Annotated in this window: 108 protein-coding genes (2 of these 108 running past the window's edge); 54 read left to right on the top strand and 54 right to left on the bottom strand. The window is 69.3% G+C overall.

Annotation, left to right across the window (positions count from 1 at the left end):
• Both J2X20_RS17585 and J2X20_RS17580 read left to right on the top strand, forming a co-directional pair.
• Positions 1–936, top strand: partial view of an alpha/beta fold hydrolase gene (locus J2X20_RS17585; protein WP_310267191.1) — the 3' portion only. The gene continues 150 nt to the left of window position 1, outside the view; 936 of the gene's 1086 nt are visible here — the last part of the coding sequence; its start codon lies off the left edge, out of view; its stop codon occupies positions 934–936.
• 110 nt (positions 937–1046) lie between these two features.
• Positions 1047–2015, top strand: coding sequence for a hypothetical protein (locus J2X20_RS17580; RefSeq protein WP_310267189.1), 969 nt, complete (start codon positions 1047–1049; stop codon positions 2013–2015).
• A 15-nt stretch (positions 2016–2030) separates the two neighbouring features.
• Here the strand turns inward: J2X20_RS17580 and J2X20_RS17575 are convergent, their stop codons facing one another.
• The 3 genes from J2X20_RS17575 to argC all read right to left on the bottom strand — a co-directional run bounded on the left by J2X20_RS17575 (position 2031) and on the right by argC (position 6800).
• Positions 2031–3389 (bottom strand): esterase/lipase family protein, encoded by a 1359-nt coding sequence (locus tag J2X20_RS17575; RefSeq protein ID WP_310267188.1) that lies wholly within the window; start codon positions 3387–3389, stop codon positions 2031–2033.
• Positions 3386–5782 carry a hypothetical protein gene (locus J2X20_RS17570; protein WP_310267187.1) on the bottom strand — a complete coding sequence of 799 codons (2397 nt, stop codon included), beginning with the start codon at positions 5780–5782 and terminating at the stop codon, positions 3386–3388. The genes J2X20_RS17575 and J2X20_RS17570 overlap by 4 nt, the downstream gene beginning before the upstream one ends.
• A 70-nt stretch (positions 5783–5852) precedes the next feature.
• Positions 5853–6800 (bottom strand): N-acetyl-gamma-glutamyl-phosphate reductase, encoded by a 948-nt coding sequence (argC, locus tag J2X20_RS17565; protein ID WP_310267186.1) that lies wholly within the window; start codon positions 6798–6800, stop codon positions 5853–5855.
• A gap of 51 nt (positions 6801–6851) precedes the next feature.
• On the opposite strand from argC, the gene J2X20_RS17560 reads away from it, so the two are divergent.
• The 6 genes from J2X20_RS17560 (at position 6852) to J2X20_RS17535 (ending at position 14317) form a co-directional block, all read left to right on the top strand.
• Positions 6852–7391 carry an RBBP9/YdeN family alpha/beta hydrolase gene (locus tag J2X20_RS17560; protein WP_310267185.1) on the top strand — a complete coding sequence of 180 codons (540 nt, stop codon included), beginning with the start codon at positions 6852–6854 and terminating at the stop codon, positions 7389–7391.
• A 99-nt stretch (positions 7392–7490) separates the two neighbouring features.
• The gene (locus J2X20_RS17555) at positions 7491–8399 is read left to right on the top strand and encodes a ParB/RepB/Spo0J family partition protein (RefSeq protein ID WP_310267183.1); all 909 of its coding nucleotides are present in this window, start codon (positions 7491–7493) and stop codon (positions 8397–8399) included.
• Between the two features lie 635 nt (positions 8400–9034).
• Complete coding sequence (locus tag J2X20_RS17550) at positions 9035–10957, top strand: PrkA family serine protein kinase (RefSeq protein WP_310267181.1); 1923 nt, start codon at positions 9035–9037, stop codon at positions 10955–10957.
• 101 nt (positions 10958–11058) lie between these two features.
• Entirely contained in the window at positions 11059–12339 is a 1281-nt protein-coding gene (locus tag J2X20_RS17545; protein WP_310267180.1) for a YeaH/YhbH family protein, read from the top strand.
• A 53-nt stretch (positions 12340–12392) separates the two neighbouring features.
• Positions 12393–13937, top strand: coding sequence for a SpoVR family protein (locus tag J2X20_RS17540; RefSeq protein WP_409034171.1), 1545 nt, complete (start codon positions 12393–12395; stop codon positions 13935–13937).
• A gap of 20 nt (positions 13938–13957) precedes the next feature.
• A complete protein-coding gene (locus tag J2X20_RS17535) occupies positions 13958–14317 on the top strand; it encodes a hypothetical protein (RefSeq protein WP_310267178.1) in 360 nt (119 codons plus the stop codon).
• Here J2X20_RS17535 and J2X20_RS17530 read toward each other — a convergent pair.
• Positions 14314–14799, bottom strand: coding sequence for a nuclear transport factor 2 family protein (locus tag J2X20_RS17530; protein WP_310267176.1), 486 nt, complete (start codon positions 14797–14799; stop codon positions 14314–14316). The two genes, J2X20_RS17535 and J2X20_RS17530, sit on opposite strands and share 4 nt — an antisense overlap.
• A 115-nt stretch (positions 14800–14914) precedes the next feature.
• On the opposite strand from J2X20_RS17530, the gene pdxR reads away from it, so the two are divergent.
• Positions 14915–16375: a MocR-like pyridoxine biosynthesis transcription factor PdxR gene (gene pdxR / locus J2X20_RS17525; protein ID WP_310267175.1), complete on the top strand. Its 1461-nt coding sequence runs from the start codon at positions 14915–14917 to the stop codon at positions 16373–16375.
• On the opposite strand, the gene J2X20_RS17520 is transcribed toward pdxR, so the two are convergent.
• Genes J2X20_RS17520 through J2X20_RS17495 form a run of 6 tightly spaced genes read right to left on the bottom strand, consistent with a single transcriptional unit; the run spans position 16363 to position 18905 of the window.
• Positions 16363–16743, bottom strand: coding sequence for a VOC family protein (locus J2X20_RS17520; RefSeq protein WP_310267174.1), 381 nt, complete (start codon positions 16741–16743; stop codon positions 16363–16365). The two genes, pdxR and J2X20_RS17520, sit on opposite strands and share 13 nt — an antisense overlap.
• Positions 16722–17126: a hypothetical protein gene (locus J2X20_RS17515; protein ID WP_310267173.1), complete on the bottom strand. Its 405-nt coding sequence runs from the start codon at positions 17124–17126 to the stop codon at positions 16722–16724. Before J2X20_RS17515 ends, J2X20_RS17520 begins: the two co-directional genes overlap by 22 nt.
• An 8-nt stretch (positions 17127–17134) precedes the next feature.
• Positions 17135–17557, bottom strand: coding sequence for a hypothetical protein (locus J2X20_RS17510; RefSeq protein WP_310267171.1), 423 nt, complete (start codon positions 17555–17557; stop codon positions 17135–17137).
• A gap of 33 nt (positions 17558–17590) precedes the next feature.
• Positions 17591–18277: an ArsR/SmtB family transcription factor gene (locus J2X20_RS17505; protein ID WP_310267169.1), complete on the bottom strand. Its 687-nt coding sequence runs from the start codon at positions 18275–18277 to the stop codon at positions 17591–17593.
• Positions 18277–18600 carry an antibiotic biosynthesis monooxygenase family protein gene (locus tag J2X20_RS17500; protein ID WP_310267167.1) on the bottom strand — a complete coding sequence of 108 codons (324 nt, stop codon included), beginning with the start codon at positions 18598–18600 and terminating at the stop codon, positions 18277–18279. Before J2X20_RS17500 ends, J2X20_RS17505 begins: the two co-directional genes overlap by 1 nt.
• On the bottom strand, positions 18597–18905 hold the full coding sequence (locus J2X20_RS17495; RefSeq protein ID WP_310267165.1) for an NIPSNAP family protein: 309 nt from the start codon (positions 18903–18905) through the stop codon (positions 18597–18599). Before J2X20_RS17495 ends, J2X20_RS17500 begins: the two co-directional genes overlap by 4 nt.
• 124 nt (positions 18906–19029) lie before the next feature.
• Between J2X20_RS17495 and J2X20_RS17490 the strand changes: the two genes are divergently transcribed.
• On the top strand, positions 19030–19956 hold the full coding sequence (locus tag J2X20_RS17490; RefSeq protein WP_310267164.1) for an MBL fold metallo-hydrolase: 927 nt from the start codon (positions 19030–19032) through the stop codon (positions 19954–19956).
• 64 nt (positions 19957–20020) lie between these two features.
• Positions 20021–21169, top strand: a complete 1149-nt coding sequence (locus tag J2X20_RS17485) for a GGDEF domain-containing protein (RefSeq protein ID WP_310267162.1) — start codon at positions 20021–20023, stop codon at positions 21167–21169.
• A gap of 47 nt (positions 21170–21216) precedes the next feature.
• On the opposite strand, the gene J2X20_RS17480 is transcribed toward J2X20_RS17485, so the two are convergent.
• Complete coding sequence (locus J2X20_RS17480; RefSeq protein ID WP_310267160.1) at positions 21217–22116, bottom strand: AraC family transcriptional regulator; 900 nt, start codon at positions 22114–22116, stop codon at positions 21217–21219.
• On the bottom strand, positions 22113–22976 hold the full coding sequence (gene bla, locus J2X20_RS17475; protein WP_310267158.1) for a class A beta-lactamase: 864 nt from the start codon (positions 22974–22976) through the stop codon (positions 22113–22115). Before bla ends, J2X20_RS17480 begins: the two co-directional genes overlap by 4 nt.
• 185 nt (positions 22977–23161) lie before the next feature.
• Between bla and J2X20_RS17470 the strand changes: the two genes are divergently transcribed.
• On the top strand, positions 23162–25372 hold the full coding sequence (locus tag J2X20_RS17470) for a TonB-dependent receptor (protein WP_310267156.1): 2211 nt from the start codon (positions 23162–23164) through the stop codon (positions 25370–25372).
• A 175-nt stretch (positions 25373–25547) separates the two neighbouring features.
• The gene (locus J2X20_RS17465) at positions 25548–26111 is read left to right on the top strand and encodes an outer membrane beta-barrel protein (RefSeq protein ID WP_310267153.1); all 564 of its coding nucleotides are present in this window, start codon (positions 25548–25550) and stop codon (positions 26109–26111) included.
• Here J2X20_RS17465 and J2X20_RS17460 read toward each other — a convergent pair.
• The 3 genes from J2X20_RS17460 to J2X20_RS17450 are packed head-to-tail and all read right to left on the bottom strand — an operon-like array spanning position 26099 to position 29453.
• Entirely contained in the window at positions 26099–27541 is a 1443-nt protein-coding gene (locus J2X20_RS17460; protein ID WP_310267151.1) for a cytochrome P450, read from the bottom strand. The two genes, J2X20_RS17465 and J2X20_RS17460, sit on opposite strands and share 13 nt — an antisense overlap.
• A gap of 38 nt (positions 27542–27579) precedes the next feature.
• A complete protein-coding gene (locus J2X20_RS17455) occupies positions 27580–28041 on the bottom strand; it encodes a nuclear transport factor 2 family protein (RefSeq protein ID WP_310267149.1) in 462 nt (153 codons plus the stop codon).
• 8 nt (positions 28042–28049) lie between these two features.
• The gene (locus J2X20_RS17450; protein ID WP_310267147.1) at positions 28050–29453 is read right to left on the bottom strand and encodes an FAD-binding oxidoreductase; all 1404 of its coding nucleotides are present in this window, start codon (positions 29451–29453) and stop codon (positions 28050–28052) included.
• Between the two features lie 89 nt (positions 29454–29542).
• Here J2X20_RS17450 and J2X20_RS17445 point away from each other — a divergent pair, with 89 nt between their 5' ends.
• The 4 genes from J2X20_RS17445 to J2X20_RS17430 are packed head-to-tail and all read left to right on the top strand — an operon-like array spanning position 29543 to position 32830.
• Positions 29543–29770 (top strand): hypothetical protein, encoded by a 228-nt coding sequence (locus J2X20_RS17445; RefSeq protein WP_310267145.1) that lies wholly within the window; start codon positions 29543–29545, stop codon positions 29768–29770.
• Between the two features lie 45 nt (positions 29771–29815).
• Positions 29816–31765 carry a methyl-accepting chemotaxis protein gene (locus J2X20_RS17440; RefSeq protein ID WP_310267143.1) on the top strand — a complete coding sequence of 650 codons (1950 nt, stop codon included), beginning with the start codon at positions 29816–29818 and terminating at the stop codon, positions 31763–31765.
• A gap of 49 nt (positions 31766–31814) precedes the next feature.
• On the top strand, positions 31815–32399 hold the full coding sequence (locus J2X20_RS17435; RefSeq protein ID WP_310267141.1) for a cob(I)yrinic acid a,c-diamide adenosyltransferase: 585 nt from the start codon (positions 31815–31817) through the stop codon (positions 32397–32399).
• A gap of 14 nt (positions 32400–32413) precedes the next feature.
• Entirely contained in the window at positions 32414–32830 is a 417-nt protein-coding gene (locus J2X20_RS17430; RefSeq protein WP_310267139.1) for a GFA family protein, read from the top strand.
• Here the strand turns inward: J2X20_RS17430 and J2X20_RS17425 are convergent, their stop codons facing one another.
• The 4 genes from J2X20_RS17425 to J2X20_RS17410 all read right to left on the bottom strand — a co-directional run bounded on the left by J2X20_RS17425 (position 32831) and on the right by J2X20_RS17410 (position 34900).
• Positions 32831–33136: a hypothetical protein gene (locus J2X20_RS17425; RefSeq protein WP_310267137.1), complete on the bottom strand. Its 306-nt coding sequence runs from the start codon at positions 33134–33136 to the stop codon at positions 32831–32833.
• Positions 33133–33522, bottom strand: coding sequence for a phage holin family protein (locus J2X20_RS17420; RefSeq protein WP_310267135.1), 390 nt, complete (start codon positions 33520–33522; stop codon positions 33133–33135). The genes J2X20_RS17425 and J2X20_RS17420 overlap by 4 nt, the downstream gene beginning before the upstream one ends.
• 7 nt (positions 33523–33529) lie before the next feature.
• Positions 33530–33838 (bottom strand): ElaB/YgaM/YqjD family protein, encoded by a 309-nt coding sequence (locus tag J2X20_RS17415; protein WP_310267133.1) that lies wholly within the window; start codon positions 33836–33838, stop codon positions 33530–33532.
• A gap of 93 nt (positions 33839–33931) precedes the next feature.
• Positions 33932–34900 (bottom strand): helix-turn-helix transcriptional regulator, encoded by a 969-nt coding sequence (locus J2X20_RS17410; RefSeq protein WP_310267132.1) that lies wholly within the window; start codon positions 34898–34900, stop codon positions 33932–33934.
• A gap of 121 nt (positions 34901–35021) precedes the next feature.
• Here J2X20_RS17410 and J2X20_RS17405 point away from each other — a divergent pair, with 121 nt between their 5' ends.
• A complete protein-coding gene (locus J2X20_RS17405) occupies positions 35022–36077 on the top strand; it encodes a hypothetical protein (RefSeq protein ID WP_310267130.1) in 1056 nt (351 codons plus the stop codon).
• 58 nt (positions 36078–36135) lie between these two features.
• Here the strand turns inward: J2X20_RS17405 and J2X20_RS17400 are convergent, their stop codons facing one another.
• The 3 genes from J2X20_RS17400 to J2X20_RS17390 form a co-directional block, all read right to left on the bottom strand.
• On the bottom strand, positions 36136–36654 hold the full coding sequence (locus J2X20_RS17400) for a GNAT family N-acetyltransferase (protein ID WP_056875792.1): 519 nt from the start codon (positions 36652–36654) through the stop codon (positions 36136–36138).
• Between the two features lie 181 nt (positions 36655–36835).
• Positions 36836–37489 (bottom strand): 3'-5' exonuclease, encoded by a 654-nt coding sequence (locus J2X20_RS17395; protein ID WP_310267126.1) that lies wholly within the window; start codon positions 37487–37489, stop codon positions 36836–36838.
• A 10-nt stretch (positions 37490–37499) separates the two neighbouring features.
• Complete coding sequence (locus tag J2X20_RS17390; RefSeq protein ID WP_310267125.1) at positions 37500–37814, bottom strand: nucleotide pyrophosphohydrolase; 315 nt, start codon at positions 37812–37814, stop codon at positions 37500–37502.
• A 395-nt stretch (positions 37815–38209) separates the two neighbouring features.
• Between J2X20_RS17390 and J2X20_RS17385 the strand changes: the two genes are divergently transcribed.
• The 4 genes from J2X20_RS17385 (at position 38210) to J2X20_RS17370 (ending at position 41358) form a co-directional block, all read left to right on the top strand.
• Positions 38210–39379: an SGNH/GDSL hydrolase family protein gene (locus tag J2X20_RS17385; protein WP_310267124.1), complete on the top strand. Its 1170-nt coding sequence runs from the start codon at positions 38210–38212 to the stop codon at positions 39377–39379.
• Between the two features lie 28 nt (positions 39380–39407).
• A complete protein-coding gene (locus tag J2X20_RS17380) occupies positions 39408–40076 on the top strand; it encodes an OmpW/AlkL family protein (protein ID WP_310267122.1) in 669 nt (222 codons plus the stop codon).
• Between the two features lie 91 nt (positions 40077–40167).
• Entirely contained in the window at positions 40168–40890 is a 723-nt protein-coding gene (locus tag J2X20_RS17375; RefSeq protein ID WP_310267121.1) for a DUF1223 domain-containing protein, read from the top strand.
• Positions 40891–40974: 84 nt separating this feature from the next.
• Entirely contained in the window at positions 40975–41358 is a 384-nt protein-coding gene (locus tag J2X20_RS17370; protein ID WP_310267120.1) for a hypothetical protein, read from the top strand.
• 2 nt (positions 41359–41360) lie between these two features.
• On the opposite strand, the gene J2X20_RS17365 is transcribed toward J2X20_RS17370, so the two are convergent.
• The 4 genes from J2X20_RS17365 to J2X20_RS17350 are packed head-to-tail and all read right to left on the bottom strand — an operon-like array spanning position 41361 to position 44398.
• Positions 41361–41807 (bottom strand): DUF6265 family protein, encoded by a 447-nt coding sequence (locus J2X20_RS17365; RefSeq protein ID WP_310267119.1) that lies wholly within the window; start codon positions 41805–41807, stop codon positions 41361–41363.
• Between the two features lie 35 nt (positions 41808–41842).
• The gene (locus J2X20_RS17360; protein WP_310267118.1) at positions 41843–42685 is read right to left on the bottom strand and encodes a DUF6597 domain-containing transcriptional factor; all 843 of its coding nucleotides are present in this window, start codon (positions 42683–42685) and stop codon (positions 41843–41845) included.
• Complete coding sequence (queE, locus tag J2X20_RS17355; protein WP_310267117.1) at positions 42678–43307, bottom strand: 7-carboxy-7-deazaguanine synthase; 630 nt, start codon at positions 43305–43307, stop codon at positions 42678–42680. The genes J2X20_RS17360 and queE overlap by 8 nt, the downstream gene beginning before the upstream one ends.
• A complete protein-coding gene (locus J2X20_RS17350) occupies positions 43304–44398 on the bottom strand; it encodes a 6-carboxytetrahydropterin synthase (protein WP_310267116.1) in 1095 nt (364 codons plus the stop codon). Before J2X20_RS17350 ends, queE begins: the two co-directional genes overlap by 4 nt.
• 73 nt (positions 44399–44471) lie before the next feature.
• Between J2X20_RS17350 and J2X20_RS17345 the strand changes: the two genes are divergently transcribed.
• The 4 genes from J2X20_RS17345 to J2X20_RS17330 are packed head-to-tail and all read left to right on the top strand — an operon-like array spanning position 44472 to position 48966.
• Positions 44472–45827, top strand: coding sequence for an MFS transporter (locus tag J2X20_RS17345; RefSeq protein WP_310267115.1), 1356 nt, complete (start codon positions 44472–44474; stop codon positions 45825–45827).
• Positions 45828–45878: 51 nt separating this feature from the next.
• Positions 45879–47678 carry a GMC family oxidoreductase gene (locus tag J2X20_RS17340; RefSeq protein WP_310267114.1) on the top strand — a complete coding sequence of 600 codons (1800 nt, stop codon included), beginning with the start codon at positions 45879–45881 and terminating at the stop codon, positions 47676–47678.
• A gap of 2 nt (positions 47679–47680) precedes the next feature.
• Positions 47681–48304, top strand: a complete 624-nt coding sequence (locus J2X20_RS17335) for a gluconate 2-dehydrogenase subunit 3 family protein (protein ID WP_310267113.1) — start codon at positions 47681–47683, stop codon at positions 48302–48304.
• 2 nt (positions 48305–48306) lie between these two features.
• On the top strand, positions 48307–48966 hold the full coding sequence (locus J2X20_RS17330; RefSeq protein ID WP_310267112.1) for a 3-keto-disaccharide hydrolase: 660 nt from the start codon (positions 48307–48309) through the stop codon (positions 48964–48966).
• 6 nt (positions 48967–48972) lie between these two features.
• On the opposite strand, the gene J2X20_RS17325 is transcribed toward J2X20_RS17330, so the two are convergent.
• The 5 genes from J2X20_RS17325 to J2X20_RS17305 all read right to left on the bottom strand — a co-directional run bounded on the left by J2X20_RS17325 (position 48973) and on the right by J2X20_RS17305 (position 54407).
• Complete coding sequence (locus J2X20_RS17325) at positions 48973–49575, bottom strand: GAF domain-containing protein (protein ID WP_310267111.1); 603 nt, start codon at positions 49573–49575, stop codon at positions 48973–48975.
• Positions 49576–49806: 231 nt separating this feature from the next.
• Positions 49807–50541, bottom strand: a complete 735-nt coding sequence (locus J2X20_RS17320; protein ID WP_310267110.1) for a response regulator — start codon at positions 50539–50541, stop codon at positions 49807–49809.
• A gap of 103 nt (positions 50542–50644) precedes the next feature.
• Positions 50645–51871 carry a glycerophosphodiester phosphodiesterase gene (locus tag J2X20_RS17315; RefSeq protein ID WP_310267103.1) on the bottom strand — a complete coding sequence of 409 codons (1227 nt, stop codon included), beginning with the start codon at positions 51869–51871 and terminating at the stop codon, positions 50645–50647.
• A 90-nt stretch (positions 51872–51961) separates the two neighbouring features.
• Positions 51962–53122 (bottom strand): sensor histidine kinase, encoded by a 1161-nt coding sequence (locus J2X20_RS17310; RefSeq protein WP_310267102.1) that lies wholly within the window; start codon positions 53120–53122, stop codon positions 51962–51964.
• Entirely contained in the window at positions 53112–54407 is a 1296-nt protein-coding gene (locus J2X20_RS17305; protein ID WP_310267101.1) for a sigma-54-dependent transcriptional regulator, read from the bottom strand. Before J2X20_RS17305 ends, J2X20_RS17310 begins: the two co-directional genes overlap by 11 nt.
• 144 nt (positions 54408–54551) lie before the next feature.
• On the opposite strand from J2X20_RS17305, the gene J2X20_RS17300 reads away from it, so the two are divergent.
• From J2X20_RS17300 to J2X20_RS17275, 6 genes are all read left to right on the top strand, one after another.
• Positions 54552–57026 (top strand): FtsX-like permease family protein, encoded by a 2475-nt coding sequence (locus tag J2X20_RS17300; protein ID WP_310267100.1) that lies wholly within the window; start codon positions 54552–54554, stop codon positions 57024–57026.
• A complete protein-coding gene (locus J2X20_RS17295) occupies positions 57023–58285 on the top strand; it encodes an efflux RND transporter periplasmic adaptor subunit (RefSeq protein ID WP_310267099.1) in 1263 nt (420 codons plus the stop codon). Before J2X20_RS17300 ends, J2X20_RS17295 begins: the two co-directional genes overlap by 4 nt.
• A gap of 2 nt (positions 58286–58287) precedes the next feature.
• Positions 58288–58971, top strand: coding sequence for an ABC transporter ATP-binding protein (locus J2X20_RS17290; RefSeq protein WP_310267098.1), 684 nt, complete (start codon positions 58288–58290; stop codon positions 58969–58971).
• A gap of 10 nt (positions 58972–58981) precedes the next feature.
• Positions 58982–59728, top strand: a complete 747-nt coding sequence (locus tag J2X20_RS17285; protein WP_310267097.1) for an AAA family ATPase — start codon at positions 58982–58984, stop codon at positions 59726–59728.
• 62 nt (positions 59729–59790) lie between these two features.
• Entirely contained in the window at positions 59791–62862 is a 3072-nt protein-coding gene (locus tag J2X20_RS17280) for a ligand-binding sensor domain-containing diguanylate cyclase (protein WP_310267096.1), read from the top strand.
• A 40-nt stretch (positions 62863–62902) separates the two neighbouring features.
• Complete coding sequence (locus tag J2X20_RS17275; protein WP_310267094.1) at positions 62903–64204, top strand: M20/M25/M40 family metallo-hydrolase; 1302 nt, start codon at positions 62903–62905, stop codon at positions 64202–64204.
• Between the two features lie 3 nt (positions 64205–64207).
• On the opposite strand, the gene J2X20_RS17270 is transcribed toward J2X20_RS17275, so the two are convergent.
• The gene (locus tag J2X20_RS17270; protein WP_310267091.1) at positions 64208–65362 is read right to left on the bottom strand and encodes an iron-containing alcohol dehydrogenase; all 1155 of its coding nucleotides are present in this window, start codon (positions 65360–65362) and stop codon (positions 64208–64210) included.
• Positions 65363–65437: 75 nt separating this feature from the next.
• Positions 65438–66529 (bottom strand): alkene reductase, encoded by a 1092-nt coding sequence (locus J2X20_RS17265; RefSeq protein WP_310267089.1) that lies wholly within the window; start codon positions 66527–66529, stop codon positions 65438–65440.
• Positions 66530–66640: 111 nt separating this feature from the next.
• On the opposite strand from J2X20_RS17265, the gene J2X20_RS17260 reads away from it, so the two are divergent.
• From J2X20_RS17260 to J2X20_RS17240, 5 genes are all read left to right on the top strand, one after another.
• Positions 66641–67567 carry a LysR family transcriptional regulator gene (locus J2X20_RS17260; protein ID WP_310267087.1) on the top strand — a complete coding sequence of 309 codons (927 nt, stop codon included), beginning with the start codon at positions 66641–66643 and terminating at the stop codon, positions 67565–67567.
• An 8-nt stretch (positions 67568–67575) separates the two neighbouring features.
• A complete protein-coding gene (locus tag J2X20_RS17255; RefSeq protein WP_310267085.1) occupies positions 67576–69552 on the top strand; it encodes a peptidase U32 family protein in 1977 nt (658 codons plus the stop codon).
• A gap of 97 nt (positions 69553–69649) precedes the next feature.
• Entirely contained in the window at positions 69650–72475 is a 2826-nt protein-coding gene (locus J2X20_RS17250; RefSeq protein WP_310267082.1) for a xanthine dehydrogenase family protein molybdopterin-binding subunit, read from the top strand.
• A complete protein-coding gene (locus tag J2X20_RS17245; RefSeq protein WP_310267080.1) occupies positions 72472–72999 on the top strand; it encodes a (2Fe-2S)-binding protein in 528 nt (175 codons plus the stop codon). The genes J2X20_RS17250 and J2X20_RS17245 overlap by 4 nt, the downstream gene beginning before the upstream one ends.
• On the top strand, positions 72996–73967 hold the full coding sequence (locus tag J2X20_RS17240; RefSeq protein ID WP_310267079.1) for a hypothetical protein: 972 nt from the start codon (positions 72996–72998) through the stop codon (positions 73965–73967). The genes J2X20_RS17245 and J2X20_RS17240 overlap by 4 nt, the downstream gene beginning before the upstream one ends.
• A gap of 10 nt (positions 73968–73977) precedes the next feature.
• Here the strand turns inward: J2X20_RS17240 and J2X20_RS17235 are convergent, their stop codons facing one another.
• The 3 genes from J2X20_RS17235 to J2X20_RS17225 all read right to left on the bottom strand — a co-directional run bounded on the left by J2X20_RS17235 (position 73978) and on the right by J2X20_RS17225 (position 75931).
• Positions 73978–74658 (bottom strand): class I SAM-dependent methyltransferase, encoded by a 681-nt coding sequence (locus J2X20_RS17235; RefSeq protein ID WP_310267077.1) that lies wholly within the window; start codon positions 74656–74658, stop codon positions 73978–73980.
• Positions 74659–74786: 128 nt separating this feature from the next.
• Positions 74787–75452: a glutathione S-transferase family protein gene (locus J2X20_RS17230; protein WP_310267075.1), complete on the bottom strand. Its 666-nt coding sequence runs from the start codon at positions 75450–75452 to the stop codon at positions 74787–74789.
• A gap of 20 nt (positions 75453–75472) precedes the next feature.
• Complete coding sequence (locus tag J2X20_RS17225; protein WP_310267073.1) at positions 75473–75931, bottom strand: hypothetical protein; 459 nt, start codon at positions 75929–75931, stop codon at positions 75473–75475.
• Between the two features lie 76 nt (positions 75932–76007).
• Between J2X20_RS17225 and J2X20_RS17220 the strand changes: the two genes are divergently transcribed.
• Complete coding sequence (locus tag J2X20_RS17220) at positions 76008–76643, top strand: hypothetical protein (protein ID WP_310267072.1); 636 nt, start codon at positions 76008–76010, stop codon at positions 76641–76643.
• Here the strand turns inward: J2X20_RS17220 and J2X20_RS17215 are convergent.
• Positions 76588–78003: a peptide MFS transporter gene (locus J2X20_RS17215; protein WP_310267070.1), complete on the bottom strand. Its 1416-nt coding sequence runs from the start codon at positions 78001–78003 to the stop codon at positions 76588–76590. The genes J2X20_RS17220 and J2X20_RS17215 overlap by 56 nt on opposite strands.
• 143 nt (positions 78004–78146) lie before the next feature.
• On the opposite strand from J2X20_RS17215, the gene J2X20_RS17210 reads away from it, so the two are divergent.
• Together J2X20_RS17210 and J2X20_RS17205 are read left to right on the top strand one after the other, a co-directional pair.
• Positions 78147–78794, top strand: coding sequence for a cytochrome c oxidase assembly factor Coa1 family protein (locus J2X20_RS17210; RefSeq protein WP_310267068.1), 648 nt, complete (start codon positions 78147–78149; stop codon positions 78792–78794).
• A complete protein-coding gene (locus tag J2X20_RS17205; protein WP_310267066.1) occupies positions 78791–79813 on the top strand; it encodes an NAD-dependent epimerase/dehydratase family protein in 1023 nt (340 codons plus the stop codon). The genes J2X20_RS17210 and J2X20_RS17205 overlap by 4 nt, the downstream gene beginning before the upstream one ends.
• On the opposite strand, the gene J2X20_RS17200 is transcribed toward J2X20_RS17205, so the two are convergent.
• Positions 79810–80127, bottom strand: coding sequence for an EthD family reductase (locus tag J2X20_RS17200; protein ID WP_310267064.1), 318 nt, complete (start codon positions 80125–80127; stop codon positions 79810–79812). The two genes, J2X20_RS17205 and J2X20_RS17200, sit on opposite strands and share 4 nt — an antisense overlap.
• Positions 80128–80192: 65 nt before the next feature.
• Positions 80193–81140, bottom strand: coding sequence for a GlxA family transcriptional regulator (locus J2X20_RS17195; RefSeq protein ID WP_310267062.1), 948 nt, complete (start codon positions 81138–81140; stop codon positions 80193–80195).
• A 113-nt stretch (positions 81141–81253) separates the two neighbouring features.
• Here J2X20_RS17195 and J2X20_RS17190 point away from each other — a divergent pair, with 113 nt between their 5' ends.
• Positions 81254–82051 (top strand): SDR family NAD(P)-dependent oxidoreductase, encoded by a 798-nt coding sequence (locus J2X20_RS17190; protein WP_310267060.1) that lies wholly within the window; start codon positions 81254–81256, stop codon positions 82049–82051.
• A 32-nt stretch (positions 82052–82083) separates the two neighbouring features.
• Here the strand turns inward: J2X20_RS17190 and J2X20_RS17185 are convergent, their stop codons facing one another.
• Positions 82084–84306: a helicase-related protein gene (locus tag J2X20_RS17185; protein WP_310267058.1), complete on the bottom strand. Its 2223-nt coding sequence runs from the start codon at positions 84304–84306 to the stop codon at positions 82084–82086.
• Between the two features lie 52 nt (positions 84307–84358).
• Positions 84359–84607 (bottom strand): hypothetical protein, encoded by a 249-nt coding sequence (locus tag J2X20_RS17180; RefSeq protein WP_310267057.1) that lies wholly within the window; start codon positions 84605–84607, stop codon positions 84359–84361.
• 131 nt (positions 84608–84738) lie between these two features.
• Here J2X20_RS17180 and J2X20_RS17175 point away from each other — a divergent pair, with 131 nt between their 5' ends.
• The gene (locus J2X20_RS17175; protein WP_310267055.1) at positions 84739–85143 is read left to right on the top strand and encodes an SRPBCC family protein; all 405 of its coding nucleotides are present in this window, start codon (positions 84739–84741) and stop codon (positions 85141–85143) included.
• Between the two features lie 21 nt (positions 85144–85164).
• Here J2X20_RS17175 and J2X20_RS17170 read toward each other — a convergent pair whose 3' ends face one another.
• A complete protein-coding gene (locus tag J2X20_RS17170; RefSeq protein WP_310267053.1) occupies positions 85165–85707 on the bottom strand; it encodes a hypothetical protein in 543 nt (180 codons plus the stop codon).
• A 26-nt stretch (positions 85708–85733) separates the two neighbouring features.
• Positions 85734–88472: a polysaccharide deacetylase family protein gene (locus J2X20_RS17165; protein WP_310267051.1), complete on the bottom strand. Its 2739-nt coding sequence runs from the start codon at positions 88470–88472 to the stop codon at positions 85734–85736.
• A gap of 107 nt (positions 88473–88579) precedes the next feature.
• Between J2X20_RS17165 and J2X20_RS17160 the strand changes: the two genes are divergently transcribed.
• The gene (locus J2X20_RS17160) at positions 88580–90346 is read left to right on the top strand and encodes a DUF885 domain-containing protein (protein ID WP_310267049.1); all 1767 of its coding nucleotides are present in this window, start codon (positions 88580–88582) and stop codon (positions 90344–90346) included.
• A gap of 136 nt (positions 90347–90482) precedes the next feature.
• Entirely contained in the window at positions 90483–90905 is a 423-nt protein-coding gene (arsC, locus tag J2X20_RS17155; protein ID WP_310267048.1) for an arsenate reductase (glutaredoxin), read from the top strand.
• Between the two features lie 3 nt (positions 90906–90908).
• On the opposite strand, the gene J2X20_RS17150 is transcribed toward arsC, so the two are convergent.
• Complete coding sequence (locus J2X20_RS17150; protein ID WP_310267046.1) at positions 90909–91769, bottom strand: oxidoreductase; 861 nt, start codon at positions 91767–91769, stop codon at positions 90909–90911.
• 112 nt (positions 91770–91881) lie between these two features.
• On the opposite strand from J2X20_RS17150, the gene J2X20_RS17145 reads away from it, so the two are divergent.
• Together J2X20_RS17145 and J2X20_RS17140 are read left to right on the top strand one after the other, a co-directional pair.
• Positions 91882–92835 (top strand): LysR family transcriptional regulator, encoded by a 954-nt coding sequence (locus J2X20_RS17145; protein WP_310267045.1) that lies wholly within the window; start codon positions 91882–91884, stop codon positions 92833–92835.
• Between the two features lie 95 nt (positions 92836–92930).
• Positions 92931–94118 carry a DUF4382 domain-containing protein gene (locus J2X20_RS17140; protein ID WP_310267043.1) on the top strand — a complete coding sequence of 396 codons (1188 nt, stop codon included), beginning with the start codon at positions 92931–92933 and terminating at the stop codon, positions 94116–94118.
• On the opposite strand, the gene J2X20_RS17135 is transcribed toward J2X20_RS17140, so the two are convergent.
• Both J2X20_RS17135 and J2X20_RS17130 read right to left on the bottom strand, forming a co-directional pair.
• On the bottom strand, positions 94115–95008 hold the full coding sequence (locus J2X20_RS17135; protein ID WP_310267041.1) for an SDR family oxidoreductase: 894 nt from the start codon (positions 95006–95008) through the stop codon (positions 94115–94117). The two genes, J2X20_RS17140 and J2X20_RS17135, sit on opposite strands and share 4 nt — an antisense overlap.
• Positions 95009–95019: 11 nt before the next feature.
• A complete protein-coding gene (locus tag J2X20_RS17130; protein ID WP_310267039.1) occupies positions 95020–95775 on the bottom strand; it encodes an SDR family oxidoreductase in 756 nt (251 codons plus the stop codon).
• A gap of 141 nt (positions 95776–95916) precedes the next feature.
• On the opposite strand from J2X20_RS17130, the gene J2X20_RS17125 reads away from it, so the two are divergent.
• Positions 95917–96810 carry a LysR family transcriptional regulator gene (locus J2X20_RS17125; RefSeq protein WP_310267037.1) on the top strand — a complete coding sequence of 298 codons (894 nt, stop codon included), beginning with the start codon at positions 95917–95919 and terminating at the stop codon, positions 96808–96810.
• A 60-nt stretch (positions 96811–96870) separates the two neighbouring features.
• Entirely contained in the window at positions 96871–97653 is a 783-nt protein-coding gene (locus tag J2X20_RS17120) for a YybH family protein (protein WP_310267036.1), read from the top strand.
• A gap of 31 nt (positions 97654–97684) precedes the next feature.
• Here the strand turns inward: J2X20_RS17120 and J2X20_RS17115 are convergent, their stop codons facing one another.
• Positions 97685–98581, bottom strand: coding sequence for a LysR family transcriptional regulator (locus J2X20_RS17115; protein WP_310267034.1), 897 nt, complete (start codon positions 98579–98581; stop codon positions 97685–97687).
• Between the two features lie 108 nt (positions 98582–98689).
• Here J2X20_RS17115 and J2X20_RS17110 point away from each other — a divergent pair, with 108 nt between their 5' ends.
• Genes J2X20_RS17110 through J2X20_RS17095 form a run of 4 tightly spaced genes read left to right on the top strand, consistent with a single transcriptional unit; the run spans position 98690 to position 103093 of the window.
• Positions 98690–100285, top strand: coding sequence for a GMC family oxidoreductase (locus J2X20_RS17110; RefSeq protein WP_310267032.1), 1596 nt, complete (start codon positions 98690–98692; stop codon positions 100283–100285).
• Between the two features lie 11 nt (positions 100286–100296).
• Positions 100297–102246 carry an alkyl/aryl-sulfatase gene (locus tag J2X20_RS17105; RefSeq protein WP_310267030.1) on the top strand — a complete coding sequence of 650 codons (1950 nt, stop codon included), beginning with the start codon at positions 100297–100299 and terminating at the stop codon, positions 102244–102246.
• A 32-nt stretch (positions 102247–102278) separates the two neighbouring features.
• On the top strand, positions 102279–102731 hold the full coding sequence (locus J2X20_RS17100) for a VOC family protein (protein ID WP_310267028.1): 453 nt from the start codon (positions 102279–102281) through the stop codon (positions 102729–102731).
• Positions 102728–103093: a hypothetical protein gene (locus tag J2X20_RS17095; protein WP_310267024.1), complete on the top strand. Its 366-nt coding sequence runs from the start codon at positions 102728–102730 to the stop codon at positions 103091–103093. Before J2X20_RS17100 ends, J2X20_RS17095 begins: the two co-directional genes overlap by 4 nt.
• On the opposite strand, the gene J2X20_RS17090 is transcribed toward J2X20_RS17095, so the two are convergent.
• The 4 genes from J2X20_RS17090 to J2X20_RS17075 are packed head-to-tail and all read right to left on the bottom strand — an operon-like array spanning position 103090 to position 105370.
• Positions 103090–104229: an MBL fold metallo-hydrolase gene (locus J2X20_RS17090; RefSeq protein ID WP_310267022.1), complete on the bottom strand. Its 1140-nt coding sequence runs from the start codon at positions 104227–104229 to the stop codon at positions 103090–103092. The two genes, J2X20_RS17095 and J2X20_RS17090, sit on opposite strands and share 4 nt — an antisense overlap.
• Positions 104226–104585, bottom strand: coding sequence for a YkgJ family cysteine cluster protein (locus J2X20_RS17085; protein WP_310267020.1), 360 nt, complete (start codon positions 104583–104585; stop codon positions 104226–104228). The genes J2X20_RS17090 and J2X20_RS17085 overlap by 4 nt, the downstream gene beginning before the upstream one ends.
• Before the next feature lie 7 nt (positions 104586–104592).
• The gene (locus J2X20_RS17080) at positions 104593–104973 is read right to left on the bottom strand and encodes a RidA family protein (protein WP_310267017.1); all 381 of its coding nucleotides are present in this window, start codon (positions 104971–104973) and stop codon (positions 104593–104595) included.
• A gap of 13 nt (positions 104974–104986) precedes the next feature.
• Positions 104987–105370, bottom strand: a complete 384-nt coding sequence (locus J2X20_RS17075; protein ID WP_310267014.1) for a cupin — start codon at positions 105368–105370, stop codon at positions 104987–104989.
• A 96-nt stretch (positions 105371–105466) separates the two neighbouring features.
• Between J2X20_RS17075 and J2X20_RS17070 the strand changes: the two genes are divergently transcribed.
• Entirely contained in the window at positions 105467–105793 is a 327-nt protein-coding gene (locus J2X20_RS17070; RefSeq protein WP_310267011.1) for a hypothetical protein, read from the top strand.
• On the opposite strand, the gene J2X20_RS17065 is transcribed toward J2X20_RS17070, so the two are convergent.
• Together J2X20_RS17065 and J2X20_RS17060 are read right to left on the bottom strand one after the other, a co-directional pair.
• Positions 105790–107865: a sensor histidine kinase gene (locus J2X20_RS17065; protein ID WP_310267009.1), complete on the bottom strand. Its 2076-nt coding sequence runs from the start codon at positions 107863–107865 to the stop codon at positions 105790–105792. The two genes, J2X20_RS17070 and J2X20_RS17065, sit on opposite strands and share 4 nt — an antisense overlap.
• The gene (locus tag J2X20_RS17060) at positions 107862–108569 is read right to left on the bottom strand and encodes a response regulator transcription factor (protein ID WP_310267007.1); all 708 of its coding nucleotides are present in this window, start codon (positions 108567–108569) and stop codon (positions 107862–107864) included. Before J2X20_RS17060 ends, J2X20_RS17065 begins: the two co-directional genes overlap by 4 nt.
• A gap of 158 nt (positions 108570–108727) precedes the next feature.
• On the opposite strand from J2X20_RS17060, the gene J2X20_RS17055 reads away from it, so the two are divergent.
• The gene (locus J2X20_RS17055; RefSeq protein WP_310267005.1) at positions 108728–109216 is read left to right on the top strand and encodes a hypothetical protein; all 489 of its coding nucleotides are present in this window, start codon (positions 108728–108730) and stop codon (positions 109214–109216) included.
• A gap of 12 nt (positions 109217–109228) precedes the next feature.
• Here J2X20_RS17055 and sodC read toward each other — a convergent pair whose 3' ends face one another.
• Positions 109229–109689, bottom strand: the 3' portion of a protein-coding gene (sodC, locus tag J2X20_RS17050; RefSeq protein WP_310267003.1) for a superoxide dismutase [Cu-Zn] SodC. The gene runs 61 nt beyond the window's last position; the window shows 461 of its 522 coding nt (coding positions 62–522); the start codon falls outside the window, past its right edge; it ends in the stop codon at positions 109229–109231.

Raw genomic sequence — 109689 nt, 5'->3', positions numbered from 1 at the left:
TGGGGCCATCTGCTGAGCTGGCTGGCGCAACGCTTCACACTGCTGCGCTACGACCAGCGCGGCAACGGCCTGTCGGACTGGAATGTTGCCGACCTGTCGTTCCAAGCCTGGGTGCGCGACCTGGCCACGGTGATCGATGCCAGTGGCCAGGACCGTGTAGCCCTGCTCGGCCTGTCGCAGGGCGCGCCGGTGGCCATCGCCTATGCGGTGCGCTACCCCGAGCGCGTATCGCACCTGATCCTGCACGGCGGCTACGCACGCGGCCGGCGCCGCCGCGGTGCGGACGCCGCGCCCGAATCACTCGACGCGGCCGTGATCCAGCTGATCGAGCATGGTTGGGGCGGCGACGACGCGTCCTTCCGACAGTTCTTCACCAGCCAGTTCGTCCCCGATGGCACGCCGGAGCAACACCGCTGGTTCAACGAGCTGGAGCGCGTCTCGGCCTCGCCCGGCAACGCTGCACGGTTGCTGCGCCAGATGTACGACATCGACGTCACCGCCGACCTGGCCGCTGTGACCTGCCCGACGCTGGTGCTGCACGCCAGCGGCGACCTGCGCGTGCCCTTCGGCGAAGGCCGGTTGCTCGCAGGCGCGATCTCGCACGCGCGCTTCGTGCCGCTGGACTCGCGCAACCACCTGATGCTGGAGCACGAAGCCGCGTGGCGGCGCTGGACCGAGGAAGTGGCGTGGTTCATGGAGGTTCGCGAGGAGATGCCCACCGTGGACCCGGCGCGCCTGGCCACCCTGACGCCGCGCGAGCGCGAATTGCTGGAGCTGATTGCGCAGGGCCGCGACAACGCGCAGATCGGCGCGCTGCTGGGCCTGTCGGACAAGACGGTGCGCAACCACATCACCAGCATCTTCGCCAAGCTGGAGGTCGAAAACCGGCCCCAGGCCATCGTGCTGGCGCGCTCGGCCGGCCTGGGCACAAACTAGGGCGACGGTCCCACCGTCGCGCTATCTCGCCGGGACTGGCGCCTCAGGCGCGCACGGTGCGCCGAGACCATCCTTCCGTCACGTCCATCGACGCACTGGAAGGAAATGCCATGCCCATCGCCACCGATCCCCTCGCCCAAGACAGCGCCAGCTATGCGCGTTGCATCGAAGTGTCCAAGCGCATCCGCTGGGACATTGACCGCGACGTCATCCGCGGTCGCCACTTCGACCTCGCCAGCAAGTTCCTGCCCGACGGCCTGTCGCTCGCGCATGAGCTGCCGTTCCTGACGCCAGCGCAGCGCCTCTTCTATGGCCAGGTACAGGGCCGCACCTACGCCAACATGTTTGGCATGATCGAACGCTATATAGGCGTCAAGATGCTCGAAGTGGGTCGTTCGCACGGGTTCGGCGACCAGACCGCCTTCGAAGCCCTCGTGCGCCTGACCGACGAGGAGCTCAAGCACCAGGAACTGTTCCGCCGCATCGAGCGCCTGGCCGCCGAGGCCATGCCGCCGGGCTACCGTTTCGCGCTCGACGGCAACGACGTCGCCGCCTTCGTGCTCGGCAAGTGCAGCTGGGCGGTGCTCGCGTTGACCTGCCACATCGAGTTGTTCTCGCAGGCCCACTACCGCGCCAGCATCGAAGGCGCCGCCGGCCTGTCGGACCTGTTCAAGGACGTGTTCCTGTTCCACTGGAAGGAGGAGTCGCAGCACGCCATCCTCGACGAGCTCGAGTGGGTACGCGAGGACGCGACCCTCACGCCAGCCGCGCGCGATGCGGCGGTGGGTGAGCTGATCGAACTCGTCGGCGGGGTCGACAGCCTGCTGCAGGTCCAGGCCCGCGCCGATGCGGCCTATTTCCGCGACGTGACAGGCATTGGCGCTGATCACAGGGAAGCCGTCGAGTCCAACACGCTGCGCGCCTACCGCTGGCAGTACATCGTCTCCGGCGTTCTGGAGCCGCGCTTTCAGAAGGCGCTCGGCGCGCTGACGAACGACGCGCAGATGGCGCGCATGCAGGCCGCGCTCGGTCCGCTGATCGCCTATGTCGGCGACTGCGGAGAGCCCGCCCTGCACTGAGGGACTGGCCTCAGCTCAACGCAGCCGCCTGTCCAGCCACTCCAGCACCCTCAGGTCCTGGAAGTAGTTGGTGTGATGCGTCTCGGCGCTGACACCGAGGTCCTCCCACTGCGGCGCGGCCAGCACGGTGTCGCCGAGGCGGTTCATGGACGCGCTGTCGACGACGAGGTCATTGGGCTGGTCGAAGATCAGGTCGGCGCCGTAGTACATGGCCTGGCCCTTCAGATGGGTCACGCGCTTCCACAGCTTCCACAGCGGCTCGTTGACCTCAGCCGGCTGGAAGCTGCCGCCGATGGCGCGCAGCTCGGTGCCCGTGGACAGCGGGTAGAGCTGGGCCAGCTCCAGGTTGTTGTTGACGCGGCCCATGGCCAGCAGACCCGGCACCAGGCCGACGGCGGCATCGACCAGCGGCGTGCGGGCGCCCAGCTCCAGCACCTTGCCCAGCACGCAGGCCAGGCCGCCCACGCCCAGGGCCAGCACCTGCAGGCCCGGCGGCGCGACCTTGCCGGCCTTGGAGGCCACCTCGGCGACCGCATCGGCAAAGCTGGCCAGGGTGTCCAGGGCTTGGCGCAGCTTGTCGGGCGCGGCCAGCGACGTGCCCCCCAGCGGCGCACCGACGAAGAGAGCCTGGCGCGCGCGCAGCTCGGGCGCCATGCGCAGCAGCCAGGAGATGACCAGCCCACCGCGGCTGTGGCCGACAAAGTCGAACTCGGCCGCGCAGGGCTTCAGCGCATCGCGCAGGGCCAGCGCGTTCAGCCAGGGCGGGACGGACAGCGTCGGGTGGTCGAAGGCCAGCACGGCGGCATACGTGCCGCTGGCATCGGCCAGGCGCTGCAGCAGGGTCTCGCCCTCCACCGTCGCGGTGAACTCCTTGGCATACATGGCGCTGGCGCTGAAGGTGCCGTGCACCAGCACCAGCGCACGCCCCTGCAAGGCCTCCAGCTCGCCGGCTGCCAGGGCCACCCAGCCCTGGCCATCCCAGCGGCGCAGGCCCTGGGCGGGCACGCTCAGGGCAGCCAGCACGGGGTTGAGCCGGCGGTCCAGGCCCTGCAGGGCTTCGGTCAGCTGGTTGGCGCCCAGTTCGGGGAAGGCAATGCGCTGCACCGTCTCGCGCGACTCCGGCGCGAAGGCGCGCCAGCTGCGCCGGCCCTGGCTGCCGAGCTGGCGCACCGGCGGCTCGTAGACCCAGCGCAGCAGGCCGCCTTCGTCGTCCCCGCGCACCAGGCGTACGGCCGCCCGGCCATCCGCGGCACGCGCATCGAAGCCGCGGCGGCGGCGCTGCTGGATGGGGGCGCGTGCCGTCTCGCCCGCAGGCGCCGCCACGTCGAGTTGGTCGCCCACCTCGGCCCACAGGGTCTGGCTGGCGGCGCTCATTGGTCGTCCCTCAACAAAGGCAGCGGCGTGATCTGGCGCTGACGCGCCGTGATGATGTCCAGCATGGAGTCGTAGTCGGCGCGCACGCCCAGGGCCTCGACGCCCGCCTCGATGGCTTCGATGAAGCCGCAGTGTTCCGTCAGCCTGACGGTTTCGATGGGCACGAGCTTGCGGTCCAGGATGAGCTGGCGTACCTCGTCCCAGCTGGCGCGGCCGGCATGCCAGGGCACGGACTGGGCGTTGGCCGCCGAGCTGCCGCTGGCATCGGCCTGGACGGCACCGCTGAAGTTGCCCTTCATCTGCATATAGTCCTCGCGGAAGGACGGATGGCGCCACCAGCCCGGCAGCGCATGGCCTTCGAGCAGGAAGACGACCGGGTAGATGTCCACCAGCTCCAGACAGGCCGCGAACAGCAGGGCCAGGTCGATGCAGGTGCCGGCTCTGTCGGCCCACACGTTGGACGGCATGCGCAGGCGCTGCGAGTCGAGCTGCTGGCTGTAGCTGGGCGGCGGGTTGATATAGCCGAGCTGCCAGTCATGCAGCAGCGTCGCCCACAGGGCCTCGACCTGGCGGTCCACGCCGCGCAGCATCTCTTCGTCCAGACGGCCATCGGGCACGCACTGGTAGCCCTCGAAGCCCGCCGTCGGGTCATCGCGCAGCACGCGGTTGTAGCGCTGCGACTGCGACACCGCGCGCACCACAGCCGGGTCGCGCGGCAGCACGAAGGAAGGCAGCCATTGGCCGTCGCGGCGGTTGTCGCGCCACTGGTCCACCGGCAGCAGGCGCAGGCGATGGCTGTCGTGGTACAGCACCTGGTCACCCTGGCGCACGCGCACCTGCAGACTCGTGTTGATGGCCTCGTGCACGCCGCGGGCGACGTCGGCCGTCAGCGGCACATGAATGTCCTTGGTCAGGTTCTCGCGTTCGTAGCGCATGGTGACGCGCCTCTCGTAGCGCGCCTCCTCGTCGCCCATGTGAACGGCCACTTCCACGTCCAGCGGCTCGGCGCGCGCGGGCGCGTCGCAGCTCAGCACGAAGCGGCGGAACAGCGGCTGGGCGTTGTGCAGCACGGCGTAGTTCAGCTCGGGGAAGGGCTCGATCTCGCAGCGCACCTCGGTCGTCGCCGGTGCGGCCGCGGCCAGGGCGTGCCGCCGAGCCTCGTGGGCGGTGCGCGTGGCCTCGTCGACAAAGACCGGCCCGCCCAGCCACAGCGTCACGCCGGTCGCGTCCACGGACTCGGGCAGCGCCCTCACCTCTTCCCAGACCTTGCCAAAGGCCGTGGGCAGGTCGAAGCCGCTGGCGAACAGATGGCGCAGCAGCTGGGTGATGGCGTACTCAGCCAGCGAGTCGTCAAAGGCGTCCTGGAAGCCCAGGGCCGCCAGCGTGGCGCCCTCGGCGATCAGCATGGGCGCCAGGCGCGCGGCACTGTTCCAGACGTTGAGCGTCGTCAGATAGGGCGGCGTCTGCCCCACCGCGCCGGCCACGGCCTCGGCCAGGGCCTGGGCGTGCACGAGGCGAGGGTGGCCGCCGGCGCCGCGCAGCAGCAGGCCGTCCAGCAGCCGGCGCGAATCGGCCAGCAGCTCGTCGATGGGCTGCACGCGGTCAGGCGCGCCGGCGCGGTCCGACTCCGGCGCCTCGACCAGGGCGCCCTTGCCCACCACCAGGCCCAGCTCGCGCAGGCCCTGGTGGCTGTCCATGCCGGCCACATGCAGCAGATGCGGCGGGCGGGCCTTCAACTCGGCCTTCAGTTCCTCGAGGCTGGGATAGTTCAGCACGCGGGGTGTCGGCACGCCCGCAGGCAGGGCGGCGGCCAGGTTCTTCAGCTCGGCGTCCACCGTCCAGCGCTCGCAGAGCTCGGTCGGCAGCGCGTTGACGACGAGGACGCGCAGGGCGGTCCAGGCCGGCAGCACGACGGGCGGGCGCGGCACCGGCTGCCATTGCCCTTCCACCTCATGCTGCAGCTGCAGCTCGCGGATGACGGTCAGTGGCCGCGGGCGGTCGGTGGCGCGGCGGCGCTGCTCGCGGGTGGCGGCGGCCAGCACGTATTCCCACGGGAAGATGCGCCCTTCCCAGCACAGGGCTTCGTGCTGGAAGGGCACGCGCACGACCAGGGTCGAGGCCTCGCCCAGGGCCTGGATCTGGGCCGCGGACAAGCCGAGCAGCTTCAGCGTCTCGCGGGCATCGATCTGGTGCTGCTCGCGCGCCTTGGCGTCGCGTACCCAGCGCTGGCGGGAGCGCAGCACATAGGTCCAGCGCAGCGCCTGCTGGGCCATGCTCTGGCGCGAACGCAGATCGACGCTGGCCAGCGCCACGCCCAGGGCGTCGCCGGCGCTGGCGATGCGCACACCTTCGAGCAGCTGCTCATGCTCGGGCAGCGTTGCGGTCTTGCCCACGGGCGGTCTCCTGTCTCGGGGACCGCAGTATCGCGACGCCGCGCCATCGCGCAACGCCCCGATTTCTGCTTCAGACCAGGCCGAGGCTTTCCTCGACGCCCAGGTGCACGTTCATGCTCTGCACCGCGGCGCCGCTGGCGCCCTTGCCCAGGTTGTCCAGGCGGCTCATCAGCAGGACTTGCGTATCGCTCGCAAACACGAAGAGGTCGACGCGGTTGGTGTCGTTGCAGGCCTGCACGTCGAAGAAGCCGGCCTCCAGCGTCGCCGCGTCGCGCAGCGGCTTCACGTTGATGAAGCGCTCGCCCTCGTAGTGGGCGGCCAGCGCGGCATGGACGGCTTCCGGCGTCGTGCCGGCCTTGAGCTGGCTCAGGTGCAGGGGCACGCTGACGGCCAGGCCCTTGTAGAAAGTGCTGACGATGGGCTGGAAGACCGGCGGCGTCGCCAGGCCGGTGTGGGCAGCCATCTCAGGCAGATGCTTGTGCTTGAGCGCGAGGCCATAGGGCCGCGGCGCCTGCAGATGGGCCGGCAGCGGCTGCTGCTCATAGTCGGCAATCATCGACTTGCCGCCGCCCGAGTAGCCGGTGATGGAGGTGGCGCTGACGGCCGCGTCCTTGGGAAGCAGACCAGCATCCACCAGCGGGCGCACCGCAAGGATGAAGGCGCTGGAATGGCAGCCCGGGTTGGAGATGCGCTTGCTGGCCTGGATGGCGCCGCGCTGGCCCTTGGCGAGCTCGGGCAGGCCGAAGGCCCAGCCGGGCGCCGTGCGGTGGGCGGTGCTGGCGTCGATGAGGCAGGTGCGGTCGTTGTTGACCATGAAGGCGGCCTCGCGCGAGGCGGCATCCGGCAGACACAGAAAGGCCACGTCGGCGGCGTTCAGCAGGCGCGAACGCTCGGCCGGGTCCTTGCGCTTGTCGGCGTCTATCTTCAGCACTTCGATGTCTTTGCGGGCCGCGAGGTACTCGTGGATGCGCAAACCCGTGGTGCCTTCCTGGCCGTCCACAAACACCTTGAACGTCATCGCCGTCACTCCAACCGCTGAAAATCGAACTGTGCAGGATAAGGGCAAACCATGAAATCTGAGCGTGTACTGCTTCTCCCGGGCTGGCAAAACTCGGGCCCGGACCACTGGCAAAGCCGCTGGGAGCGGCTGCATGGCGACGAGCGCGTCGAGCAGCACGACTGGGACTGGCCGCGCCGCGGCGACTGGATGGCGCGGCTGGACGAGGTGCTGCTGCAGGACGACGCCCCCGCTATCCTGGTGGCCCACTCCCTGGGCTGCCAGCTCGTCGCCGCCTGGGCCGAGCATTCCCAGCACACCGGCCGGGTGAAGGGCGCCCTGCTGGTGGCCCCGCCCGACACCGAGCGCGAGGACATGCCGCCGCAGCTGCACAACTGGCGCCCCATCCGCCGGCCCCGCCTGCCCTTCCCCAGCATCACCGTCATCAGCAGCGACGACCCCTATGGCGCGGCCGAGCGCAGCACCCAGATGGCGGCCGACTGGGGCAGCAGCGTCGTCATCGCCGGGCCGCGGGGTCATCTGAACGCCGAGTCCGGCCTGGGCGACTGGCCGCAGGGGCGGGAGCTCCTCGAAAGCCTGGCCAAGCGCTGAAGCGGCGACGGGCCGCTCCCGAGCCGCTTCGCACCCCCTCGGGGGGGCTGACGCAAAGCGGCAGGTTTGGGGGCACCCATTCACCGACAATCCGCGCCCATGGTCACCAAGAAACCCAAAGGACTCGGCCTCGGCCTGGAAGCCCTGCTCGGCCCCAAAGTCAGCGACGCGCCCGCGCCGGAGCGCGACGGCACGCCCAGCACGCTGAAGCTGGAACAGATGCAGGCCGGCAAATACCAGCCGCGCACGCGCATGGACGAAGGCTCGCTGTACGAGCTGGCCGAGTCGATCAAGGCGCAAGGGATCATGCAGCCGATCCTGGTGCGGCCGATCACCCCGAACGGCGGCGTGGCCTACGAGATCATTGCGGGCGAGCGGCGCTTCCGTGCAGCAAGACTTGCCGGCCTGCGCGAGGTGCCGGTGCTGGTCAAGCCGGTGCCCGACGAGTCGGCCGCCGCGATGGCGCTGATCGAGAACATCCAGCGCGAAGACCTGAACCCGCTGGAAGAAGCCCACGGCTTGAAACGGCTCACCGACGAGTTCGGCCTGACGCATGAGCAGGCGGCCCAGGCCGTCGGCCGTTCGCGCAGCGCGGCCAGCAATCTGTTGCGGCTTTTGAACCTGGCGGCTCCCGTGCAGAACATGCTGATGGCCGGCGATCTGGACATGGGCCATGCCCGCGCCCTGCTGCCGCTGGACGGCGCTGTTCAGATCACGACAGCCAGCGAGATCGCCGCCAGGAAGTTGAGCGTGCGCGAGGCCGAGAAGCTGGTCGCGAAGACCCAGGGCGCCGCGCGCCAGGCGCCGCTGCTGCGCGTGAAAAGCGACAAGAGCCGCGACGTGCTGCGGCTGGAAGAAGAGCTGGCCGATGCCCTCGGCGCCACCGTCGAGGTGCGCGTCAAAAAGCGCGGCAAGCGCGGCGGCCAGAGCGGCGAGCTGGCCATCCATTTCGACTCGCTGGACGCCCTGTCCGGCATCCTTGACAGGCTGCGCGGCGGCGCCGCTTAACACCGGGTTCTGGGCCGAGCGCTGGGCCGCTTCCGAGCCGGCCCTTTGGCGATGCTTGCGACTCGATGTCGCAAGCATCGCCGTCCCCTCGGGGGCTGAGGCCGGACACAGTACGCCCAGTGGGCGTGCTGTGCCTGCCGAAGCTCTGCGGCCGGCCGCAGAGCGGTCCCGGCCAAGGTACTCCTTGGACGAGGGGCTTCACCAATGCGGCGGCGTCCGACAAGGCGCCGCTTTTCGACGCTCAACACTAGAGTGCAGGAGGGGCGGCGGCGCATCCGTGACGCATGTCCCGATTGCAACAGTTCTTCACTGGCGGCCTCTGTCTGCACACAGCCACAAGGCCCCCATGTTTGTGTGGTTTGCCCGAAAAGTGCCAGGTCTTGCCCCCATGGCGGGCGTATGCTGGACCGGCACCCTGTCAACGAAAGCGAGAGCTGGGCGGTTGGTGGACGTGTAGTTGGGTAGATGGCGGCTTATTCTTGAGATTGACGAGGAGTCGGCAGCGCCAAGCTGCTGATCACCGAGTGGAGAGTTCTGATGACGCCTTGCAGTTGAGGCGCGATCAGAACCCCCCAGTCCCCTCGGGCACGGATCGTGCCTGTGACTGCGTGGAGTTCAAACCGCAGGAGGTGGGCATGGACGTCATCAGCCATTTCGCAGCGCGCTACGAGCGCAGCAAGGTCGAGGAACTCACGCTGGAGGAGTACCTCGCCGAGTGCAAGAAGAACCCTCTGGCCTATGCGACAGCTGCCGAGCGCATGCTGCAGGCCATCGGCGAGCCGCAGATGCTCGACACCCGCAACGATCCGCGGCTGTCGCGCATCTTTGCCAACAAGACCATCAAGATCTATCCGGCCTTCGCCGAGTTCTATGGCCTGGAAGAAGCCATCGAGCAGGTGGTGTCCTATTTCAGGCACGCTGCGCAGGGCCTGGAGGAAAAGAAACAGATCCTCTATCTGCTCGGCCCCGTGGGCGGTGGCAAGAGCTCGATTGCCGAACGGCTCAAGCAGCTGATGGAGCATGTGCCCTTCTACGCGCTGGCCGGCTCGCCGGTCAACGAGTCACCGCTGGGGCTCTTCGATCTGATTGAAGACGGCCCGCTGCTGGAGCGCGACTACGGCATCCCGCGCCGCTACCTGAACCGCATCCTGTCGCCCTGGGCTGTCAAGCGCCTGGACGAATTCGGCGGCGACATCCGCAAGTTCAAGGTCGTCAAACGCTATCCCAGCGTGCTCAAGCAGCTCGGCGTGGCCAAGACCGAGCCGGGCGACGAGAACAACCAGGACATCTCCAGCCTGGTCGGCAAGGTGGACATCCGCAAGCTCGAGACCTATGCCCAGGACGATCCCGACGCCTACAGCTACTCCGGTGGCCTGTGCCTGGCCAACCAGGGCCTGCTGGAGTTCGTCGAGATGTTCAAGGCGCCCATCAAGGTGCTGCATCCGCTGCTGACCGCCACGCAGGAAAGCAACTACAAGGGCACCGAGGGCTTCGGCGCGATTCCCTTCGACGGCATCGTGCTGGCGCACAGCAACGAGAGCGAGTGGAAGACCTTCCGCAACAACAAGAACAACGAGGCCTTCCTCGACCGTGTCTACATCGTCAAGGTGCCTTACTGCCTGCGCGTCAGCGAAGAGGTCAAGATCTACGAGAAGCTGATCCGCGGCTCGTCGCTGGCCGAGGCCAAGTGCGCCCCCGGCACGCTGAAGATGATGAGCCAGTTCGCGGTGCTCACCCGGCTGAAGGAGCCTGAGAACTCGTCGCTGTATTCCAAGATGCAGATCTACGACGGCGAGAACCTCAAGGACACCGACCCGCGCGCCAAGAGCTACCAGGAGTACCGCGACTACGCCGGCGTCGACGAAGGCATGAGCGGCATCAGCACGCGCTTCGCCTACAAGATCCTGTCCAAGGTCTTCAACTTCGACAGCTCCGAGGTCGCCGCCAATCCGGTGCATCTGATGTATGTGCTGGAGCAGCAGATCGAGCGCGAGCAGTTCCCCAAGGAGCTGGAAGAGAAATACGTCAGCTATATCAAGGAGCAGCTGTCGCCTCGCTATGCCGAGTTCATCGGCAAGGAGATCCAGACCGCCTATCTGGAAAGCTATAGCGAGTACGGCCAGAACATCTTCGACCGCTATGTGACCTATGCCGACTACTGGATCCAGGATCAGGAGTACCGCGACACCGACACCGGCGAGGTCTTCGACCGCTCGGCGCTGAACGGCGAGCTGGAGAAGATCGAGAAGCCGGCCGGCATCTCCAACCCCAAGGACTTCCGCAACGAGATCGTCAACTTCGTGCTGCGGGCGCGCGCCAACAACGCGGGCAAGAACCCGCTGTGGACCAGCTACGAGAAGCTGCGCACCGTCATCGAGAAGAAGATGTTCTCCAACACCGAGGAGCTGCTGCCCGTCATCAGCTTCAACGCCAAAGCCAGCGCCGAGGACGCCAAGAAGCACGAGAACTTCGTGCAGCGCATGGTGGACAAGGGCTATACGGCCAAGCAGGTCAGGCTGTTGTGCGAGTGGTATCTGAGGGTCCGCAAGTCCAGTTGACGATCATGGAGCCCCTCGTCCGACGAGTACATCGGCCGATCCCCCGAGGGGATGCGGGCCGGCTAGGGGCGGCCCGGCGCTCGGCCCGCGAAAGGTGAGGCATGTCCCTCCAGCAAATCATCGATAGACGGCTGTCGGGCAAGAACAAGTCCATCGGCAACCGCGAGCGCTTTTTGCGCCGCCACAAGGACCAGATCCGCGAGGCGGTCAAGCGCGCGGTGGACGGCCGCGGCATCCGCGACATGGAGCGCGGCGAGGACGTCCACATCCCCAAGAAGGACTTGAGCGAGCCCGTCTTCGGCCATGGCGACGGTGGCATCCGCGAGGTCGTGCGGCCGGGCAACCAGGAGTATGTGAAGGGCGACCGCATCGCCAAGCCCAAGGGCGGGCAAGGCGGTGGCGCGGGCGGCGGCGAGGCCAGCGACCAGGGCGAGGGGGAGGACGACTTCGTCTTCCACCTCACCAAGGAAGAGTTCATGCAGGTCTTCTTCGACGACCTGGCCCTGCCCAATCTCGCCCGCACGACGCTGGCCGACACGCCCGAGTGGCGCAGCCAGCGCGCCGGCTTCGTGTCCGACGGCACGCCCACCAATCTGCACGTCGTGCGCTCCATGCGCGGTGCTTTAGGGCGGCGCATTGCGCTGGGCATGGACAAGCGCCGCGAGCTGCACGAGCTCGAGGCCCGCGAGCAGGAGCTGCTGAAGGAAGACCGCCCCGAGACGCCGCGCCTGCTGCTCGAAACCCGCGAGCGCATCAAGCATCTGCGCGAGCGCATCGCGGCCATCCCCTTCCTCGATCCTATCGACCTGCGCTTTCGCTCGCGCGTGCGCATCCCGGTGCCCACGACGCGCGCCGTCATGTTCTGCCTGATGGACGTGTCGGGCTCCATGGACGAAGGCCGCAAGGACCTCGCCAAGCGCTTCTTCATCCTGCTCTACCTCTTCCTGACGCGGCACTACGAAAAGATCGACGTCGTCTTCATCCGCCACCACACCCAGGCCCAGGAAGTGGACGAGCAGAACTTCTTCCACGCCACCGAGACCGGCGGCACGGTCGTCTCGTCGGCCCTCGTCCTGATGGAACAGATCATCAAGGAGCGCTATTCGCCGACCGAATGGAATATCTACGGCGCCCAGGCCAGCGACGGCGACAACTGGCACCACGACAGCGGCCGCTGCCGCGAGCTGCTGGCCGACAAGCTGCTGCCGCTGTGCCGCTACTTCGCCTATGTGCAGGTCGCCGAACCCGAGCAGAACCTCTGGGAGGAATACCAGAAGCTCGCCGAGGACGCCAAGCACTTCGCCATGCGCAAGGCCGTCGAGGCCTCGCAGATCTACCCGGTCTTCCGTGACTTGTTCAAGAAGGAAGGGGCCGCGGCATGAGCAGCAAAGAGGATAGACGCCATCACGAGCGGCCGGCCAATCCGCCGGCCGGCATGCCGGAGCGCCGCCAGCGCCAGCCGCTGCAGCGCATGAAGCCGCTGGCCCAGCGCCCCAGCCAGCCCCTGCCTTCGCCCAACGACTGGAGCTTCGAGCTCATCGAGGAATACCACGCCGTCATCAAGAACACGGCCGAGCGCTTCGGCCTGGACACCTATGCCAACCAGCTCGAGGTCATCACCGCCGAGCAGATGATGGACGCCTATGCCTCGGTCGGCATGCCGGTGAACTACCGCCACTGGAGCTATGGCAAGGAGTTCATCGCCACCGAGCGCAGCTACAAGCGCGGCCAGATGGGCCTGGCCTACGAGATCGTCATCAACTCCGACCCCTGCATCGCCTACCTGATGGAGGAGAACACGCTGGCCATGCAGGCCCTCGTGATTGCCCACGCCTGCTACGGCCACAACAGCTTCTTCAAAGGGAACTACCTGTTCCGCATGTGGACGGATGCATCCAGCATCATCGACTACCTCGTCTACGCCAAGAACTACGTCGCCGATTGCGAGGAGCGCTACGGCCTGGACGCCGTCGAGACCCTGCTGGACAGCTGCCATGCGCTGATGAACCATGGCGTGGACCGCTACCGCCGCCCTGCCAAGCTGTCGCTCGCCGAGGAGCGCGCGCGGCTCAAGGACCGCGAGCACCATGCGCAGATGCAGATCAACGATCTGTGGCGCACCCTGCCCAAGAAGCCCGACCGCCCCGACGAGGCCGCCGAGAGCCGCCGTTTCCCCGACGAGCCGCAGGAGAACCTGCTCTATTTCATCGAGAAGAACGCGCCGCTGCTCGACCCCTGGCAGCGCGAGGTCGTGCGCATCGTGCGCAAGATCGCCCAGTACTTCTATCCGCAGCGCCAGACGCAGGTCATGAACGAGGGCTGGGCCACCTTCTGGCACCACCGCCTGCTCAACCAGATGTACGACGACGGCTATCTGTCGGACGGCATGATGATCGAGTGGCTCAAATCCCACACCAACGTCGTCTACCAGCACCCGGGCGCCAACCTCAACCCCTATGCGCTGGGCTTCGCGATGTACACCGACATCAAGCGCATCTGCGAGAACCCCACCGACGAAGACCGCGACTGGTTCCCCGACATCGCCGGCAGCGAATGGCTGCCCACGCTCGACCACGCCATGCGCAACTTCAAGGACGAGAGCTTCATCGGCCAATACCTGAGCCCGAAGATCATGCGCGACTTCCGCCTCTTCTCCATCCTGGATGACGAGGCCAAGAGCGAGTACGAGATCTCGGCCATCCACGACGAAGGCGGCTACCGCCATCTGCGCCAGGCCCTTTCGCGCCAGTATGACCTGTCCACCCGCGAGCCCAATATCCAGGTCTGGAACGTCAACCTGCGCGGCGACCGGTCGCTGACGCTGCGCCATGTGCAGCACCTCAACCGCCCCCTGCACGACAGCGCCCAGGAAGTGCTCAAGCATGTCGGCCGCTTGTGGGGCTTTGGCGTGCAGCTCGAGAGCGTCAACGCCCGTGGCGATGTGACCAAGCGCTGGAGCGTGCCGCCCCAGGCGGCTTGAGGGGCCTGATACTTGCCGGCATGTTCCGGCTGCTACTGCCTGCCCTCCTTGCCGCCCAGGCCCTGCCCGCCCATGCCGTGGGCCTGACCGAGAGGCAGGCGTGCCTGAAGCTCATCGGCACCGCGCGCGCCCTGCACCTGGCCGGGCCGAACAAGCGCGGCGACTACCGCTGCAAGCGCCATCCCGTCGATACCGACTTCGTTTTCACGCTGCGCTTCGACGGGCCAGGGGAGCCCAGGGACGAAAGCCATCTGCTTGGCCACTTCGCCGTCGACAAGGCCACGCGCGAGGTCTATCAGTGGGACCGCACCACCGGCCAGCGCGGCGCCGTGCTGGCCCCGCCACCGCGCGCGGCGAGGAAACCCGCGAAATCGCCCTAGGGCGCGACCGCCTGCCCATCCTTCTCGACCAGCCGCCCCACCTGGCCCAGCGCGTACTTCCAGCCCGCCCCGGTGCGGATGTAGACATCGCTGAACCACAGCTTGCGGTGGTGGACGCGGCCCGTCTTCAACTCGACGCCCTTGAGCGCCAGCAGCGCCGTGACGACGGCCGTGTGCTCGCCGAAGACACGCACCGTGCGCGTGCCCGGCACGACGTCCTGCTCTTCATAGGTGATGGTCTTGCCGCGCGCCTCGGCCAGCAGCTGCTCGCGCGTGAAGGTCAGGCCGCCGCCCGACACGAGCACGAAGTCCTCGGCCAGAATCCTCGCCATGCCGGCCTCGTCGTTGCGTTTCACGGCCGCCTGGTATTCGATGTCCAGCGCCGCGACCTGCGCCGCCACGTCGGCGGATGCCGCCGCCGCGCCCAGGGGCAGGACCATGGCCAGCCAGGCGGCTGCCTTGCTTGCAAATGCCTTCTTCACGCTTCCCATCCTTTGAAAACCTTGTCGCCGCGCCCGCCGCTGGCGACCTGGCAGTCACGATAGAAGGCCGACCCGCCCGGCGACAGAGCCAATCCGCACGGACGCGGGGAACCACATGCTGAGCGACCGCCTCGCCGCGACGCTGAGACGGGATTCACCCATCGCCCTCAGTGCCCAACTGGCCGAGGAGCTGCGCCGCCTCATCGCCAGTGCCGTGCTGCGCCCGGGGGACGCCCTGCCCGCCACGCGTGCCCTGGCCACCGACCTCGGCCTGGGCCGCAACACCGTCATCGAGGCCTACGAACGCCTGACCGCCGAGGGCTATCTGCAAGCGCGCCGCGGTGCCGGTTCCTTCGTGGCGGCCCAGCCACCCGCCTACGAGATGCAGGCACCGCCCGGCAACGTCCCCGTGACGAGCGCGGCCCTCTCGCTGTCACGGCGCGCCACTGCCATCCTGGCCGAACCCTCCATTGAAATCGGCCGCGCCTTCGCGCTGTGCACGCCCGACCTGGGCCTGCTGCGCCTGGATGTCTGGCAGCGCCTGCTCGCCCAGGCCTGGCGCGAGGCCCGCCTGCCCGACACCGGCTATGCCGAGCCCGGCGGCCACCCGCTGCTGCGCCACGCCATCGCCGACCATGTGCGCCTGACCCGCCTGGTGCGCTGTACGCCTGAGCAGGTCATCGTCGTCGCCGGCGCCCAGCAGGGCCTGGACCTGTGCGCCCGCTTGCTCGCCGATGCGGGAGAACAGGCCTGGGCCGAGAACCCCGGCTATCCCGGCGCCCGCCGCGCCTTTGCCGCTGCCGGTTTGCACATGCAACCCATCACGGTGGATGACCAGGGCCTCGCGCCGACCGAGGCCGACTGGCGCCAGCCACCGCGGCTGATCTATACGACGCCCTCGCACCAATTCCCCACCGGCGTCGAGATGAGCCTGGCCCGCCGCCTGGCCCTGCTGGGCGAGGCCGCGCGCCATGCCTGCTGGGTCATCGAGGACGACTACGACGGCGAGTTCCGTCTCGCCGGCGCCCCGGTGCCGTCCCTGCAAGGCATGGACGCCGCCGACCGTGTCGTCTATGTCGGCACCTTCAGCAAGGTGCTGTTCCCGGCCCTGCGCCTGGGCTATGTCATCGTGCCGCCGGCCCTGGCCACTGGCTTTGCCGAAGCGGCGGCCCGTTTGCAGCTCGAAGGCCGCCAGCTCACGCAACTGGCGCTGGCCCGCTTCATCGAAGAAGGCCATTTCGCGGCCCATATCCGACGCATGCGCCAAGCCTATGCGGCCCGGCGCGAGATCCTGGCCGCCGCCTGGGCGCGCGAGCTGGGCAAGGCCATGCCGCTGATCGGCACCGAGACGGGCATGCATGTGTCGGTGGCGCTGCCGGCAGCGGTGGAGGCCGCCGTCATCGCTCAGCTCGCGCAGACCGACATCGTCGTGCAGCCCCTCAGCCATTTCGGCGTGGCGCCCCTCGCCCACCATGGCCTGGCCCTCGGCTATGGCGGTGCCCACGACCAGGAGGTGCGCGACCAGGGCGCCCGGCTGGCACGCCTCGTCGCCGGGCAGCTGCGTCAGGCCCCGTAGGTCCTGATCTCGATGAGGTGGCGGTTGGGGTCGTTGAAGTAAAGCGTCGGCGCGAAACCACGTGCGCCGGACTCGCTGCCCGGCCCGGTGTTCGTGCCCACCGAATCAAAGGTCGGCCCATAGCCCAGGCCGGCCGCCTTGATGCGCCCGAAGATGGCCTCGAACTCGGCGGGTGACACCGCAAACGCATAGTGCTCGAAACCCGGCGTGCCCCAGGGCGCCAGCTGCAGCTGGCAGTCGGGCCCGGCCTTGATGACGGTGAACGGCCCGTCCCGACCCGCATCGATGAAGCCCATCACCTCGGTATAGAAGCGCAGGCTCTCGGCCAGGTCGTTGACCTTGAGGATCAGGTGGTCGAGCGTCGCCATGCCATGCCTCCCATCTGCCTTGCCAGCAATACCGCCGACACCAGCAACAGCATCAGCCCCGTCGTCGCTTCCGCCCAGATCGTCAGATTGGCCAGCAACGTGTGCTCGGAGCACAGGCCCAGCCGGTAGTGCAGCAGGCCGTCCAGGCCCAGGGCGCCGTAGACACCGAGGGCCAGCAGGCCCAGCGCCGGCAAACCGAGACGAATCAAGGTCAGCGCCAGCAGGCCGACGCCGCAAACGGCAAACCAGAACAGCCAGACCTTGCCCGGCGTCAGCCAGGCCGGCATGCCGGGATAGAAGGCGATGTACTGGGCGTTGTGGCTGAAGTGGGCGAGGCTGGCGGCGAAGTAGAGAGCGACAAGAGCCAGCAGATGACGATGCATGGCCGGCCTCACTCGACGATGCAGAAATTGAACTTGGCCTTCGCCGCCGCGGCCAACTCGGCAAATCCAATGCTCTGCTGCAGCTCGGCGATCACGTCGTCGAGGTCGTTCCTCAGCAGGCCAAACCGCGTCTTGTTCTGCGTGATGTGAGCGAGCATCGCCTGCAGGCGCCGAACCGCCTCGCCCGCGTCGACCCAGACGCCCTCCTTGGCCATCACGTCATTGGTGGACTCTGCACCAGGCGGCAGCTCGAAGTCGCCATGATTGAACCGCACGTCGGTCGAGTCGCACAGCGCGCTGAACGGTCCCAGGCCCAGCTTGCGGCAGATCGCATCCAGCCTGCTGGAATGCCTGAACAAGGCGGCCTTGTCTTCCTCGTCTGAGGTGACGGCGCCATCAGCCAGCTGGTTTGCCCACAGCACTGTGCTCACACGCACTCCTCGAGAAGATGGAACCGGCGAGCATTATGTGAGGCTGCTTTCGAGTGCGAGTCGACCTGGTGGCGTCAGGCGCAATTCGCGTGACTCCGCCATACGTTGCAACCAACCCTTCGCCACCATCGCCTCCAGCCACGCCACCGCCAGCGGCCCCGCGAAATGGTCGCGGCGCTCGGACCAGTCCACGCAGTCATAGAGCACCCGCCCCGTCGCCGCAAAGCCTTCGGGCATCAGATCCCTCAGCGCTTCACGGCCAGCATCGCTGAGCTCATAGCGCCCATCCGACGACGCCCTCACCCAACCCTTGGCCAGCAGCGCCTCGCGCCATTGCACGCCCAGCTCGCCCGCCAGATGGCCGTAGCAGCTGCGCGCATGCCGCAGGCCGCGCATCTCGGGCTTCTGCCAGCGCTTCAGGTCGGCAGCCGCTCCCGCATCACGGCCATCGGCCACGCGCAGCAGGGCTTCCAACGCATGCGCCACATCGCCATCCGCGAGACCGAAATAGCGGTGCCGGCCCTGCGGCCGCACGCGGGCCAGGCCTTCGTCGACCAGCAGCTTCAGGTGGGCGGACATCGTCGCCGCGCCGACGCCGGCATGCGTGGCCAGCTCGCCCGCCGTGTGCAAGCGGCCATCGAGCAAACGGGCGAGAACACGCGCGCGCGTCGGGTCCGCAATGGCGGCGGCGATGCGGGCCAAACGCGGTTCAGCGCTCATCACCGGGGCACCTGCTCGCGCTCGTTGAGCCCGTAGTCACGCACGACATGGGCCACACGCAAGCGGTAGTCCTGGAACAAGCCACCCCGCCCGGCCGCCTGGGCCTGGCGGTGTCTCTCCATCTCGCGCCAGCCGCGCACGGCCTCCTCGTCGCGCCAGAAGGACAGGGACAGCAGCTTGTCCGGGTTGGTCAGGCTCTGGAAGCGCTCCACCGAGACGAAGCCGTCCATCTGTTCCAGCAGCGGCTTCAGGGCGGCGGCGTGGTCGAGATAGGCGGGACGGCCCTCGGCCGTAGGCTCGACTTCGAAGATGACGGCGATCATGGGCGCACATCCTCACAGAAAGTCCGCTCCTCGCGCAGGATGAAGCGCTGCACTTTCGCGAACTCGAAGTTGGCGCGCGCCTCGGGGTCGGCCTTGAGCCGGGCGCGGTAGTCCTCGTAGGCCGCCAGGGAGTCGAAGCCGATCAGGCCCCAGGCCTCGTAATTCGTGCCCTCGTGGGGCAGCCAGTAGCCGAGCAGCCGGCCGCCGAGGCGGGGAATGATGTGGCCCCAGGCCTGGGCGTATTCGCGGAAGGCCTCGCGCTGGAAGGGGTCGAGTTCGTAGCGGATGAAACAGGTGATGGGCATGGTGGGCTCGCTGCGTGTTGAAGAAGTGCAGCCAGTGTGTGGCGGCCCGGCCCGTCGATGCTTCGCTGCGCAACGAAGCGTCGGCGCGATGATGGCGGGCGCCGCCCGACCCCAAGGACACCGCATGAAGCTGCTGCGCCGCGCCTTCCTCCTTCTCCCGCTGCTGGCCTCGGTCGCCCAGGCGCAGACAGCAGCGCCGCCGGCTCTCGAACTCGTCGTGCTGGGCTCGGGCGGGCCCGGCGCCACCGGCCGCGCCGGCTCCAGCCATGCCGTGCTGGTGGACGGCGTGCCGCGCATCCTGGTGGACGCCGGGCCGGGCTCGTTCGCGCGCCTGGGTGAGGCCAAGCTGGCGCTGGGCCAGCTGGACATCCTGCTGCTGACCCATCTGCATGCCGACCACGTCGGCGAACTGCCCGGCCTCGTCAAGGCCCGCGCGGTGTCGTCGGGCCGGCCCATCACGCTGAAGATCTTCGGCCCCGCGGGCCAGAAAGCGCGCCAGCGCGACGACGCCGACTTCCCGTCCACGCGCCGCTTGGTCGAGCTGCTGTTCGGCAAACAGGGCGCCTTCGGCTATTTGCGCGACTTTTCGGCACCGCTCAGCTTCCAGGTGACCGACATCCCCGCCAGCACCCGGCAGCCGCGCGTGCTGCTCGACGAAGGCGGGCTGCGCATCTCGGCAATAGCCGGCCACCACCGCGACGCGCCGGCCGTCATCTACCGGATCGACCATGGCGGCAAGAGCCTCACCTTCAGCGGCGACATCGACCCCCAGGGCCACGCCGCGCTGCGCCGCATCGCCGCCGACACCAGCCTGCTCGTCGTCAACAGCGTCGTGCTCGACCCGCCGGATTCGCCGCCCGTCCTCTACACCCTGCACACCGCCCCGACCCAGACCGGCGAGATTGCCGCCGACGTGCGCGCCGGCCAGCTGCTGCTGGCGCATCTGTCTCCCGCCGTCGATGGCCGCCGCGAAGCGGTGCAGGCCGCCATCCGCCAGCATTACGCCGGCCCCCTGGTCTGGGCCGAGGACGGCCTGCGCATCACGCCCTGAGGGGCTTGCAACCAACTGTGTCGGCAGCCACGGTTCCACGGCGCGCCGCTATCCTCAGCGCCCCATGCCTCACGAGCGACCCACCGCCCCCAACCGCGCGCCCTCGTCAGGCTGGGCCCACTGGCTGCTCGGTCCCGAGGCCGAGGGCCGCGGCGCGGTCAAGCTGACGCTGCTGGCGCTGACGGTCTACGGCCTGTTCGCACTCAACGTAGCCGTGCAGGTCAACCTCGGCCTGATGGAGTCCGGCCCCGGCCTGTGGGTCAGCAGCCTCAGCCTGGCGGGCATCACGGCCTTCTATCTGCTGGTGCGCACCGGCCTGAGCCGGCATCTGGGCAGCGACCCCACGCTGACGCTGCCGCAGTCGGTCTTCGGCGTGCTGATCACGGCCTGGGGCTATGCCATCGATCCGCCGCTGCGCGGCGCCATCATCGCCATCATGCTGCTCAACCTGGTGTGGGGCATGTTCGTGCTGTCGCAGCGCCAGGCCTTCTGGCTCTATCTGTTCGGGCTTGCTTCGCTGGGCGTGGCCATGGCCTGGGGCGCGCTGACCGATCCGGTCCACTTCCCGCCCGCCGTCGAGGCCCTGCATTTCAGCTTCGCGGCCATCCTGATGACGGCGGTGTCGGTGCTGTCGGTCAATATGGCCAAGCTGCGCGCCAAGCTGGGCGCGCGCACCACGGAGCTGCGCGCGGCCCTGGAGCGCATCCAGTACCTGGCCCATCACGACGAGCTGACGCGCATCAGCAACCGCCGCCACCTGAGCGAGCGCCTGGCCGCCGAGCAGCTCAACCAGCGCCACAGCGGCCAGACCATGAGCCTGGTGCTGATCGACATCGACCACTTCAAGAACGTCAACGACCGCCACGGTCACTCGGTTGGCGACGCCGTGCTGCGTCATTTCGCGGCGGCCTTGCAGGCGGCCCTGCGCAGCACCGACTTCGCCGGGCGCTGGGGCGGCGAAGAGTTCCTCGTCGTCACGCCCCAGGCCAGCGCCGAGACGGCCGCCGCCCTGGTCGATCGGCTGCGCGAGGCCCTGGCCGCCACATCTTTCGACAGCCTGGTGCCGGGCCTGCACATCACCTTCTCGGCCGGCGTGGCCGAATGCGCGCCGGGTGAGGACCTGCACCTGGCCATCGAACGCGCCGACCGGGCCCTCTACCAGGCCAAGCAGACCGGGCGTGACCGCACGGTCAGTGAATTCGCACAACTTTGAATCCCCTCGCCCAGTCTCGGCCCGCAAAAGCGTCCGACACGAGCGGGTCACAACGGAGCGACAGGGATACAAAGCTCGCAGTCGAACACGCCGGTCTTGTAGTCGAACTTGGACTGCGGCCCGTAGTGCTCGAAGCAGGGCCGCGCATCCAGCTGCAGGCCGCTGCTGGGCAGCCACTGGCCCATCATGGCGGCCCAGGCGGCGCCGATCTCGGCAGCCGTGCCTTGGAAGTCCAGGGCCGCATAACGACCACCGGGCAGCTCGGTGACAAGGGCGCCGCCATTGGGCACCCAGTCGTCGGGCACGGCCACGCCGGCGTCGTAGCGGCATTGCTCGGGCGGCACCAGGCTGGGGTCGTCATGGCCGATGCCGAAGCGCGACACCGCGCCGAGGTTCTGCGTCGCCAGCCAGGGGTTGAAGGTCTCGGCCCAGAAGCGGCCGAGGGCCGGACCGTAGGCGCCTTGGTAGCGCAGATAGCCCATGCGCACGGGCGGGCGGTCGATGAGGCGGACGTTCACGGGATTTCCTTCGTCGGGGTTGCGGGAGAAGCCATGCTCCTCCCCGCGCCACGCGCCGCCCTGATCCAGATTGCTGTCGGCCTGATCGAGATTGCGCCACTGCGTCGGCGAATGCCCGAAGCGCAGTTTGAAGGCCCGCGCAAACGCCTCGGCCGAGCCATAGCCCACGCCCAGGGCAATGCTCAGCACCGTCGACTCCGGCTGGCCGCGCAGCCGCTGGGCCGCCTTCTCCAGCCGCCGGCGCGCCAGGTAGTCGCCCAGGGTCTGGCCCGTCCAGGCCAGGAAGAGGCGATGGAAGTGATAGGGCGAGAAGTGGGCGACGGCGGCCAGGGCTTCCAGGTCCAGGGGCTGGTCCAGATGGCGATCGATATAGGCCTGCACCCGGTGCATGCGCGCCTCGTACTGGCGCCGGCTGGCGTTGCTGCTCACGCCCAGGCCCTCACCAGAGCGCGCATCACGTCGGCATGCACCGCGTTGAGCGCGTCCGCCGCGGCCTTGGAGTCGGACTGGAAGGCGACGACGACCCAGGGCGAGCGGCTGCCGGGCGGGAAGACCAGGGCCACGTCGTTGGCCGCGCCGCGGGCGCCGCTGCCGGTCTTGTCGATGACGCGCCAGCTGGCGTCCGGCACGCCGGCGCGCAGGCGCTTGAGCCCCGTGCGCGAGGCCTGCAGATCGGCCCACAGCCGCGCCTGGCTGGCTCGCGTCAGCCCGGGGCCGAGCAGCAGATGCTGCAGCGTCTTCGCAAACGCCCGCGGCGTGCTGGTGTCGCGCTCATCGCCGGGCGCGTTCTCGTTGAGCTCGGTCTCGAAGCGGTCCAGCCGCGTGATGTCGTCGCCCTGCTGGCGCAGCCAAGCCGTGAAGCCGGCGGGCGAATCGCAGCAACGGCGCAGCAGCACGTTGGCGCAGGGGTTGTCGCTCTCGACGACGATGCCTTGCACCAGCTCGGTCAGCGTCGCATGGCCGCGCGGCAGATAGCGATCGAAGGCCGGCGAATGCGGCACGCGCTGGCTCTCCTGCAGGGGCACCGCATCGTTCCAGCCCCAGCGGCCCGCCTCCACGCCCTGGGCCACGCAGGCCCCCAGCAGGATCTTGAAGGTCGACGCAGTCGCGAAGCGCTCGTCGGCGCGATGGGCGATCACGCGGCCGCTGCCCGTGTCGACGGCGAACAAGCCCAGCCGCCCCTGCACGCCGCGCTCCAGCGCGGAAAAATCCGGCGCCGATGCGGGACGCGCGAAAGCGGGCAGGGCGGCCAGGCCGGTCAGTTGAGACAGCAGGGTACGACGCTTCATGCGCCGCATTCTCGTGCGCGCCGGCACTGCCTCGGTGCAACGGCACCAGCCTGGCCCGTCCGCAAACTGACTACTCCGTCAGACTTGCGCAACAACGTCGCCATGACGCCAGCCAGTTTCTTGCTGCATCCGCACAATCGCCGCCGGCCCCGCTTTCGGGCCGCCTTTTTTGGAGTTGTTGCCCGATGTACGCCCCCCGCCTCAGCCTGCTGGCCCTTGCCCTGGGCACCGCCCTGCCCGCCCTGGCCCAGGAAGCCCCCAAGGACCGCAGCCAGCTCGAAACCGTCGTCATCACAGCCGAGCGCCGCGCCGAGAACATCAAGGACGTGCCCAATGCCGTCTCCAAGATCAGCGGCGACAAGCTCGACGTGCTGGCCTCCGGCGGCCAGGACGTGCGCTTCCTGTCGGGCCGCGTGCCCAGCCTGAACATCGAGTCCAGCTTCGGCCGCGCCTTCCCGCGCTTCTACATCCGCGGCTACGGCAACACCGACTTCCGCCTCAACGCCTCCCAGCCTGTCAGCGTCATCGTCGACGACGTGATCCAGGAGAACCCCATCCTGAAGGGCTTCCCCATCTTCGACACGGCCGCCATCGAAGTGGCCGCCGGCCCGCAGGGCACGCTGTTCGGCCGCAACACGCCGGCCGGCGTCGTCAAGTTCGACTCGGTCAAGCCCAGCCAGAAGCAGGACGGCTACGTCAGCGCCACCGTCGGCAACTACGGCACCCTCAACCTCGAAGGCGCGGCCAACCTGCCGCTGTCCGGCGACTGGGCTGCCCGCATCTCCGCGCAGAGCCAGCGCCGCAGCGACTGGGCCAAGAACACCCTGGCCAACCAGCCCACGCCCAAGACCGAGGGCTACACCGACAACGCCCTGCGCGCCCAAGTGCTGTTCGAGCCGCACAAGCAGTTCAGCGCCCTGGCCAACATCCATGTGCGCGATCTCGACGGCAGCCCGCGTCTGTTCCGCGCCAACATCATCAAGCGCGGCACGAATGACCTTGTCGACGGCTTCGATCCCGAGAAGATGGAGATCGGCGGCGTCAATGAGCAGACCCTGAAGCAGACCGGCGGCAGCCTGCGCCTGAAGTGGTCGCTGCCCGAGATCAACATCTACTCGATCAGCGGCTACGAGAAGGTCAAGCCCTTCTCGCGCGGCGACATCGACGGCGGCCACGCCGCCAACGGCGCCACGCCCGCCGGCCCGGGCTTCATCCCCTTCCAGAGCGAGACGGCCAGCCGCATGGACGGCCACCGCCAGCTGACGCAGGAAGTGCGCGTCGAGTCCAACGCCGCCGGCCCGCTGCGCTGGCAGGCCGGCGTCTATCTGTTCGATGAGCGCTACGTCATCGACAACCTCGACTACGACCCCGCCACGCACGCCGTGCGCAGCGAGATCCTGACCAGCCAGAGCAACAAGGCCTATGCCGCCTTCGGCTCCGTCAACTACAACCTGACGAATGCGCTGCAGCTGCGCGGTGGCCTGCGCTACACCCACGACAAGAAGAACCTCGCCACCACCGGCACCGTCAACGCGTCCAATGGCACGACGGCCGCCACCAACGACGGCAAGTGGAGCGGCGACCTGTCGCTGAGCTACAAGCTCGACGCCGACACCAACCTCTACGCCCGCTACGCCAACGGCTTCCGCGCCTCGTCCATCCAGAACGCCTCGGCCTTCGGCCCGCAGTCCCAGGCCGGCCCGGAAAGCATCAACAGCTACGAAGTCGGCTTCAAGAGCGAGCTGCTCAAGCGCACCCTGCGCCTGTCGGGCTCGCTGTTCAGCTACACCGTCAAGGACCTGCAGCTGACGGCCGTGGGCGGCAGCGTCAACGCCACGCGCCTGCTCAATGCCAAGAAGGCCACCGGCAACGGCGCCGAGCTGAACCTGGAGGCGCTGATCACGCCGGACCTGCTGGTCACATTCGGCGGCTCGCTGAACAACACCAAGCTCAAGGATGCGGGCCTGGGCGTGCCGCCGGGCGGCTCGCTGAAGGTGGGCGGTGCCTTCCCGACGGTGCTGGATCCGGTGGTCAACGGCAACGCCATGATCGACGGCAACGCCCTGCCCAATGCGCCCAAGTGGACCTACAACCTGACCGCGCGCTGGAGCATCCCGCTGGCCAGTGGCGACGAGGTCTATGTCTACACCGACTGGGCCTACCGCTCCAAGGTCAACTTCTTCCTCTACGAGGCCACCGAGTTCACCGGCAAGAGCCTGACCGAAGGCGGCCTGCGCGCGGGCTATCTCTGGGGCAATGGCAAGTACGAGGTCGCCGGCTTCGTGCGCAACATCACCAACCAGGTCCGCGTCACCGGTGCCATCGACTTCAACAACCTGACGGGCTTCATCAACGACCCGCGCACCTACGGCGTGCAGTTCAAGGCGCTGTTCTAAGCGTCACCGGCCCGCTCACGAACGCCGCCTGCGGGCGGCGTTTTTCATGGCCGCGGGACCAAATATTCACCTTGGCGTTGCCTGCGCACGTCGCTGTCCCGGGAGCGGCTCGCGCTCCCCCTACATTCGCGGCCGCCGTGATCGCACGGCCCATTCGACCAACAAGAAAGTTCCCATGAAGAAGCACCTCATCGCCGCCGCCATCGCGGCCACCGCCCTGTCCACCGCCAGCCATGCCGACGGCCTGCACCCCGTGCTCGGCGCCAGCGTCACCGGTGGCGGCAAGACCCTGGTCAAGGTCGAGTACCAGGACGGTCACACCCAGAACATCCGCAGCGGCGGCCTCGTGCATCTGTTCGGCGGCGCCGAGTACGAATCCGGGCCGTTCGCCTTCCAGGCCAATATCGGCTACCACGTCGACGACACCCACGCCCGCGACGGCTCCGTGCGCTTCTCGCGCTGGCCCATCGAGCTGATCGGCTTCTTCAAGCCCGAAGGCCCGCTGCGCCTGGGCTTGGGCGTGCGCAAGGCCACCGGCGCCAAGATCGCCACGTCGGGCAAGGCCTCCTACCTCGGCTCGGACAGCTTCGAGAGCAAGGCCGGCCTGATCCTGCAGGGCGAATACTTGTTCAGCCCGCACTGGAGCGGCCTGCTGCGCGTGGTGCGCGAGGACTACAAGGTGGGCGGCACGACGGTCCAGGGCAACCACGTGGGCCTGGGCGGCAGCTACAGGTTCTGATCCCGAGGCGCCAGCCTCATCGTCAGCCCCACCGGCCCCATGGCCAGCTGCAGATGCTCGCGCGGCGCCTGGCCGTCGGGGGTGTCGACCGCGGCCAGGTCGAAGTGGCGCAGCAGCGTGGCCATGGCCAGCTTGATCTCCATCAGCGCCAGATAACGCCCCGGGCAGATGCGCGGGCCGGCGCCAAAGGGCATGGACAGGCGCTTGGCCGCCCCCGCCTGCCTGGCGTCCTGCAGCCAGCGCTCGGGGTCGAAGGCCGCGGCCTGGGGCAGGTGGCTCTCGCTGGTGGCGTCGCGCCGCATGACGGCCATGACGATCATGCCCGCGGGCACCTGCACATCGCCGACACGCGTGTCGCGCATGGCCTGCATGGTGTTGATGGGTGCGACGGGCCGCAGCCGCATGGTCTCGTGGGCACAGGCCTCGATGAAGTCCAGCGCCCCCAGCTGTTCCAGATCGGGCAAGGTGGCGTCGCCCAGCACGCGGTCCACCTCGGCCCGCGCCCGGGCCAGGGCCTCGGGGTGCTGGAACAGCAGCCAGATCATCCAGGCCAGGGTGTTGGCCGTCGTGTCCTCGCCGGCCAGCAGCAGGGTCAGCACATTGCCGGCCACCTGTTCGTCGTCGATGCCGCTGCCGGGCTCGTCGGCGGCCACCAGCATGGCTTCGAGCAGATTGCCCGGTTCCTCGCGCAGGGCCGGGTTGGCCGCCATGCGCGCCCTCGCCTTGGCGATAAAGCCCTGCACGGCGACATTGACCTCGGCCACGCTGTGGGTCAGCGCCTTGTCCGCGGCCGAGGGCCACCAGCGCCACAGCGGCAGCGGCGCAAAGATGCGCTTGAACAGCATGGGGAAGATGCGGTTCAGATGCTGCTGGATGACGTCCTCGTCGGACTGCAGCGTGTTGACGTCCTCGCCAAAGGCCAGGCCGGCGACGGCGTCCACCGTGAAGCGCATCAGGTCGGCCTGCAACACGATGGTCTTGCCCTCGCGCGCGGCGGCCTGCCAGCGGCCGACGAGGCGCTCGGCCACGCGCAGCAGGAAGGGGTAGTAGCGCTTCACATGCACCGGGTCGAAACCGGCCATGACCATGCGGCGCTGGCGCTTCCAGACCTCGCCATTGGCGCCGAACAGGCCCGCGTTCAGCCCCATCTCGCGGCCCACGTCCTCCAGCCTTTGCGTGCGCCTGAAGCCATCGGGCCGGTCGCGCAGGGCGGTGCTGATCAGCTCATGGTCGCCGACGACAACGATGCGCCGCTTGCCCAGGCGCAGCTTGAAGACCGGCCCGAACTCCTCGCACCAGGCCTCGACCTGCTGGTGCACCCGCGTCGAGTCGATCTGCAGCAGATTGCCAAACACCGGCACGCCACGCGGGCCGGGTAAGTCGTCGAACTGGCGCAGCGCGCCAACGGGAGGGGCGGCGAGGGTGTCCATCGGGGCAGTTTAGGAGGCCCGCTTCGACTCGGCCTCGTTCAGTTTGTGGACACCTGGGGAGGGAGACGGGTGACATGGCTGACCACGATGGTCCAACGGCCGTCGGTACGAACCAGCGTGTCCGTGAAGCGCACATCCAAGGCGAAGGGCCTTCCACCGGATCTTCCCTTCAACGACGTGATGCCCTGGACGACCGCGGTGTCGCCATACACGCGCGCAGTCATGCTGTGGTTCTCGAAGCGCTCGTATTGCGGGTCGCCATCGCGCACTTCCTGCAAGGCCTGCGCCCGGCTTTGAACTTCGGCGGTCGTGCTGATGAGGGTGAACTCCGGCGCGAGCAGGCGCTCCAGCGCCGCAAGGTCACGCAGCCGAAACGCGTCACAGGCAGCCTGGGTCGCTGCCATGGCTGCCTGCTCCTGAACCGAAGCCCCCATCGCTGGGTGGAGGGCAAATGCGGTCAGGGCCGAGACGATGAAATGCCGGATGCGAAGCATGATCATGGCCAACATCACGCCGCAAAGATCTTGCCGGGGTTCAGGATCCCCAGCGGATCCAGCGCCTGCTTCACCGCCCGCATCAAGGCCACTGCCTCCTCGCCCGTCTCGTCGAGCAAAAAGCCCTGCTTGTGCAGGCCGATGCCATGCTCGCCCGTGCAGGTGCCCTCCAGCGCAATCGCCCGCGCCACCATCTGTGCGCTCAGGCGCTCGGCCGTCGCCAGTTCCTGCGGATCGACCGGGTCCAGCAGATAGGCCATGTGGAAGTTGCCATCGCCGACATGGCCGACGATGAAATAGGGCAGGCCGGCGGCCTCGACCTCGGCGATGGAGGCGTTGATGTTCTCGGCCAGGCGCGAGATGGGCACGCAGGTGTCCGTCGTCACCGCCCGGCAGCCCGGGCGCATCTGCAGGCCGGACAGATAGGCGTGATGGCGTGCCGTCCACAGCCGCGAGCGGGCCTCGGGCGTCGTGGCCCACTCGAAGGCCTCGCCGCCATGGTCGGCGGCCACCTCTTGAACCACCGCCGCCTGCTCGGCCACGCCAGCCTCGCTGCCGTGGAATTCCATCAGCAGCATGGGCGCTTCCTTGAGCCCCAGCTTGTCATGCGCATTGACGGCCTTGATGGCATTGGCGTCCAGCAACTCGCAGCGGGCAATCGGCACGCCGATCTGGATGATCTGCATGGCGGTGCGCACCGCGGCGTCGATGCTGGGGAAGAAGCAGACCGCTGCCGACACAGCCTCGGGCAGGGGATGCACCTTGACCGTCAGCTCGGTGATGACACCCAGCGTGCCTTCGCTGCCGATGACCAGGCGGGTCAAGTCGTAACCGGCGCTGCTCTTCTTGGCGCGTGAGCCGCTGCGCACGACCTCGCCGCTGGCCGAAACGAAGCGCAGGCCCAGCACGTTCTCGCGCATGGTGCCGTAGCGCACGGCGTTCGTGCCGCTGGCCCGCGTCGCGGCCATGCCACCCAGGGACGCGTCCGCTCCAGGGTCGATGGGAAAGAACAGGCCTTCGTGCTTGAGCGCCTCGTTCAGCGCCTTGCGCGTGACGCCGGGCTGCACGGTCACCGTCAGGTCCTCGGCGTCGACGCGCAGAATGCGGTTCATGCGCGACACATCCAGGCTGATGCCGCCCTGCACGGCCAGCAGATGGCCTTCCAGCGAGGAGCCGGCGCCATAGGGGATGACAGGCACACGATGCTGTGCGCACAGGGCCACGACGCGGGCCACCTCGGCCTCGCTGTCGGCAAAGACGACGGCCTGGGGCGGCGGCACGTCGAAGACGGATTCGTCGCGGCCATGCTGCTCGCGCACGGCCAGGGCGGTCGCACAACGCTCGGCGAATTCGGCGCGCAGGGCATCCAGCAGGGCGGCCGGCAAGGGCGGGGTGACGAAGGATTCACGCGCATTCATGGCCAACTCCGGGGGGTCGAGCAAGGATTGTGTTGCAGTGAAGGCGCCGTGGTGCCAGCATGGGGACACAGCGAACCTGGGAGACCTGCATGGACCCCAATATGCTCTTGCTCGTGCTCATCGTCGTGGTGGCCCTCCTCGCCTTCGGTGCCGTGCGCTTCGATCTGCTGGTGGCGCGCTGGCGCGAAGTCTTCAAGGGCCCGCCGCCGCCTCACGACGCACCGCCCGCACCGCGCATGACGCCGGCCACGGGCCTGCGGCCCCACGACGGACCGGTGCACAAACCGGCCTTTCACCGCAGCGGCCGCCGACACTGAACCGGCGCCACACCAGGGAGGCTTGCCAACGAGGAGGAGAACACCATGAACCCGACGACAAGCCTGACCGGCCTCACCATCAGCCGCAAGCTGATGCTGCTGACGCTGCTGGTGCTGATCGCCATCAGCATCCCTTCCGCCTTCCAGGTGCGCCAGGCGCGCGAGCTTGCCCAGGCGGCCCAGGGTGAGCTCGACGGCATGGCCCCGGCCCGCCAGCTGGTGCGCCTGACCCAATTGACCCAACAGCACCGCGGCCTGTCGGCCGCCTTGCTGGGCGGCAATGACTCGGTGCAGGCGGCGCGCTCGGCCAAGAACGCCGAGGTGGCCAAGCAGGTCGCCAGCGTCGACGCCATGCTGAAGGACGGCGGCAGCGTCAGCGAGGCGATGCGCCAGACCTGGCAGGACGCGCGCACGCGCTGGGACAAGCTCTCGGGCGAGGTCGGAGCCAAGGCCCTGAAGGCGGCGGAGAGCAGCACCCTGCATGCCCAGCTCATCGCCGTCTATTTCAAGCTGCTGGACCAGCTCGTCGACCAGTCCGGCCTCATCCTCGACCCCGAGGCCGACACCTATTTCCTCATCAGCGCGACGCTGACCCGCCTGCCCATGGCCACCGAGGCCCTGGGCCAGGCGCGGGCCCGCGGCGCCGGCTTCCTGGCCGAGGGCAAGATCAGCCCCGAGGGCCGCACCCTGCTGGCCGGCCTGGTGCAGCAGGCCGAGGATCAGCACCGCGGCATGGGCGTGGCCTTCGGCAAGAGCTTTACCGTCAACGCCGACCTCAAGAGCCGGCTGAGCGGCAAGATCGCTGCCCTGGACGAGCAGGTGCGCGGCTCGCTGAAGCTGACCCGCGACGAACTCATTGCCAAGGAGGAGATCGCCTATCCGGCGCCCGACTACATCACCAGTTACACCCGCACCATCGACGCCATGTATGTCGTCGCCGACGATGCGATGAATGCGCTGGACGAGATGCTGGGCGCGCGCGTCTCCAGCCTGCGCACCAGCAGCTGGATCGTCTTCGGCCTGCTGGGTTTCATGCTGGGCGTCGTCTTCCTGTTCGCGCGCGGCATCTCGCGCAGCATCACGGGGCCGCTCAAGCACGCGGCCGGCCTGGCCGAGCAGATCGCCGCGCGCGACCTCAGCGGCCATGTCGTCGTCAGCGCGCGCGACGAGATCGGCCAGCTGACCACGGCCCTGCTGGCCATGCGCGACAGCCTGTGTGGCGTCATCGGCGAAGTGCGCGACAACGCCGACGAAGTGGCCCAGGCCTCGCAGGAGCTGGCCTCGGGCAACCATGACCTGTCGCAGCGCACCGAGCAGCAGGCCTCGGCGCTGGAAGAGACGGCCAGCTCCATGGAAGAGCTGACGGCCACCGTACGCAGCAATGCCGACCAGGCCGGCGACGCCAGCAGCCTGGCCCAGCGCGCCTGCAGCGTCGCCATCTCGGGCGGCGAGGCCGTCGATCAGGTCGTCAACACCATGAGCGCCATCGAGGCCAGCAGCCGGCGCATCGAGGAAATCATCGCCGTCATCGACGGCATCGCCTTCCAGACCAATATCCTGGCCCTGAATGCGGCGGTCGAGGCGGCGCGGGCGGGCGAGCAGGGCCGCGGCTTTGCCGTCGTCGCGGCCGAAGTGCGGGCCCTGGCCCAGCGCAGCGCCGAAGCGGCCAAGCAGATCAAGCAGTTGATTTCCGAGAGCGTCGGCCAGGTCGAGACCGGCGCCCGCCTCGTGCAGGGCGCGGGCTCCACCATGCACGAGACCGTGACCGCCATCCGGTCGCTGGCCGAACTGGTCACCAGCATCAGCCGCGCCTCCACCGAGCAGAGCAGCGGCATCGGCCAGATCAGCGAGGCCGTCTCCCACATGGACCAGCTGACCCAGCAGAACGCCGCCCTGGTGGAGGAGACGGCCGCTGCTGGCATGAGCCTGCAGCAGCAGGCCGAGAAGCTGGCCGGCCTGGTCAACACCTTCCGCATGCCGGCGACGCACCGCTGATCAAAGACTGGCAGGATGCGGGTCTGACCACTGACCCGCACCCGCCATCATGGGCAACCGACTTTCACAGATCGCCACCCGCACCGGCGACGACGGCAGCACCGGCCTCTCCGACGGCAGCCGCGTGCCCAAGACCCATCTGCGCGTGCAGGCCATGGGCGACGTCGACGAGCTGAACTCCAACCTCGGCCTGCTGCTGGCCGAGCCCCTGCCGGACGACGTCCGCGACCTGCTCGTCACCATCCAGCACGAACTCTTCAACCTCGGCGGCGAGCTGTCCTGGCCCGGTGGCGAGCTGCTGAAGGAAGCCGCCGTGCTGCGCCTGGACGAGGCGCTGGAGCACTACAACGAGCATCTGCCGCGGCTCAAGGAATTCATCCTGCCGGCCGGCACGCGCAGCGCGGCCATCGCCCATGTCTGCCGCACCATCGCCCGCCGCGCCGAGCGCGCCGTCATCCAGGTGGCTGCCGCCGAGACCGTGCGTGCGGCCCCACGCCAGTATCTGAATCGCCTGTCCGATCTGCTCTTCGTGCTGGCCCGCGTGCTCAATCGCGCCAATCTCGACGGCCTGGGCGGCGACGACGTCTACTGGCAAAGCGAGCGCATGAAGCGCCTGGACGCCGCAGAGAACTGAATCGAGGAGATGCCATGAAGATCACCGGCCAATGCCATTGCGGCGCTGTGCGTTTCACGGCGCTGGCAGACCCTGCCCGGGTCTTTGCCTGCCACTGTGCCGATTGCCAGATCATTTCCGGCGGGCCTTTCCGGGCCGTGGTGCCCATTCCTGTCGACCAGGTCGAACTGCAGGGCTCGCCCAAGAGCTATGTGAAGGTCGCCGCCAGCGGCAACCGTCGTGCGCAGTGCTTCTGCGGCGACTGCGGCACCCAGCTGTTCGCCACCGAGGCGGACGAGCCCAAGACGCTGAACATCCGCCTGGGCTGCGTCAACGAACGGACCGAGTTGAAGCCCACGCTGCAGGTGTGGAAGAGCTCGGCCATGCCCTGGCTGCACGATCTGGACAGCGCGCCCGCCCACGCGCGAGGCAAGGACAGCCCGCTGGTCTAGCTAGCGCTTGCGGCGGCCCCAGACCTTGTAGGCCAGCCAGGCCCAGCGCAGGCCGCGCCAGAGCTTGCCGCGACGGTCCGCGCCGGCGCCGGCAAACAAGGCCGCGCCGCCGCTGGCGGCCGCGAGGATGACGGGGTTGGTCAGCAGATCGCGCCAGGACAGGATGCGTCGCACCCAGCCGTCGGCACGCTGGCCGACATCGTCCACGGACAAGGCCGCCTGCCCGCGCATCAACTCGGAAGCCAGCAGCAGATTGGCCTTGCGCTCGGCGCGCTGGACCGGGTCGGTCGGGATCCTGGGGATCATGGCCCCGGCCGCCGCCACAACGCGTCGGCATCCTCACGCAACTCGCCGATGCTGGACTGGAAGAGGCTGGCCGGCTGGTTGATCAGTCCCTTGACCTTCAAGACTGCGACCACGGCGGCCGCCACCAGCACGACTGTGCCGCCACCCAGGGCGAGCAGGCGATAGTTGGTATCCCACAGCGCCACGGTGAAGAGCACCAGCAGCATCAGCAGGCCAAAGCCCGCCAGCAGCGCGGCCAGCACGGCCCACAGCAGCAGGCTGGCGATGCGCTCCTTCTCCTCCTGGGCCTCGATGGCGAACAGCTCGAGCCGGATGCGGCCAAGCGTCAGCAGCGAGACCCCGAGCCGCCGCAGCGGCGCGGAGACGGGTTCCTTGGCGTCGCTCAAGTGAAGCTCAACGGCGGCCGATCAGCACGCCGAGAGCCAAGCCCACCGCCGCCGCTGCGCCAATGGCCTGCCACGGGTTGGCATGCACATAGTCGTCGGTTGCGGTCGCGGCGTCCTTGGCGCGCTGGATGGCTTCATGCTGGGCGTCCAGCAGCTTCTCCTTGGCACCGGACAGCCGGTCCTGGATGCGGGCGCGCAAGGCCTTGACCTCGCCATCCGCCTTGTTCGTCGTGGCCGTCATCAACGCATCGATGTCATCCATCACCGCGCGGAAATCAGAGGCCAATTTTTCCTTCGCCTGGGTTGCGTCACTCATCGCTGGCTCCTCGGTCGGGGATCAAACACGGGACTAGCCTAACGCGATTGACGGGCGCGAAACATGATCCACCACAAATGAAGCGGACTTGTCCTACAAGGACGCGACAGCCTGCTTCAGCCTCGCCGCATAGGCCTCGCGCAGGGCTGCCGGTGCGACAACCTCGACCTGGCCGGCATGGCGCAGCAGGTCCATCAGCAGCTCGGTGTCGTCCACATAGGGCAGGCGCAGCCGCCAGCGGCCATCGGGCAGGAATTCGCTTAGCTGGGCCGGGTGCCACTCCTCACGCGACACCCAGGCCGCCGTGCCGGCGCTGAAGACCAGTTCGGCCTCGCGCGGCGTGCCCCCTGCAAAGATGCCATAGCCCTGGTCCAGCTCGGCTTCCAGCTCGCTCAGGGGCACGGGCTTGGCGGCGGCGTCCAGCAGCGTCGCCGCCTCGATGCCGTCCAGCGCAAAGCGGCGGTAGGCGTCGCTGGCATGGCACCACGCGTCCAGATACCAGGCATGGCGGTGGTGGACCAGGCGCTGCGGCGAAACCTCGCGCTCGCTGCCCGCACCGTCACGCTTCTTGCGGTAGCGGATGGCCAGCCGCCGGCGCTTGACGACGGCACTGCCGACGGTCTCGAAGCTGTCGCTGGCCACGCGCCGGCGCGCCGTGCCGATGAGCTTGACGCGCCGCCTGAGTTCGTCCGCTTCGGCCGCGTCCACGCCCAGCATGCCGGTGATCTTGTCGAACATGGGCTGCAGATGGCGGCCGACGACGCCCTGCTCGTCCAGGCCGGCCAGCATCTGCTGCATGGTCAGCAGGGCGTGCAGCTCGGCCTCGTTGAACCAGACGCCGGGCAGCTCATGCTTGCCGCCACGCCACTGCTGGCCGAAGCGGTAGCCGTTCTCGCCGGCGTCGTACTCTATGGGCGCATCCATGCGCTCGCGCAAGTACGCCAGGTCACGCTTGAGCGTGGCGGGCGACACCTCCAGCGCCTCGATCAGGGTCGCAAAGGACACGCAGCCTTTGGAGCGGATCAGCTGCTCGATCTTGTAGAAGCGTTCGGTGCGGTCCACGAGGGGAATTCCTGAAAATATTTACAGTGTTTTCCAGGTGGATCATCTCATGAGCCAGCTGGCTCACAGACTGCTTGCAAGGCCCGCGATTCAACGGCGTGCCTCTCAACCGGAGTTCGACATGCAAGCCGTCCTCAACAGCCAGATCGCCACCCGCCTCCAGAGCAGCCCGCTGGTCCAGTTCGACCTGGACATCATGGGCGACGCCCCCGTCGCCATCAGCGCCCACGAGCGCACCGGCCTGGCCCTGGGCCGTGACTACGCCCTGCATGGCGTCACGCCGCCCATCGCCCATCTCTACCCGCAGTCGCCGCTGCAGCGCGGCTGGCTGGCCGCCCGCGGCCGTGCGGTGCGCACGCCGGCCAGCCCCCAGGTCGAGCGCTGGCTGTCCTTGCGCACCCATGCCTGGGCCCGCGGCCGCAGTTTCGAGGACATCCAGCTGACGCCCCACCACCTGGCCCAGCTCGACACCCCGCACTGCCCCATCACCCGCGAACTGCTGGACGACGAGAGCTACAGCATCGACCGCGTCCGCGACGACGCCGGCTATGCCGCCGGCAACCTGGCCGTCATGAGCCGCCGCGCCAACCAGGCCAAGGGCCAGCGCGGCCACGCCGCCCTGGCTGACATGGCGGCCAGTTGCGCCGCCGGCCCCATCACCCGCATCGGCGGCCTGGCCGAGGCCGAGTGGGAACGCCTGACCGTGCTGGCCAGCTTCGTCACGCCACTGAGCCACGAAGAAGCCGCGCAGATCCCGCTGCGCGTGCTGCCGCCGAATCGCCTGCGTCTGTTCAACCCCGTCCAGGCCCTGCAGGCCCTGGTCACCCGCCAGCTCGCCACGCCGGGCTGGAGCGCCCGCCTGAGCCGCCTCGAGGCCCTGCTGCCGACGGACGCCCTGCGCACGGACTTCAACCGCTTCCTGCTGGCCCTGGCCCCGCGTGTGCTGGCCGCCGCCGAGTTGCAGGAGCCGCACCAGATCCGCTGGGCCCTGGAAGACGCCTGGGCCCTGCCTCTGGTGCAAAAGCGCTGGGCCCGCTTCGCGCTGCAGCTGACGGCCGAGCAGGCCGAGAACCTGGTCGAGCGCGCCGCCGCCAAGAAGCTCAGCCCCGTGCACATCCAGCGCCATGACGACGCCACCGACGGCTGGGCCCTGGCCTCCGGTGGCTACGCCGCCTGAGTCTGGCTCCTCAAGACAAAAGCGCCCCGCGGGGCGCTTTCTTCATGGCGCGGTCGTCTTAGACGAGGGAACGATGCAGGCGGATCTCTTCGACACGCGCGCCGCCGACTTCCGTCGTGCGGGCGCTGCCGAGTTCGCGCTTGAAGCCGGCCAGCTCGAAGAAGCGCAGGGCGCGTTCATTGCGCAGATAGCACCACAGCGTGGCCTTGGTGCAGCCTTCTTCCTGCAGGCCGTCGCGCGTGGCATCCCACAGCGCCAGGCCCACGCCCTTGTCCCAGTGCACCGGGTCGGCAAACATCGCCCAGACCTCGCCGGTCGTGGCGGGCGTGCCCTTGTCGCGCGAGCGATCGAAGCCGGCGAAGCCCATGATCTTGTTGTCGAGGTGAGCGACGATGACCTGCGGCTCGCAGAGGTCGATGGCTTCACGCCAGAAGGCCTGGCGCTTCTGCACCGACATCGCATCCAGCGCGGCGGCGGGCAGCAGGGCCTTGTAGGCATCCTGGCTGGCAGCGACGTGGATCTCGGCGATGGCCTTGGCATCGCGCAGGGTGGCGGGGCGAACCTGGATCACGGACATGGAAACTTGAGCAATAGCACGGGACGAAAGGGCGCGATTGTCCTTGCCCCGATTCAACAACCGGGGTCTTGACAGAATTTTTTATGGGCTCCATGCACGTGAACTCATGGCGCCCAAGGGACGCTGTGACCTCACAGCTCCCCACGTCACGAACCAACCGTGCGTGCAGCCTAGTCCACGCTCAAGCAGCCACGGTTACCGCTCGTCTGGACTTCACATGCTCGACCAGGCCACGCCTGAGCCAACGCAGCGGCGTCCTCTGCAAATCCAGCATCAGGGCGTGGTCGACGCCCATGTCGCCAAGGTCCATCGCGAAGCGCCGCGCGACCTCGTCCTGAACCTTCAGTAACAACTCCGCCGTCACGCGGGCATCGGCCAGGGCCCGGTGGGCGCGGCCATCGAAGCGGATGTCGTGGAACTGCGTGATCGCTCCGAGCCCATGGCTCTTGGCCTCGGGCCAGAGCCGGCGCGACAGCAGCACGGTGCAGGCGAATTGATGGGCCGGGTCAGGCGCCACGCCGGCGCGCTCCATCTCGGCCTGCCAGAAGCCCCGGTCGAAGGAAGCGTTATGGGCCACCAGTGGGCAGCCCGCCGTGAAGCGGGCCAGTTCGCGCATGACGCTGGTCGAATCCGGTGCGTCGGCCAGCATCTCGTTCGTGATGCCGGTCAGGGCCTGGATGTAGGGCGGCACCCAGGCGCCGCTGTTCATCAGGCTGGACCAGGCATCGATGACGACGCCGCCGCGGACGAGGACGGCCGCGATCTCGGTGGCGCGGCCACCGCCGGTGGGGCCGAGGCCCGTCGTTTCGAAGTCGACGACGGCAATGGTTTCCATCAGGACTTCCTCAAGACTGCTTGGGCGGATGCTTGATGGCATTCATGGCCAGCTTGCGCTCCACGGCGGCTTCCAGTTCGACGCCGCCATGGTCGGCGATCTGCACCAGGTAGAGCAGCACGTCCGACAGCTCCTCGCCGAGATGGCGGCGCTGGTCCTCGTCGAGGCTCAGGGATTGCTCGGGGGTCAGCCACTGGAAGATCTCCAGCAGCTCGGCGGCTTCCACCGTCATGGCCATCGCGAGGTTCTTGGGCGTCTGGTAGGGCTGCCAGTCGCGTTCGTTGGCAAAGCGGCGCAAGCGCTGCTGGAGGGCGGAGATGTCCATGGGAAAGCTGTTCTTTGTATTCCAAACTGTATTCAAGATTTCAAAGTGGTCGTGGTAGTAGGGGGCCGCCTGCGCTGTGGACAAGGGCAAAAAGTCCTTGGGCCACAAGCGCTTGGCCGTCCCAAAAGCCTGTGCGCCGCACCCGGTACGAGTCGCGTCGCGATTGGGAACAACTTGGCCGAAAGCCTCCGGCCTGTGGATATCTGGTCGGTTGTCCCGGCGCCATCCACAGACTTGCCCAGAGCCCATCGGGCCGGCCTTCCTCAAGCCTTCAGCGTTGTTTCTTTACGCTCACTGAGGGGAAAAACGAACGACCGTTCTAAAAAGCAGCCGCTAGAGTTGCGCTCCCGAATTGAATGCACTGCGATGTTGCGGTGTCGCCTAGGAGACAAAAGATGAAACCCTTCCTCACCCGGATCGCCGCCGCCTCGGTGGCGCTGTTGGGCAGCCTGCTGGTGGCAGGCTGCGGCGGTGGCGGTGCTTCGGCCGACACCACGCCCAAGGTCTCCATCACCTCGGTCAAGGTCTTCGGCGACAGCATCCAGGACAGTGGCACCTTCGGCTACAAGTTCACCGTCCAGAGCCCCGACAACCTGATCTACGCCGAGCGCATCGCGGCCAACTACGGCCAGACGCTGTGCAACTTCTTCGTCTTCACCGGCACGACCTTCGCGGCCAACACGGCCAAGACGGGTTGCACCAACTATTCCATCGGCGGCGGCCGCATCACCTATACCGGTGCGGGCGGCGCGGCCAATCCGCTGAACGTCGGCACGCAGATGGCCACCTATGCTGCGGCCGGCAGCTACACGGCCAGCGACCTTGTCATCATCGATGGCGGCGGTAACGACGCGGCCGACCTGGTCGGCGCCTACCTGACCATTCCCAAGGACGCTGCCAAGGCCTATTCGGCGCTGCTCGGCACGCTGCTGACGCCAGCCCAGATCGGCGCGGCCCTGCAAGGCGGCGCGGCGACGACGGGCCAGATCGGCGCGACCTATATGACGGCCCTGGCCGACAAGTTCGCCGCCCAGATCAAGGCCAGCGTGCTCGACAAGGGCGCCACCCACGTCGTGCTGATGAACATGCCCGACGTCAGCTACACGCCGCGCTTCCAGATGGTGCTGGACAGCATCGCCGCAGCCAGCGGCGGCGGCACCACCGGCGCCGCGGCGCGCGCGCAGGCGCAGGGTCTGTTCCAGGGCTGGATGACGGCTTTCAATACCGAGCTGGCCGCCAAGTTCGCCGGCAACGACAACGTCATCGTCGTCGACTTCTACAAGGCCTTCCAGGACCAGGTCGCCACGCCGGCCCAGTTCGGTCTCACCAACGTCAAGACGCCGGCCTGCCCCATCGTCGGTGTCGGCGGCGACGGCCTGCCCACCTATAACTTCCCAGCCTGCACGGCCGCAGCCCTGTCCGCCGCGCCGCCGGCCGGTGTCAGCGGTGGTGCCGACTGGTGGAAGAGCTATGCCTTCTCCGACAGCTTCCACCCCACCCCCTATGGCCACCAGCTGACCCAGCAGCTGATCGCCAAGTCCCTGGCCACCAAGGGCTGGCTGTAAACCGCGCCTCGACACACGGAGATAACCCATGAAAACCAAGTTCCTCCTCGGTGCCGCGGCCGCCCTCATCGCCAGCGGCGGCGCCTTCGCCCAATCGGCCGGCAGCATCGTCGTCTACGGCGGTGCCGCCCAGATCAACCCCCATGTCGAAAGCGGCGACCTGACCGCGCCCAGCCTGGCCGGGACCAAGGTCGATGTGAAGAAGGCTTCTTCCTTCGTCGGCGGCGTGACCTACTACTGGACCGACAACATCAGCATCGACCTGCCGATCGCGCTGCCGTTCAAGCACGACGTCGTCGGTGCCGGCGCCATCGAAGGCGTGGGCAAGCTGGGTACCGTCAAGTCCCTGCCGATGACGCTGTTGGCGCAGTACCGCTTTGGCGAAGCCAACAGCACTTTCCGCCCCTTCGTCGGCGCGGGTGTCACCTATGGCTACTTCTTCAAGCCGCGCGCAACGGCGGCGCTGTCCGGCATCACCGGCGGCACGCCCAGCAACCCGACGACGCTGTCCATGAAGAGCCGGTTCGGCACGACCATGGAACTCGGTGGTGCCTTCAACATCACCAAGGACTGGTCCGCCAGCCTGTCGGTCACCAAGACCTTCATCAAGACGACGGGCAGCCTGTCCACCGGCCAGACCATCGAGACGACGCTGGATCCGGTGTCGGTCAAGTTCGGCATCGGCTATCGCTTCTGATCGAGCGCAAGCCGATCGACGCAAGGGAGCCTGCGGGCTCCCTTTTTCTTTGGCAGATGTCAGGTTGAATTGGATCGCGCGACTCAGTGGCATGAAGCTGCTCTGCCTCCTCCTCGTCGCCTTGGCCCTGCCTGTCACCGTGTCCGCCCAATCCTGTCCCGCCACGACCGTGCAGAGCGGCGCGACGGTGCCGCGCGTCGTCGAGCTCTACACGTCGGAGGGCTGTTCCTCCTGCCCGCCGGCGGATCGCTGGCTGAGTTCGCTGAAGAGCCAGCCGGGCGTCATCGCGGCAGCCTTCCATGTGGACTACTGGAATGGCCTGGGCTGGCCGGACCGTTTCTCCAGCCCCGCCTTCACGGAGCGGCAGAAGCAGGGCGTCGGCATCAACGGCTCACGCTATGCCTACACGCCGCAGATCGTCATCAACGGACGGGATTGGCGCAGCGCCTCCTTGCCCGCGGCGAGCACCGAGCCGGCCCGCGTGCGGCTGGCCTGGAACCGCAGCGCCGGCGGCGAACTCAAGCTCAGCGCCGAAGCCTTGGCCGGTGCGCCCTCACGCATCCAGCTGTGGTGGGCCCGTGTCGAGGACGGCCATCAAAGCCATGTGCGTGCCGGCGAGAACCGCGGCGAGACGCTCTGGCATGACAGCGTCGTGCGCGTGTACGCGAGGCTGCCCGCCTGGGACGGCCAGGGTCAGGCGACATGGACGGTGCCGGTCAGCACTGCCGAGGCCGGCCATGCCAGCCGCTGGATCGCCGTCGCGACGGATGCGCGCGATGGCCATGTGTTGCAGGCGGTCGAGATCGGCTGCTGAGCAAGCCAGGACGGGGAGTCCTCCGACACGCCAGGGTCCGGCGAGCGATCAGACTGGGCTGCTCCAGAGCACTGCCACCCCGCCATGCGACGCCTGAACCTCCTGATGCTGATTTCCGGCGCAGCCCTGCTGTGCGCTTGCGGCAAGCCTGCCGATGCACCGGCGAGAGCACCCGCGCCGGCCTCCGCCGCCTCGACAGCCGCGCCCTGGCTGGGCCGATGGCAGGGGCCGGAAGGCACGTATCTGGACATCAGCGGCGGGCCCGGCACCTACAGCGTCACGGTCAAAAACCTGGATGGTCCGCGCAGCTTCGAAGCCAAGGCGGGTACCGACACCCTCGTCTTCACGCGCGATGGCGTCATCGAGACGGTGCGTGCCGGCAGCGGTCCCGAGACCGGCATGAAGTGGTTGGCCGACAAGAAGGACTGCCTCATCGTCAAGACGGGCGAAGGCTACTGCCGTGGCTGAAGTCAACGGCTCACCGGCTTGAAGACGAAGCGTTGCGGCTTTTCCGCGCCTTCCAGCTCCGCCACCAATTCGCCCTCGGCGTTGAGCAGATAGCGGATCAGCTTGGGGTGGTCATGCGCCGGGTTTTCGAAGGTGGCGCTGTTGGCGCCACTGGCCGTCAGCCGGAACTCGGTCTTGGGCTTGCCGCCGGGCTGGGCCACATAGACCACCGTGTCCTTGCGGAACTCCACGCGCAGGAACTCGAAACCCACGGCGCGGCTGCCCTTGAGGGTGCGTGACACGCCGAGCATCAGGCCGCCAGCCTCGTCGGTCCAGCGCTCTTCGAAAGTGAGTGGACCGTCGCGCCCTTCCCAGCTGCCGCGCATGAAAGCGAGGTCGGCCGGTCCGGCGGCGAAGACGGCCGTGGTCAGGGTAGCGGCGAGGGTGGCGAGGGCGAGGCGAACAAGCATGGTGGCACTCCGTGGGATGGAGTGCCCAGGCTAGGTCAGGCGGCGCGGGCGGTCTTGGACGAAACGGACAGGAAGAAGGCGGTCAGCGGATCGGCGTCGGCCAGCAGCTGGCGTGGTGCCAGGCCACTGAAGGCGCGGAAATCGCGGTTGAAATGGGCCTGGTCGAAATAGCCGCATTCGAGAGCCACCTGGGCCCAGACTGTGGCGTCGGATTCGCGCTGCTGCTCGAACACGCGCTGGAAGCGCAGCAGGCGCGCAAAGCGCTTGGGCGCCAGGCCCACCGCGGTCTCGAAACGCCGCCGCAATTGCCGCTCGCCGAGGCCGAGCGCGAGGCCCAGGCTGGGAATGTCCAGCTGTCCGGCCGCCAGTTGCAGAAGCCGGCTGGCCTCGGCCATCGGCGCATCGCCGGGTCGAAGCCGGCCTTGCAGCCAGGCCATCAGCAGCGCCATGCGCGAGGCGTTGCTGCGGGACTGGCGCAAGCGCGCAGCCAGCGGCGCGAGATCCTCGCCCAGGGCCGCGTCCAGATCGCCGATGCAGTCCCGAAAGCGTTTCATCGAGCCTTCGACGAAGGCCGCGGCGCCCGCCGGGTGAAAGTGCAGGCCCACGGTATCGATCTCGCCGCCCGGCCTGACCTCGACGCGCCGGGTCATCTGCCCCACCAGCAGCCGCGCAGGCTGCTCGTGCCAGCGGCCATCGCCACCCAGCTCCAGGAAAGGCGCGCCGAGCTGGAAGACGATTTCCATGCAGCCGTCGGGCAGGATGCGATGGCCCTCCGGCAAGGCCGCGGCGCTGGCCCCGCGCATGAACCAGCAGGACTCGACATGAGCCGCCAGTGCACCGGTCACCGGCAGGCGATCGAACCGCAAAGGCTCAGGCAATGCCGACCACCTTGTGCATCTGTACCGACAGCCGCCACTGCGGGTGTTCCATGCAGTACTTCACCGCGGCCTTGGTGTGCTCGCGCTGCAGCACCGAGTCCATGGGCTGCAGGAAGAAGTTCTGGAAGTCCAGATCGGCGAAGCGCTCGGGCTGGGCCAGGGGCTGGGGGTAGACCAGTTTGAGCTCATGGCCAGAGGTCAGCACCAGGGGCGCATCGGCCTTGGGGCTGACGCAGATCCAGTCCAGCCCCGGCGGTGCGGGCTGGGTGCCGTTGGTCTCGACAGCCACCTCGAAGCCGCGGGCGTGCAGGGCGTCGATGAGCGGCGTGTCCAGCTGCAGCAGCGGCTCGCCGCCGGTGCACACGACATACGGTTTTCCACCGCCGGGCCAGGCCTTCGCAATGGTGTCAGCCAAGTCATCCGCGGTTGCAAACTTGCCACCGCCGACACCGTCGGTACCGACGAAATCCGTGTCGCAGAAGGTGCAGACCGCCGTCGCGCGGTCCTGCTCGCGACCGGTCCAGAGATTGCAGCCGGCAAAGCGGCAGAACACGGCCGCGCGGCCGGCCTGGGCGCCTTCGCCCTGCAAAGTGAAGAACAGCTCTTTGACTGAGTAGGTCATACGGGGATCAATTCTTCCGAGTCGGCGCGGCTCACGATGGCACCCGAGCCGCGCGTTTCGTAGAGGTCGACGCGGTCGATCTGCGGCAGTACCGCGCCGCCCTCGCGCAGCACCCAGGCCGCGATGGAAGCGGCGTCGCCGTCGGGGAGGTTGGCAATCTCGAACAGCGGGTGGTGGTCCAGGCGCTTGAAGAGGGGGTTGAACAGCGACTTCACATCGCCGAAGTCCACCGTCCAGCCCATGACCTGGTCCAGCGGCGCGGCCAGGTGCAGCCGCAGCGTGAAGGTATGGCCATGGATGCCGGCCAGCGGATGGCCTGACGGCGCCTGCTTCATGCGAACGGCGCTGTCCAGCGTCATCTCTTTCCAGATGCGGTAGTTCAGGCCGTTGAAATTGGCGCCGCTGGAGCCGGTCTCGTAAACCGTCACCCAGCTCAACTCCGGCAGCTCGGGCTTCAGCCTGTCCCACAGCCAGGCCGAGATGTTCTCGCTGGTCGGGTTCTGCAGACCGGCGATGTCATTCAGGCAGCGGTAGTTCAGCTCGAAATGCAGCGGCGCCCAGACCTCGTCGAGATGGTCGTAGTCGATGGACAGGTCGCGCTCGCCGAGGTCCGCATTGGCATGCAGGATCACCTCGAAGCCATGGCCATGCATGCGGCCGCACTGGTGGCCGGCAGGCACATTGGGCAGCTGATGAGCGGCCTGGAAGCGGTAGCGCCGCCACACATGGGCGTGGCCCACGTTGTCCAGGTCCACGCCGCTATGGGTGGTGCTCTGCACGCCCACCTGCACGATGCCGGGCACGGCCAGGCGTGAACGCAGCCAGCGCGCCAGGTTTTCGTCGGTGGGCTCGGCCAGGTGGTCGTTCAGCAGGGCATGATCCAGAGGCGCGACCGTCTCTGCCATGCGCGAGCGCAGCGCCTCGACCTCACCGCCAGGGAAAGCCGCCCAGCCCGCCGGCAGGGTCGTGCGGACGGTGGCGAAATAGCTGTGGCCATGCAGGCCATGGCTGCGGTGCGAGGCGGGCAGGGCGGGAATGCGGCAGGCCGACTCGAAGCCGGCTGAGGCACAGTGCAACACGGAAAGGGACATGTCCCGATTGTCGCGCGGCCCTTTTCAGCCCGTCTTGACTTGAAGTGGGCTTGAGCTTTTAGTCTCCACCGCCATGAATCTTGCTGATCCCGTCGACGCCCCCACCGGCGTGTCCGAAAAACTCTTTGCCCCGGGCCGCAGCGCCGCCTGCATAGGCGCCGTGGCGCTGATCTCCATGCTGGCCTTCGAGTCCATCGCCGTTGCCACCGCGATGCCGGCCGTGGCCGAGGCGCTGAATGGCCTGCCCTATTACGCCCTGGCGTTTGGTGCGACGCTGGCGACTTCGGTGCTGGGCATGACGGCCGCCGGCCAGCTCTGCGACAAGCGCGGGCCCTACCGCGCGGCCCTGGCGGGGTTGGCCGCCTTCTTGGCCGGCCTGCTGCTGGCGGGCTTCGCCTCTTCCATGCCGGTGCTGGTGCTGGGCCGCGCCATGCAGGGCCTGGGCAGCGGCGTTCTCGGTGTGACGCTTTATGTCGGCGTCGGCCAGGTCGTGCCCCAGCATCTCCACCCCAAGCTGTTCGCGATGTTCGCCGGCGCCTGGGTCGTGCCCGGACTGGTCGGCCCGGCCCTGGCCTCCTTCTTCGTTCAATGGTTTGGCTGGCGTTCGGTCTTCCTGGCCGTCGCGGCGGCGGTGCCCGTGGCCGCGGCCTTGATGCTGCCCGCCCTCAGGCGCGTCGGCTCGGGCACGGGCGAGGAGCTGCGCTGGGGCGCCATGCGCTGGGCCCTGCTGGCCAGCATCGGCGCCCTGACCTTGCACAGCGCCAGCCAGCAGACCGGCACGAGCTCGGCCCTGCTGTTCGCGGCCGGCCTCGCCGCCGCCGGCATTGCCGCCCGCCTGCTGTTGCCGGCCGGCACGATGAGGGCCGCCCGCGGCCTGCCGACGGTCATCCTGCTGCGCGGCCTCATCGCGGCCACTTTCGCCAGCGCCGAGGCCTTTCTGCCGCTGATGCTGACCCAGCATTTCGGCTGGAGCCTGACCCAGGCCGGCATCGCGCTCAGCGCCGGCGCCGTGACCTGGAGCCTAGGCAGCGCCGTGCAGGCCCGCGTGCACAAGCCCGAGGCGCGCCGCCTGCTGCTGCCGGCCGGCTTCACGCTGACGGCCTTGGCCTTGACCGTCGTCATCGCGCCGCTGCTGTTCGCCTTGCCTTCGGCCCTGGTCCTGGTGGGCTGGATCGGGGTGGGCCTGGGCATAGGCCTGTCCTTCCCCATCCTGTCGGTGCTGCTGCTCAAGCTGTCGCCGCCAGAACAGCAAGGTAGCAATACCTCGTCCCTGCAGCTCTGCGACGCACTGACCAGCAGCGCGGCCCTGGCCCTGGCCGGCCTGCTGTTCGATCCCGTCACGCGCCAGGTCCTGCCCGTGCTGCTGCTGGCCTTGGCCCTCGTCAGCGTCGCGGCCTTGCTCAGCCCGAGGGCGCAACCCGGAGCCTGAAATCGCTTTCGCGTGGTGGCACACTGCGCCGTCTTCCTCGGGGAGTGGTGCATGGGTTTCGTGACGACGCGCAGCATGGCCAAGGACTACGACGTCATCGTCGTCGGCTCGGGCGCCGGTGGCGGCCAGACGGCCTACACGCTGGCGCTGGAGGGCGTGAAGGTGCTGATGCTGGAGGCCGGCCGCCACTACGACTTCCGCACCGAGACGCCGATGTTCCAGACCAGCGCCGACGCACCGCTGCGCGGCGCCAGCACGCCGGACAAGCCCTTCGGCTTCTACGACGCGACGGTGGACGGCGGCTGGCAAGTGCCCGGCGAGCCCTACACGCAGGCTTCCGCTGACCCGCAGCAGCGCTTCGACTGGTGGCGCGCCCGCATGCTGGGCGGCCGCACCAACCACTGGGGCCGCATCTCACTGCGCAACGGCCCCTATGACTTCAAGCCCCACAGCCGCGACGGCCTGGGCTTCGACTGGCCCATCAGCTACGAGGACGTCGCGCCCTATTACGACAAGGTCGAGATGCTGGTCGGCATCTACGGCAGCAACGACGGTCTGGAGAACACGCCCGACTCGCCCGACGGCTGCTTGCTGCCCGCGCCGGCGATGCGCGTCGGCGAGCGCCTCATCAAGAAGCATGCGGCCACGCTGGGCGTGCCCGTCGTGCCCATCCACCGCGCGGTGCTGACGAAGAAGCTCGACGACGCCCGCATCCCCGCCCTGCTGCACCCCGGCAACCCGCGCGCTCAAAGCCTGGTGGCCCAGGCCATGCGCGACCGCGCCGCCTGCTTCTGGGCCACGCCCTGCAGCCGCGGCTGCTCCATCGGCGCTACCTACCAGAGCCCCGCCGTGCACCTGCCGCCGGCCCTGGCCAGCGGCAATCTCGACGTGCTCTGCGACGCCATGGTCTATGAGGTGACGACGAAGAACGGCAAGGCCAGCGGCGTGCGCTTTGTCGACCGCAAGACCGGCAAGCACATCGAGGCCAAGGCCCGCGCTGTCGTGCTGGCGGCCAGCGCCTGCGAATCGGTGCGCATCCTGCTGAACAGCAAGCCTGGCGGGCTGGCCAACAGCAGCGGCAAGGTCGGGCGCTACATCATGGACACGGTGGGCAGCGACCTGTCGGGCCACGTACCGGCGCTGGAAGGCCTGCCGCCCCACAACGAAGACGGTGCCGGTGGCGGCCATGCCTATGCGCCCTGGTGGCTCTACCAGCAGCAGGGCCGCGACTGGGCGAAGAAGCTCGGCTTTCCGCGCGGCTATCACATCGAGATCAGCACCGGCAAGCGCATGCCCACCTCGGGCACCGGCGCGGGCCTGGAGGGCTACACCCAGGGCAGCTATGGCGCGAAGTTCAAGCAGGACGTCAGGCGCCTGTACGGCAGCTTCGTCTACTTCTCCGGTCGCGGCGAGATGATTCCCAACGAGCAGTCCTGGTGCGAGCTCGACCCCAAGGTCAAGGACCGCTTCGGCATCCCGGTGCTGCGCTTCCACTGGCAATGGGCCGAACACGAGACCCGTCAGGCCGCCCACATGCAGAAGACCTTTGCCGACATCATCACGGCCATGGGTGGCCGCGTGCAGGGCGGCGGGCCCGAGCTGGACGGCGCCAAGGCCATCGCGCCGGGCGGCTCCATCATCCACGAGGTGGGCGGCACCCTCATGGGTGCCGATGCGCGCACCTCGGTCACCAACGCTTTCGGCCAGACCTGGGATGTGCCCAATCTCTTCCTGTCCGACGGCGCGCCCTTCGCTTCCAACGCCGACAAGAACCCGACCCTGACCATCATGGCCCTGGCCTGGCGCCAGGCCGACCATATCGTCGCGCGCTTGCGCAGCAAGGAGCTCTGAGCATGGACCGCAGAACCACCCTGCAATGGATGCTGGCCGCCAGCGCCGCCATGGGCGTGGAGGTGTCGGCTGGTGCGACGCCGGCCAAGCGCTCGGGTGGCAAGGCCAAGGGCTATGGCACCGATCCCAAGCTGACGCCCACGTATCGCAGTGGCGAGCTGTGGCCACTGACTTTCACGCCCCAGCAGTCGCGCACTGCCCAGGCCCTGTGCGGGCTCATCATCCCGGCCGACGAGCATTCGCCGAGCGCCGCGCAGTTGAAGGTGCATCTCTTCATCGACGAATGGATCAGCGCGCCCTACCCCGACCAGTCCAAGGACAAGGAAGTGATCGTCGCGGGTCTGGCCTGGCTGGAGTCCGAGAGCCGCTCGCGCTTCGGCAAAACCTTTGCCGAACTCGATGTCGGCGCGCAATCGCAGATTGCCGATGACATCTGCTGGATCCAGAAAGCCAGGCCAGAGCACGCCGCCGCCGCGCGCTTCTTCAAGCGCTTCCGCGACCTGACCGCCGGCGGCTTCTACACGACGCCCGAGGGTTCCAAAGACCTCGGCTTCGTTGGCAATATCCCGTCCGTCACCTTCGACGGCCCACCCCTCAAAGTCCTGCAGATCGTTGGAGTCGCGTGACCATGAAAGCCACCCTCGTTGCCGCCGCCCTCGCCCTCGCCACTGCCGCCCACGCCGCCGACATGAATATCAACTCGCTGAGCGCCGACGAGAAGGCCGCTGGCTGGCAGCTGCTGTTCGACGGCAAGAGCCTGGACCACTGGCGCGCCAGCGATGCGCCCGGCTCCTTCAGCGTCAAGGACGGCGCCATCATCGTCCAGGGCCCGCGCTCCCACCTCTTCTACGTCGGCCCCGTGCAGCAGCACGACTTCAAGAACTTCGAGTTCAAGGCCGACGTGATGACCTTCCCCAAGGCCAACTCCGGCATCTACTTCCACACCCGGTGGCAGGAGGTCGGCTGGCCCAACCTGGGCTATGAGGTGCAGGTCAACAATTCCCACAGCGACCCCAGCCGCACGGGCGGCCTGTGGGGCGTGCAGGACTTCCCCAAGGTCATCGCCCCCGACGGCCAGTGGTTCACGCTGACCATCCGCGTCGATGGCAAGCATGTCACGACCTTCGTCGGCAACGAGAAGACGGCCGACTACACCGAGGAGTCACCCCTCGTGCGCAAGAAGGGCCTGGAGCAGCGCTATCTGGCCAGCGGCACCTTCGCCCTCCAGGGTCATGACCCCGAGAGCACGGTGCACTTCAGGAACATCAAGGTCAGGGTCTTGCCCTGATGGTGGTCAACGCGGCTCGTCCGAGCCGGTGATTTCGGGGAACGGTGCCGGCTCCGTCGGCTGCCATTGCACCTGGGTGGATGCGAACTCCAGCAGCGGCTCGACGTCCACCTTGCGCGCCACCAGGCGAGCGCATTGGCGCAGGCAGGCCAGGGCGCTCTGCTGCAGCTCGGGCTGGGCCGAGGCGCTGAAGCAGCAGACCGTGCCGTAGATGCGCCCATCGGGCAGGACGACTGGCGTGCTCAGATGGGCGCCGACGGGGATGCCGGGGTCGAACAGCTCGCCGCGTTTCACGAGTTCGCGGGCGTCCGGCACCAGCTCGGGCATGCGGCCCGAGACCACCTGCTGGCAATAGCTTTCCTCCAGCGGCGCGGCGTCGCCCGCATGCAGGCCCAGGGCCTCGCCGCCGTCGACAAAGCGGAACACCCGCTGGCCGTCGACAAACTCGGACACGAAGACGACGTCCATCTGCAACTGCTTGCGCAGCAGCAGCAGCACATCGGTGATCTGGCGGTCCAGGGCCGCGTCATAGCCGTCGGACGTGGCGACCAGCAGCTCGGAAATCTTGACATCCAGCGCCTGCTGGTCCATCGGGTCCAGATAAGACATTCGAACGGCTCCGCATGAAAGGCCTGCTCGAATCATCCATGCAGCGCGCGCCCGCGGTCGAGTAACCGAGGCGACGGCGGGTGAATTCATGCATGCCGCGTGGTCTTCCGGCGGCGAATTGAATTCGGCATCCTGCGGGCCGAGAGCCGGGCCGCTCCCTAGCCGGCCCGCGCTGGCGATGTGCTTGCGGCTCGATACCGCAAGCATCGCCGTCCCCCCGAGGGGCAGCGCTCAGGCGCTTGGCGGCGCGCGCAGGTCGCTGACGCGGCGGCCGCGCTTGCTGGCGGCACTGCGCAGATGCACCAGGGACTCCACGCGCTTGAGCAGCTCGCGGTCGTTCCAGGGCTTCTTGAAGATGCCGTAGACGCCTTCGATCTGGCCGACGCGGCCATGCAGCTCGTCGTGGCCGGTGATGGCGATGACGGGCAGGTCCTCGGTCGTGAGGCTGCCGTGCACGTCGGCGATCAGCTCGAAACCGTCCTTGTTGGGCATCTCGAGGTCGGTGATCAGCACGGCGATCTCGGGCTTCTCGTCCAGTTGGGCCATGGCCTCGTTGCCGTCGTTGACCTGCACGACCGTGAAGCCGGCGCCTTCCAGCAGGCGCTTGAGCTTGGTGCGCACGACGGCGGAGTCGTCGGCGATGAGGACGGTGGGCGGGCCCTCGGGCACGACCGGCGCTGGCCTGGGCGGCTGGATGGGCGAGGGCGCCGTGACAAAGGCGCTGGCCATGGACGGGCCGGCGTTGGCGCCCGCATTCGGGCTGATGGGCAGGGGCGGCAGCACGACCGGCGCATTGGCGCGCTGATAGCCCTCGGGCGGGCGCGGCGGCGGCGTGTACTCGCGCGGCGGACGGTAGTCGTCACGCTTGAAGGCGGCGATGAGCACGATGATGGCCAGCGGTATCGCGATCAATACCGGCATCAAATAGGCGCCCAACAACTCCTGCAACTCGTGAAACATCTCCATCCCCGGGGTGTAACAGCGGGCAGCCTAACATCCGCCACAGGGTCACACCACCGAGGAAATCAGGCATATCTGCACGATATGCCTGCGGTTTGCACCCGTTTACTCAGTCACGGCTATTCACGCAGCCCCGGCCGTTGACCAGGCAGCGGGCGTAGTTGGGGTCGTTCTTGAGCAGGAACATCGCCCGGGCAGCGAAGGCATCGTCGGCGAAGTCGGCGAACACGCCGTCCACGCCCAGTTCGTAGAAGGCCAGGTATTCGATGGCCGGGCTGCCCTTGTAGTCGCTGGCCAGGCGCTTTTGTTCGCTGCGGAAGGTGTAGGGATGCACCATCAGGCCCAGCTTGTGCGCGTTGGCGACGATGTCGCTGGGGGCCAACAGCTTGCGGTCGCGCTCGTCGACCAGGCCGTCGCCATTCGTGTCGGCGCAGCCGCCGCCGGCCGCCACCGTCTTGCAGGCGCTGGAGATCAGGTAGACCTTCCAGGGGCCGATGCCGTCGGCATAGGTCTTGACCTCGGCCAGGCCGGCCGGCGTCAGCAGGTCCTTGAACAGGCCGGCGCGGCCGGACACGACCCAGTCGTAAGGCTTGTCATAGGGCTTGGTGAAGTCCAGGCTGCCGTCGGCATTGACGTCGTTGGCGTCCACCAGCTGCACCAGGCGCACGCTGGACTTGCTGCGCAGGTATTTGAGGTTGGCCGTCTCGAAGGACTGGATGATGACCGGGGCGCTGCGGTGGTTCCAGCCGGCGCGGCTCAGGATGGCCAGCAGCTTGTCCTCCAGCGGCAGGCCCAGGCTGCGGTGATAGGTCGGGTGCTTGGTCTCGGGATAGATGCCGATGCGCCGGCCTTCCTCGGCCGACTTGCGCTTCACGAAGGCGATGACCTCCTCCAGCGTCGGGATCTCGAACTGGCCATTGAAGCTGGCGTCGCGGTCGGCCAGCGGCTGGATGGCGCGCAGGGTCTTGATCTCGGCCAACGTGAAGTCGCTGGCGAAGAAGCCCTCTTCAGCCGCGCCGTCGATGATGGCCGTGCGCTTGCGCGAGGCGAACTGCGGCAGCGAGGCGACGTTGGTCGTCGCGATGAGGTTGGGCTCGTGGCGGGCGATCAGATGGCCGTCCTTGGTCGAGACCAGGTCGGGCTCGACATAGTCGGCGCCCATGGCGATGCCCAGGGCGTAGTTCTCCAGCGTGTGGTCGGGCAGATAGCCGGTGGCACCGCCGCGGTGGCCGATGACCAGGGGCGCGTTCTCGGCGCGGCCGCGGTCATGGGCGCTGGCACTCAGCGAGGCGAGGGCGAGCAGGCACAGGCCGGCCCAGCGAAGGGGTTGGATCATGAGGGGCTCCGGAGCGAGGAAACGGCGCAGCCTAGAAAGGCTCGGTGACAGGCCGGTGACCCGGAACCCCCTAACCCCGCCGCAACTGCATCAAAAGGTGAGGACGAAGCAGGCGCCGCCGCCCGGCCGCTTGGCATGCCTCACCGTGCCGCCCAGGCCATGCACCAGCTGGCGCACGACGGCCAGGCCGACGCCGCTGCCGCCCTCGCGGGTCGTGAAGAAGGGCGTGAAGATGCGCGACTCCAGCCCCGGCGCCACGCCCGGGCCGTTGTCGGCCACCGTCAACCGCAGCCGGGCCCCGCGGCTCAGGCGGGCCTCGATCAGCAGCTCGGGCGCGGGCCGCCCGGCGCAGGCCTGCAGGGCGTTCTGCGTCAGGTTGATCAGCACCTGCTCCAGCTGGGCCGCGTCGGTTCTGAGGGCCAGGCTTTCAGGCTCCACGCTGAGGCCGACGCGGCCGCCCGCGGCTTCCCAGGCCGGCGCCACCAGGCGTTGCACGGCCTGCAGCAGCGGCAGCAGCGGCGTGTCGGCCAGCGTTGGCGCGGGCGGCTGGCTGACGCTGCGGTAGCGCTCGACAAAGGCCTGCAGATGCGCCGCCCGGCGCGCCAGCGTGGCGAGGGCCGCCTGCAATTCCTCATGCTCGCCGGCTTCCAGCAGGGCCGGCGCGCTGCCGGCCAGCGAGGCGATGGGCGTCAGCGAGTTCATGATCTCGTGGGTCAGCACCTGCACCAGCTGGCGCCAGGCGGCCAGGGCCTCGGTCTCCAGCTCCGACTCGATGGGCGCCAGCGCCGCCAGGCGCCAGGCCTGGCCTTGCACCGTCAGCGCCGACACGGCCAGCACGGCGCGCTCCTGGCCGTGTTCCGTGGGCAGGGTGACGACGCGTCGGCCGGGGTCGGCGTCCAGCAGCGCGAGCAGGGCGGCGGGCTCGACGGCGCGGCCCGGCGCGATGAGGCGGCGGGCGGCGGCGTTCAGCGCCAGCGGCGGTGCGCCGGCCACGAGGCGCCACAGCGCCAGCGGGGCGTGTTCGAGGGCGGCGTCCAGATCAGGGCGGGGCGCGGGCGGTGGGTCGGGCGGCAGCGGCTTGGGCCGGTGGGCCAGGCGGGTCAGGGAGGCCCAGCCGAAGGCAGCAGCCATCAGCCCGGCCAAGGCACAGGCGACGAGGACCCGCGGAGAGTCCAGAGCCGCTCCCGCAGCGGCGGCGCTGGCCGTCATCACCAGGGCCGATGCGGCGACACGGACGCGCTCAAAGCCCATGCTTTTCCAGCTTGCGATACAGGGCCGCCCGGCTCACGCCCAGCAGCTTGGCGGCCTGGCTGATATTGCCGTCGGCCTGGGCCAGGGCCGCCTGCACGGCCTCGCGCTCGCGCCGGGCCAGATCCAGCCCCGGCTCAGCCGCTGCCGGCGCGGCGATCTCCGTGAGGCCGAAGTCCGCATACGTGAACACCGGCCCGCGTGCCAGCAGCGACGCGCGCTCGCAGGCCTGGCGCAGTTCGCGCACATTGCCCGGCCAGCGGTAGGCGCACAGACGCGCCAGCGCATCGGGCGTCAGCTCGACCGTGCGCTGTTTCGCGAACTGCGCCAGATAGTGGCGCAGCAGCAGGGCGATGTCGCCCGCGCCACGCTCGCGCAGCGGCGGCACGCGCAGCACCACGGTGTTGAGGCGGTAGAGCAGGTCGGGCCGGAAGCGCTTCGCGTCGAACAGCTCGGCCTCGGGCACGTTGGTGGCGGCCAGCACCCGCACGTCCACCGCCACCGGTTTGTCGCTGCCCAGCGGCGTCACCTCGCGGCGCTCCAGGGCCGCCAGCAGCTTGGCCTGGCTGGCCAGGGGCAGATTGCCGATCTCGTCCAGGAACAGCGTGCCCCCGGCCGCCGCGACAAACCGCCCCGGCCGCGACTCGCGCGCATCCGTGAAGCTGCCGCGCCGGTGGCCGAAGAGCTCGCTCTCCACCAGGGCTTCGGGCAGGGAGCCCATGTCCACCGCCAGCAGGGGGCCGGCCGAGCGCTTTGATGCGCGATGCAGGGCGCGCGCCACCAGTTCCTTGCCGACGCCGTTCTCGCCGAGGATGAGCACGCTGGCCTCGCTGGCGCCGACCTGGGCGATCTGCGCGCGCAGCGACTGCATGGCGGCCGACTCTCCGAGCAGCTCCCCGGCCGCGGGAACAGGCGCGCGACGCGCCAGCGCCGCCTGCACGCAGGCCACCAGCCTGTCGTTGGGCCAGGGCTTGGTGATGAAGTCCACCGCGCCGGCCTTGAGGGCCTGCACGGCCAGCTCGACCTCGGCATAGGCCGTCATGACGACGACCGCCGGCGCATCGCGGCGCGCCATCACCTCGCGCAGCAGGGCCAGCCCGGCCGCGCCGTCGCTGGCGCCGGGCCTGAAGTTCATGTCCAGCAGCAGCACGTCGGGCGCGATCTCGTCCAGGGCCGCCGCCAGCTCGCCGGGCTCGTGGCGCACGGCCACGCCGCCCAGCCTGCGCAGGGCCAAGCGTGCGGCCAGGGCCACGTCGGGGTCGTCGTCGAGGATGAGGATGCCGGGCATGCGAGGGCGCGACTCTAAGCGGCCGCCGTCGGCGCCGGCAAGGCGGTGTCCGGAAGCGGACAGTCGAGTTGTTCGCAAGCGGACACCGGAGGCCGCGGTCCCCCAGGGAAACACGCTGGCCCGGCTCTTGCAGAAACACTGCCCATGACCCTGCTCTCCTCCCCCACCTTCTGGCGCGGCGCCTGGCGCCAGCTGCGCGCCGAGCCCGGCCCCGCCGCCCTCGTCATCGCCGGCCTCGCCCTGGGCTTGGCGCTGGCGCTGCTGACGGCCAGCTTCCTGCAGGACACGCTGTGGCCCGACGGCGACCTGCCGCAGCGCGACCGCCTCGTCGCCTTCGAATGGCAGGTGCGGGGGCCGGGCGGCATCAAGACCGAATGGATGGGCGACGTGCCCACGGTGCCGCTGCAGGCGGCGCTGCGCGAGAGCGGCGCCCCCATGGGCCTCTCGAGCCGTGTGCTGTTCACGCAGTTGCCCTCGCGGGCCGCCGACGCAGGGGGCAGGCAGCGCAGCACGCGGCTCAGCATCGCGCTCGCGGATGCCGACGTGCAGGCCCTGTTCGGCATGCGCCCCCTGGCCGGCGACCTGACGGCCGCCCTGTCCACGCCCGAAGGCATCGCGCTGACGGCGCAGGCGGCCGAGCGCCTGTTCGGCACGGCGCAGGCGTTGGGGCGCAACTTCACGATCGCGCTGCCCCCCATGCCCGATGGTTCGCCGGGCGGGCAGTTCGCGCTGACCGTCAAGGCGGTGCTGCCCACGCCCAACCCGAACGGCACGCTGGTGTTCGACGCCATCGCCGGCTTCCAGGCGCCGGCCGCCAAGGCCTATCTGAAGATGTCGAACAGCTGGTACCAAGGCAATGGCCGCCTGTTTGCCCGCCTGCTGACAGGCGCCACGCCCGACCAGTTGTCCGCGCTGGCACAGCGCGTCATGGAAAGGCAGCCCTTGCCACCCGGTTTCCCGACCGACTTCCTGAAGGGCGGCGGCAAGCCCGCCTATCTGCGCGCCATGCCGGTTGCCGATATCGGCCTGCATGGCGCGGGCAGCCCCTACCGGCGCCGCTGGCTGGGCGGCCTGGGCGCCGCGACGGCCGGCGTGCTGGTCTTGGCCGTCATCAACTTCGTCAACCTGTGGAGCGTGCGCACCCTGCGCCGCCAGCGAGAGATCGGTCTGCGCAAATCGCTGGGCGCGGATGCCCCGCGGCTGGCGCAGCAGTTCTTCGTCGAGGCGGCCGCCGTGGCCGGCCTGGGTGGCCTCTTCGGCCTGCTGCTGGCCTGGTGGGCCATGCCGCTGGCCGAGGTGCTGATGCAGCGCCAGTTCCATGCGCCGGTCGTCAGCGCCGCCACGGTCGCGCTGACCGCAGTGCTCTGCCTGGCCATCGCGGCCCTCAGCGCCCTGCCGCTGACCTCCATCGCGCTGCGCGTGCGGCCGGCCGAATCCCTGGCCGGGCGCAGCCACAGCGAGGGCGCGGCCAGCCGCTGGCTGCGCCGCCTGATGACGACACTGCAGTTCGGTGCCGCCGCCGTGTTCGCTTCGCTGGCCCTCACGGTGCTGTGGCAGGCCGAGCATGCCGGCGTGATCCCGCGCGGCTTCGACGTGCAGGACCGCGTGGCCATCGACCTGCCCTGGGAGGCCCAGCCGGCCGAGCTGAATGCGCTGCTGGCCGGCGTGCGCAGCTGGCCCGAGGTCATCGCCGCCAGCGCGGCCGACGACGTGCCGGGGCGCGATTTCTCCAGCTGGTATGGCGAGTTCAAGGGGCCCGGCGGCCAGTCCGTCAGCCTGCGCATCGGCGTGGACTTCCTGCCGGGCTATCTGCAGACCTATGGCATGCACGTCGTCGTCGGCCGGCTGTCGGCCGACCATGCGGCCGAGGTGGCACAACATGCCATCGTGCTGGACCGCAGCGCGGTGCGCGCCCTGGGCTTTGCCAGCCCCGAGGCAGCGGTGGGCCAGCTGCTGGCCGCGCCGAGCAACATCGACGGCGGCCGGGCGGCCACGGTGGTGGCCGTCATCGACGACATCCGGCTGGAAGGACCGCGCAGCCCGCCGCAGCCGCATGGCATCTGGCCTCAGGCCGAGCGCGCCGGTGGTGCGATCGGCGTGCACAGCCGCGATCCGCAGGCCACGCGCGCCAAGCTGACAGCCCTGGTCAAGCAACGTTTTCCCGATGCGGACGCCCAGGCGCTGCCGATGCGCGACATGCTGCTGCAAAAAGTGGTGGACGATGCCCGCCTCGGCCGCCTGATCGGCATCGCCGGCCTGCTGGCCCTGGGCCTCGCGGCCGTGGGCATCTACGCGCTGGCTGCCTACACGCTGCGCCGGCGCGAGCGCGAGATCGTGCTGCGCAAGCTGCACGGCGCTGGCGCCGGTGCGGTGGCGGGCCTGCTCGCTCGAGAGTTCGCCGGCGTGCTGGCGGTGGCCTGGGCCGTCGCCCTGCCGCTCGCGGCCTGGATGTCGCAGCGTTATCTGGCCGATTTCGTCGAGCGCGCGCCGGTGGGCCCGTTCTCGTTGTGGGTGCTGCTGGCGGCCGTCGCGCTGCTGGCCGCCGTGACCGCGCTGGCCGTGGCCCGCCATCTGCATGCAGCGCTGGCGTTGAGACCTTTGCAGGCCCTGCGCGGATGAGCGCCGTGCTGACCTCTGGCGCCGCGATGGACCGCCGCGTGGCGGTGCCGCGCCGCCATGGCCTCGTCGCGCTCGCGATCGCTGCCGTGTTGATAGCTACCGTGCTGCTGTGGCGCTACTGGCCCCATGGCACCGTCGTTTCGAGGGCCGATGTCGAGATCGCCACCGTCAAGCCCGGCGCCTTCCGCGACGTTGTGGTCGGCCGCGCGACGGCCCAGCCCCTGCAGTCCGTGCTGCTGGACGCCACCGAGGACGGCCGTGTCGAGCAGGTGCTGGTCAGGGACGGCGCCCGCGTCGAGGCCGGCCAGCTGCTCGTCGTGCTCAGCAGCACCCAGCGCGCCCAGGAGCTGATGGCGCGCTCCAGCGAGGCGGCCCAGCAGCTCGCCAACCTCGCCACCTTTCGCGCCGCCCTCGCCCAGGCCCAGGCCGTGCAGCGCCGCGAAGTGACGCAGGCCGAATTCGAATTGGAGCGCGTGCGCCGGCTGCACCAGCGCAACCGCGAACTGGCCAATCAGGGCTTCTTGTCGCCGTCTGCATTGGAAGACTCGGCAGACAAGCTCGCGATGGCGCAGCGGTTGTTCACGCAGCTGCAAACCGATGGCCGCGAGGAGCTGCGCACCCGCGAGCAGTCCGTGCAGGCCATGCAGCGCGCCGTCACCGACCTGGACCAGCGCCTGACGGCCATGCGCGCTGCCAGCGAAGGCCTGGCCGTGCGTGCGCCTGTTGCCGGCCGGCTGACAGGGCTCACGCTGCAGGTCGGCGAGAGCGTGCGCAGCGGCACGCGCATCGGCCGCCTGGACAGCCTGGGCCGCTTCAAGCTGGAGCTGCGCCTGGACGAGTTTCACCTGGGCCGCGTGCGCGAGGGCCTGGCCGCGGCGCTGGCCTACGACGGACGCGAGCATGCCCTGCACGTCACGCGCATCGATCCTCAGGTCAAGGACGGCCGCTTTGCCGTCGAGCTGGCCTTCGACGCCGATGCGCCGGCGTTGCAGGTCGGCCAGGGCCTGGACGTGCGGCTCACGCTCGGCGACCCGACGCGGGCCCTGCTGCTGCCCGACAGCGGTTTCTACGCCGACACCGGTGGCGCCTGGGCCTTCGTGCTCGACGCCGAAGGCCGACACGCCGAGCGCCGCCCGCTGCAGCTGGGCCGTCGCGCCGATGGCGTCATCGAAGTCCTCGGCGGCCTTCAGCCCGGCGAGCAGGTCGTCGTCTCCCCCTACCGCGCCTTTGCGGGCGCCTCAGCCCTGGATCTGCACTGACCATGTTCAAACTCAAACACCTCACCAAGACCTTCCGCAGCGGCGACATCGAGACCACTGCCCTGGACCGCATCGACCTCGACATCGAGGCCGGTGAATACCTCGCCATCACCGGCCCCTCGGGTTGCGGCAAGTCCACGCTGCTGGGCATCCTCGGCCTGCTCGATGCGCCCAGCGGCGGCGAATACTGGTTCGACGGCCACAACGTCGCCGGCTGGGGCGAGAAGCAGCTCAACTCGCTGCGCCGCGGTCGCATCGGCTTCGTCTTCCAGAGCTTCAACCTCATCGACGACCTCAGCGTGGCCGAGAACATCGGGCTGGCGCTGGAGTACGGCGAGCTGCCCTCCCGCGCCCGGCGCGAGCGCGTCGACGAGGTCATGGAGAGACTCGGCATCGCCCACCGTGCCCGCCACCGTCCCAGCCAGCTGAGCGGCGGCCAGCAGCAGCGCGTGGCCATCGCCCGCGCCATCGCCGCGCGGCCGGCCCTGCTGCTGGCCGACGAGCCCACCGGCAATCTCGACAGCGCCCATGGCGCCGAGGTCATGCGCATCCTGCGCGAGCTCAATGCCGAGGGCACGACCCTGGTCATGGTGACCCACTCGCTGGAGCATGCGGCCCAGGCCTCGCGCACGCTGCGCTTGCTGGATGGGCGTGTGGTGGTGGATGCGGTGGCGGCCTTGGCATAGTTCGGGGGCAATGCTCGCCTCCCAGTTCGTCTTCCACCTCGCCCTGCAGCGCGACAAGGTCGAGTCCTTCGAGCGCTACCCCTTCAACCTGGCCGCCGTGCGCACGCTGGACCGGCTGGAGTTGCATCCCAAGGTGACCTTCTTCGTCGGCGAGAACGGTTCGGGCAAGTCGACGCTGCTGGAGGCCCTGGCCGTGGCCATGGGCTTCAATGCCGAGGGCGGCAGCAGGAACTTCAACTTCGGCACGCGGCTCTCGCATTCGGTGCTGCACGAGTATTTGCGCGTGGCCAAGGGCTTCAAGCGGCCGCGGGATGGCTGGTTCCTGCGCGCGGAGAGCTTCTTCAATGTCGCGACCGAGATCGAGAGGCTGGACGAGGGCCCCGGCGGCGGGCCCATCATCGCGGCCTACGGCGGCCGCTCCCTGCACGAGCAGTCCCATGGCGAATCCTTCCTGAAGCTGCTCAACGAGCGCTTCGGCGGCCGCAGCCTCTTCATCCTCGACGAGCCCGAAGCGGCCCTGTCGCCGCAGCGCCAGCTCGATGCGCTGCAGCGTCTGCACGCCCTGGTGGGCCAGGACTCGCAGTTCGTCATCGCGACGCATTCGCCCATCCTGATGGCCTATCCCGACGCTTGGGTCTACCGCTTCGACGCCGATGGCATCCACCGCGTCGGCTACGAGGACACCGAGCATTTCCGCGTCATGCGCGATTTCATGGCCGATCCCGGGCGCAGCCTGCGTGACTTGTTGGCCGACTGAGGCGCGCGCGGTACACCCAACCTGACGGTTTCGTCAATCGACGCCTTTAGGATGGCGGGGGTATGCACCCCCTAATTCAAGGCCTGCTCGGTCTGCTGATGCTGCTCGGGGCGGGTTGGACCCGCGCCGACGCTGGCGTGGGCCCGCTGGAGGTGCAGTTCCGCAGCGTCACGGTGCCGCAGAACTCGGTGCCGGCGATCTCGCAGGACCGCGCGGGCTTCATGTGGATCGCCACCAACAAGGGCCTGGCGCGCTACGACGGCTACCGGTTGCGGCCCATCGAGCAGGCCGGCGACACGACGGCCAAGCGCAGCCTGGGCTGGGTGAGGGCCATGGCGCCGGCGGCCGACGGCCGCATGTGGATAGGCACGGAGTTCCAGGGCCTGGTCGCCTACGACCCTGAGCACGACCGCGTCGAGAGCCACGGCAGCGCCCAGGGCGGCCCGGGCCCGCAGCCGCCGATCCGCGCGCTGGCCGCGGAGCGCGACGGCAGCATCTGGGTCGGCACCCTGGGCCAGGGCCTGTACCGCTATTCACCGGCGGCCCAGCATTTCGAGGCCCATGAGCTGCGCTGGCGCGGCCAGGCCGAGAAGCGGGTGCTCGCCCTGCAGGTCGGTGGCAACGGCGTCGTCTGGGCCGGCCATTGGCGCGGCCTGGCCCGCTTCGTCAACGGTGCCTGGGAAAACCTCGCCCTCCCCGAGCTGGATGCCGGCATGCCGGTGCAGGCCCTGGCCGAGGACCGCAGCGGCCGCATCTGGCTGGGCACGCAGGACGGTCATCTGGGCGTCGTCGAGCAGGGCCAGGTGCGCTGGGTGCAGATGTTCAGCATGCCCATCAACGCGCTGGCGGAAGGCGCCGACGGGCGGCTCTGGGTGGGTGGCAAGGTGGGTCTGTTCTGGGTCAACCCGGCCAGCGGCGCCGTCGAGGCCCGGCTGCGCCAGGACCCGCGCCGCGCCATGGGCCTGGCGGGCAACGACATCAGCGGCCTGCTGCGCGACCGCAGCGGCGCCATGTGGGTCAGCGGCTATGGCCTGGGCGTGCAGCGCCATCTTTCCCACCCGGCCCTGGCCGTGCGCGGACCGGATGCCGACCTGAACAGCCCGCTGGCCGAGGCCGATGTGCGCGCCGTGCTGGCCCTGAAGAACGGCGAGGTGCTGGCGCCGACCCAGACCGGTCACATCGCCCGCCTGGACGGCCGTCCGGGCCGCGATCTGGCGACGCTGGGCGAATGGCCGCGCGAACGGCGCAGCGTCGTCGAAATCATGGCCGAAGCGGCCGACGCCAGCCTGTGGATGGTCGCGGCCGGCCGCCTGGAGCATCGCGCGCCGGATGGCCGCCTGCTGCGCGACTGGCCCCTGGACGGCGGCCGTGCCCAGCAATTGCTGCTGCGCGGCGACGGCAGCATCTGGCTGGGCATGCAGGAGGGCCTGTACCGCCTCGCCAGCGAGGCGGCCGCGGCGCCGCAGCGGATCCATCCCTTGAGCGGGCCGCTGCATGGTGGCATCTATGTGCTGGCGCAGGCGCCGGACGGGCGGCTGTGGCTGGGCGGCCAGCAAGGCCTGTTCCGCGAGAAGGCGGCCGGCGAGAACGGCCTGGAGGTCGTGCCCCAGGCGCCCGAGGAGGCCCTGGCCAGCCCCATCGTCATGGGCCTGCTGTGGGGCCGCGACGGGCGGCTCTGGGTGGACACGCCGGTCAGCGGCCTGCACCGCCTCAAGGGCTGGGACGGCGAGGGCCGCGCCCGCTTCGAGCGCATCAGCGAGCGCCATGGCATGGAGGGCGTGTTCGGCGGCAATCTGCACGAGGACGAGCAGGGCCGCATCTGGAGCCAGCTCTATGTCTACGACCCGGCGGCCGACCGGCTCGACAGCTTCGGCAGCGCCGAGGGCGCCAATTTCGGCAGCTTCTGGTTCTTTGCCAGCACCGAGCTGCCCGGCGGCGGCCTGCTGTTCGGAGGCAGCCGCGGCCTGCTGCGCGTGCTGCCCGACGCCTACCGCGCTCAGCGCACCAGCCCGCCGCTGGTCATCAGCGGCCTGCGCGTCAACGGCCAGCCCTGGGAGCTGCCGGGCACGGCTCTGACGCTGCCGCCCGGCAAGCGCAGCCTATCCATCGAGTTCGCCGCCCTGGACTATGCCGACCCGACGCGGCTGCGCTACGAGTTCCGTCTCGAGGGCCTGGACAGCGACTGGACCCGTGTCGACGCCAGCGGCCGCAACCCCAGCTTCGGGCCGCTGCGCCCCGGCCGCTACACGCTGCAGGTGCGGGCCACGGCCCACCATGCACTGTGGGGCACGGAGCAGCTGCAGCTGCCCATCACGCTGGAGCCGGCCTGGTGGGAGACGGACGCCGCACGCATCGCCGGCGTGTTGGCCACGCTGGGGGCCATCTGGGCCTGGATGCGCTGGCGCACGCGCTCGCTGCGGCTGCGCGAGGTCGAGCTCAAGGCCCTGGTGGATGAGCGCACCGCCGAGCTGCGCGAATTGAGCCTGACCGACGCCCTGACCGGCCTGCGCAACCGCCGCTACCTGGAGCTGCGCCTGGACGACGACCTGCGCCTTTGCCTGCGCCGCTTCGAGACGTCCGACGATGCCGGCCCCGGTCCGGACGCCGACCTGCTGCTGCTGCTGCTGGACCTGGACCACTTCAAGCGCATCAACGACCTGCATGGCCACGCGGCGGGCGATGCGGTGCTGGTGCAGCTGGCCGAGCGCCTGCGCAGCGTCTTCCGCGAGACCGACTCCCTGGTGCGCTGGGGCGGCGAGGAGATCCTGGCCCTGGCCCGCGAGACCGACAGGCGCGACGCCGCCGAGCTGGCCGCGCGCGTCTGCGCCGCAGTGCGTGAGCAGCCCTTCGAGATCGGCCCCGGCGAGACCGTGCATGTGACGGTGTCCATCGGCTTCTGCGCCTTCCCGCTGGACCCGCGCCATCCGCGGCTGTGGGACTGGCGTGCCTGCCTGGCCCTGGCGGACTCGGCCCTCTACGCCGCCAAGGCCCAGGGCCGCGACGGCTATGTGGGCGCCATCCGCGCCAACGGCCTGTCGCCGCGCGAAGCGCCCGACGGCCTGCCCGCCTGGCGCCACGAGAAGCGCCTGGTCGTCGCGCGCAGTGACGCGGTGGATGACGCCCTAACCACCTGAACCCGTGGGGTCGCTCGCGGGCCTGGGTGACACTCGGGGCATGAAGAAGCCGCACGCCGTCCTCAGCGCCCTCGCCCTGCTGCTTGCCACGTCCTCGGCCCTGGCGGCCGGCCTGGACACCCGGGAGGCGCAGATCGTCGCCCACGTGAAGCGGCTGACGCCCGACGCGCTGAAGCTGCTGGAGCGCAGCGTCCTCGTCAACAGCGGCACGCTCAACCCGGCCGGCGTGCGCGAGGTGGGCGCCCTGTTCGGCAGCGAGTTCGAGGCCCTGGGCTTCAAGACGCGCTGGGTCGAGATGCCGGCCGAGATGAAGCGGGCCGGCCACCTGGTGGCCGAGCGCACCGGCAACCAGGGCAAGCGCGTGCTGCTGATCGGGCATCTGGACACCGTGTTTGAGAAGGACAGTCCGGTGCCGCCTTGGGCAGCCGACGGCAAGCGGGTACGCGGCCAGGGCGTGTCCGACATGAAGGGCGGCGACGTCATCATCCTGCTGGCGCTGCGGGCCCTCAACGAGGCCGGTGCGTTGCAGGGCACCACGGTGCGTGCCGTCTTCACCGGCGACGAGGAGCGCGTCGGCTCACCGGCCGAGGTGGCGCGCGCGGCCTTGATCGACGCTGCAAAGCAGAGCGACGTGGCCCTGGCCTTCGAGGGCGCGGCCAAGGACGAGCAGGGCCGCGACACCGCTACCGTCGGGCGGCGCGCTTCGAGCACCTGGCATCTGAACGTGACGGCACGCACCGGTCATTCGGCCGGCGTCTTCGGCCGCGATGGCTATGGTGCGCTGTACGAGGCGGCGCGCGTGCTGAACGCCTTTCGCGAGCAGCTCATCGAGCCCGACCTGACCTTCAATGCCGCCACCGTGGTGGCCGGCACCAGCGCGAAGTGGGACGACGGCGAGAGCCAGGGCCAGGCCTTCGGCAAGACCAATGTCATCCCGCGCGATGCCCAGGTGCGCGGCGACCTGCGCTACCTGAGCGAGGCCCAGGGTTCACGAGCGCGCGAACGCATGCAGGCCATCGTCGAGCAGGCCCTGCCGGGCACGCGCTCCAGGATCAGCTTCCACGAGAGCTATCCGCCGATGGCGCCCACGCCGGGCAATCTGAAGGTGCTGGAGGCCTATTCAGCGGCCAGCGCCGATGCCGGCATGGGCAGCGTCGTGGCCTTCCCGCCGGGCCAGCGCGGCGCCGGCGATGTGCAGTTCGTCGCGCCCATCGTCGACAGCCTGGACGGCCTGGGTGCGGCGGGTGGTGGTGCCCACACGCCGGACGAGTGGCTGGACGTCTCGTCCATCGAGCGCGGCGCCATCCGCGCCGCCCTGCTCATCTACCGGCTCACGCGCTGAGCTTCAGACGGCCGCTTCCAGCACGGCGCGGCTGACGTCCAGCGTGACGTCGCCGTGCTCGCCGAGCTGGGTCATGCCATGGGCCTGCAGCTTGGCCAGGATGGCATCCAGCCGGGGCTCGGAGATGGCGTGGCCGGACAGCTTCGTGGGCACGCCCATGCGCTCGAAGAAGGCGCGGGTCGCGGCGATGGCGGCGTCGATGCGAGCATCCTCACTGCCCTCGCGCAGGCCCCACACCCGCTCGGCATACTGCAGCAGCTTGGCGCGCTTGGGCGCGCGGCGCGCCGCCAGCATGGCGGGCAGCACGATGGCCAGGGTCTGCGCATGGTCCAGCCCGTGCACGGCCGTGATCTCGTGGCCGAGCATGTGGGTGCTCCAGTCCTGCGGCACGCCGGCGCCCAGGTAGCCGTTGAGGGCCATGGTGGCGGCCCACATCACATTGGCGCGGGCGTCGTAGTCGCCCGGCTGCTCCAGCACCTTGGGGCCTTCCTCGATCAGCGTCAGCAGCAAGCCCTCGGCCATGCGGTCCTGCACCTTGGCGTTGACCGGGTAGGTCAGGTACTGCTCGACGGTGTGCACGAAGGCGTCCACCACGCCGTTGGCCGTCTGCCGCGGCGGCAGGCTGAACAGGGTGCTCGGGTCCAGCACGGCGAAGCGCGGGAAGACCTTCTCGGACCCGAAGTAGAGCTTGTCACCGGTCTCGCGGCGGCTGATGACGGCGCCGGAGTTCATCTCCGAGCCAGTGGCGGCCAGGGTCAGCACCACGCCCAGCGGCACGGCCGACTTGACCTTGCCCTGGCCGGTCAGCAGCTCCCAGGGGTCGCCCTCGTAGGGCATGGCCGCGACGATGAACTTGCTGCCGTCGGCCACCGAGCCCCCGCCGACGGCGAGCACGAAGTCGATGGCCTGCTCGCGGCCCAGGGCCACGGCGCGCATCAGCGTGGCGTAGTCGGGATTGGGTTCGATGCCGCCGAACTCGGCGACGAGGCGTTCGCCCAGGGCCTCGCGCACCTGGGCCATGACGCCATTGGCCAGCACGCTGCCACCGCCGTAGGTGACCAGCACGCGGGCCCCGGCGGGCACCTGCTTGGCGATGCCGGCGATCTGGCCCTGGCCGAAGAGGATGCGGGTGGGGACGTAGAGGTTGAAGTTGTTCATGACGGGATCTTCGGGTGAGGTGGTAGAGGGCCGGCCGCGGCAGTTGCGGCCAGCCGAGGGGAATGCAAGGCCGGCTCAGGCGGCCTGGGGCTGGGTGAAGTCGGTATAGCCGTCGGCGCCGCCGCCGAAGTAGCTCGACTGGGGGGCGTCGAACAGTGGCCGGTTGTGCCGCAGGCGCGCCACCAGGTCGGGGTTGCCGATGAAGGCGCGGCCGAAGGCGACCAGGTCGGCGCGGCCCTGGGCGGTGGCGTCCAGCGCGGTCTGCCGTTCGTAGCCGTTGTTGGCGATGTAGGCGCCGGCAAAGGCCGCCCGCAGTGCGCGGATGTCGAAGGCGTCGGCGCCGTTGCCGCCATGCATCTGGCCTTCCATCACATGCAGATAGGCGACGCCCATCGCGCTGAGCTTGGCCACGAGGTAGCCGTGGGTCTGCATCGGCGTGCTGTCCAGCGGGGTGTCGCCGATGGCGGTGGACAGCGGCGACAGGCGCACGCCGACGCGATCGGCGCCCCAGACGCCGGCCACCGCCGCGACGACCTCGAGGGTGAGGCGGGCGCGGTTCTCGATGGAGCCGCCGTAGGCATCGGTGCGCTGGTTGGTGCTGTCGCGCAGGAACTGCTCCAGCAAGTAGCCGTTGGCGGCGTGGACCTCCACGCCGTCGAAGCCGGCCGCCTGGGCACGCAGCGCGGCTTGGCGGTAGTCCTCGATCAGCGCGGGGATCTCGTCGGTGCGCAGGGCGCGCGGCATCGACGGCGGCTCGAAGCCCTGTTCGGTGAACACGCTGCCGCCGGCGGGGATGGCCGAGGGCGCCACGGGCGCGGCGCCGCCCTCCTGCAGGCCCACATGCGACATGCGGCCCACATGCCAGAGCTGCAGCACGATCTTGCCGCCGGCGGCGTGCACGGCGTCGGTGACCGGGCGCCAGGCCGCGACGTGGGCGTCGGTGTAGATGCCCGGCGTGTAGGCATAGCCGCGGCCCTGGCGGGAGATGTTGGTGGCCTCGGCGATCAGCAGGCCGGCCGAGGCGCGCTGGGCGTAGTAGGTGGCGGCCAGCGGCGTCTGCACGCCGTCCATGCCGGCACGCGAGCGGGTCAGCGGGGCCATCGCGATGCGGTTCTTCACTTCGATGGCGCCCAGACGGGTGGGGGTGAACAGGGTGGGGGTGGTCATGGCGGTCTCCAGATCAGGGGTTGCTGAGGGATGACCGAAGAATGGATGCGGCGCAGCAATTCATCCAATTTATCTATTGAATTCCAGATATTCGCCAATCAACATATCTGCATGCGTTACGACCTCAATTTGCTGCCCGTCTTCATGGCCCTGATGCAGGAGCGCAGCGTGACCCGCGCCGCCGCCCGGCTCAACATCACGCAGCCGGCCCTGTCCAACGCCCTCACGCGGCTGCGCGCCCTGCTGCTGGACCCGCTCTTCATCCGCGAGCGCTACGGCATGCAACCCACGCCCAAGGCGCAGGAGCTCGCGCCCGTCATCGCCGCGGCGTTGGCGTCGCTGGACGGCGTCATCCTCGGCCAGCAGGCCTTCGACCCGGCGCGCGCCGAGCTGCTGCTCACCATCGCGCCCAACAGCTACGTGGAGTTCGTGCTGGTGCCGGCCATCGTCGCGCGGCTGCGCGAGCGGGCGCCCGGCATCAAGCTGCGGCTCACGCCCTACGGCAGCGACCTGGCCGACACCGGCGTCATCTCCGGCACGACGGCCCTCGTGCTCGGCCGCATCGTGGACCCGCCCGACAACCTCGTCGTGCAGCACCTCATCGACGACGGCCTGGATTGCATCGTGCGCGCCGACCACCCGACGGTGGGCGAGCGCCTGACCCGCGCCCGATACGAGAGCCTCAAGCACGTCAACATGCTGCCGCCGGGGCGGCTGCGCGTGGGCCTGTTCCAGGCGCTGGAGCGCCAGGGCCTGAAGCGCGATGTGGCGGTGTCGGTCACGCACTTCCTGGCCATCCCGGAGATGGTGGCCGTGACCGACTACTGCGCCACGCTGCCACGCCTGATCTGCCGCCACCTGGCCCAGGACCGGCGGCTCAAGGTGCTGCCCGCGCCGGTGGACCTGGGCAGTTTCCCGGTCCACATGGCCTGGCATGTGCGCTACCGCGACGACCCGGCGCACCGCTGGCTGCGGGCGCTGGTGGACGAGGTCGCCAAGGAAGTGGCCGCAGGCCCGGCATTGCCGGCGGCTTCCTAAAATCCGGCATGGCCGCCGCACCCACGACCCGCCTCGAACTGCTCGCCCCCGCCCGCGATGCCGACATCGGCATCGAGGCCATCAACCATGGCTCCGACGCCGTCTACATCGGTGGCCCGGGCTTCGGCGCGCGCGACAAGGCGCCCAACGAGATCGGCGACATCGCGCGCCTGGTCAGGCATGCCCACCGCTTCAACGCGCGCATCTTCGTCACGATGAACACCATCCTGCGCGACGACGAGCTGGAGGGCGCGCGCCAGCAGGCCTGGCAGCTCTACGACGCGGGAGTGGATGCGCTGATCGTGCAGGACATGGGCCTGCTGGAGCTGGACCTGCCGCCAATACAGTTGCATGCCAGCACCCAGACCGACATCCGCACCCCCGAGAAGGCGCGCTTCCTGCAGGACGTCGGCTTCTCCCAAATGGTGCTGGCGCGCGAGCTGGACCTGAAACAGATCATCGCCATCCGCGAGCAGGTGCAGCAGGCGACGCTGGAGTTCTTCGTGCACGGCGCCCTGTGCGTGGCCTACAGCGGCCAATGCTTCATCAGCCACGCCCACACCGGGCGCAGCGCCAACCGCGGCAGCTGCAGCCAGGAGTGCCGCCTGCCCTACACGGTGACCGACTCGCAGGGCCGCGTCGTCGCCCACGACAAGCATGTGCTGAGCCTGAAGGACAACGACCAGAGCGCCAACCTCGAGGCGCTGATCGACGCCGGCATCCGCAGCTTCAAGATCGAAGGCCGCTACAAGGACATGGCCACCGTCAAGAACGTGACGGCCCATTACCGCTCGCTGCTGGATGCGTTGATGGACAAGCGCCCCGAGTTGGCTGCGACGGGCCATGGGCGCTGCACGTTCACCTTCACGCCCGAGCCCGAACAGGCCTTCAACCGTGGCGGCACCGACTACTTCGTCAATGGCCGCAAGATCGACATCGGCGCCTTTGACAGCCCCAAGCACGCCGGCCTGCCGCTGGGCGACATCGTGCGCGTCGGCGCCGAAGACTTCGACATCGACACGGGCGATGCGCTCAAGGTCGTCAACAACGGTGACGCCCTGACCTGGTGGGACCGCCAGGGCGAGCTGCAGGGTGTGCCGGTCAATGTGGCGACGCCGCTGGGCGGAACGCGCTGGCGCATCGAGCCGAATCTGTCCAAGGGCCAGGCCTTCAGCGACCTGAAGGATCTCTTCCCCGGCACGGCGGTCAACCGCAACCGCGACATGGCCTGGGAGCGCTTGCTGGCCAAGCCCAGCAGCGAGCGCCGCATTGCCGTGGACATCACGCTGGCCCAGGTCAACGACGGCTTCGAGCTCAGCCTGAAGGACGAGACCGGCGCCAAGGCCAGCGTGAAGCTGCCGCATGCCCACGAACCGGCGCGCGACGCAGGCCAAGCGCGGGACCAGCTGCAGGAAGGCCTGGCCAAGCTAGGCGACACGATCTTCGAAGCCCGCCGGGTGCGTCTGGCGATGCGCGGCGAGGCCCTCTTCCTGCCCGCCAGCAAGCTCAATGCCTTGCGGCGCGACGGCATTGCGGCGCTTGAAGCCGCTCGTGAAGATGCATTCCAGCGCCTGCCGCGCGCCCGGCCCGTCGAGCCGCCCGTGCCCTATCCCGAAGACACGCTGAGCTATCTCGCCAATGTCTACAACGGCCGCGCCGCCGCCTTCTACGCCCGCCACGGCGTCAAGGTCGTCGGTGCCGCCTACGAGAGCCACGAGGAGCTGGGCGAGGTGCCGCTGATGATCACCAAGCACTGCGTGCGCTGGTCGCTGAGCCTCTGCCCCAAGCAGGCCAAGGGCGTGACAGGCGTGCAGGGCACGGTGCGTGCCGAGCCGCTGACGCTCACCCATGGCGAGGACAGGCTGACGCTGCGCTTTGACTGCAAGCCCTGCGAGATGCATGTCGTCGGCGCGATGCGCAAGAACGTGCTCAAGCAGCTCAAGGCCGAGCCCATGACCTTCTACCGCAGCCGCCCGGCGCTGTGACCCGGCAGATCTCCCGGGTCAAATCCGGTCAGATCCTCTCGCTACCGCGTCGTCGCGGTGACACACTCGCCCTCCATCGCATGGGAGGGAGACAGGCGTGTCGCAGAACACAAACGGGCCATTCCAACTGACGCGGCGCCGCGTCATCGGTTCCGGCGCGGCGGCGGTGACGCTGCTGGTGCACGAGCTGGCCCTGGCCCGGCCGGCCATCGTGAAGAACCCCGGCGCACGGCCCCAGCCCGAGGGCACGCCCGTGCAGCCTCACACGCCGCCCGGCGCACCCGACTGGTCCGGCGGCCCCGGCAAGGCGCGGTTTCGCATCGATGGCCTGGCCAAGGTCACGGGCCAGAAGATCTATGCGCGCGATTTCCGCGCCGTCGACATGCCCGGCTGGCCCCGCAGCAGCCCCGAGCGCATGGCCATGATCCTGCGCGCCACCCAGCCCGGCCTGACCTTCACCGGCCTGGACCTGCAGCGCCTGGCGGGCGTGGATGCCGTGCCGCTGCTGACCATCACGCAGACCGCCCTCGCCGGCTACCCCTGGCCGCAACGCGACCTGGCCTCGCTCAACCTCAGCCTGCCCTTCTCCAGCGCCGGCGCCGACGGCGTCTACCAGCTGCTGGTGCCGGTCGGCACGGCGCCGCAGTTCTATGGCCAGCCGGTGGCCATCCTGGTCTTTGCCGACGCCAACGCCTGCCGCCGCGCCAAGCGTGCCTTGCAGTTCCAGCCCGGCGTCGTGCAGGCCAGCGGCCTGCCACCGCCGCCGCCCCAGCCCTGGGTGTTGGCCTACAGCCCGTTCAACTACCTGACGCGTTATGAGGCCCCGGGCCTGGAGCCCTTCTCCCAGGTGCAGGTCGGCTATGCCTCCGACCCCTACCAGCCCGACTCGTCCAGCCAGCCCTACAACAGCACCGCCCGCCGGCTGCGCGGCCGCATCGACAACGCCCTGCAGGCGCCCAGCCCCCATGTGCTGCAGCTCGGCGGCAGCTATTCGACGCAGGTGCTGGACCCGATGTTCATGGAGCCCGAGGCCGGCCTGGCCTGGCTGGACCGTTCCGGCAACGGCACGCTGAACCTCGTGCTCGGTACCCAGGCCACCAACGGCGACTCGGGTGACAGCCTGGCCCTGTTCAGCAAGGATTGCCCCATCAAGGTCGCCACCGTGGTGCTGAACTCCTGCTACCCCGGCGGCGGCTTCGGCGGGCGCGACGTTTCCACCTTCCCGCCGCTGCTGGCCGTCACGGCGGCCCTGGCCGACGGCCCGGTGCGCATCGCCCAGGACCGCTACGAGCAATTCCAGGGCGGCCTCAAGCAGCTGGCCAGCAAGATCAGTCAGCGCATCGCGGTGGACGCCAAGACCGGCAAGTTCCTCGCCTTTGGCAGCCAGCAGGTGCTGCCTTCCGGCGGCCAGAACAACTACAGCCAGTTCGTCGCCATGCTGGCGGCCTATTGCGGCTTGAGCGGCTACGACATCAAGCAGGCCTATGTCGACGCCATCGCCCAGCCCAGCACCGGCGTCGTCGCCGGCTCCATGCGCGGCTTTGGCGGTCCCCAGGCCAGCTTCGCAGTCGAGACCCTGGTGGACGAGGTGGCCGTGGCGCTGAAGCGCGACCCCATCGCGCTGCGCGAGCTCAATGTGCTGCGCGAGGGCGACCGCACCATCACCGGCGCGCCGCTGACGCAGCAGATGCGCCTGCACGAGATCTGCCGCCGCTCGCGCGAGCACGCGCTGTGGCGCGACCGCGAGGCCGTGAAGGCGCGCAAGGCCCGCGAGGGCATCCGCTACGGCGTCGGCTTTGCGCTGGCCAACCAGGCCTATGGCACGGGCAAGGACGGCGTCATGGCCGAGGTCGCCATGGACGCCATCGGGCGGCTGACCGTGCGCACCAACTGCGTCGACATGGGCAATGGCTCGGCGACGACGCTGGCCCTCTCCACGGCTGGCTGGCTGGGCCACAACGCCCACGACATCATCATGGGCGATGTCGGCAGCTTCAATGCGCTGGACGTCAGCACCTATGCCGGCGGCGACTGGAGCCAGCCGAACTGGACCGGGGCCTTCGCGATGTCCAGCAGCGCCTGCCTGACGGCCTTCCATCAGGTCCATGTGACGAGCCAGGCCAGCCAGGTGCTGTTCCAGGCCGGCCTGCTGCCCGCGGCGGCCACGCTGTGGGGCGTGCCTCTGGCCCAGGTGCAGGGCAGGACGAATTGGGACAGGGGTCATCTCACGGCGCCGGGCCTGGCACCGCTGTCGCTGCGGGCGCTGGCGGCGCAGGTCCACAAGGCGGGGCTGACGTCGGCGGCCATGGTCCATGGCGTCTACGAAGGCTCCTGGGTGGCCGGTACCTATGCCGTGCCGGCCGGGCCGCCGCTGCAGTTGCCCATCGACGGGCTGTCGCTGCGGGCCGCCGGCCAGCCGACCTGGACGCCTGTGCTGCGCCAGAACGTCATCCCGCCCAATCCCAAGGCAGCGCTCTACGGCCGCAGCCTGTATGCGCCCTCGGGCGTGCTGGTGGCCGTCGAGATAGCGCCCAGGAGCTATGCGCCGCGCGTCGTCGACGTGCAGTTGCTGGTGGATGCCGGCAAGGTCATCCAGCCTGATCTGCTGATGGGCCAGGCCCAGGGCGGCATCGCGATGGGCATCGGCTATGCACTGCTGGAGGACCTGCCGCTGGAAGCCGGCGGCGCGGGCGACGGGCGCTGGAACCTGGACCGCTATCACGTTGCCCTGAGCGCAGACGTGCCGCTGGCGCGCATGAGCATCACGCCGCTGCCGACGACCGAGACCACCGGCAAGGGCATTGCCGAGGCCGTGCTCTGCCCCATCGCCCCGGCCATCGGCAACGCCATCGCCCATGCGACCGGCCAGCGCTTCCGTTCGCTGCCCATCACCGCTGCAGACATCGAAAAGGCCTTGTCATGAGCGAGCAACTCGTCCCCGTCCAGTTCCATGTCAACGGCCGGCCCGTCAAGGCCGAGGTGCCGACCGACCTGCCCCTGGTCGACTTCCTGCGCGAGGAGCTGGGCCTGTCGGGCACGCGGCTGTGCTGCGGCATCGGCGTCTGCAAGGCCTGCACCGTGGCGGCGCGCCGCGCACCGACCAGCCAGGCGCAGCCCATGCTCGCCTGCTCCACGCCCGTGGCCCTGCTGCAAGGCCAGAGCATCACGACGGTGGAAGGCACCGGCAGCATGGAAAAACCCAGCGCCGTGCAGCAGGCCTTCCTCGATCACTTCGCCTTCCAGTGCGGCTACTGCACGCCGGGCTTCGTCATGGCCACCGAGATGCTGCTGGGGCGGCTGCGCGTGCAGCCCGTCCGGCGCGACCAGCTCGACGCGGCGATCGAAGACGCCGTCGGCCAGCACATCTGCCGCTGCACCGGCTATGCCCGCTATCACCAGGCCATACGCGCCGTCGTGCTGGCGGAGAAAGGCCTGGTGGTCGCATGAGAGCCCTGCTGTTGCTTCTTCTCGCCGGTGCCGCCCAGGCCGAGACGCTGTTCGAGTACGGCCGCCAATGCGCCGAGCAGATCGCCGAGATCCCGGCCTTCAACTGCATGGCTGGCGAGGAGATTCCCATCACCGTCGACGGCAAGCCCGTGCCGACCGACAAGGCGCCGCAGAGCTGCGACCGGCCCTCGCTGCTGCCCCAGGCCGACGCCCAGAGCCAGTGTGTGCCCGGCAGCCGTGCCCTCGTACTGCGCGATGACAAGACGGCCCAGATCAGCGCCATCTGCCGCAAGCAGGTCGCGCGGCCCGCCGGCAGCTGGCTGTTCGACGAGATCAATGTCATCTCGCACAGCTTGAAGGACGGCAAGACCTGTTGGTTCACCGCCAAGGCCAAGGCGCCGCTGAGCGCAGGCGCGGGCATCGACGGTCGCGCCGTGCCCTCGCCCAGCACCTTGAAGCGCCCGGCCGTACCGGCCGACAAGCTCTGGCAGACGCCGCACCAGGTCGCCTGGAGCCAGCCCGCCTGCGTGACCTGCCATGACAGCGGCCCCTTCATGTACAGCCCCTACATCGCGCAGACGACGCAGCTGCCCGGCGACCCGTTCGGCTTCTACGAGCCCAAGGCGATTGGTGAGGATTTCAAGAAGGCCTGGGCCAAGCTGCACGCCTTTGGCATCACGACGCGCGGCAACACCTGCACGGCCTGCCACCGCATGGGCAATATGAACTCCTGCCAGGTCGCGATGAAGCAGTCCACCGGCAATGCGCCTCAGGAAGGCGGCGACGAATGGTCCAAGCGCTTCCCGCAATCGCACTGGATGAGCCCGGGCAATCTGCACAGCCAGACGCAATGGGACGAGCAGTTCAGCGAGAGCTTGAAGAAGCTGGCGGCCTGTTGCGAAAACCCGCAGGGGGCGGGGTGCAGGATCGTGGAGTACGGGCCGAAAGGGGCTTTGCCCAAGCGCTGAGGGCGCGGCGTCAGCAGCGCACGAATCGCATCAGCCGCCCCCGATAGTCCGAACTCCCCACCTCCGCGCTCAGCAAGGCCTCGCTGAACTCGAATCCCAGCGCTGCCATCCGCTTGCCAAAGGCCGCGCGGTTGCCGCGGTTGGGGTCGACGATGAGCAGTTCGCAGCACGGCAGTGCATGCTTGTCGATGAAGGCCGCCAGCGCGCCGCCATCGTCGCGCTCGTAGAGCACATCGCTGCCGATGATGAGGTCAAAGCGTCCCTGCACGCGCGGCGCGCCGCCTTCGGAGGCCACGGCGTCTTCGCTCCAGTCGCCATGGCAGTAGCGCATCGGCGCGAGTTCGTTCAGGCGCAGGTTCTCCAGCAGGAAGGCGCCGGCCAGCGGGTGGATGTCGCTGGCCGTGACCTCGGCGCCGCGGCGGTGGCAGATGAGGCTGGCCAGGGCCAGGCCGCAGCCGATCTCCAGGATGCGTTCGCCCTCGGTCAGGGGCCGGATCGCCATCGCGGCGGCCAGGTGCAGCCCGGAGGGCCAGACCTGACCGAACAGCGGCCATTGCGCGGACGAGATGCCCAGGGCCTCGGCCGCGCCGGCCGGGTCGGCGAACTGCTGGTGGTCCAGCAGCGAGCGGATCTGCAGATCCGCCGCGCCATCAATGGCGAGCGTCTGGACTTTGACTTCATACCCGGGCATGGGCCCTTCCGGTGACCTGCGTGATGGATCGCGATGCGACACGGGGAGGTCAGCGCCGCTGTGGGTCACAGCGGCCGGGCGACAGGCCAGCGGGGCAAGACGGAGAGGCGCCAGTGTAGGCGCCGCGTTCAGCTCATCAGGCTGTAGGGCCCGCCGCGCTCCAGGGCCTTGCGATAGGCCGGCCGCGCGTGGATGCGGGCCAGGAAGTCCTTGAGCTTGGGGTAGCCGTCCATCGAGCCGCGGGCCGAAGCGGCCTCCACGGGGAAGCTCATCTGCACATCGGCCGCCGTGAACTCGACGCCGGCAAACCAGGGCCGCGCGGCCAGCTCGCCCTCCAGGAACTTCAGCTGCGCATCGATATTGGGCTGCACGAAACCGGACAGCACCTTGTCGGCGATGCCCTTGGCAATCGGCTTGACGAAGAAGGGCATGGGCGCGCGCTTGATCTTGCTGAAGACCAGCTTCATGACCAGCGGCGGCATGGCCGAGCCTTCGGCGAAGTGCATGAAGTAGCGGTAGTGCAGCAGGTCCTGCTCGCCGCTGGGCTTGAGCCGGCCCTGGCCATAGCGGTCCACCAGGTACTCCAGGATGGCACCGCTCTCGGCGACCGTCAGGCCGCCATCGGTGATGACGGGCGACTTGCCCAGCGGATGCACCTGGCGCAGCTCGGGCGGCGCCAGCGAGGTCTTGGCGTCGCGCTGGTAATGCTTGATCTCGTAGGGCAGGCCGAGCTCTTCGAGCAGCCACAGCACGCGCTGGGAGCGGGAGTTGTTGAGGTGGTGGACGGTGATCATGCGCCGCAGTGTAGGCAGGGCTAGCGCGGCACTTCAGCGGCAAGGTCTCGCAGCCTCTGCAGCTGCCAGTCGAACTCGGGCTGGAAGGACTCGCGCTGCTGCACGGCGCCATAGCCGCCTTCGCCGTAGACCGTGGCATAGGCTGCGTACTCGGCCGCGCGCAGGGCCTTGCCCGCGAGCGCATTGGCGACGGCGTAGGAGGCCGACACGGCGGCATGGCCGACGCCGTCCAGGGAGCGTGAGCCGGGATGGTGGTTGGCCAGTTGCGCCGCTTCCGCGGCCGCGGCCTCCAGCTCCGCCGGCGTGGCGCGGCCGTCCACGAAGCGCCCCAGTGTGTCGAGGCAGGCCACGACGGCGGCGTCCTCCAGCAGATGCCGCACGCGCTGCACGCAGGCCAGGCCGAAGCGCAGCCGCAGGCCGTCCCGGGCGGGCGTGTCCAGCACAAGTTCACGGGCCAGGCGGTCGAGGGCGTCGTTCATGTCCGCCGAGTTTAGGCAGACGGGATTGCGCCGTGTGGCCGCTGCCGGCTAGGCTGCGGTGGCTCAGGAGACGCGAATGGCTCAATGGCCCACCCTGGAAATCGCCAAGCTCATCGTCGGCGTGCTGACGCCGCTGTCGGTCGCGCTGCTGGGCTGGCTGTTCAGCCGCCAGCTCAAGCGCCTGGACCTCAGCAACTGGACCAACCAGAAGCTCATCGAGAAGCGGCTGGCCATCTATGACGAGATCGCGCCCAGGCTGAACCAGCTGCTGTGCTTCTTCACCTGGGTGGGCTATTGGAAGACCATCTCGCCGGCCGATGCCATCCACGCCAAGCGCGACCTCGACAAGACGCTCAACATCTACCGCCACGTCTTCGAGGCGGAGGTCTACGAGGCCTACCAGGACTACATCCACATCCTGTTCGAGACCTACACGAGCGCCGGCCATGACGCCAAGCTGCGTGCCCTGGTCCGCAGCCCCGACGGCGACCGCCGCACCGATGGCGCCTACGCCTGGAGCGATGCCTGGAACGCCTGTTTCTCGGAGCCCCGCAATGCCGTGGACAAGGGCGAGGTGCGTGCCAGGTACAAGGCGCTGATGGCGGCCCTGACGCGGTCGCTGGGCGTGTCCACGCCCGAGCGTCCCCAGGCGGCCGTCAAGCCCCGGCCGGCGCCTCGTCCGGCGCCAGCAGGCGGCCAAACACCAGCTTGACGATCAGCAGGCCGACGCCCGCCGAGGCCACCAGCACGGCATGCAGGCCCCAGAACTGCGAGCCCGGCATCACTTCGAGCAGGCCGGCCAGCCAGCCGACGAAGGTGTTGCCGAAGAACAGGTGCAGGTAGTACAGGCCGATCATGACGCCCTGCAGGCCAGCCGGCGCGGCGCGCGAGTACAGGGCCAGGCCCACCGGCATGATGTTGGCAAAGCCGATGTCGTTGACCAGGGTGTAGGCGAAGGTCCACAGGATGCTGATCTTGCCGCCGCCGCCCTCGATGGCGAAGGCCGGGATCAGCAGCAGGGCCGGAGCGCCGCAGGCCGCAAAGCAGCCCAGGGCCATCTTGGTGACCTCGTCGGGCTCGCGCCGCCGCGTGGCCCACCAGCGCCAGAAGGCGATCGAGCCCAGCATGGTGAGGAAGCTCACCGTGGCGTCGACGGCCTGCAGCCAGGTCACCGGCACTTCGAAGCCGCCCACATTCATGTCCATGTGCTGCTGTGACCACAGCGGGTAGGCGTTGTTGAACTGCTGGTTGCCGACGATGGACAGCATCAACAGCGGGATCATGCCGATCAGCAGCACGACCTGCATGAGGCCGCGGCGGCTCAGCGGCGGGCGCGCTTCGGCCTTGCCGGCTTTGCGCTCGGGCTCCGGCGGCAGCCAGCGCCGGCCGGCCAGGTAGACGAACAGGCCGATCAGCATGCCCACGCCGGCCGAGCCGAAGCCCCAGTGCCAGCCCACCCGCTCGCCCAGCGTGCCGCAGACGATGGGCGCGGCGATGACGGCGATCTGCACCGCCAGCATGAAGATCTGGAAGGCGCTGGCACGGCGCTTGTCGCCCGGCGCATAGAGGTCGCCCACCTGGGCCGCGATATTGCCCTTGAAGCAGCCCACGCCCAGCAGCAGGCAGGACAGGGCCGGCAGCAGCGCCGTCTCGAAGGCCATCAGGAAGTGGCCGGTGGCCATCAACAGGGCGCCGATGACGACGGTCCTGGTGCGGCCCAGCACGCGGTCGGCCAGCAGGCCGCCGAAGATGGGCGTCAGATAGACCAGGCCCACATAGAGGCCGAACACGGCCGACGCCAGCTGCTGCGGCGAGCGCGGCCCGGTGACGTTCTCGATGGCCGCGCGCAGCGCATCCATGCCGGCCACGTTGCCGATATGGGCCGGCAGGAACAGGTAGTTGCTGAGGTAGAGCACCAGCAGGGCCTGCATGCCGTAGTAGGAGAAGCGCTCCCACAGCTCGCAGAAGGACAGCCAGCCCAGGCCGGCGGGGTGGCCCAGGAAGGACCGGTCGTGGCGGGCGCGTGCGTCGCTTGTGGCGTCGGCGGCCGCGGTCAGGGTGGCGGAGGTCAAGGGGGTGTCCCGGAAAACTGCAAAAACCGAGACTGTCCACGCCCGCGGCCCCGCTGGCAATGCGCAGTCGCCCGCGGGTGGCTTACGTCATGCATGCCCCCCGCGCGATGGTTCAATGCGGGGCGCAAGCCAAGGGGAGGCAGATGCAAACCACCGCCAACACATCGGGCCAGGGGGCCGCCAGCCAGGTGCCGCCGGAAATCCAGCGCTGGAACTGGGGCGCCTTCCTGCTGAGCTGGATCTGGGGCATAGGCAACAACACGCTGGCGGCCCTGGTCGTCTTCGTGCCCCTGCTGGGTTTTGCCTGGCTGTTCGTGCTGGGCGCCAAGGGCAGCGAATGGGCCTGGCGCCACAAGCGCTGGGCCAGCGTCGACGAATTCAAGGCTTCGCAGCGTCGCTGGGCGCGCTGGGGCGTCGCCGTCTGGCTGGCGTTGCTGGCCGTGGTCTGCGCGGTCTTCTTCGGCATCTTCGCCCTGTTGAAGGACAGCGAAGCCTACAAGCTCGCGCGGGCGCGGCTGGAGGCAGACGAGCGCGTCGTCGAGCTGGTCGGCAGGCCGATGTCGACGGGATTCCCCATGGGCCAGATCCGGGTATCCGGCCCGCGCGGGTCCGCCAGCCTGTCGTTCAGCGTGGAGGGCCCCAAGGGCAAGGGCACGGCTTTCGTCGAGGCGACCCAGGACATGGGCCAATGGAAGATCGATCGCCTGGTGTTCCAGCCCGAGGGCGGCAGCGGCCGGCGGCTGAACCTGGTGCCGCAGGCGCCGGACGAACTGCCGGCGGGCGCCACATGAGCGGCGGCCCCTCTCGCATCCTCGTCACCGGCGGCAGCGGCTTCATCGCCGGCGTGCTGATCCGCCAATTGCTGGCCCAGGGCTGGCAGGTGCACACGACCGTGCGCGACCTGAAGCGCGAGCCGGCCCTGCGCCAGGCGCTGGGTGTGGGCGCCAGCGATCAGCTGCGCTGCTTTGCCGCGGACCTGATGGCCGACGCCGGCTGGGCCGAAGCCGCCGCGGGTTGCAGCCACATGGCCCATGTCGCGTCGCCGCTGCCGGTGGGCGTGCCGCGTGATGCCAACGACCTCATCACCCCGGCCCGTGACGGCGCGCTGCGTGCGCTGAAGGCGTCACGCGACGCCGGCGTGCGGCGCGTCGTCATGACCTCCTCCGTCGCCGCCATCTCCTATGGCCACGGCCCGGGCGACCACCACTTCACCGAGGACGACTGGACGCGTCTGGAGACGCCCGGCATCCCGCCCTATGTGCAGTCCAAGACGGTGGCCGAGCGCGCCGCGCGCGACTGGGTGGCGCGCGAGGGCGGCGGGCTGGAGTTCTGCACCGTCAACCCCTCCGTCGTGCTCGGTCCGGTGGCCAGCGCCGACTACTCGGCCAGCGTCGTCATCGTGCAGAGCCTGCTGCGCGGCAAGATACCGGCGCTGCCCCATATCGGCTTCGGCATCGTCGACGTGCGCGACGTGGCCGAGCTGCACTGGCGCGCCCTGACCGCGCCCGGCATGGCCGACGAGCGCTTCATCGCCTGCGGCGGCTTCCTGTGGCTGCGCGAGATCGCGGCCATCCTGCGCGCCGAGCTGGGCGAGCAGGCGCGCAAGGTGCCGACGCTGAACATGCCCGACTGGGCCGTGCGCCTGCTGGCCAAGGTCAGCCCCACCGTGCGCGCTGCCGCCAGCGAGCTGGGCACGGCGCGCCACCAGGACTCCAGCCACGCCCGCGCGGTGCTGGGCTGGGTGCCGCGGCCGCCGCGCGAGGCCATCGTGCAGACGGCGCGCGACCTGATCGCACTTGGCGTGATTTAGCCGACGACGACCTGGTTGATCTGCACCACCGGCTGGCGGTCGGTGTAGTTGGCGACGTCGCCCATGATCTCGGGTGCGTGCGGACCGAAGGCGGTCTGAAAGACCTCCACGCTGTCGAAGAACAGCTCGCAGCCGGCCACGAAGGGCGGCGGCTCGCCGGGCGCGGCGCCATTGGCCAGGCCGCGGTCGACGGTGTAGCGCAGCAGGGCCGGTCCCAGCCGGGCCTGCAACAGCGGCATGTGGCGGTCACGGTAGTAGTCATGGTCGAAGCGCGTGCCGGGCGCTTGCGGGTAGAGGACGCTGACCTTGATCATGGGAAACAACTCCCTGCGAAAAGCGGTGCGGAAATGTCATTGCAACCGACGGCCGGCCATGACGCCTATCCCGAAGACCTTGCGCCGCGTCGGGTCAGCTGCGGCGGCACGCCGAAGTGGCGGATGAACACCTCGCGCAGATGGCGGCGGTCCCGAAAGCCCGACTCGCGGGCCACGACCTCCAGCGGGTGGCGGCTCTGCTCGATCATCAGCCGCGCCGCCTCCAGCCTCAGTCCCTCGACGGCCTTGGCCGGCGACTGCCCGGTCTCGGCCGCGAAGACGCGGCTGAACTGGCGCGGGCTCAGGTTCGCCACCCCGGCCAGCGCTTCGACGGACAGCGCCTGCTTCAGATGCCCCCGTGCATAGTCCAGCGCCTGCTGGATGCGGTCGCTCTTGGGCGCCAGCTCCAGCAGCTCGGAATGCTGGGACTGCCCGCCCGTGCGGCGCTGCGGCATGACGAGCTTGTGCGCGACGGCGCGGGCGACGTCCCCGCCCAGGTCGGCCTCCACCATGGCCAGGGCCAGGTCGAGCGCGGCCGTCATGCCGGCCGAGGTCCAGACCGGGCCATCGACGATGAAGATGCGGTCGTCGTCGACGCGGACGTCCGGGTGGCGGGCCTGCATGTCGCGTGCGAACAGCCAATGCGTCGTCGCGCGCCGCCCGTCCAGCAGGCCGGCCTCGGCCAGCACGAAGCCGCCCGTACACAGGCCGGCCATGCGCCGTGCATGGCGCCCGGCGCGGCGCAGGAATCTCAGCACCTCGGGCTCGGCTGGCGCGACGATGGGGTCGGAGGCGCCCGGCACCAGCCAGGTGTCGGCTTCGGTGCAGGAGGCCAGCGGGCGCGTGCCGATGCGCACGCCGCTGGACGAGGTCAGGTCGCCGCCGGCCACGCTGTAGCAGGCGAAGCCATAGAACTTGTCCCCGACGACGTCGTTGGCGAACTCGAAAACGGCCTGCGTGGCCAGCGCCATCAGCTGGAAGCCCTCGCTCAGCACAAAGCCCAGGCGGTGCATGCCGGCTCCTTCGGTGGATGTCTTGAAACGTGACTGTATACGTCATTTGAGACATGGGCCCCGGTCCCCAGAATCCGGCCATCGCAACCCCTACCGCTTGTCGGAGAACCGTCATGAGCCATTCCTCCCTGGGCACCGCCCTCATCACCGGCGCCTCATCGGGCATCGGCGCCGTCTATGCCGACCGCCTGGCCCGCCGCGGCCATGACCTCGTCCTCGTCGCCCGCGACGGTGCGCGCCTGCATGCGCTGGCCTCGCGCCTGATGGCCGAGACCGGCCGCCAGGTGGACGTCATGACGGCCGACCTTGGCAACGCGGCCCAGCGCGCCCGCGTCGAGCAGCGGCTGCGCGACGACGCCCGCCTGACGCTGCTGGTCAACAACGCCGGCATCGGCTCACCGGCCAAGCTGCTGGAGGCCGACGTCGAGCAGATGACCCATCTCATCGAACTGAATGTGACGGCGCTGACACGCCTGACCTATGCCGCCGTGCCCGGCCTGGTCGCGCGCGGCGGTGGCGCGGTCATCAACATCTCGTCCATCGTCAGCATCACGCCCGAGTTGCTGAACGGCGTCTACGGCGGCAGCAAGGCCTTCGTGACGGCCTTCAGCCAGTCCCTGCACCACGAGCTGGCCGCCCGGGGCCTGCGCGTGCAGGCCGTGCTGCCCGGCGCGACCGCCACCGAGTTCTGGGCCCGCAGCGGCCTGGCCGTCGAGCATCTGCCCAAGGAATGGGTGATGTCGGCCGAGGCGCTGGTGGACGCAGCCCTGGTCGGCTTCGACCGCGGCGAGCTGATCACCGTGCCGCCACTGCAGGAGGAGGCACCGCTGCTCGCCTACGAGGCGGCGCGGCAAGCCATGGCGGGGAAGTTGTCGAGCAACACGCCGGCGGCGCGTTACGCGTCGGCCTGAGGCTCAGCCGGGCGAGGCGGCGGTGGCGGTTGTCATCGCCCCCGCCGCTGCCACAAGGCCTTCTTGCCCTTGAGCTGGCGCTCGATGCCGTCGTTGAGCCGTGCGCGCAGGTCGATGACCTCTTCCACATGGCCGTAGACGTCCGGGAAGCGCAGATCCAGCCACAGCCACAGTGTGCAGATGCGCAGGGCCTGCTCCATGCGGTCCAGGCGGCCGTGCTGGTCGTATTCGTCGAGGAAATACGGGTCGCCGGCCTTGCCGGTGCGGGCGTGGCTGGTGGCCCAGGAGGCGAACTGCTCGACCAGCATGGGCAGGCGGTTGTCCACCGGCGCCTGGGCATAGCGGAAGCGCTCCTGCAGCGGCAGGGCGCTGGCATTGCGGTCCAGCATCTCGGCCAGCTCCAGCATCTGCTCCAGCTCGGCGACGGCGAAGTGGGCATCGTCCAGGCGCAGCTGCTGCATGAAGATGCTCAGTACGGCGTAGAGCTTGTTGACGCCCATGCGCCTGGAGATGGTGTCGACATGGCGCCAGTTCGGCGCCACCGGCGCCTTGAAGTCACGCGGCGCGCGCGGCTCCTTGGGCAGCAGGCTGCGCAGCGTCTTCATCGCGTCCGCCTCGGCCTCCTTCAGCACCGAGACGAAGCCTTCGTCATGCATGCCGTAGCGGCCCGCGCGGCCGGCGATCTGGTGCACCTCGCTGACGCTGAGTTCACGATCACCCACACCGTCGAACTTGGTCAGCGTCGAGAACAACACGCGGCGGATGGGCAGGTTCAGGCCCATGCCGATGGCATCGGTGGCAACGAGGATGTCGCTGGCGCCCACCGCAAAGCGCTCGGCCTCGCGGCGCCTCACCTCGGGCGGCAGGGCGCCGTAGATGACGCTGACGGCGTGGCCGTTCTGCTGGATCTGGTCGCGCAGCATCAGCACGTCGCGGCGGCTGAAGGCCACAACGGCGTCGCCGGCGTGCAGGTGCGTCATCGGCACCGGCGCCGGCATCAGCTGCACATGCTGCTTGCGCTCGAAGATGCGCTTCTCGGGCTTCTCGCCGCACAGCTGCAGCAGGCGCTCGATGGCCGGCGCGGCATAGGCCGAGCCGATGATGATGAGCTCGCGGGCCGGCACGCCGACGATGGCCTGGGTCCAGGCCCAGCCGCGCGAGTCGTCGAAGATCATCTGCGCCTCGTCGATGACGGCCACGTCGACGGTGTCGCGCGTGTTGACCATCTCGATGGTGCTGGACACGACGCGTGCATCCGCCGCCGGTACGCTCTCCTCGCCGGTCAGCAGCGAGCAGGGCACGCCGCGGCCCACCAGCCGGTCGCGGCCCTCCAGGGCCAGCAGGCGCAGCGGCGCCAGATAGGCGCCGTCCAGGGCCTGGGCCAGGCGCTCGAAGGCGGCATGCGTCTTGCCGCTGTTGGGCGGGCCGAGATAGAGCGTGACCTTGCGGCCCAGCTTGCGCGCCGTGTCGAAACTGTCCGGGTAGCCCTGGAAGGCCAGCTCGCGGCCCAGGCTGGCCAGGGTGCTCTGTTCCTCGACCGTCTGCTCCCAGCGGTCCTGGGCGCGCGTGAGTGCGGCCTTCAGGTCCTCGTAGGGCATGGGCACGCTGCACTCGGCCTGCAGCCGCGGCAGCAGCGACGCGAGCTGGCCGGCGTCGCCCATGGCCTCACTGCGCGCGACCAGGTGGTTCAGGTGCAGGGTCAGCTCGGCCTTGTACGAATACTCGGGCGCCTGGCCCAGGCTGTGGCGCAGCGCGGCTGTGTCGCCGTCGCGGAAGAAGGCCCAGACGGGCTCCTCGGGCACCGGCACGCGGTGCGACAGGTCGATGCGCCAGCCCTCGTGCGAGAGGGTGAGGGGGTGCACGCACAGCCGCGTGAACACCAGGCCCTCGCGGCGCAGGCCCAGGCTCTCGAGCTGGTGCAGGCGCTGCTGCATCTGCGAGCGCAGCGTGTTGGTCAGCGGCGTGGCCTCGAGCTGGGCCAGGGCGACGGGAATATGTTGCGGCAGCAGCCAGCGGCTGGGCCGGCCACCGCCGGCGGCCTTGGAGATCTGGATGCAGCCCAGCCGGTCCAGGGACTCGTCGCTGCCGTCATCGAGATCTTCCGGCACCAGGACCTGGGGCAGTGCATAGGCGGCCTGGCGGATGCGGGCCCAGTCGTCGGGCGCGAGGCTGGCAGGCAGCCGGGCGGCGTGGCGGGGCTGCGGCAGGGGAAAGGCGGGCGCGGGGGGCTTGGGCGTGGGGGAGTCAGACTTCACGGGGGAAGTGGAACACAGGCGCGCCCGCGCCGATTCGCCACCCCGGGCGAAGTCAGACTGCGCTGCGTCCGGCCGCGCGGGCCAGCAAGGCCTTCAAATGCTTGCACACGTTCTCGCCCGTCGTTGTCAGGCGCAGCGAGCCGCCATGCCATTCCATCCAATGCAGGGCGATGTAGTCGTCGACATAGCCTTCCGCGATCTCGGCCGCGCGTCGCTGCTTGAGCAGGCTGACGGTGGCGAGCAACTCATCGCGAAGCATGTCGCGTCGGGCTGCAGCGGGGAGCGAGGCAGATGAGCTCATCAACATCTCCGGAGGTCAAGAAGAGACTCCGGAGCTGGAGTGGAACACAGAGCTGTGACGAAATCGGAGCGGGCGACGAACGGCAGGCCTATGGTTTGCCCTGTGACCCGCTCCAGCCATCGGAGGATCCCATGCCACGCGAAATCAAGGTCGTCAGCACAACCGTCGCCGCGCCGGCGCAGCAGGTCTACGAGTTCGCCTCGCGGCGCGAGAACCTGCACCTGTGGGCCTCTGGCCTGGCGTCGGCCGACGTCGAGCAGGACGGCGACCACTGGGTGGTCACCGGCTCACCCATGGGCCGCATCGAGATCCGCATGGCGCCGCGCAACGGCTTCGGCGTGCTGGACCATGACGTGACGACGCCCGATGGCGTGACCACGCACAACGCATTGCGCGTCACGCCGGTGGATGAGGGCTGTGCGTTGACGTTTGTGGTGTTGAGGATGGCGGGAGCCAGCGATGAAGACTTTGAGCGGGATGCGGCGCATGTGCTCAAGGATTTAAGGGCGTTGAAGGCGCTAATGGAAAGAAGTTGAGAGGAGTCCTTCGAGGCGGCACTAGTCGCTGGTGTGCAGGCGGCGCCACAGAACGATCTGATATCCCGAAAACCGCCTGACTACGAGATAGATGGACCTAAAGCAATGCCTGTCCTCAATTGTCGCGGCGTCCCATTCGCGCTGCATTAACCGAGGCGTATCTCGTCCATAGAGGGGGTACTGAACTGATACCACTAGGTAACCCGGCCCGTACTTATCTCGGAAGGGCTCATAAGATTTTTTCTCCAGCTTTTTCTTGATCGTCCCGACGAAGTTGGCTGCGAACTGAGCGTCGGGTCCAAGGATCACCTCGTTGGGCATTGGGCGCGGCTTCTCACCAGGTGTGGCATAAGACCAAGCCTCCTCGGCAAAAGCCTGATTCATGAACGCCGAAGTGACCTCTACCCAACTAGTTTTCCGGCTGGACTGGATGATGGCTTCTGGTGGATTGGGCTCGTCGACCACGCGATAGCTGGCCCGATGGCGCCTATTGATCTCGTCAATAAACGTTGCAACGTTGAAGCGTTCATGCGCTTCTTGAGTGGCTCGGCGACGAGTAGTCATGGGATATCCAACCTGTGTAGTCGAACTCACAAAGGCTTCGGCCTCGTCGTATCCGACGGATTCGCAATCCAAGCCTGCAGCTCCGTCGCCCTGGCATGCTTGGGCGCCAGTTCCAGGAAGGTTTTGTAGGCCGCCATGGCCTTGCCCTCGTCGCCGGCCTGCAGACGCGCATCGCCGAGATTCAACCAGGCCAGCGAGCGGCTGGCGTCCATCTCGACCGCCTTCTCGAACCACGCGCTCGCGTCAGCGAACTTGCCACGGCGATACAAAACAAAGCCCAGGTTGTTGGCCGCCAGCGCGAACTTCGGCTGCAGCTGCAGGGCCTCCTTGAACGCGGCCTCGGCCTCGTCGTAGCGGCGCTCGCGGTAGAGCTGCAGGCCGCGGTCGTTGGCGCGTTGGGCGGCCACGCGGGCGCCGGGGTCGACGCGAGCCGTCGTCGCGGCCAGGGCCTGGTCCTTGCCGTCCAGGCCCTTGATGGTGACCTGCACGCCGCTGGCCGCACCGCTCGCGGCGGCAGCGACCTGGCGGCCGGCCGTGCTGGCCTCGTCGAGCTTGGCGGCGAACTGGCTGGCCTTGTCATCGAGCTGGGCCACGGCGCCGCTGAGCGCCGGCTCCTGGGCCGTTGGCAGCTCGAAGATGAACTCGCCACCCTCGCTGCCCGGCAGGCTGCCGAAGGCCGGCGTCTGGTGGGCGATGGACGACACGGCGGGCGCGACATAGGCGGCCAGCTCGGTGGCCGTGATGAGGCCGTCGCCGTTCAGGTCGGCCTTGCCGTTCAGGGCCTGCAGCAGCGTCCACGTGAAGACCGAATGGCCGCCGGGACCGTCGTCGGCCACCTGCTGGTCGGCGCCGCCGGCCGTCATCATCTGGCGGCCGATGCGGCGGGCGTTGGTGCGGGCGAAGTTGCTGTCGGCAGCCGGGGAGGCGCCGCGCGTCAGGCCCAGGCCCGAGTAGCAGGCGTCGATGACGAAGAGGGCGTGCTTGGCCGTGATGGCCTCGGCCACTTCCTGCAGCTGGGGCATGGCGATGGCGTCGGCCTGCAGGTCGTTGAGCCCGGCGTCCACCGGCACGATATAGCCGACCTCGCGGCCGCTGGGCAGCCGGCGCGTGCTGCCATGGCCGGCGAAGAAGACGAAGACGCGGTCATCGCGCCTGACGCGCTTGCTGTCGCCGAAGCGTTCGTTGAGCGCCTTCAGGATGTTGGCCCGCGTGGCTTCGGCGTCGGTCAGCAGCGTCACGTTGTCGGCGCGAAAGCCGAAGCGCGTGACCAGGGACTCGCGCATGGCCTGGGCGTCACGCACGGCATGCGAGAGCTTGGGCCAGGCCGTGTATTGGTTGATGCCGATGACCAGGGCATGGCTGTCGCGATAGAGCTCACCGGCAGCCATGGGCGGTGGGGCGGCGGGCTTGTCGCTGGAGACGACGAACTGGCCGTCCTTCCAGCTTGCAAAGCGCCAGCCTTCGGCGGCCAGCTGATCGAGCACCAGGGGCAGGGCCTGCACGGTGCGGGCGTGGATGTCGTGGAAGAGCACGATGCCGCGCTGCTGCTTGTCCAGTTCGGCCATCACCCGCGCGGCGATGCTCTTGGGGATGGGGTCGCTCCAGTCCAGGGAGTCGACGTTCCACATCATCGAGCGCAGCTTCAGCGCCTCGATGGTGGTCAGGGCGCCGTCGTTGCGCGCGCCGTAGGGGAAGCGAAACAGGGCGTCGCCATTGCGACCCGCCGCATCCAGCAGCGCCTCCGTGTTGGCAGCTTCTTCCTTGACCTTGACGAGCTCGAACTTGCTCATCAGCCCATGCGTGAAGCTGTGGTTGGCCAGCTGGTGGCCGGCGGCCAGCACCCGCTTGGCGACGGCGCTGCCGTTGCCGGGCTGGATCTTGCCGTCGGCGCCGACCTTGCCGAGGTTCTGGCCGAGCTGGAAGAACACGGCCGGGGCTTGATAGCGCTTCAGGATCTCCAGGATCTCGTCGGTGTAGCGCGCATGCGGGCCGTCGTCGAAGGTCAGCAGGACGGTCTTGGGCGGCAGCTTGTCGCCAAAGACCTCGCGCTCCTTGGCGGCCACGCCGCGCATGGCGCCCGATGCAGCCGGTTCGGGCGCGAGGTCGGCCGCGGCCGGCAGTTGTGCGCCGTGCTGCTTCATCACCGCTTCGCGGGTGTGCAAGGTCTTCAGCTTGGCGACGTAGTCCGTCCATTTCTCGCGCTTGAGCTCGATGCCGCGCTTGGCAAAGCCGCCGAAGACTTCCTTGAGCTCCTGCTCATAGGCCTTCTCCACCTCGGCCAGCGTGTCCAGGTCGTCCTGGGCGCGGCGGGCGAGCTTGATGCCGTCCAGCGTCTGCGCGTTCTTCAGGCCGGTGGCGAGCTGGCCCAGCACTTCCTTGAAGGCGAGGCGGTCAGCGTCGAACCAGCTCGGCTCGCTCTCGATGCGCGTCAGCAGGCCCGCGGTGGCGTCCAGCGACTCGGGCTTGAGCGCGAGGTCGGCCAGGGCCTGCTGGCGCTGCAGCAGTTCGTGGAAAAGCTGCTGGCCCAGGGCCTGGACCTCGCGGCGCTGGGCGGGCGGCAGCGTGGCCTCACCATCCATCAGCACGACGATCTGGCGGTGCAGGGCCAGCAGGCCGTCGCCCTCTGCGCGCAGCCTGGCCGTGGCGTTGGTGTCCTGGGCCGCCGAGGCAGCCGGCAGCGCGGCGGGCACTTCACTGAGGCGTTTGTTGCAGCCGGTCAGGGCAAAGGCGGTGGTCAGCAGCAGGGCGAGTGAGATGAGACGCATTGCGAGGTGAAAAAGTCAGCCGCGGGATTGTGGGGCTGCTGGTGCTGTTGACAGCGTCTGGCCGCTGACGCCGACAGAATGCCGTCCTCCCCACCAGGACGATAACGATGAGACTGCTTGCCCTGACCCTGGCTCTCGCCTCCTTCATCGCACCCAGCCAGGCCGCCACCCCCGCCGAACGCCTGGCCAACGTCGCCACGCGCTACTACGACGCCCGCGCCCGTTTCGACCCGTTGACCGCCACCGAGGGCGGCGACAACCGTTTCGACGACCAGCTGGGGCTGGGCATCGCACCGGCCGAGCGCTCCAAGCGTTTCGCCGCCTGGCGCGGCTTTCTGAAGGAGTTGGCCGCCCTGCCCGCCGCCAGCTTGCCGCCCACCGAGCGCCTGAACCGCGAACTGCTGGAGCAGCAGCTGCGCGCCCAGCTGGCCTTCGAGCGCTATCCCGACCATCTGCTGCCTTTGCATCAGATGGGCGCCACGCCCTTCCAGCTGGCCTTCTTCTCCAGCGGCCAGGCCGGCCAGCCCTTGAAGACGGCGGCCCAGCTCGACGCCTATCTGAAGCGCGTCGCCACCCTGCCGGCCTGGTGCGACCAGGCCATCGCCAATATGCGCGAAGGCATCAAGCGCGGCGTCGTGCAGTCGCGACCCGTTGTCGAGGCGGCCCTGCCGCTGTTGAAGAACCTCGCCGATGCCGATGCCGATCACAGCCCCTATACGGCACCGGTGCGCGCCCTGCCGGAAGCCATCTCGGCCGCCGACCGCAATCGCCTGGCCGAGGCCTACCGCCGCGAGCTGACCGAACGCACCCAGCCCGCGCTGCGCCGCCTGCTGGCCTTCGTCGAGGCCGACTACCTGCCCGCCGCCAGGCAGCGCGGCAGCATCGGCTGGACCTCACTGCCCAATGGCAAGGCCTGGTACCGCCAATGGGTGCGCGAACAGACGACAACCGACCTGACGCCCGAGCAGATCCATGAGCTCGGCCTCAAGGAGGTCGCGCGCATCCAGGGCGAGATCGTGCGCATCGCGCCGCAGCTGGGCTTTACGGGCGACCCGCTGAAGAACGGCGGCCTGCTGGCCTGGGCACGCAGCGACGAGCGCTTCCGGCCCTTCAAGACCGAGGCCGAGATCCTGGACGCCTACCGCGCCATCAACGCCCGTGTCGCGCCCCAGCTGCCCAAGCTCTTCGGCCAGCTGCCGCGCATGGCGCTGGAGATCCGCGCCGAGCCCGAGCTGACGCGCGAGACGGCGTCCGACCACTACACCCACGGCCAGGCTGACGGCAGCGCGCCCGGCGTGTTCTGGGCGGTCATCAACGACCCCAAGGACTACTCCATGGCGACGATGACCGCCCTCTTCCTGCATGAGGGCCAGCCCGGGCACCATTTCCACTTTGGCCAGCAGGTGGTGATGCCCATGCCCGAGTTCCGTCGCCGCATGTGGATCAATGCCTATGGCGAGGGCTGGGCGCTCTATGCCGAGACTCTGGGCCACGAGCTGGGCCTGTACACCGACCCCGTGGCCTATGCCGGCGAGCTGCGCCTGGAGATCAGCCGCGCGGCCCGCCTCGTCGTCGACACCGGCCTGCACGCCAAGGGCTGGAGCCGCGAGCAGGCGCTGAAGTACTGGATGGACGTGACGGGTGCCGGCGAGCAGCAGGCGGTGGCCCAGATCGACCGCTATCTCGCCTGGCCCGGCCAGGCCCTGGGCTACAAGATCGGCGCGCTGAAGATCCAGGAACTGCGTCGGCATGCCGAGCAGAAGCAGGGTGCGAAGTTCAGCCTCGCAGCCTTCCACGACCAGGTGCTGGGCGCGGGCTCGCTGCCGTTGTCGGTGCTGGAGAGGCGCGTCGATGCGTGGATCGCTGGACGTTGAACCCCTCGTCCAAGGAGTACCTTGGCCGGTCCCCCGAGGGGACGGCGATGCAAGCGGCGTCGAGCCGCTTACACATCGCCAGCGCGGGCCGGCTAGGGAGCGGCCCGGCGCTCGGCCCGCAACTGGAGAAAGCCGAATGAGCGACATCACGATCTTCCACAACCCCAGGTGCGGCACCTCGCGCAATGTGCTGGCGCTGATCCGCCATGCCGGCCTGGAGCCGCGCATCGTCGAATACATGAGCGCGCCGCCCAGCCGTGACGAGATCCGCGCGCTGGCGGCGGCTGCCGGCGTCCCGCTGCGTGCGCTGCTGCGTGAAAAGGAAGCCGTGTTCACCGAGCTGGGCCTGGCCGCCCCTGTTCTCAGCGACGACGCGCTGCTGGATGCGGTCCAGCAGCACCCCGTGCTGCTGAACCGCCCCATCGTCGTGACACCTCTCGGCACCGCGCTGTGCCGGCCGTCGGAAGCGGTGCTGGAGCTGCTGCCCGTCGGGCCGCTGCCGCCCTTCACCAAGTCCGACGGCGAAGTGGTGCGCGACAGCGGCAAGCGCCGCGGCTGAGCGTCAGGCGGCCGGGAAGTCCGTCGACGCCGCCACGCCGCGCCACTCGGCCGTCTCGCGCTCGACAAAGGCGTGCTTGTCGGCAATGGCCTGCAGGGTGTCGGTGCCCAGGGGCAGGCGCAGCGGTGGGGTCTTGGCGTCCACCAGGGTCAGCAGGGCCTGGGCCAGGCGCTCGGGATCGCCGGGCTGGTTGAGGCTGATCTGCTTGGCGAGTTCGCGCACCGCACCGGCACTGGCGGCGTAGTCGGCGAGCACGCGCGGCGACGTGACGAGGGACTGGCCTTCGAGGAACTCGGTGCGGAAATAACCCGGCTCGACGACGGTGGCATGGATGCCCAGCGGCGCCAGCTCGGCATGCAGGGCCTCGGTGATGCCCTCGACGGCGAACTTGGTCGAGCAGTAGACGCCAAAGCCCGCGGCCGAGCGCACGCCGCCCAGGGACGAGATGTTGATGACATGGCCGCTGCGGCGTTCGCGCATCTGCGGCAGCACGGCGCGGGTCACGTTCAGCAGGCCGAAGACATTGGTCTCATACAGCCGCCTCACCTCATCGGCGCTGGCCTCCTCGACGGCGCCGAGCAGGCCATACCCGGCGTTGTTGACGAGGACGTCGATGCGGCCAAAGCGGGCCAGCGCGGCAGCCGTGGCCTGGGCGGTCTGGGCTTCGTCGGTGACGTCGAGGGCCACGGGCAGCAGGCCCGGTTGGGCGCCGAAGCGCTTCTCGATGCCGCCGGCGTCACGGGCCGTGGCGACGACGGCGTCGCCGTGGGCCAGGGCTGCGGCGGCGATGCGTGCACCGATGCCGCGCGAGGCGCCGGTGATCATCCAGACGCGTTTGAAGGAAGTGGTGGGGGTGGTGGTCATGGTGGGCTCCGAGGGTTGAAAGGTGGATCGGCCGATGGAGCGAAATCTAGGGTTTGGATTGCCATCCAACTAGCCCAGAATCTCTTCATTGATTCGCAAGCAAATCCTGACAATGGCCTTCAACGAGCTGCGCGCCATCACCACCTTCACCAAGGCCGCCGAGCTGGGCAGCCTGCGCCAGGCCGCGGTGGCCCAGGGCATCACGCCGCAGGCGGCCAGCCAGGCGCTGACCCAGCTGGAGGCCCACCTCGGCGTGCGCCTCTTCCATCGCACCACGCGCCGCCTCAGCCTGACCGAGGAGGGCGAGCGCTTCCTGGGTGCCGCCGCGCCCGGCCTGCAGGCCCTGCAGCGCGCGCTGCACGGCGCACGCCAGGGCCGCGACGTCATTGCCGGGCCGCTGCGCATCACGGCCACGCGCTCGCTGATGCTGCCGGTGCTGTGGCCGGTGCTGGAGGAGTACTGCGCCCGCTATCCGGATGTCGAGCCCGATGTGCAGCTCGACGACCGCATCGGCGACTGGGTGGCGGATCGCGTTGACGTGGGCTTTCGGGCCGGCACGCCGCCGGGCGAAGGCCTGATCGCGCGTCATCTGATGCCGCTGCAGCTCATCGTCTGCGCCGCGCCCGCCTATATCGCCCGCCATGGCGCGCCGCGGAGCATCGACGAGCTCGCTCAGCACCGCTGCAGCGGTTTTCGCCATCCGAGCACGGGCAAGGCCATGCCCTGGGAGTTCCTGGTGGGCGACGAAATCGTCGGGCGCGACGTCGCTTCGATCTTCATGACCAACGACGTCGAACTGGAGGCCAATGCCGTCATCGCGGGTCATTGCATAGGCCAGTTGGTCGGCGTCACGGCGGCGCCGCTGATCCGCAGTGGCCAGCTGGTGCCGCTGCTGACCGAGCTTGTCTGCGCCCATCTCGGCCTCTATCTCTACTACGGCAGCCGCGTGGCCCAGCCGGCGCGGGTGCGAGCCTTCATCGACCTCGTCGTCGAGCGCGTGGTAGGCAACCCGGCCTGGGTGGTCAGCCCTCAGGAGCTGGCCGCAGCCGCGCGTCGGCGGCGTTGAGCGGGTAACAAGCCGACGCGATTCGTAATGCCTGGGTACGCGGCGGAAGCGAACACTGCCCCCGGGAGGGCATCACTCTTCCGGAGGCTCTCATCATGAAGTACCTAACCCTGAGCGCATGCGCGGTGGCCTTGACCCTGGCGGCCTGCGGCGGTGGCGGTGGCGACGCCGGCACGCCGGTCACGACGCCGTCCAACAACACCTCGGGCACGCTCGCCCTGAGCCTGACAGACTCGCCGGCCTGCGGCTTCGACCATGTCTATGTGACGGTGCAGAAGGTGCGCGTCAATGCCAGCGCCGATGCGGCCGAGGACGCCGCGGGCTGGACGGACCTGACGGTCGGCCCGACCCAGCGCTTTGACCTGCTGGCCCTGCAGAACGGCGTGCTGGCCAGCCTGGGCCAGGTGCCGCTGACGGCGGGCCATTACTCGCAATTGCGCCTGGTGCTGGCCGAGAACGGCGGCGCCACGCCGCTGGCCAACTCCGTCGTGCCCACCGGTGGCAGCGAGGTGGCGTTGAAGACGCCCAGCGGCCAGACGAGCGGCCTCAAGCTCAATGCCAACATCGACATCGCGGCCAATCAGATGGCCGATTTCGTGATCGACTTCGACGCCTGCAAATCCGTCGTCACGGCCGGCAACTCGGGCCAGTACCTGCTCAAGCCCGTGGTCTCCGTGGTGCCCAATCTGACGTCGGGCGTCAGCGGCTATGTGGACGCCAGCGTCGCCTATGGCGGCACCCACATCAGCCTGCAGCAGGGCGGCGTGGTGCTGAAGGCCACGGCACCCGACAGCAGCGGCAAGTTCGTGCTCGCGCCGGCGGCGCCGGGCAGCTATGACCTCGTCATCCAGTCCCCGGCGCGCGCGACCATGGTCGTGACCGGCGTGCCGGTGACGGCCAGCACCATGACGGCCGTCAGCACCAGCGTCGCGCCGCTGTCGCCGGCCCCGGCCATCGACGGCCAGGCCGTCGGCAGCATCATGGTGGACGGCGCGCCCAACACGGCAGCCATTGCGGCGACGCAGAAGCTGGCCAGCGGCGGCCTCATCACCGTCGCCGAGACGATGTCGGACTCGACGACCGGCGCCTTCAAGCTCGGCCTGCCCGCCGCGCCCCCCTGGGTGGCCGCCTATGCGGCAGCGCCGGCCAGCCTGGTCTTCGCGGCGGACGTGACGGCCGGCCTGTCCTATTCCTTCAGCGCCAGCCTCAACGGCACGGTCAAGGTGGTCGGCCCCCTGGCCATCACGGCAGGCGGCACGCTGACGGTCAACTTCGGCTTCTAGGCGAGCGTGGGCTTGAGCAGGTCGGCGATGCCGATGCGTTCGGCAAAGCCCTCGCGCACCCGCTCGGCCACCTCGGTCACCGCCGCCGCGCCGTCGTCCATGAAGTCGACGACGCAGCGGAAGGGCCGCTGGCCGTGGGCCAGGCCGACGACGCGCACGACCTCGTCGGCCACGGCCTGGGGGTCGGCCTCGGGCGGCATCAGCGCGGTCAGCCGCGCGCCGATGCGGTCCATCAGGCCGGCGTAGCGGGCGTAGACGGCGGTCTTCGCGTCGTCCGCCGGCTTGCCGGCGTCGGCGAAATGATCGGTGCCGCTGGTGAAGGCGCCGGGCACGACGATGCTGGTCTCGATGCCGAAGCGGGCCAGTTCCCAGCTCATGGACACGGCCAGCGAGTCCATGGCCGCCTTGGCCGCCGCATAGGGGCCGAGGAAGGGCGGGAAGCCGCCGCGCGTCGTCGTGCTGCCTATCCACAGCAGCAGGCCGCGCTGTTGCTCGCGCAGCACCGGCAGGGCCGCGCGGTTGACGCGCTGGGCGCCCAGCACATTGGTGTCGAAGACGGCCGTGATCTCTTCCGGCGTGTAGGCCTCGGTGGGCCCGACGACGAGATGGCCGGCGTTGTGCACGACGACGTCCAGCTGCCCCTGCTCGGCGACGATGGTCGCCACAGCCGCGTCGGCGCTGGCTTGCGACAGCACATCCAGCTCGACAACGCGCAGGTCCAGGCCGCGCGCAAAGCTCCAGTCGCGCAGCTCGCGGGCCTTGGCCACGTTCTTGGCGGTCACGCCGCGCATGCTGGCGTAGACGGTGTGGCCGGCCGTGGCCAGAGCCAGGGCGCTGAGCTTGCCGATGCCGCTGGAGGCGCCGGTGACGAGGATGACTTGCTTGCTCATGATGTCCTCCGTCAGACGATGCCGCCGTTGACGCGCACGGTCTGGCCGTTGACCCAGGCGCCTTGCGGGCCGGCCAGCACGCCGACGATGGCCGCGATGTCTTCGGGCTGGCCCAGGCGCTCCAGCGGCGCCATCTTGGCCAGGCGCTCGACCTGCTCGGGCGTCTTGCCGTTCAGGAACAGGGCCGTCGCCGTCGGGCCGGGGGCCACGGCATTGACGGTGATGTTCCTGCCGCGCAGCTCCTTGGCGAGGATGTGGGTCATGGTCTCGATGGCGCTCTTGGTGGCCGCGTAGACGGCATAGCCGGGCAGGGCCAGGCCGATGACGCTGGTCGAGAAATTGATGATGCGGCCGCCGTGGCGCAGGCGCTTCGCCGCCTCGCGCATGGCCAGGAAGCTGCCCTTCACATTGATGTCGAAGAGGCGGTCGAAGGTCTCGTCGCTGGTGTCGGCGAGATGAGGCAGCTCGTTGGCCATGGCGCCGGCGTTGTTGACGAGGACGTCCACGCTGCCAAAGGCCTCGGTGGCGGCGTCGAACAGCAGCCGGGCGGCACCGGCGTCGGCCACGTTGGCCTGCACGGCGATGGCGCGGCCGCCGTTGCTGACGATGGCATCGACGACCTTCTGCGCTTCGACGGCATTGCCGGCGTAGTTGACGACGACGGCATGGCCGTCGGCCGCCAGGCGCTGGGCGATGGCCGCGCCGATGCCGCGCGAGGCGCCGGTGACGATGGCCACAGGAGAGGGGGAAGAGGTGGTGTTGCTCACGGGGTGCTCCAGTCTTGAGGTTGGAAGGCAGAACCGCGGAGCGGCCCTGTGAGTTCAATGTATTGTTCGAGTCAGTTCGGATAAATCAGACGAACAAGACATCACAATCCAATCCATCTAAACAATTGGGGCGAGGGCGCGATGGACCGACTGGATGCGATGCGCCTCTTCGTGCGCATCGTCGACCTGGCCAGCTTCACCAAGGCGGCCGACGAGCTGCAGCTGCCGCGCGCCTCGGTCAGCCTGGCCCTGCAGCAGCTGGAGGCGCGCCTGGGCGTACGGCTACTGAACCGCACGACGCGACATGTGAGCCCGACGCTGGACGGCCAGGCTTATTACCTGCACTGCCAGCAGATCCTGCAGGACGTCGGCGAGGCCGAGGACCTGTTCCGCAGCAGCCAGCTCAAGCCGCGCGGCAAGCTGCGCGTGGACATGCAGGGCAACCAGGCCCAGCGCTTCGTGCTGCCCTATCTCGGCGACTTCCATGCCCGCTACCCCGACGTCGAGCTGGAGATCGGCCTGGGCGACCGTTTCGTCGACCTTGTGCGCGAGGGCGTGGACTGCGTGCTGCGCTCGGGCGAGCCCAAGGATTCGTCCATGGTGGGCCGGCGCGTCGCCCAGCTGCGCCAGGTGACCTGCGCCAGCCGCGACTACCTCGCCCGCCGCGGCACGCCGCGCACGCTGGAGGAGTTCTCTGTTCACCAGGCCGTCAACTACATCGGCAGCAGCGGCCGGGTCCTGCCCTTCGACTTCGTCGTCCACGGCGAGGCCCGCAGCATCACCCTGCCCGGCCCGGTCACCGTCAGCAGCGCCACGGCCTATGGCGCCTGCTGCCTGGCCGGCCTGGGCTTCATCCAGGCGCCGCGCTACAACTTTGAGCAAGAGCTGGCGAGCGGCGCGCTGGTCGAAGTGTTTGCCGACTGGCAGCCCGCGCCCATGCCGGTCTATGTGCTCTATCCCCACGCCCGCCAGCTGTCGTCGCGGGTGAGGGTGTTTGTGGATTGGCTGGCGCAGAGGATGGCGGTGGCGAGTTGAGCGGCGGGCGGACGACTAGGATGCTTGGCGGCCGGGCTGGTCCGGCAAGGGGAGCATCCCATGCCGATCTCTCGCCTGCGCTTCGACCCGTGGCTTCGCGCCATGGCGCTGATCGCCGCCCTGCTGCTGAGCCAGGCGACTGCTTCGGCGGCCGAGGCGGTTGACCCAGTGATCGCTGAAGTGAAAGCTCGCGATGCCGAGCTATCTGCGGCGCATGGGCGTGGCGACATGGCCACCTATCTCACAGGCCTATCCAAGCACTATGTCTACACCGACGTCGGCGGCCGTCGCGTGACGGCGGAGCAGCTCGCCAAGCGGCGCGGCAACGACCAGCTCCGCCAGGTCGCCTCCGAGGTTCTGGAAGAAGAAAGCCTGCGCGTCTCGGACGGCGTCGTGCTGCTCAGCGGCCTCGAGCGTGCCAGCTTCACCTATTTCGGCGGCCTGCCGCGGCAGGGCAGCACCCGCTGGACGGCGCTGTGGGCGCGTGAGGAGGATGGCCAGTGGCGGCTTGTCGCCGAGACGGCCACGCCGGTGACCGGAGATGGCGGCCTGCCCTTCACGCAGGTCCGCCTGCCCGAGCCGGCCGTGCGATCCCGGCAGGGCTTGTGGCAGCTGGCCCTGCCCCAGCCCATGCAGCTGCAGCTGACCCCCGAGGGCGGCCGATTGATCGGCACACTGCCGGGCCAGTCGATCAGGCTGACCTTTGTGCCGGCCTCGGCCACGCGTTACTACGCCCTGGAGCGCCCGTTCGAACTGCGCTTCGACAGCAAGGAGCGCCAGAAGCTCACCCTCGTCACCTGGGGCATCGAGACGACGGCCCGGCGCGTGACTCCCTCCCACTGAGATCTGGGCGAGGCGCGCCAGGCTCTGATCGTCAGCGACCCGAACCCGCCTTGAACAGCCGGATGGCCGTCTCCGCCGCCGGCGCCAGCGTGCGGCCGCGCAGCCAGACGGCGTGGGCGTCGACGTAGAGGTCGCCGAAGGTCTTCACGCCGCGCAGGGGCTGCAGGCCCAGCTCGATCGCCGTGGGCAGGGCGCGAGGCAGCAGCGCCAGCATGTCACCGTCGGCCGCCAGCCGCGCCAGCGTGGCCACGTCATCGCATTCGACGACGACCGGCAGATCGCCGGGGCTGGCAAAGCCCAGGCCCTGAGCGATGTAGACGAAGAGCTGCGGCGACGTGGACACGACGCCGAGGCCGAAGCGCGTCAGGTCCGCCGTCGTCACCTGCTCCGCGCCCAGCAGCGGGTGGCCCTTGCGGGCGTAGACGCCGCCGTGGATCTGGGCCACCGGCGTCATGTCCAGGCGGCTGGGGTCGGTCAGCATGCGCCGGTCGGCGACGAAGAACTCGATGGCCTCGTCGGTCAACAGGGTCAGCAGGCTGGGCACATTGCCGTAGCGCACACGGGCGACGACCTGCGGGGCCTGGCGGCGCAGCTCGGCCAGCAGCGGCGGCACCAGCACGGCCGCCGGCACCGGGCCGGCGCCAAAGGCCAGCTCGCCCAGCAGGCCGCCGCGCAGCAGGGCGGCGTCGCGCTCCAGGCAGTCGGCGTCAAAGACCAGGCGCCGCGAGCGCTCCACCAGCGTGCGGCCGGCCGGCGTCAGCACGGCGCCCAGCGGGCCGCGCTCGAACAGGCGCAGGCCCCAATCCGCCTCCAGCGCCTGGATGCTGCGGCTGAAGGCGGCCTGGCTCAGGTGCACGCGCTCCGCCGCGGCGACAAAGCGGCCCTCATCGGCGAGGGCGATCAGGTGGGAGAGCTGGCGCAGGTTCACTATGCACTCCACGCAATGAATGCTAGCGAATTATGCGTTGGACGTATTGGGTGCCGCCTTCCATCCTTCGCTCCCCGGCCCGCAAAGAGGTTGGAGGAGACCAGTGTCGTGGAGTTCGATTACGTCATCGTGGGCGCCGGCTCGGCCGGCTGCGTGCTGGCCGCGCGCCTGAGCGAAGACCCGGCCGTTTCCGTCTGCCTGCTGGAAAACGGCGGGCCGGACAGCAGCGTCCTCATCCATGCGCCGGCCGGCGTCGTCGCCATGGTGCCCACGCGGCTGAACAACTACGCCTACCAGACCGTGCCCCAGCCCGGCCTGAACGGCCGCCGTGGCTACCAGCCGCGCGGCAAGACGCTGGGCGGCAGCAGCTCCATCAACGCCATGCTCTATGTGCGGGGCCACCGCCACGACTACGACCACTGGGCGAGCCTCGGCAACAGCGGCTGGAGCCATGACGAGGTGCTGCCCTATTTCCGCCGCGCCGAGCACAACGAGCAGTTCGGCGACGACCCCCTGCACGGCCGCGGCGGCCCGCTGAACGTGACGCTGCCGCGCAGCCCCAGCCCCATCAACCAGGCTTTCCTCGCGGCGGCGGCCCTGCAGGGCCTGCCCCCTGTCGGCGACTACAACGGCGCCGAGCAATTCGGCGCCTTCATCTACCAGGTCACCCAGCGCAATGGCGAGCGCTGCAGCGCCGCCAAGGCCTATCTGACGCCCAACCTCGAGCGGCCCAATCTGCAGGTCATCACCCATGCCCAGGCCACCAAGCTGCGCCTGGCCAACGGCCGCGCGGTGGGCGTGGACTACCGTGTTCATGGGCTGTCCCGCCTGGTGCGGGCGCGCCGCGAGGTCATCGTCAGCGCCGGCGCCTTCGGCTCGCCCCAGCTGCTGATGCTGTCGGGCATCGGGCCCGGCGAGCATCTGCAGCGCATGGGCCTGGACGTGCAGCGCGACCTGCCCGGCGTGGGCCAGAACCTGCAGGACCACATCGACTACGTGCAGACCTGGCGCTGTGCCGCCAACACCCCCACCTTTGGCGTCTCGCTGCGGGGCGGCGCGCGCCTGGCGCGGGCGGTCGGCGAATGGCGGCGCCAGCGCACCGGGATGTTGACCAGCAGCATCGCCGAGTCCGGCGCCTTCATGCGCTCAGGCCCGGAAGTGGCCGTGCCCGATCTGCAGCTCGTCTTCGTCATGGGCATCGTCGACGACCATGCCCGCAAGCTGCACTGGGGCCATGGCATCTCCTGCCATGTGGACGTGCTGCGGCCGCACAGCCGCGGCACCGTCGAACTGGCCGGCCCCGACCCGCTGGCCGCGCCGCGCATCGACCCGCGTTTCTTGAGCGACGAGCGCGACCTGGCCCTGCTGGTCAAGGGCGCGCAGATGCAGCAGCGCCTGGTCGAGGCCAAGCCCTTCGACGGCCTGCGCGGCGAGATGCTCTATCCGGTCCGTGCCGACGACCTGGCCGGCCTGGCTGCCGACATCCGCGCCCGTGCCGATACGCAATACCACCCGGTGGGCACCTGCAAGATGGGCCACGACCCCATGGCCGTCGTCGACGAGCGCCTGCGCGTTCACGACGTGGGCGGCCTGCGCGTCGTCGACGCCTCCATCATGCCGACGCTGATCGGCGGCAACACCAATGCACCCACCATCATGATCGGCGAGAAGGCCGCCGACATGATCATTTCCGACTCGCGTTGAGGAGCGACCCGATGAAGACGACGATGACCGCCGTGGTTGCGGCCCTGATCCTGGCTGGCTGCGGCGGCGAAGCTGCGGCCCCTTCCGGCGACGCGAGCGCGACGACGGTGCAGGCCAACGCCGAGTTCGCCAGGTCGCTGCCGCTCGCCGACCCGCAAGGCTTCGAGGACGCCAAGCGCGGCTTCATCGCCCGCCCCACCGGCAAGATCCTCGCCGCCGACGGCAGCGTCATCACCGACTTCGACGCCTTCAACTTCATCGCCGGCGACGCGCCACCCACCGTCAACCCCAGCCTGTGGCGCCATGCCAAGCTGAATGCCCAGATCGGCCTGTTCAAGGTCGTTGACGGCGTCTACCAGCTGCGCGGCTTCGACATCGGCAACATGACGCTGATCGAGGGCCAGACCGGCTGGATCGTCGTCGACGCCCTGACCTGCCGCGAGACGGCCGCCGCCGCCCTGGCCTTTGCGCGCCAGCACCTGGGCAACAAGCCCGTCACGGCCCTGCTGTTCTCGCACAGCCATATCGATCACTTCGGCGGCGCCCTGGGCGTGCTGACGCCCGATCAGGTCAAGGCCGGCGTGCCTGTCATTGCTTCGAACGGCTTCATGGAGGAGGCGACCAGCGAGAACGTGCTCGTCGGCACCGCCATGGGCCGGCGCTCGGCCTACCAGTTCGGCAAGAACCTGGAGCGCTCGGCCAAGGGCCTGGTCGACACCGGTCTGGGCAAGGGCGTGGGGTATGGGACCTTCGGCGTGCTGGCGCCCACCGACCTCATCACCCAGCCGACCGAGGAACGCGTGCTCGACGGCGTGCGCATCGTCTTCCACAACGTGCCGGGCGCCGAGGCGCCGGCGGAGATGAGCTTCTCGATTCCCGCCCTCAAGGTCTATGGCGGCGCCGAGAACCTGGCCCAGACCATGCACAACCTGCTGCCGGTGCGCGGCGCCAAGGTGCGCGACGCGCTGCGCTGGGCCGGCTATATGCAGGACGCCCTGGACCAGCTCGGCGACGCCGAGGTCTATGTCGGCCAGCACAACTGGCCCGTCTGGGGGCATGACCGCATCGCCGCCTTCATCATCCAGCACCGCGACGTCTACAAATACACCCACGACCAGACCGTGCGCCTCATCAACGCCGGCCTGACGCCGAGCGAGATCGCCGACCAGATCCGCCTGCCCAAGTCCCTGCAGACCCCCTTCGGCGCCCGCGGCTACTACGGCGACCTGCGCCACAACGTGAAGGCCGTCTACCAGTTCTACCTCGGCGCCTACGACGGCAACCCCGCCCACCTCGACCCCCTGCCGCCGGTGGAGATGGCCAAACGCTATGTGGCCCTGGCCGGCGGCGCGGACAAGGCCGTGGCCGCGGCCCAGGCCGCCTTTGACCGGGGCGACTACCGCTGGGCGGCCGAGCTGCTCAACCATGTGGTGTTTGCCGACGCCGGCCACAAGGCAGCGCGCGAGCTGCTGGCGCGCTGCTACGACCAGCTCGGCTTCGTCGCCGAGGCCAGCACCTGGCGCAACAGCTATCTGACGGCGGCCGCCGAGCTGCGCGGCGGGGCACCCAAGCAGGGCATCAACCGCGCGGCTTTCGTCGACATGCTGGCCCAGACGCCCATCGAGCGCTTCCTCGAAGCCATGGCGGCCGGCCTCAACGGCCCTGCCGCCGAGGGCAAGGACTTCAAGATCAACCTGGTGCTGACGGACACGAAAGAGTCCTATGTGCTGTGGATAGAGAACGCCGTGCTGCACCACCGCCGCGCGGAGCCGGCCGCCGATGCGAACGCGACGCTGACGCTGACCAAGGCCTTCTTCGTCCGCATGATGGCCGGCACCGTCGGGGCGAAGGACATGCTGACCTCCGACGAACTCAAGGTGAGCGGCAGCAAGATCGACCTGGCCCGCTTCCTCGGCCTGATCGACAAGGCGTCGGGTACCTTCCCCATCGTCAGCCGTTGACAAAGCCTGGGCCGGCGGCAGACTCGCCGGCCATGCTGAACGCCAACCGCTCCATCCCGGCCGCCGTCGTCCTGCCCGAGCTGGCCTACCCGGACGTCGGCACCGCGGCCGACTGGCTCTGCCGCGCCTTCGGTTTTGCCGTGCGCCTGCGCATTGCCGACCATCGCGTGCAGCTGAGCGTGCCGGGCGGCGGCGCCTTGATCGTCAAGCAGGGCGAGGTGTCCGCGGCGTCCTGCGCCTCGCATTCGGTCATGGCGCGTGTCGCGGACGTCGATGCCCACCACGCCCAGGCCATCGCGGCCGGTGCCGAGGTGGCCGGAACACCGACGACCTATCCCTTTGGCGAGCGCCAGTACGGCGTGCGCGACTTCGCCGGCCACCACTGGGTCTTCACTCAGAGCGTGGCCGATGTGGATCCGTCCAGCTGGGGCGGCGAGCTGCATGCAGAATCGGTTTCCCGTTCCCAAGGATTGGAAGACTCGTGAAGCGCAAGTCCCTGCTCCTGATCGCCGGTTTGCTGATCGGTGGATCCGCGATGGCCGCCGATGAGGCGCCCTCCACCCTCGACAAGATCGAAGGCGCCGTCGCACGCGGTGCTCAGGCCGCGGCCAGCGGCGTTGCCAAAGGCGTGCATGCGGCGGCCAGCGGCATCGAGCGCGGGGCCAAGGCGACAGTGCGCGGCATCGAGAAGGGCGCCAATGCCACGGCCCGTGGCGTGTCCAAGGGCGTGGATGCAGCGGCCAGCGGCGTCAAGAAAGGCGCCGACGCCACCAGCAGGGCCGTGCGCAAGACCGCCGACAAGGTCGAAGGCGGCGGCAGCGCGCCGGCGTCAGGTTCGTCGAACTAGTCGAGCGGCCAGGGCATGGCCTTGGGCATCTTGCTCGGGTCGTCGGGCGCCGCGGGCTGGAGGGTCTTGTGGCCGGGCGCCTCGGCCTCGCGCCACCAGGGCCTCGCCGGCTCGCCCTTGGCCGGCTCGACGGCCTCGCCCAGGCGCGGCATCAGCAGCTGGGCGCCCTGCTTGGGGCCCAGCTCCAGCAGCGTCTCGGCGGGCTGATCCCAGTCGTGCAGGGCCAGCGAGAAGGTGCCCCAGTGCACCGGCAGGAAGGCGCCGCCACCGAGATAGGTCAGGGCCTTCAGCGCGTTCTCGGGGCCGAGGTGGATGTCGCCCCAGGAGGGATGGAAGGCGCCCACTTCCAGCATGACGAGGTCGAAGGGGCCGAAGTGTTCGCGAATGGCGGCGTATTCGCTGGTCAGGCCGGTGTCGCCGCTGAAGAAGACGCGGTGCTTCGGCGTCTCGATGACGATGGACGACCACAGCGTCGCGTTGCGGTCGGTCAGCGAGCGGCCCGAGAAGTGCTGGGACGGCGCCGCGTGGATGCGCAGCTCGCCCTGGGGCGCCTGCCAATGCTCCCACCAGTCCAGCTCGACGATGCGCTCGGCCGGGATGCCCCAGGCCTCCAGGTGGGCGCCGACGCCCAGCGAGGTGATGAAGGGCACGTCCTGCAGCTTGACCAGCTCCTTGACCGTGGCCATGTCGAGATGGTCGTAGTGGTCGTGGGAGATGACGACAGCGTCCAGCTTGGGCAAGGCCTTGAGCGCCAGCGGCACGGGCTGGAAGCGCTTGGGGCCGGCGAGCTGCGAAGGTGAGGCGCGTTTGCCCCAGACGGGGTCGGTCAGCACGCGCAAACCGTCGATCTCGATCATCACCGTGGAGTGGCCCAGCCAGGTGGCGCGCAGGCCGGTGTCCGTGGGCTTGAGCCAGGCGTCCAGCGGGTTGTGCGCCGGCAGGGGGCCGGCCGGCGTGCGACGGCCTTCGGAGCACAGGAAGTCGCCCAGCGACGGCCTTTCGGTGCGGTTGCGCAGGCCGGGCTGAATGGGGTGGACGTTGTGGAAACCCTCGCCCGAATCGGTCACCCGGTAGCGTGGCGAGGCCCGCATGCGTTCGAGACGGAGGCCGGTGGCGCGTTTGCCGAGTGACTTCATGGCGGGGGATGTTGGCGCGAATCCGCCGAGATGGCGGCGTGGCGCGTGCTTTCAAGGCCGTGGGCCGCGCGGGCCTTCAGGCATTGGGGGTCGCCGGGCTCGACGCTGCGGCAGGTGCTGGAGCGCTGGGCGTAGATGCTGCAGCCCACTTCCTTGCCGACCTCGCCTTCCAGCGCGATGCAGCGCACCGGCTGGGTTTCGGTGCCGGCCATGCAGCGGTGCTGGGGGCTGACCTGGCGCGTCAGCGCCACCGGCACGGTGCCGCCGGGCGCGTCATCGGCCTCGGCCCAGTAGAAAGACACGCGGAACACGGCGCAGCAGGCGCCGCAGCGCTGGCAGTCGAGTTCGTCGGCCATGCGGGTCTCAGGCCTCGGCAATCGCCGCGATCGACACCTTGAGCCCCGGGATGCGCGCCGGCAGCTTGGCGCCCTGGCGGGCCGGCGGGTTGGCCGGGAACCAGCGCAGGTATTCCTCGTTCATGCCGGCGAAATCGTCCTCGTCGGCCAGCACGATGGTGACGCTGACGATCTTGTCCATCGAGCTCCCTGCAGCATCGAGGATGGCGGCGATATTGGTCAGGCACTGGCGGGTCTGCTCCTGCACCGTAGCTCCGACAAACTGGCCGGTCTCGGGGTCGGTCGGCGCCGTGCCGGACACGAAGACCAGCCCGGCCGCCTTGACGGCCTGGCTGTAGGCGGCGGGCGGCTTGGCGGCCTTGGGGGTGTAGACGATGTCGCGGGGCATGGCAGGCCCTCCTTCAGGCAGGCTGGTGGCGTGTGCCGGCGCCCAGGGTGATGAAGAACATGCGGCTGGGTCGGTACACCTTGGCCGTGTGCCAGACGCCGCGCGGCACGACGACGGCGCCGCGGCCGGTGATGCGCTGCGAGGTCAGCTCGCCCTCGGCCGGCTGCATCAGGAACTGGATGTCGCCGTCCAGCAGGTAGACGAACTCCTCGCCATGGGGGTGCATCTCCCAGCTGCCCCAGTCGGCGTCGCAGACGAATTCCGACACCAGCCAGTCCTTGCCGAGGGCGTCCAGGGCCTCCTGGGATTGACCCCAGAACTCGCGCCCCCCGGGCTGCTGGCGGATGCCGCCGGCGGCGTCGAGCAGGGCGTAGGTTTCATCGGGCAGGAACTTCATGGGGGAGGCCTCCTGGGGCCGATTGTGCGTGGCCGGTGTGAAACATGCCGCAACCCGGCCGCTTGAAATGCGAGCGGGCGGCGGCATCTGGGACCCATGGCTTCCGTCATCAAACTCGCCGTCCCCGCCGAACTGCTGTCCCTCGTGCGCCTGGCCCAGTTGCTGCAGGCGCTCGAAGGCCAGGGTCACGCGGCCCACCCCCATCAATACCAGTTGCTGGTCCAGAAGCTCGGCGCCGAGTTGCGCGAGCAGCAGGGCCACGAGATGCTGGCCGGCCTGCTGGATCATTTCCCGGCCGCCGCCGAGGTCTACGAGAACCTGCAGTACGGCCATGCCGGCCTGGTGCGGGCGCCGCTGGAGATGTCGCTCAGTTCCGAGCTGGCTGCGCGTGAGCTGCTGGGCCGGATGAAGAAGAAAGCCTAGCTGCGCCTCAGGCCGATCTCGAAGACCACGCCGTCGTCGACATTGCGTGCGGCGATGCTGCCGCCCATCTTGGCCAGATAGGTCTTGGCGACGAACAGGCCCTGGCCGCGCCGCTGGCCGTCCTCGGGTTGGGCATCGCTGACGCCGTAGTCGAAGATGCGCGCCAGCTGGTCGGCGGCGATGTGGGGGCCCTGGTTGTGGATGTCCACCGTCGCCAGCTCGCCCTCGACGCGCAGGGACAGCGTGATGGGCGTGCCGGCCACGCGGTAGCGGTCGGCATTGCTCAGCACATGGGTGATGGCGTCTTCCAGCGGGTATTCGTCGGCCTGGGCCCAGACCGGCTCGCCCGGGGTGTAGGCCACGTCGGCGATGCCGGCATAAGCCGCGTTCTCGGCCACCTGGCGCAGGAAGGCGTCCACGTCCAACCGACCCACCGCCAGCGTCGCGGCGGCCAGGGCCTCGCTGGGTGATGCCTGGCCGTAGAGCACCTTGACGGCCTGCTGCATGCGCTGCACATAGCGCCGGCTCGGATCGGCATCGCCGGCATGCAGCAGCATCAGCGACTGCAGCGGCGACATGATCTCGTGGCCCACCGCATGCCATTGGTCGTGCTCGCGCTCGGCGCGCAGCTGCTCGCGGCGCAGGCTGTCGCGGGCATGCTGCAGCAGGTCGGACAGACTGCCGGCCAGGATGCCCAGCTCGTCGCGGCCGCGCAGATCGGCCACGTCCAGCGTGCCGAGCTCGAAGCGCTCGGGTGCCTGCAGCTGGTGGGACAGGGCAGCAGCCCGTTTCGTCAGCATCGCGACGCGGCGGATCAGGCCCATCTCGATGATGAGCCAGGCCAGGGCGATGGCCGCCAGCATGGCGCCCACCGGCCACGCCAGACGGGCGGCGCTGGCGCTCAGGGACCGGTCCAGGCCCTGCAGATCGCCCGTCAGCGTGATGTCGAAGCGGCCCGCGGGCGTCGTCACCGTGTCCTTGGCCTGCAGCGTGTGCGGCATGGCGGGTGCGGGCAGGTGCTGGATCAGGGCCGTCAACCAGGGCGAGGGCGGGGCGCCGGCTTCCTCGGCGCCCTGCAGCAAGGCGACGACGTTGTTGCCGCGGGTGATCTTCAGCGTCTCGCCGGGCGCCAGCGTGCCGGACAAGCGCGCCAGCGTCAGCGGCGGCTGGCCCTGCGAGGCCGCGCTGTCGAATAGCGTCGCGCCGCCGGGGCCGAGCAGGGCCAGGCGCAGGCCGGTGCGGGGCAGGTCGGCGGGCGGCCATTGCGGGCCGCCGGGGCGGAACAGGGCTTCGCGAAAGGCCTCGACCGGCAGCCGGATGGAGACCGTCGTGCGGCGCGGGCAGGGCTCGGCCGTGCTGAGGCAGGGGCCTTCTCGCCAGACCCAGCCGCGAAAGTCTCGTTGCGGGCGGGCCTTGCGCGGCAGCGTCGTCGTGTTGTCGGCCGCCTCCACCGTGAAGCCGGGCAGCTGGCCGCGTTGAGCGTCCAGCATCTCGACGGGCGCCAGCCAATGCTGCTCGACGCCGTCGCGCTGCAGGCTGATGTGCACGCGGTGCAGGTCGGCCAGGTCCAGCGCGCCGCGCTCGCGCGACACCAGCGGCGGCGCGTCCAGCGCGGCCACCAGGTAGACGAAGCCGCCCGCATAGGCATTGCTGCCGACGGCCGTGCACAGGCTGGCGCCGCCCGGGTATTGCAGGGCGCAGCCGGCCATGTCGACGGCACGCTGGGCCTTGGTCGCGTCGTCGAAGTCGATGGCGGCAAAGGGCAGCACCAGGGGCGCGACCCAACCCTCGTCCACCTGGGCCGGCTCGGGGTTCATCAAGGCCAGCTGGCCTGAAGGGTGGCGCAGCTGCGCGACGATCTCGGCCAGCGACTTGGCGAAGGTCTGCTCGTAGCGCTGGGCGTTGCGCTGCCTCTCTTCGTTCAGCAGGGCCAGGGCCAGGGCCAGCGTGGCCAGGGCCAGGGCGATGAAGACGAGGTGGAAGACGATGCGGTTGCGAAAGGCCGCCAGCCCCAGGCGCGGCATGTCCGGGAGGACATCGCGAAAAGGCAGCTCGACGCGGCCGAGCTTCATCCGCCAGGGGTCCAGCGGAAACCGCGCATCGGGATGTTCTCGATGCCGTCAAAGGCCGGGTCGACGTCCCTGAACGCATCGCGGATGGTCGCCACATGCTTGCGCACGTTGTCGCGGTTGCGGCCGCTCTTGACGACGTCGAAGAGCTCCTCATAGCTGACCACCTCGCCGGCGCGCTCATGCAGGGTCGCGAGGATGCGCTGGGCCGTCAGCGGCAGGTTGATGCGCTGGCCGCGCCACATCGCCGAGCGTTGCTTCAGCGGATCGAGCTGCAGGCTCTCGTCGCCGGCCTTGGTGGCCGTGGGTTTGGGCGCCGGTTCACGCAGCCGCGCCGTGCGCAGGATGTCGAGAAAGGTCTCGATGAACTCGGCCTCGTCGAAGGTCGTCTTCTGCAGATAGTCCCAGGCGTCCAGGGCCTTCATGATGCTGCGGTAGATGGCCGCCGGCATGGCCGACACCACCAGCACCGGCGTGCCCAGGCCCTGCTTGTTGATCTCGTTGATCAGGGCCACGCCGGCATTGCGCTCGCGGCCCAGTTCGATGTCCAGCACGACGAGGTCATAGCGTTCGCGCAGCAGCGCGGCCTCGGCGGCGTCGCGGTCGAACCATTGGTCGACCGTCAGCTCGGGGCGGGCGTTGCGAATCCAGCCGGCCAGCTGCTCGCTGGTGGTGGGGTCGTCTTCGATGACGGCGATGCGGGGCATGGCGGGGATTATCTGGAGGCGCGCCCGCCGCGGCGTGGAAGGATTCTTCCGGCCCGGGCTAACCCTGGTGGCGTCGGCCGCCGCGCGGCAGTTTTCACCGCCGTTTGGTTGGCATAGTCGCGCGTCCGCAGAACTTGCGGGTCCCGAGGATCACTGCCATGCACTCTGTCCTGCGCGCACGCACGCTTGCCCTGTTCACCGTCCTGGCGGCCCTGGCGGCGGCCAGCCACGCCCAAGCGACGTCCGGGCCGCGCTATGGCAGCAAGGAGGACCTGCGCCAGTGCATGGATGGAGAGGACAGGATCAAGCTCGAGCAGGCGGCGCTGCAAAAGAAGGCCGACAAGCGCAAGGCGGTCATGAAGCAATGGCAGGACGAGATGCGGGCGCATGTCGCACTGCAAGCGACCGTCGACAAGTCGGACGAAGACGCCATCACCGCCTACAACGAGCGCATGGACGCGCTGAATGCGCGCGTCGAGCCCCTCAATCGCGAGGCCGTGGAATTCCAGGCCAGCGTCGATGCCTTCGATGCGCGCACGCAGGAGTTCAACAAGCGCTGTGCCGGCCTGGTCTATCGCATCAACGACATGCGGGCGATCGAGAAGGAACGCCTCTACGCGGCCAAGGCCAAGGCCGGCAAGTCCTGACCCGGCGCTTCCTCAGCCGCCAATCACTCCGCAGGCCATGCGCGCCCCGCCACCGCCCAGCGCCGCCGGGTGGTCGGAATGGTTGTCGCCGCCCGCATGCACCATCAGCGAGCGGCCCTTCACGTCCGCCAGCTTGAGGCGCGGGCCCAGCACGGGCGCGCTGGCCGTGCCGTCGGCCGCGACGTACAGCGGCGGCAGGTCGCCGAGATGGCCGTCGCCCCAGGGCTCGCCATGCTTCTTCGTGCCTTGCGGGTCGAGGTGGCCGCCGGCGGCAAAGGCGGGCGTCATGGTGCCGTTGTTGTCGGCGGGCGCGCAGGACGGCTTCTCGTGGATGTGAAAGCCATGCAGGCCGGGCGGCAGGCCCTTCAGTTCGGGATAGAAGGCCAAGCCATAGGGCGTCTCGACGATGCGGATGCTGCCCAGAGCCGCGCCGTCGCCCTGCTTCTCGGCGGCGCTGACTTTCACGGTGATGT

It is taken from the genome of Roseateles saccharophilus (genome assembly GCF_031458095.1).
Taxonomy (GTDB): Bacteria; Pseudomonadota; Gammaproteobacteria; order Burkholderiales; family Burkholderiaceae_C; genus Pelomonas; species Pelomonas saccharophila_A.
The sequence above is the reverse complement of the archived record's forward strand: the minus strand, read 5'-3'. Positions and strand labels throughout refer to the sequence as shown.

Coding starts and splice junctions, on each gene's coding strand:
- J2X20_RS17450 (WP_310267147.1), bottom strand. CDS start 29,453: ATGAATGCGCGTGAATCCTTCGTCACCCCGCCCTTGCCGGCCGCCCTG.
- J2X20_RS17245 (WP_310267080.1), top strand. CDS start 72,472: ATGAGCGAGCAACTCGTCCCCGTCCAGTTCCATGTCAACGGCCGGCCC.
- J2X20_RS17075 (WP_310267014.1), bottom strand. CDS start 105,370: ATGAAGTTCCTGCCCGATGAAACCTACGCCCTGCTCGACGCCGCCGGC.
- J2X20_RS17430 (WP_310267139.1), top strand. CDS start 32,414: ATGAAGATCACCGGCCAATGCCATTGCGGCGCTGTGCGTTTCACGGCG.
- J2X20_RS17225 (WP_310267073.1), bottom strand. CDS start 75,931: ATGAACGACGCCCTCGACCGCCTGGCCCGTGAACTTGTGCTGGACACG.
- J2X20_RS17370 (WP_310267120.1), top strand. CDS start 40,975: ATGCGACGCCTGAACCTCCTGATGCTGATTTCCGGCGCAGCCCTGCTG.
- J2X20_RS17375 (WP_310267121.1), top strand. CDS start 40,168: ATGAAGCTGCTCTGCCTCCTCCTCGTCGCCTTGGCCCTGCCTGTCACC.
- J2X20_RS17350 (WP_310267116.1), bottom strand. CDS start 44,398: ATGTCCCTTTCCGTGTTGCACTGTGCCTCAGCCGGCTTCGAGTCGGCC.
- J2X20_RS17120 (WP_310267036.1), top strand. CDS start 96,871: ATGCCGATCTCTCGCCTGCGCTTCGACCCGTGGCTTCGCGCCATGGCG.
- J2X20_RS17425 (WP_310267137.1), bottom strand. CDS start 33,136: ATGATCCCCAGGATCCCGACCGACCCGGTCCAGCGCGCCGAGCGCAAG.
- arsC (WP_310267048.1), top strand. CDS start 90,483: ATGAGCGACATCACGATCTTCCACAACCCCAGGTGCGGCACCTCGCGC.
- J2X20_RS17495 (WP_310267165.1), bottom strand. CDS start 18,905: ATGCCCATCACCTGTTTCATCCGCTACGAACTCGACCCCTTCCAGCGC.
- J2X20_RS17440 (WP_310267143.1), top strand. CDS start 29,816: ATGAACCCGACGACAAGCCTGACCGGCCTCACCATCAGCCGCAAGCTG.
- J2X20_RS17335 (WP_310267113.1), top strand. CDS start 47,681: ATGGACCGCAGAACCACCCTGCAATGGATGCTGGCCGCCAGCGCCGCC.
- J2X20_RS17125 (WP_310267037.1), top strand. CDS start 95,917: ATGGACCGACTGGATGCGATGCGCCTCTTCGTGCGCATCGTCGACCTG.
- queE (WP_310267117.1), bottom strand. CDS start 43,307: ATGACCTACTCAGTCAAAGAGCTGTTCTTCACTTTGCAGGGCGAAGGC.
- J2X20_RS17105 (WP_310267030.1), top strand. CDS start 100,297: ATGAAGACGACGATGACCGCCGTGGTTGCGGCCCTGATCCTGGCTGGC.
- J2X20_RS17090 (WP_310267022.1), bottom strand. CDS start 104,229: ATGAAGTCACTCGGCAAACGCGCCACCGGCCTCCGTCTCGAACGCATG.
- J2X20_RS17180 (WP_310267057.1), bottom strand. CDS start 84,607: ATGAGCTCATCTGCCTCGCTCCCCGCTGCAGCCCGACGCGACATGCTT.
- J2X20_RS17220 (WP_310267072.1), top strand. CDS start 76,008: ATGGCTCAATGGCCCACCCTGGAAATCGCCAAGCTCATCGTCGGCGTG.
- J2X20_RS17460 (WP_310267151.1), bottom strand. CDS start 27,541: ATGGACACCCTCGCCGCCCCTCCCGTTGGCGCGCTGCGCCAGTTCGAC.
- J2X20_RS17405 (WP_310267130.1), top strand. CDS start 35,022: ATGCAAGCCGTCCTCAACAGCCAGATCGCCACCCGCCTCCAGAGCAGC.
- J2X20_RS17445 (WP_310267145.1), top strand. CDS start 29,543: ATGGACCCCAATATGCTCTTGCTCGTGCTCATCGTCGTGGTGGCCCTC.
- J2X20_RS17210 (WP_310267068.1), top strand. CDS start 78,147: ATGCAAACCACCGCCAACACATCGGGCCAGGGGGCCGCCAGCCAGGTG.
- J2X20_RS17290 (WP_310267098.1), top strand. CDS start 58,288: ATGTTCAAACTCAAACACCTCACCAAGACCTTCCGCAGCGGCGACATC.
- J2X20_RS17560 (WP_310267185.1), top strand. CDS start 6,852: ATGAAATCTGAGCGTGTACTGCTTCTCCCGGGCTGGCAAAACTCGGGC.
- J2X20_RS17055 (WP_310267005.1), top strand. CDS start 108,728: ATGCACTCTGTCCTGCGCGCACGCACGCTTGCCCTGTTCACCGTCCTG.
- J2X20_RS17415 (WP_310267133.1), bottom strand. CDS start 33,838: ATGAGTGACGCAACCCAGGCGAAGGAAAAATTGGCCTCTGATTTCCGC.
- J2X20_RS17340 (WP_310267114.1), top strand. CDS start 45,879: ATGGGTTTCGTGACGACGCGCAGCATGGCCAAGGACTACGACGTCATC.
- J2X20_RS17195 (WP_310267062.1), bottom strand. CDS start 81,140: ATGCACCGCCTGGGCTTTGTGCTGAGCGAGGGCTTCCAGCTGATGGCG.
- J2X20_RS17145 (WP_310267045.1), top strand. CDS start 91,882: ATGGCCTTCAACGAGCTGCGCGCCATCACCACCTTCACCAAGGCCGCC.
- J2X20_RS17255 (WP_310267085.1), top strand. CDS start 67,576: ATGGCCGCCGCACCCACGACCCGCCTCGAACTGCTCGCCCCCGCCCGC.
- J2X20_RS17260 (WP_310267087.1), top strand. CDS start 66,641: ATGCGTTACGACCTCAATTTGCTGCCCGTCTTCATGGCCCTGATGCAG.
- J2X20_RS17235 (WP_310267077.1), bottom strand. CDS start 74,658: ATGCCCGGGTATGAAGTCAAAGTCCAGACGCTCGCCATTGATGGCGCG.
- J2X20_RS17280 (WP_310267096.1), top strand. CDS start 59,791: ATGCACCCCCTAATTCAAGGCCTGCTCGGTCTGCTGATGCTGCTCGGG.
- J2X20_RS17320 (WP_310267110.1), bottom strand. CDS start 50,541: ATGGAGATGTTTCACGAGTTGCAGGAGTTGTTGGGCGCCTATTTGATG.
- J2X20_RS17455 (WP_310267149.1), bottom strand. CDS start 28,041: ATGATCATGCTTCGCATCCGGCATTTCATCGTCTCGGCCCTGACCGCA.
- argC (WP_310267186.1), bottom strand. CDS start 6,800: ATGACGTTCAAGGTGTTTGTGGACGGCCAGGAAGGCACCACGGGTTTG.
- J2X20_RS17575 (WP_310267188.1), bottom strand. CDS start 3,389: ATGAGCGCCGCCAGCCAGACCCTGTGGGCCGAGGTGGGCGACCAACTC.
- J2X20_RS17190 (WP_310267060.1), top strand. CDS start 81,254: ATGAGCCATTCCTCCCTGGGCACCGCCCTCATCACCGGCGCCTCATCG.
- J2X20_RS17395 (WP_310267126.1), bottom strand. CDS start 37,489: ATGGAAACCATTGCCGTCGTCGACTTCGAAACGACGGGCCTCGGCCCC.
- J2X20_RS17500 (WP_310267167.1), bottom strand. CDS start 18,600: ATGATCGCCGTCATCTTCGAAGTCGAGCCTACGGCCGAGGGCCGTCCC.
- J2X20_RS17485 (WP_310267162.1), top strand. CDS start 20,021: ATGCCTCACGAGCGACCCACCGCCCCCAACCGCGCGCCCTCGTCAGGC.
- J2X20_RS17265 (WP_310267089.1), bottom strand. CDS start 66,529: ATGACCACCCCCACCCTGTTCACCCCCACCCGTCTGGGCGCCATCGAA.
- J2X20_RS17490 (WP_310267164.1), top strand. CDS start 19,030: ATGAAGCTGCTGCGCCGCGCCTTCCTCCTTCTCCCGCTGCTGGCCTCG.
- J2X20_RS17060 (WP_310267007.1), bottom strand. CDS start 108,569: ATGCCCCGCATCGCCGTCATCGAAGACGACCCCACCACCAGCGAGCAG.
- J2X20_RS17390 (WP_310267125.1), bottom strand. CDS start 37,814: ATGGACATCTCCGCCCTCCAGCAGCGCTTGCGCCGCTTTGCCAACGAA.
- J2X20_RS17200 (WP_310267064.1), bottom strand. CDS start 80,127: ATGATCAAGGTCAGCGTCCTCTACCCGCAAGCGCCCGGCACGCGCTTC.
- J2X20_RS17345 (WP_310267115.1), top strand. CDS start 44,472: ATGAATCTTGCTGATCCCGTCGACGCCCCCACCGGCGTGTCCGAAAAA.
- J2X20_RS17540 (WP_409034171.1), top strand. CDS start 12,393: ATGCCGGAGCGCCGCCAGCGCCAGCCGCTGCAGCGCATGAAGCCGCTG.
- J2X20_RS17170 (WP_310267053.1), bottom strand. CDS start 85,707: ATGACTACTCGTCGCCGAGCCACTCAAGAAGCGCATGAACGCTTCAAC.
- J2X20_RS17285 (WP_310267097.1), top strand. CDS start 58,982: ATGCTCGCCTCCCAGTTCGTCTTCCACCTCGCCCTGCAGCGCGACAAG.
- J2X20_RS17175 (WP_310267055.1), top strand. CDS start 84,739: ATGCCACGCGAAATCAAGGTCGTCAGCACAACCGTCGCCGCGCCGGCG.
- J2X20_RS17085 (WP_310267020.1), bottom strand. CDS start 104,585: ATGGCCGACGAACTCGACTGCCAGCGCTGCGGCGCCTGCTGCGCCGTG.
- J2X20_RS17465 (WP_310267153.1), top strand. CDS start 25,548: ATGAAGAAGCACCTCATCGCCGCCGCCATCGCGGCCACCGCCCTGTCC.
- J2X20_RS17270 (WP_310267091.1), bottom strand. CDS start 65,362: ATGAACAACTTCAACCTCTACGTCCCCACCCGCATCCTCTTCGGCCAG.
- J2X20_RS17520 (WP_310267174.1), bottom strand. CDS start 16,743: ATGGCGACGCTCGACCACCTGATCCTCAAGGTCAACGACCTGGCCGAG.
- J2X20_RS17165 (WP_310267051.1), bottom strand. CDS start 88,472: ATGCGTCTCATCTCACTCGCCCTGCTGCTGACCACCGCCTTTGCCCTG.
- J2X20_RS17545 (WP_310267180.1), top strand. CDS start 11,059: ATGTCCCTCCAGCAAATCATCGATAGACGGCTGTCGGGCAAGAACAAG.
- J2X20_RS17230 (WP_310267075.1), bottom strand. CDS start 75,452: ATGATCACCGTCCACCACCTCAACAACTCCCGCTCCCAGCGCGTGCTG.
- J2X20_RS17310 (WP_310267102.1), bottom strand. CDS start 53,122: ATGGGCTTTGAGCGCGTCCGTGTCGCCGCATCGGCCCTGGTGATGACG.
- J2X20_RS17580 (WP_310267189.1), top strand. CDS start 1,047: ATGCCCATCGCCACCGATCCCCTCGCCCAAGACAGCGCCAGCTATGCG.
- J2X20_RS17380 (WP_310267122.1), top strand. CDS start 39,408: ATGAAAACCAAGTTCCTCCTCGGTGCCGCGGCCGCCCTCATCGCCAGC.
- J2X20_RS17070 (WP_310267011.1), top strand. CDS start 105,467: ATGGCTTCCGTCATCAAACTCGCCGTCCCCGCCGAACTGCTGTCCCTC.
- J2X20_RS17300 (WP_310267100.1), top strand. CDS start 54,552: ATGACCCTGCTCTCCTCCCCCACCTTCTGGCGCGGCGCCTGGCGCCAG.
- J2X20_RS17100 (WP_310267028.1), top strand. CDS start 102,279: ATGCTGAACGCCAACCGCTCCATCCCGGCCGCCGTCGTCCTGCCCGAG.
- J2X20_RS17365 (WP_310267119.1), bottom strand. CDS start 41,807: ATGCTTGTTCGCCTCGCCCTCGCCACCCTCGCCGCTACCCTGACCACG.
- J2X20_RS17275 (WP_310267094.1), top strand. CDS start 62,903: ATGAAGAAGCCGCACGCCGTCCTCAGCGCCCTCGCCCTGCTGCTTGCC.
- J2X20_RS17295 (WP_310267099.1), top strand. CDS start 57,023: ATGAGCGCCGTGCTGACCTCTGGCGCCGCGATGGACCGCCGCGTGGCG.
- J2X20_RS17535 (WP_310267178.1), top strand. CDS start 13,958: ATGTTCCGGCTGCTACTGCCTGCCCTCCTTGCCGCCCAGGCCCTGCCC.
- J2X20_RS17385 (WP_310267124.1), top strand. CDS start 38,210: ATGAAACCCTTCCTCACCCGGATCGCCGCCGCCTCGGTGGCGCTGTTG.
- J2X20_RS17135 (WP_310267041.1), bottom strand. CDS start 95,008: ATGAGCAAGCAAGTCATCCTCGTCACCGGCGCCTCCAGCGGCATCGGC.
- J2X20_RS17400 (WP_056875792.1), bottom strand. CDS start 36,654: ATGTCCGTGATCCAGGTTCGCCCCGCCACCCTGCGCGATGCCAAGGCC.
- J2X20_RS17505 (WP_310267169.1), bottom strand. CDS start 18,277: ATGAGCGCTGAACCGCGTTTGGCCCGCATCGCCGCCGCCATTGCGGAC.
- J2X20_RS17140 (WP_310267043.1), top strand. CDS start 92,931: ATGAAGTACCTAACCCTGAGCGCATGCGCGGTGGCCTTGACCCTGGCG.
- pdxR (WP_310267175.1), top strand. CDS start 14,915: ATGCTGAGCGACCGCCTCGCCGCGACGCTGAGACGGGATTCACCCATC.
- J2X20_RS17515 (WP_310267173.1), bottom strand. CDS start 17,126: ATGCATCGTCATCTGCTGGCTCTTGTCGCTCTCTACTTCGCCGCCAGC.
- J2X20_RS17065 (WP_310267009.1), bottom strand. CDS start 107,865: ATGAAGCTCGGCCGCGTCGAGCTGCCTTTTCGCGATGTCCTCCCGGAC.
- J2X20_RS17305 (WP_310267101.1), bottom strand. CDS start 54,407: ATGCCCGGCATCCTCATCCTCGACGACGACCCCGACGTGGCCCTGGCC.
- J2X20_RS17555 (WP_310267183.1), top strand. CDS start 7,491: ATGGTCACCAAGAAACCCAAAGGACTCGGCCTCGGCCTGGAAGCCCTG.
- J2X20_RS17240 (WP_310267079.1), top strand. CDS start 72,996: ATGAGAGCCCTGCTGTTGCTTCTTCTCGCCGGTGCCGCCCAGGCCGAG.
- bla (WP_310267158.1), bottom strand. CDS start 22,976: ATGAAGCGTCGTACCCTGCTGTCTCAACTGACCGGCCTGGCCGCCCTG.
- J2X20_RS17205 (WP_310267066.1), top strand. CDS start 78,791: ATGAGCGGCGGCCCCTCTCGCATCCTCGTCACCGGCGGCAGCGGCTTC.
- J2X20_RS17550 (WP_310267181.1), top strand. CDS start 9,035: ATGGACGTCATCAGCCATTTCGCAGCGCGCTACGAGCGCAGCAAGGTC.
- J2X20_RS17160 (WP_310267049.1), top strand. CDS start 88,580: ATGAGACTGCTTGCCCTGACCCTGGCTCTCGCCTCCTTCATCGCACCC.
- J2X20_RS17470 (WP_310267156.1), top strand. CDS start 23,162: ATGTACGCCCCCCGCCTCAGCCTGCTGGCCCTTGCCCTGGGCACCGCC.
- J2X20_RS17080 (WP_310267017.1), bottom strand. CDS start 104,973: ATGCCCCGCGACATCGTCTACACCCCCAAGGCCGCCAAGCCGCCCGCC.
- J2X20_RS17325 (WP_310267111.1), bottom strand. CDS start 49,575: ATGTCTTATCTGGACCCGATGGACCAGCAGGCGCTGGATGTCAAGATT.
- J2X20_RS17315 (WP_310267103.1), bottom strand. CDS start 51,871: ATGATCCAACCCCTTCGCTGGGCCGGCCTGTGCCTGCTCGCCCTCGCC.
- J2X20_RS17435 (WP_310267141.1), top strand. CDS start 31,815: ATGGGCAACCGACTTTCACAGATCGCCACCCGCACCGGCGACGACGGC.
- J2X20_RS17150 (WP_310267046.1), bottom strand. CDS start 91,769: ATGACCACCACCCCCACCACTTCCTTCAAACGCGTCTGGATGATCACC.
- J2X20_RS17330 (WP_310267112.1), top strand. CDS start 48,307: ATGAAAGCCACCCTCGTTGCCGCCGCCCTCGCCCTCGCCACTGCCGCC.